Origin of the sequence: Micromonospora sp. WMMD1120 (assembly GCF_029626235.1) — a bacterium.
Classification (GTDB): domain Bacteria; phylum Actinomycetota; class Actinomycetes; order Mycobacteriales; family Micromonosporaceae; genus Micromonospora.
Genome location: NZ_JARUBO010000005.1, coordinates 6448013 through 6563355 on the forward strand (window position 1 = coordinate 6448013; position 115343 = coordinate 6563355).

A 115343-nucleotide genomic window follows, 5' to 3' on the forward strand; every position below is an offset into this window, starting at 1 on the left:
CGACGTCCCAGGACCGGACGTGCTCGAACCCGGCCCCGTGCAGGGCCTCCCGCCAGGCGTCCCGGTCCAGCAGCGGCGAGTGCGGCAGCCGCCGGTCCCGGTCGTCGTGCCGCCACCAGCCGTCCAGCAGGCCGAACGTCAGCGTGGCGTACAGCCGGTCGTGGGTCCCCTCGTTGACCACCAGGCAGCCGCCCGGCCGCAGCAACCGCTTGGCGTTGCCCAGCGTGACCGCCACGTCGGCGGTGGCGTGCAGGACGTTCGCGGCCAGCACCACGTCGAACCCGGCGACCGGGAAGCCCTGCGCGGCGGGGTCGTGTTCGATGTCCAACTGCCGGCAGCGCACCCGGGGGTCACCGGCGAACCGCTGCTCACCCTGCCGGACGAAGGCGGCGGACACGTCGGTGTGGTGGTACTCCACAGCGGCGTCGACGGCCGCCAGCACCCGGCGGGTGGTGGCGCCGGTGCCGGCGCCGATCTCCAGCACGGCGACCGGCCGGTCCGCGTCCCGGGGCACCGCCGCGACGAAGCGGGCGACGGCCCAGGCGGTGAGCGCGTTGGCGTGGTCGGCGACCTGGTCGCCCGCGTACACCGGGGCCAGCAGGTCGTCCCGGCCGTCGGGGAACAGCGCCTCCTGCGGTGTCACGCGCCCGGCCAGCAGATCCCGGTAGCGCGGCCACACCGCGTCCAACAGCCGCAGGTACGGCGTCAGGGCGGGATGCCGGGCCAGGATGTCCGCCGCCCGCCCCGGCAGGTCGTCCAACCGGCGCTCGGCGGCATCGGGTCCCGGCCGGAGCAGGTCGCCGTCGCGCCGTACCCGGCCCGCGTCGGCGAGCGCGGCGAGGAGGGCGTCGACGAGGCGTACCTGACCGGGGGTCGCCAGCGCCCGCACCTGGGCCACCGGCACCGCCGTGCCCGGCGTCGGCAGCAGGCCGGCGTCGCGCAGCAGACCGGCCACCAGGTCGGCGCAGTAGCGCTCCAACTCCTGCCACCCGCCGGCCAGGACCGCCAGCGCGGCGTGGTCGGGCTCCGGGACGTCGGTGTCCAACCCCGACGCGGGTACGCCGGCCGCGGGCACGCCCGGCACCAGGACGGGCTCCGCCACCGTGGGCAGCGTGTCGCGCAGCACCGCCGGCTCCGCCCGGACGGCCACCAACTGCGGGAGCGCGGCGCCCAGCGCGAGGCGCATCGTGGCCAGGCCCTCGGGTGGCTCGATGGAGTGCACGCCCTCGGCGGCGAGCCGCTGCCGGTACGCCGGATCGGCCACCACCCCGACGCTGCCCCAGTACCCCCAGTTGAGCACCGTCACCGGATGGCCGAGCGCGCGCAGGTGCCGTCCGTACGCGTCCTGGAAGGCGCACGCGGCGGCGTAGTTGCCCTGACCGCCGTTGCCCACGAAGGACTGCACCGACGAGAAGAACAGCACGAAGTCGAGCGGCTGGTCGGCGAACTCCGCGCAGAACGCGACGCTGCCGCGCGTCTTGGGCGCGAGCACGGCGCGGAACGCGTCCTCGTCCATCGCCCGCAACGTCTGGTCGCCCAGCACGATCGCCGAGTGCACGATGCCGTGCACCGCGCCGAACCGTTCGACGATCTCCCGCTTGGCGGCGCGCAGCGCGGCCGGGTCGTCGGCGTCGGCCCGCAGGTAGACGCCGGTCCCGCCGCGCCTGTCGATCTCGGCGATGGCCTGCCGCTGGCGGTCGCCGAGCTGACCGCGACCGAGCAGCACGACCGTCGACCCGGCGGCGGCGAGGTGCTGGGCGAGGACGCCGCCGACGCCACCCGCCCCGCCCAGGATCACGTAGACGCCACCCGGTCGTGGCACCGGCGGGTTGTCGGGGACGGCGACGCCCTGGACCGGTCGGAAGCCTCTCAGGTACCAGCGGTCGCGGTGCAGGACTGCCACGCCGGCCGGCCCGGACGTCGGGATGCGGGCCGGGTCCACGAGCCGGGACACCACGGCGGGCGGCGCGGCCACGTCGGCGGCGGCCAGGTCGGCGACGCGGACCCGCCAGGCGGGATACTCCCGGGCCACGGTGCCGGCCAGCGCGTGCAGGCCGGCGGCGAGCGGTGCCGGGACGGCGTCGTCGACCGGGCAGACCCCGACGGTGACCACACAGATCCACAGTGGCCGCCCGCCGAGACCGCGCCGGTCCAGCGTCCGGACCAGCCGGTGCAGGGCCAGCACGCCGTCGCGCTGGGCGCTGTCGACCCGCTCCGGGGTGACCGGCCCGCTCGGGGCGCAGAGCAGGTAGACGCCGGTCGGTTCGGTGGCGTCGTCGGGCGCCCGCTCGGCGTCGGCTCGGACCAGGCGGGCGTCACGACCGGCGGACAACGCCTCGGCGAGCCGGGCGGTGTCCGCGTCATGCATGATCCACACTGGCCCGGTGGGCGCGCTGTCGACGCCCTCGGGCTCCTCGGCCGGCGTCCACACCGGCGTGCAGAGCTGCGGCAGGACAGCCTCCGGCGTCGGCTCGACGGGCGTCGCCGGCGCGTCGGTGAACCAGTGCCGTTGCGGCTCGAACGGGTACGTGGGCAGCGAGACGCGCCGCCCGGCTCCCTGGTGCGCCGCCGCCCAGTCGACGTCGACACCACGGGTCCACAGGGTCGCGAGCTGCCGCCACTCGCCCTGCGCGACGAGCGCCGCCAGGTACGCCCGCCCGGCCGGACCGGACACCAGGGCCTCGGCGAGGTCGTCGGTGGCGTCGGCACGTCCCTGCCGCAGACCGGCCGGTCCGCCGCCGGACGCGTACGCCGCCAGGACCTCGACCAGGTGGTCCAGGTCGCTGGTGACCACGGCGATCCGCTGCGCCATCGGCTCGCGGCCGGTCTGCAGGGTGAAGGCCACGTCGGCCAGCGCGGGCCGGGCGTCCGGGGCCGGCGCGTCGACGGGGACCAGCTCGGACAGCGGACGGCCGGGGTCGATGTCACCGACCGCCACGCCGAGCCGCGCGGCCAGCGCCGTCCGGGCGAACGCGTCCAGCGCGAGGTCGGCCGGCGTGCTGCCGGTGTCGATGTCGTCGGCGGCGACGCCGAGCAGGTCGGCGACCGCCTGGCGGAGGGCGTCCAGGTCCGGCGGGGCGGCCGGCGCGGTGGCCCGCAGCGCCGCGGCGAGCCGCCCGGCGTACGCCCGCAGGCGCGGCTCGTCCCGGGCGGAGAGGACGATCACCTGCGGCCGGGACGGGGAGGGTACGCGAGGCGGTGCGGTCCGGGCCTCCTCCAGCACCACGTGGGCGTTCGTGCCGCCGAATCCGAAGGAGGAGACACCGGCGCGACGGGGAACGCCGTCCGCCGTCGGCCACGGCGTCGTCCGGTCGTGCAGCCGGAACGGGCCGGTGTCCAGGTCCAGCAGCGGGTTCGCCGACCGTTGGTGCAGCATGCCGGGGAGCACACCCCGTCGCAGCGCCAGCGCCACGGTGACCAGCCCGGCCAGGCCGGCGGCCGGTTCGAGGTGGCCGATGTGCGTCTTGACGGTGCCGAGCGCGCACCAGGGTGCGTCCGGCACCGGTCGGCCGGTCGTCCGCGACCACGTGTCGACGGCGCGACGCAGGCCGTCGTACTCGATGGGGTCGCCGAGCGATGTGCCGGTGCCGTGCGCCTCCAGGTAGGAGATGGTGGTGGGGTCGACGCCCGCGCGCGCCCAGGCGGTGGTGACCACCTCGGCCTGGGCCTCCAGGTTCGGCGCGGTGAGCGAGCTGGCCCGCCCGCCGTGGTTCACAGCGGAGCCGCGCAGCACGGCGTGCACCTGGTCACCGTCGCGGATCGCCGCGCTGAGCGGCTTGAGGACGACGGCGAGCACGCCCTCGCCACGGACGTAGCCGTCGGCCGCCGCGTCGAAGGAGTGGCACCGTCCGGTCGGGGAGAACGCGCCCGCCTCGTTGGCGAGCACGTAGTAGTACGGGTCGAGCATCAGGCTGACGCCACCGACGACCGCCGACTCGCAGTCGCCCCGGTGCAGCGCGGCCACCGCCCGGTCCACGGCGACCAGTGACGACGAGCACGCCGTGTCCACCGTCTCGCTCGGCCCGCGCAGGTCGAACGTGAAGGAGAGCCGGTTGGCCAGCATGTTCAGCACGTTCCCGGTGCCCACCTGCACCCGCCGCACACCCGCCTGCCGCAGCAGGTCGTGGTAGTCGGTGAACTGCGCGCCGACGTACACGCCGACCCGCCTGCCGGCCAGCGCCGACATCCGCCAGCCCGCGTCCTCGACGGCGGACCAGGCGACCTGGAGGAGCAGCCGTTGCTGCGGGTCCATCAGCTCGGCCTCGCGGGGCGAGACGCGGAAGAACGGCGCGTCGAACCGGTCCACGCCGTCGAGGAAGCCGCCCCACCGGGACCGGGTGCGGCCGACGGCGAGGGGATCGGTGGAGAAGACCGAGCGCCAGTCCCACCGCTCCGGCGGCACCTCGGTCACCTGGTCCCGGCCGGCGACCAGGTGCGCCCAGAACTCGTCCAGGTCGCCGGCCCCGGGCAGGACGCCGGCCATGCCCACCACGGCGATCGGCTCGGCGACACCTGCCGATCCGACGGGCGGGGCCGCCACCACGGACACGGGCGACGGCGCGGCAGGCGAGACGGGCACGGCGGGCGACGCGGACACGGCAGCCGGCGCTGGCTCGGCAGGCGACGCGGGCAGCGGAGCCGGCGACGCGGTCGGCGCTGACCCGAAAACCGCGTGTGACCCTGGGGCGTGCGCTCGGGCCGGGACCGGCGGCGGGCCCTGACCGGCGCGGTGGGCCGCCACCGCGTCCGGGTACGTGGTACGGAGGTGCTCGACGACGCCGGCCAGGGTGCCGGAGGTGAAGAAGACGGTCGCCGACAGCCGGACGCCCAGCAGCGCGCCGACCCGGTCGGCGAGATCCCGGATGCTGATCGAGTCGAAGCCGTGGTCGTTCAGGCTCTCGTGGGACTGGATGTGGGCGGGGTCGGTCTCCAGCACCTCGGCGGCGAGCAGGCGCAGGTCGTCGTACAGCCGGGTGGTGTCGTCCGGGTCGGCGGCGGCCGGGTCGGCGACGGTCAGCAGGTCGGCGACCCGGTCCACGGAGGCCCGGGGGCCGGCCAGGACCAGCGCCCGGCCGAGCCCGCGCCGCAGCACCTCCTCGAACGCGTCCAGGCCGGACCGCCGGTCGAGGTATTCCAGGCCGGCAGTGCGCAGGTACAGCTCCTCGGCCCCGTCCAGGCGCATCCCGCCGTCGCGCCACAGTCCCCAGTCGACGACGACCGTCCGGCCCGGGCGGCGCCGCCGCTCCCGCCACCGGGCGAACTCGTCGGCGAACCGGTTGGCGACCGCGTAGTCGCCCTGCCCGAGGTCACCGAGGAGCGCGGACGCGGAGGAGAAGACGACGAACAGGTCGAGTGGCTCGTCGGCCGTGACCGCGTCCAGTAGCGGCAGCCCGACGAGCTTGGGGGCGAGCACCGCCCGCAGGTCGGGCCAGTCCTTGTCGGGCAGGCCGCGACCGTCGAGCGTCCCCGCGCTGTGCACCACGGCGTGCACCGCGCCGAACCGGTCCCGGACCCGCCGGACCAGCTCCGTCAGCGCCGCGCGGTCGGTGAGGTCGGCGGGCCAGTAGACGGCGTCCGCCGCGCCGGCCTCCCGCAGGGCGGCGAGTCGCGCGTCGGTGTCGGGGGCGGCCGGCGACCGGCCGGTCAGGACGAGCCGTGCCCGGTGGGTAACGGCCAGCCGTTCGGCGACCGCCAGGCCGAGGCCGCCGAGGCCACCGGCGACGAGGACGACAGCACCGTCGCGGAGGGCGGTGCGCTCGCCGGTGTCCTGGGCCTCGCGCATACCCGGGCGGGTCCACCGACCGTCCACCCGTCGAACCTCGACCAGGTCGCGGAACGCGCACAGGCCGGCGCCGGCCCGGACCCGCGCGGTGGTGTCGGCGTCGGCGATGCCGGCGACGGTGAGGGCGAGGTGCGGCGCGGCGACCCGCAGCGACCGGCCGAGGCCGGCGAGGGCCGCGGCGTACGGGTCGTCCGGGTGACCGACCACCACCACGCGGGCCGGCGCCGGGCCGACCCGGCGGGCCAGCTCGCCGACCAGCCCGAGCAGCGGCCGGACGGCGGTCTCCAGCGGGGCGTGTTCCAGATTGTCGATCGTCGCGACGGCGGTGGGCAGCAGGCAGAGAACGGTGTCGACGCCCTGTTCGACGCACCGGTCCACCAGGTGCGGGACCTCCAGCCGGTGCAGGTCCGCCGCCAGCGTGGGGTCGAGCGCCGCGCGGGCGGCCGGCAGGTCCGCGGCGGCAGCCACCAGCAGCAGGCGGGCCGGCGGCGGGCCGGCCGGGACGGCGAGAGGTTCCTCGGTGACCTCCAGCAGATGCACCGGCGGTTGGGCCGTGCCGGCGGACGGAGCGGTCTGGACGGGCGTGTCGGGGCGGCTGCCGAAACCGTCGGGCAGTGGGTAGCGGTCCGGGCGGAACGGATAGCTGGGCAGCTCCGCCAGCGGCGGGTGCGGGGTGGGCCAGGCCGGCGCCCAGTCGACGTCGGCCCCGCCGGCCCAGGCCGGAGCCCACCGCCGGGGATCGTCTCCCGGCCGGACGCTCACCCGCTCCGGCTCGGCTCCGTCCGGAACGCTGCCCGTCCACCCGCCGTCCGGTTCCCGCCCGTCGGCGAGGACGTCGAGGGCGGCCACCGCCTCGTCGAGGGTCTCGGCCCAGATCGCGGCGCGGTGCGCGAACGCCTCCCGGCCCGTCTGCAACGTCCAGGCCACATCGGCCAGGTGCGGCCGGCTCGCGCGCAACGCCTCCGCCAGCCGCCCGCAGTGCGCCGTCAACCGCTCGGCGGTCCGCGCCGACACGACAAGCAACTGCCCACCCTCCGGCCGCCGCGGGACGGGCGTACGCGGCGGCTCCTCGATCACCACGTGCGTGTTGCTGCCGGAGACGCCGAACGAGCTGATCCCGGCGCGGCGGACGCTCCCCTCGACCGCCGGCCACGGCACCGCCTCGGTGTTGACGAGGAACGGCGAACCCTCCAGATCGAGGAACGGATTGAGCTGCCCCCCGCCCGGCATCGCCGGGATCATCTCGTTGCGCAGCGACAGGATGGCCCGCATCACCCCGGCGACACCGGCCGCCGCCTCCAGGTGCCCGAGATTCGCCTTCACCGACCCGAGCACGCAACCACCCGGCCGACCCTCGTCACCGAACGCGGCACGCAGCGCCCGCACCTCGATCGGGTCACCCAACAGCGTGCCGGTACCGTGCGCCTCCAGCAGACCCAGCTCGCCCGGCGACACCCCGGCATCGGCCCACGCCTCGGTCAACACCCGCGCCTGCAACTCCGGCCGCGGCGCGGTCGGGCTGTTCGACCGCCCCACATGATTGGTCGCCGACCCGCGCACCACGGCCCAGATCCGGTCGCCGTCGGCGAGCGCCCGCTCCAGGGGGCGCAGCACCAGTGTCGCCACGCCCTCACCCGGCACGTAACCGTCCGCGCCCGCGCCGAAGGGACGGCATCGACCGGTCGGGGACAGCGCGCCGAGACGCGCCGACGTGATCAGGTGCAGCGGGCTGAGCAGGAGGTTGACGCCCGCCACCACGGCGGTGTCGCACTCGCCCGCCCGCAGCGCGCGTACCGCCAGGTGCAACGCGGTCAGCGACGACGCGCACGCGTTGTCCACCGGCACGCTCGGACCCTGCAGGTCGAACGCGTACGACAGGCGACCGGCGATGGCCGAGACGACGCTGCTGGTGACCTGGTAGTCGCGCAGCGGCACCCGGTTGCGGACGATCTCGGCCCAGTAGTCCTGGAAGCAGGTGCCGACGTAGACGCCGGTGCGGGTGCCCCTGATCCGCCCCGCGCACCCCGCATCCTCGAACGCCTCGTACGCCACCTCCAACAACAACCGCACCTGCGGATCAAGCCACACCGCCTCCCGCGGCGACACACCAAAAAACTCCGCATCAAACCTGTCCACCCCCGACAGGAAACTCCCCCACCGCCCATACGACCGATCCGCCACCGACCGATCCACGTCAAACCACAACCGCCAATCCCACCGACCCCCCGGCACCTCCCCCACCACATCCACACCCGACACCAAATTCCCCCACAACCCACCCACATCCGACGCACCCGCGAACCGCCCCGCCATCCCCACCACCGCCACCGCACCCGACAGACCAGACGGACGCGATGCAGCCGAAGGCCCAGACACGGCCGCACGAACCGGAGCCGGCTGCGGCACGGCCGCACGGACCGAAGCCGGCTCCAGCGGGACCGACCCGGACGAAGCCGACCCGGACGAAGCCGGCTCCGGCGGGGCCGACACCGGCAACCGCTCCCCCACCACCGACGCGTGCTCCGCGACGAAGTACGCCGACAACTCCGCCAGACACTGCTGCTCGAAGAACAACGTCGGATACAACTCCACACCGAGGTCGTCCTCGATGCGCCGTACCAACGTGATGAGCTGGGTGGAGTCGATACCGCACGACATGAACGTCTCGGTGGCCGGCAGCTCCTCGATGCCGGTCTCGCGGGCGACCACCGCGCGCAGATACGCGGTGACCCGACCGGCGAGGTCGTCCCCAGTCGGAGCCGTCACCGGGAGACCGGCCGGTGCCGGACCCCCGGCGGTGGTCGACGGGGCTTCCGGACGAGCGCGGCCCGGTCCCGGCCCCACCGTCCCGCCAGCGACGGCGTCCTCGATGAGGCGGTAGGTGAGTCCAGCGACGACGACGAGCGCGCGCCCGTCCTCGTCGCGCAGCACCGCGTCGACGGCGGCGGACCGCGCGCCGGCCCGGACCAGCCGGACCTCCGTGTGGCAGGACGGACCGGGCACCGCGTACACGGTGAGGGCCTCGACCAGCATCGGGACCCACATGCCCGCCGTCGTTCCGCCCAGCAGCGCCATGCTGGCGACGAACACGCCGTCGAGGAGCGACGCGGGCAGCGTGCTGTCGCCGTCCTCGGGACCGCGGGCGAGCGCCCCGGTCACCAGCCCGTCCGCGATCCGGGCGGCGCGCAGGGCACGCAGCGCCGGGCCACGACGGGTGCTCACCGACCCGTACAGCTCGTCCTCACCGACCGGCTCGCCGGACGTCGCCGCGACGGCGACCCGCGGCGGCGCGGCCTGCGCCGGACGGTACGCCCCGTGCGCGACCTCGGTGTCGGACCCGTCGGCATGAAAGCGGACGGCGAACCGCTGCCCGGTGCGCTCGACGGTGATCGAGCCCCGCCCGCCCGGCCGCAGCAGCACCGGCGCGGTGACCGTCAGGTCCGCCACCGTGACCGGCAGGTCGCCACCGGCCGCGACGTACGCCTCGACGGCGAGTGCGGCGTGCGTGACACCGAGCAGGACCCGCGTGTCCTCCCGGCCGTCGAAGGGGTTGGTGCCGAGATGGTCACGCAGTTGCGGCTGGTCGTAGTCGACCGGGCTCCGGAAGGGCGCCGGGCCGGCGATCAGCGTCTGCGCCTGGGCCGGCGAGATCTCCCGCCGGGCGAGCGCGCGCAGGATGTCGGCGATGTCGTCGCTGTTCATCTCGAGGTCGCCCCGTTCGTGATCGGCGCGGACGCCAGGGAGGTGATCAGGTTCGCCGCCGCGTCGGCGTCGAGCCGGCCGTCGTGGACGGAGGCGAGCAGGCCGAGCAGGCTCTCACCTGGTTCGGTGGCGGCGGTCTCCCCGAGCCGGTAGCGGCGGCGGCGGAACTCGGGCGGCGGCAGCGGGGACCGGGACCCGGGCGCGCCCCGGTACTCCTGCACCACGACGTGCGCGTTGGTGCCGCCGAAGCCGAACGCCGAGACACCCGCCCGGCGCGGCCACCCGTCGGCTGCCGGCCACTGTCGGGTCGCCGTCACCGGGAAGAACGGCGAGTCGGCGAACCGGAAACGCGGGTGCGGGCGGGCGCAGTGCACTGTCGCCGGCAGCATCCCGGATCTGACCGCCAGCACGGCCTTGATGAATCCCACGGCGCCGGCGGCCCGCATCAGGTGCCCCAGATTGGACTTGACCGAACCGATCCCGCAGCGGGCCCGCCCGCCGTCGGACCCGAACACCCGCGAGGCCGCACGTACCTCGATCGGGTCCCCCAGCAGCGTCCCGGTCCCGTGCGCCTCCAGGTAGCCGACGGACTCGCCGGGGATGCCGGCGTCCGTCAGCGCCGCCCGCAGGACGGCCTCCTGACCGTCCACGCTGGGCACGGTCAGGCCCATGGTCCTGCCGTCGTTGTTCACCGCGCCACCCAGCACCACCGCGTTGACCCGGTCGCCGGAGGCGACGGCGTCCGACACCCGGCGCAGCAACACCAGGCCACCGCCCTCACCCAGCACCAGGCCGTGCGCGCCCTCGTCGAACACCGCGCACACCCCGTCCGGCGCCAACGCCCCGGCCTGGCTGAAGGCGATGTGCAGGTAGGGGTCGACAAGGAGTTCGACGCCGCCGGCGACGGCGTAGTCGCACTCTCCGGCGCGCAGCGCCCGGCAGGCCGCGTGGATCGCCACCAGCGCCGACGAGCACGCCGTGTCGATCGTCTGCGCCGGCCCCCGCAGGTCGAAGAAGTCCGCCACCCGCGCCGCCAACATGTTGGGGATGGTGCTGGTCAGCAGGTTGCGCACCGCGTCCGGCGGCACGGCGTCGACGTTGCGGGGCAGGTAGTTGCTGTCCCCGCCGCCGATGAAGACGCCGGTCCGGGAGCCGGCGACCTCGTCCGGCCGGTATCCGGCGTCGGCGAACAGCTCCGCCGCCAGCTCCAGCACCAGCCGCTGGTGCGGGTCCAGCGCCACCGCGTCGGCTTCGGGCACCCCGAAGTACCCGGCGTCGAAGTCGAACGCGCCGTCGACGAACCCCGCCCACTTCGAGTACGACGTGCCCGGCCGCCGCCGCGACGGATCGAACATCGCGTCGGCGTCCCACCGGTCGGCGGGCACCTCCGACACCAGCGGCCGAGCGGCCAGCAGGTTCTCCCACAGCGCGGCCACCGACGGCGAGCCGGGGAACCGTCCCGCCATCCCGATCACCGCCGCCGAGCTGTCCGGGGCGGGCACCGGCTCCGTCACCACGGCGGGGGCGGCCGGGGCCGGGGCCGGGGCCACGGTCGCCGCCAGGTGCGCGGCCAACGAGGCGATCGTCGGATACTCGCTCACGGCGCTGGGCTCGACGACGGTGTCGAACCGGGCCTCCAGCCGGTTCAGCAACGTCATCATCAGGATGGAGTCCAGGCCGTACGCCGACAGCTCCTCCTCCGGGTCGAGCTCGTCCACGTCCACCTTCAGCACCTCGGCGCAGACCTGGGACAGCTCCCGGGTCAGGTCACGGGGGGCGCTCCGCGGGCGTGGCGTCGCCGCCGGCGCCGGCTCGCTCGTGGCCGCCGGCAGGGGCACGCCCCGGCGACCCTCGCCGTACCACACCGCGACCCGTGGCTCCCGCGCCTGGTGCGCGGACGCCAGCGCGGCGAGCCCGACGTCCGCGGGCAGCGGCACCAGGCCGGTGCCACGGCGCAGCCGTTGCAAACTGTCCGGGTCGACCGTCATGCCGCCGTCGGCCCACAGCGGCCAGCCCAGCGACACCGTCACGCCGGGACGCCGTTGCGCCCGCCACGCCGCGAACTCGTCCAGGAACCGGTTCGCGTACGCGTAGTCCGCCTGGCCGACGGTGCCCAACACCGCGGACAGCGAGGAGAACAGCACGAACGAGTCGAGGTCCAGCTCCGCCGTGGCCTCGTCCAACCAGCGCGTACCCGCCACCTTGGGCGCGCACACCGCCGCCACGTCCGCCGCCGACTTGCCGACGACGAGCCCGTCGCGCAGCACACCGGCCGCGTGCACCACGACGTCCAATCCGCCGAACCGCTCCCGCGCCGCCGCCACCGCCGCGAACACGTCCGCGCGTACCGACACGTCGCCGCGGACGACGAGCACCGACGGATCGAGGTCGGCCGGGGCGGAGCGGCTCATCGCCACCACCCGGGCACCCGCGCCGACCAGGTGCGCGACGACCAACCGGCCGAGCCCGCCGGAGGCGCCGGTCACCAGGCACACCGCACCGGGGCGGACCCACGGCGGCGGGCTGTCGGTGGGCGGCGCGTCGAGCCCGTGCCACCGCAGCACGTCCCGTCCGTCGCCGAGACGGATCTCCGGCTCGCCGTGCGGGACGCGCAGTTCGCCGAGGGCCTCGGCCACTGACAGCGGACGGGTCGTCTGGGCGACCACGACGTCGAGATCGCGGTGCTCCTCGCGTACCACCCGGGCGGTGGCCGCCAGCGCGACGGCGGCCGGGACGTCGGCCGGGACGACGCTCACGATCCGGGCTCCGAGCCGGAGCCGGGCCAACGCGCGGCACAGGTTGATCAGCAGGAGCGGGCCGTACGCGGCCTCGGCGGGCTCCGACCACCGGTGCAGCACCGCGTCCGGGACGGCGTCCAGTTCGGTGAGCCGGCCCAGCAGGCGGTCCAGGTCGGCGGCGGAGGCCGGGTCGAGGACGTAGCGCCGGCCCGGCGTCAGCTCGGCGAAGCCGGCCCCGAACCCGGCCACCACCAGGTCCGGCCGGTCGTCACCGTCGCCGAGCACCAGCACCCGGCGGGGCGCCGGACCCGGCTCCACCGGGGGCGCGGGCTGCCACCGGGGTACGAGCAGACGGCGGCGCACGTCGTCGACGTCGACGGTCAGCGGCCGGGCGGCGAGGCCGCTGACGACCGTGGTCACCTGTCCCCGGTCGTCGGTCAACCGGATGTCGAACCGGCCCCCGGCGGCCCGGGTCGCGTACGCGTACCCGCTCGGCGCGGCCGGGGCGAGGACCCGCACCTCCCGTACGGCGAACGGCACCAGCGGCCCGCCGTCCCCGCCGGTGCCCTCCAGCAGGCCGGACACCGCCTGGAAGGCCCCGTCGAGGAGCACGGGGTGCAGCGCCATGCGCGTCGTGTCGACGCCCGCGACGGCGGGCAGCCGCAGCCGTGCGACGGCCTCGCCGTCGCCCCGCCAGAGGCGCTCGACCACCCGGAACGCGGGGCCGTAGTCCGCCGCGTCGGAGCGGAAGCGTCGATAGACCTCCGCGCCCTCGACGGTGCCGCTGGCCCGCCCGGTGATCGCGGTGACGTCGACGGGGTCCGCCGCCGCCGCGCCGCCGCCGAGGACGACGGTGGCCATGGCGTGCACGACGGGGTCGACGCCGGTGCGGAACTCGACCCGGACGGTGCCCGGGTGCCGGCCCGGCGTCAGTGCCACGTCCACTGTGACCGGTTCCGCGCCGACCACTATCGGACGGGCCCACAGCAGGTCACCCACGGCGGTGGCCGACCGACCGTCGGGGTCGGCGAGTTCGGCGGCGGCGCGGGCCACCTCGGCGTACGCGGCGCCGGGCAGCGTGGCCCGCCCGGCGATGACGTGGTCGGCGAGCCAGTGGGCGTCGCGGCGCAGCACGACCCGGAACCGCGTCTCCTGCGGTGTCGAGCAGTCCTCGTCGATGAGCGGATGCGGGCGCTCGGGTCCGGTGGCCGCCACGGCGGGCAACCAGTACCGGTCCTCGGCGAACGGGTAGCCGGGCAGCGGAATCCGGCGCGGGGCGGAGTGCAGCACCGTCCAGTCGGGCTCCCGGCCGTCCAGCCAGGCCCGCGCCGCCTCCGTCGCGGACGCCGGCGGCTCACCGGTACGGCGGTGCGCGCCGGCCGGCACCCGGGCACGCCACACCGCCGACGGGTCGGCCCCGCCGGCGAAGTCGCGGAGCAGGCCGGCCAGTTCGTCGACGTCGGCGGTGACGATGGCCAGGCGTTCCGGCAGGGAGTCGCGTCCGGTCTGCAGCGTGTACGCCAGGTCGGCCAGCTCGGGCAGCCCGTCCGGCGCCGTCGCCGTGGCGGACAGCTCGGTCACCGTGACCTCGGGCGCTGGCGGTGGACCGGCCACCGCCAGCCGCCGGCCGATCTCGGCCATGGTGACCGGGTCCGCGCCGAGTTCGGTCAGTGGCGCGTGCACGTCGACGTCCGCCACGTCGACCGAGAGCACCTCGGCGACGGTGGCGCGTACGCGGGTGACGCCGGCCCCGGGCTGGGCGCGCAGCACGTCGGCGAGCCGTCCGGCCGCGCACCGCAGCCGCTCCTCGGTACGGGCGGAGAGCACGACGGCCTGGGGTCGGGGGGTCGCCGCCGGACGGGGCGGCACGGGCGGGTGCTCCTCGACCACGACGTGGGCGTTGCTGCCGCCGAACCCGAAGGAGGACACGCCGGCGCGGCGGGGCACGCCCGGGGGTGAGGCCCACTCGCGGGTCGTGTCGACGAGGTGGAACGGCCCGTCGTCGAGCCGCAGCAGCGGGTTCGGGTCGGTGAGGTGGAGCAGTCCCGGCAGGGTCCGGTGCCGCATCGAGAGGATGACGTGCACCAGACCGGCCAGCCCGGAGGCGGCCTCCAGGTGACCGATGCGGGTCTTGACGGTGCCGAGTCCGCACCACGCGCCGGACGGCACCGGGTGGCCGGTGCGCTCCGACCAGAGCCGGATGGCCTGGCGCAGGCCGTCGACCTCCACCGGGTCACCGAGTTCGGTGCCGGTGCCGTGCGTCTCCAGGTAGGAGATGGACTCGGGGGTCACGCCGGCGCGTACCCAGGCGGTGGCCACCACGTCGGCCTGGGCGTCGGCGTTGGGCGACGTCGGTGAGCCGGCCCGGCCGCCGTGGTTGACGGCGGAGCCACGCAGCACCGCGTACACGTGGTCGCCGTCGCGCAGCGCGGCGGACAGCGGCTTGAGGACCAGGGCCAGGACGCCCTCGCCGCGCACGTACCCGTCGGCGGCGCTGTCGAAGGTGCGGCACCGGCCGGTCGGCGAGTTCACGCCCATCTGGCTGGTCACCACGTGGTATGTCGGCGTGAGGATCAGGTTGCAGCCACCGACCACGGCGGCGTCGCAGTCGCCGTGCCGGATCGCGGTGAGCGCCCGGTGCACCGCGACGAGCGACGACGAGCAGGCGGTGTTCACCACCTCGCTCGGGCCGCGCAGGCCGAGCAGGTAGGACACCCGGTTGGCCAGCATGGTCAGCTCGGTACCGGTGCCCACCTGGGGTTCGCTCACCCCCTGCGCGCGCAGCAACTCCTGGTAGTCGCTGAACTGCGCGCCCACGTAGACGCCGGTGCGGGTGCCGGACAGCGCGGAGGGTCGCCAGCCGGCGTCCTCCACGGCGGACCAGGCGGCCTGGAGCAGCAGCCGCTGCTGGGGGTCCATCAGCTCCGCCTCGCGGCCGGACACCCCGAAGAAGCGGGCGTCGAAGGTGTCGACGCCGGGCAGGAAGCCACCCCAGCGCGACCGGGTACGGCCCGCGCCGAAGCGGTCCGGCGAGTACACCGACCGCCAGTCCCAGCGCTCGGGTGGCACCTCGCCGACGAGGTCGTCGCCGTCGCGCACGTGCCGCCAGAAGGCGTGCAGATCGGCCGAGCCGGGCAGCCGTCCGGCCATGCCGACGACGGCGACCGGTTCCACAGCCCCGCTGGCGGGATGCTCGGCAGCGGGCGACGGCGCGGGCGGCTCGCCGCTGGTCAGCGGCGCGGGCACCGGCACTGACGGAACCTCATCGACAGGCGGGGCGGCCGCGAACCCGGCGCGGACCGCCGCGCCCTCCGACTCGACCAGGTACTCGGCCACCTTCCGCAGGGTGCTGCGACTGAAGAACACAGTCGGTGACAGCGTCACCCGGAAGCGTTCGCTCAGCCGGTCCGCGAAGTCCTTGAGGCTGAGCGAGTCGAAGCCGAACTCGCCCAGCCCCTCGTCCGGGGGCAACCCGCCGGCCTCGACGACCGCCGGGGTGTGCTCCAGCCGCAGCAGCGCGGCGGCGAGCGTACGGACCTCGGCGAGGACCCGGTCCAGCAGGTCGTCGGCGGAGGCGGCGGCGACGCCGGAGGGCGCGGCGGGGCCGGCGACGCCGGGCGGCGGCGCAGCCGGCGGGTCGAGCTGGGCGGTCAACCGGCGGACCCCGGCCGGGGTGCCGGCGACGATCAGGCGTCGTCCTCCGCCACCGGCCAACACCCTGTCGAACGCTGCCAGGCCCTGCGCGGTGTCGATGGCCGTGAGGTCGCCGTGGCCGGTGTAGAGCTGCCGGCTCGTGTCGACGAGGCGCATGCCGCCGTCGGCCCACGGCCCCCACTGCGCCACGACGGTGGCGCCGCGCCGCAGCCCCCGTTCGCGCATCCGCTCGCGCCAGTCACCGAAACCGTCCAGGAAGCGGTTGGCGACGGAGTAGTCGCACTCGCCGAAGTCACCGACCACCGAGGACGCCGACGAGAACAGCACGAAGGCGTCCAGCGGGTTCGTCGCGGTGGCCGCGTCCAGCACCGCCGTACCGATGGTCTTGGCGCGCAGCGTGGCCTCGACCGTCGCCCACTGGCGTTCGTGCAGGGCCCGCTGGTCCAGCGCTCCGGCCGCGTGCACCACCACCGAGACGGGCCCCGCCCCGGCCTGGAAGTCGGCGAGCGCCGTGGACACCTGGACGGGGTCGGCGACGTCCACCGGGGCGTACCGGGGCCGGACCGCGCCCAGGCGGGTCAGGTCGGCCAGGTCCCGCTCGATGCGGGCGTCCAGCGGGGAGCGGCCGAGCAGCAGCAACCGGGCGCCGTAGCGTCCGGCGAGGTGGCGGGCCACCAGGCGACCCAGGCCACCGCCGCCGCCGGTCACCACGCAGGGGGCTCCGGGCCGGATCACCACCGGCTGGCCGGTGGGCGGGGCCGGCGCTGGCCGCAGGATCGGCACCGTCCGCTCGGAGCCGTGCCGGCGGACCTCGGGCAGCGTGGCGTGCGGCCACTCCGCGACCGCCGCCCGGGCGACGGCGGCGGGGTCGTCGGTGTCGGCGACGTCCACCACTGTCAGCGACACGTGGGGCGCGGCCAGCCGCAACGACCGACCCAGCGGGCCGAGCGCCGCGACGCAGGGGTCCGGGCCGCTGCCGGGCCGCCGGCCGGCGGCCACGACGAACCGCACGGGGTACGGCGACGCGGCCGCCGCCCGGACCGCCCGCAGCACGGGCAGGGTGCTGGCGGTCAGGTCCCGTGCCACCCGGCGCGGATCGCCGCTGTCCTCGCCGATGGACGGCGGCACCAGGAACAGCACCCCGTCGAACCGGTCTCCGGCGCTCTCCAGGAGTGCGCTGTCACCCTCGACGGCCAGCGCACCGATCAGCGCCCGAGCGGCGGCACACTCCCGCGCGCCGCCGAGCAGCAGTGTCCGGCCCGGGGTCACCGGCGGGGCCGGCGCGGGCGCGGGCTGCCAGCCCGACTCCAGAAGGTGGACGGTCGCGGCGGCCGGGTCCGCCGCCGGCGCGGCGGCGGGCGGCGCGGCAGCGGGCGGCGCGGCAGCGGGCGGCGCGGCAGCGGCCCGAACGGTGGCGGCCGGCGCGGCGGCGGGCGACGCCGGGGCGGCCCAGTAGCGTTCGCCCGCGAATGGGTAGGTGGGCAGCGGAACCACTCGTCCGGCCCCGGCCGTCGTCGTCCAGTCGACCGTCGCGCCGGCGCACCAGGCGCGGGCGATCCCGTCGGCGTCGGACACGCCGGACGGGGTCGGTGGAGCGGCCGTCGGGTCGGCGGTGCCGCGCAGCACGCCGGGCACGTCGTTCTCGCCGGCGGCGAAGCGACGCAGACGGTCGGCGAGGACGGCCGTGTCCGGGGCGCCGACGACGAGCCGTTCCGCGAAGACGCTGCGCCGGGTCCGCAGGGTGAGCGCGACGTCGGCGAGCCGGGGCGCGGGCGGGCCGGCGGCGGGGTCGACGTGGTCGGCGAGTACGCGCGCGTACCGGCGCAGCGCCGCGTCGTCCCGGGCGGAGATCGGGACGAGCACCTCCTCCGTGCCGTCGCCCGCGGCGGTCTGCGCCGTCGGTGGGGCCTCCTGCACCAGCAGCATCGCGTTGGTTCCGCTGAAACCGAACGCGCTGACGGTGGCCCGCCGTGGCCGGTCCGCCGACGCGGGCCACGGGACCGGGCTGGTCGGCACGTAGAACGGACTGGAGGCGAAGTCGATGTACGCGTTGGCCTCCCGGTACGCCGCCTGCGGCGGGATGACACCGTGCCGCATCGCCATCAGCACCTTGATCAGGCCGGCGAGCCCGGAGGCGCCCACCGTGTGCCCGATGTTGGCCTTCACCGAGCCGATGGCGGCGAACTGGCGGCGCTGGGTGTGCCGGCGGAACGCGTCGGTCAGCGCGGTCACCTCGATCGGGTCACCCAGCTCGGTGCCGGTGCCGTGGGCCTCCACGAAGCCGACGGTGTCCGGGGCGACGCCGCTGCGGGCGTACAGCTCGGTGGCGAGGGCGGTCTGCGAGCGGGCGTTCGGTGCGGTGAACCCGTTGGTACGGCCGTCGTGGTTGATCGCCGTGCCCTTGATCACGCCGTAGATGTGGTCGCCGTCGCGGTGCGCCGCGGCGAGGGGTTTGAGCACCACGGCGGCCACCCCCTCGCCGGGCAGGAAGCCGTCGGCGTCCGCGTCGAAGGGGCGGCAGGAGTGCTCCGGCGACAGCACCCCGAGCTGGGACATGTGCACGAAGAAGCGCGGCGTGGTGGCGATGAAGACGCCACCGGCCAGGGCCAGCTCGCTCTCCCCGGCGAGCAGGCTCTGACAGGCGAGGTGGACCGCGACGAGGGAGGACGAGCAGGCCGTGTCGACGGCGAGGTTCGGCCCGGCCAGGTCGAGGAAGTACGAGATCCGGCCGGAGAGCGTCGAGGTCTGGTTGTTCAGCAACGTCGTCGGGCCGTGCGCGACGTCGTGGTCCTCCTGGAGCGCGTCGTAGTCGCCGCCGATGCTGCCGACGAACACACCGCAGCGGCGACCGGCGGCCGACGCGGCGTAACCGGAGTCCTCCAGCGCGTTCCACGCCTCCTGGAGGAACAGCCGGTGCTGCGGGTCGGAGACCTCGGCGTCCCGGCCGGACATGCTGAAGAACAGCGCGTCGAACCGCTCGATGTCGTCGAGGAAGCCGCCCTGCCGGCAGTAGGTGGTGTCGGTCCGGGAGCGGTCCGGGTCGTGGAACCGCTCGACGTCCCACCTGTTCACCGGCACGTCCCGGAAGAGGGTGCGCCCGTGCACGAGGTTGTCCCAGTACTCTTCCGCGTCGGCGCTGCCCGGGAACGTGCACGACAGGCCGATGACGGCCACGTCCCGGTCGGCCGGCTCGACGACGGCCCCGGACGGCGTCGGGGCGGGACGGTGGACGGGCGCCGGGTCGGGCGGCGTCTGCCCGACGGGTCGGGAAGCCGCCGTGGGATGGGTCCGCAGGACGTGCGCGGCGAGGTCGCCGACGGTGATGTGCGCGTAGAGGTCCGGCGTACGCAGGCCGGTGCCGAGCGCGTCGTTGATCCGGTTGACCAGTTCCGCGGCGATCAGCGAGTCCACACCGTACTCGGCGAACGGTGTGTCGTCGGCGAGGTGGGCGGCGTCGGTCTCCAGCGCCAGGGCGAGGCAGGCGCGGATCTGCTCGCGTACCCCGGTCCCGGGTTCGGTGGTCGCGACCGGCGCGGCGGTCGCGACCACCCGGACCGGCGGGGCCGTCGTTTCCGCGGGCGCGGCCGGCTCGGCGCCGGCCACGGCGGCGGGCTGCTGTGCGATGACGACGTTCTGACCGACGCCCCGGCCCGGCCGTGGCGGCGGGCCGAGGACCAGCACGTCGGTCAGGCCGGCGTCGCGCAGCACGTCCCGCCAGCCGTCCACGGGGACCACCGGGGAGTACGGCAGCCGGAGGTCGGCGTCCTCGTAGCGCCACCAGCCGTCGAGCTGTCCGACGATCATGGCGATGACGTCGACGGTGGTGGACAGCTCGTTGAGCACCAACCAGCCACCGGGCCGCAGCAGCCGGCACAGGTTCGCGACGGTACGCCGCACGTCCGAGGTGGCGTGCAGCACGTTGGTGGCGACCACCACGTCGATCCCGCCGGCCGGATACCCCTGGGTGGTGACGTCGCGGTCGACGTCCAGGGTGCCGAACTCGGCGTACGGGGTGGCCGCCCCGAACTCGTGCGCCCCGAACTTCGCCATGGCCAGCGACACGTCGGTGTAGTGGTACCGCAGCCGCGCGGCGTGCCGACCGACCGCCGCGAAGACCCGACGGCTGGTGCCTCCGGTGCCGGCGCCCACCTCGACGATCTCGACCCGTTCGCCCGGGGCGAGCCGGGTCGCGCGATGCTCCAGGTAACTGTCGACGGCCCAGGCGACGGTGTCGTTGCACAGGTCGGCCATGGTGTGCCCCTGGTACAACGGCTGGATGAGCGCGAAGGAGGAGCCCGGGAAGAGCACGTCGGTCGCCGGGATCTCGTCGCGGAGCACCCTGGCGTACGCGTCGAAACAGACGCCGAGCAGCCGGGTGAAGGGTTCCGCCTCGCGGTAGGCCGCGTCCAGCCGGGCGCGTTCGGCGGCGAGTTCGGCGGCGGTCGGCACCGGCCGGACCAGCGCGACGGTGTCACCGGTCAGCTCGACGGTCCCGGACCGGTTCAGCATGTCGAGCAGCGCGTCCCATTGCCGGCGGTGCCGGGCGGCGACACCGAGCCGGGCCACCGCCGCCTCGACCGGGACGCCCGGTCCACCGGCGTCCAGCGCCCCGTTGTCGACGAGCATCCGCGCGATGCTGTCGTGCGCCCACCGGCGCAGCTCGTCGTGCGCGCGCTCGTGCAGGTCGCGCTCGGCCGCTCCGAGCCGGGGCGCCTTCTCCGGTGGGAGCAGCCGGGACGGCGCGTCCGGGGCGGTCGCCCGGCCCGCGTCGGTACGGGCCGGCGGCGTCGACCCGGTGGCGGGCGCGCCGATCCAGTGGCTCTCCTCGGCGAACGGGTAGGTGGGCAGCGGCACCCGGTGCCGCCGCTGGCCCTCCCACAGCCGGTCCCAGGGGACCTCGCCGCCGCTGACGTACTCGGCGGCGAGTGCCCGCAGCCCGTCGGTGCCGGGCCCGGCGTCGGTCGCGACGACCCGGCCCGCCGGGTCGCCATCGCGCACGGCCGCGCGCAACGCCGCCCGCAGGTCGTCGGGGTCCCGGGCGAGGACCGCGAGCCGGTGCGCGAAGTGCGCGCGACCGGTCTGCAGGGTGTACGCGACGTCCGCCAACGGGTGCCGGTCACCGTCGCGCTCCGCCCAGCCGAGCAGGTCCGCCACCCGTCGGGCGAGGTCGGCCGGACGCCGCCCGGAGATCGGCACCAACACCCCGGCCGGGTCGTCGGCGCTCCGCGCGACCGGTGACCGCCGGGGCGGCTCCTCGATCACGACGTGGGCGTTGGTGCCGCCGAATCCGAACGAGTTCACGCCGGCCCGCAGCGGCGTCCCGGGCGGGGCCGGCCACGGCAGGGGGCGCGCGGTGAGCCGGAACGGTGTGCCCGGGAGGTCGGTGTCACCGTCCGGGTCACCGGTGATCGTGGGTGGGATCTCCCGGTGCCGCATGGCCAGCAGCACCTTCGCCACCGCCGCCACGCCGGCCGCCGCGATGGCGTGACCGATGTTGCCCTTGTGGGTGCCGATCACCAGGTCGCCGGCCGCGCCGAACGCGTTCGCGAGCGCCCGCAGCTCCACCGAGTCCCCGAGCCGGATGCCGGCGCCCTGCACCTCGAGGTACTGGACGGTGTCCATCGGTACGCCGCAGTCGCGGTAGAGACCGCGCACCAGCTCGGTGGCGGCCGGGGTCGCCGGGGTCGTGATGCTGTGGGTGCGGCCGTTGTGCCCGACGGCGGTGCCCCGGATGACGCCGTACACGTGGTCGCCGTCGCGCAGTGCCGCGTCGAGTGGCTTGAGCAACAGCGCGCCCGCGCCCTCGCCGATCACCATGCCGTCCGCGGCGGCGTGGAAGCTGCGTACCCGGCCCGAGGGGGAGAGCATCTCCGCCTTCGAGGCGAGGACGAGGAACCGCGGCGACGGTGCCACGAAGACGCCGCCGGCCAGCGCCATCTCCGATTCGCCGCGCTGGATGCTGGCGCAGGCCAGGTGCAGCGCCACCAGCGACGAGGAGCACGCGGTGTCGACGGCGAGGTTGGGGCCGACCAGGCCGAGCAGGTGGGAGACCCGGCCGGCGAGGATCGACACGTCGGTGCCGAGGAAGACCTGCGAGCCGACGTCCTCCGCCGCCGCCACCTGCTCCTGGTAGTCGGAGGCGCGCACGCCCACGAACACGCCGACCCGACGCCCGGTCAGCTGCTGCGGCGCGTAGCCGGCGTCCTCGAACGCGTGGTACGCCTCTTGGAGGAAGATGCGCTGCTGCGGATCCATCCGCCGGGCCTCGCGGGGCGAGAGGCGGAAGAAGCCGGCGTCGAAGGCGTCGATCCGGTCGAGGTGCCCGGCCCACCTGCTGACCGCCCGGCCGCTCGCCGCCGGGTCGGGGTCGTAGTAGTCCGCCGGCCAGCCGGGCCGGTCCAGCTCCCGGATCCGGCTCGTGCCGGCGCGCAGCGCCTGCCACAACCGCTCCGGCGTCGGCAGGTCGGCGAACCGCGCGGAGAGCCCCACCACGGCGATGTCGCCGCCCGCCGTCGACAGCCCGGCCACCGGCGCGGGCGCGCCGACCTGCGCGGGAGCGGTCGGCGGCGCGGGCTCGCTGACCTGCGCGGGAGCGGTCGGCGGCGGTGGCGCGTCCGGCGGCGTGGGCGGGTTCGGTGTGGTGGCGGCCGCGCCAACGGGCTCCGCCGGCCCGGTGGCTTCGGTCACCAGGGCGGCCAACTCGGCCGGGGTGTCCACGTCGAACACCACCTCGACACCCAACCGCACGTCCAACCGCTCGTTGAGCGCCTCGACCAACTCGATCGCCGCCGACGAGTCCAACCCCTGCTCGACCAGACCACCCTCCGGGTCCAACCGGTCCACCGGCCGACCCAACAGGCGCCCCATCTCGGCCAGGACCGCGGCGAGCGGCCTGCCCGCGTCCGGCACGGCCGGCTCCGCCGGCCCGACGGCCTCGGCCACCAGGGCGGCCAACTCGGCCGGGGTGTCCACGTCGAACACCACCTCGACACCCAACCGCACGTCCAACCGCTCGTTGAGCGCCTCGACCAACTCGATCGCCGCCGACGAGTCCAACCCCTGCTCGACCAGACCACCCTCCGGGTCCAACCGGTCCACCGGCCGATCCAACAGGCGCCCCATCTCGGTGAGCACGGCGTCCATCGGCGTGTGCCCGTGCGGCATACCCTCGCTCCTCAACGTGTGGCGTCGGCGGGGCGTGCCTTGCGCCCCGCCGCGGCGTAGAGCTGGCGGATGATCGCGTGGTCGTCGCGGCGGAGCATGGCGCGCCAACCCACCGTCAGGCGGGCGAGCGTGCGGCTGTCCAGGTAGCCGTCACGGACGAGTTGCACGGGGATGCCGGAGCCCTCCGAACGCAGGAAGGCGGCGGTGCCCTCGACCTGGCTGTGCGCGCTGATCACGTCGAAGCGGACGTCGGTGAACCCGGCGGCACGCAGCAGCGCGGGCAGCTCCCGACCGATGGTGGGGTTGCCCCCCTCGTCGCTGCGGGACCGGCAGTAGGCCCGGTACAGGTCGTCCAGCTCGGGGATGTGCGGGTGCGTCATCACGTGCATCGCGAAGTCGTTGTCGACGATGACGGCGATCCCGTCCGGCCGCAGGATCCGGAGCACCTCACGAAGGGCGGCCCCGGGGTCGGCGAGGTGTTCGAGCACCAGCCGCGAGACGACGAAGTCGACCGACTCGTCGGCGAGACCGGTCTTCTCGATCGAGCCCTCCAGCAGCTCGACGGCCGGGCCACCGTCGTCCAGCAGGTCGCGGGCCCGCTCCAACAGCAGCGGTTCGATGTCCACCCCGGTCAGCGCGAGATCCGGTTCCGCCGCGCGCAGCGCCTTGAGCAGGAAGCCGGGACCGCAGCCGAGGTCGGCGACGGCCATCCCGGCGCGCAGCCCGAAACGCCGGTACACGCCCATCTCGGCGGCGGCGAACAGGTCGACCTGGGCGCCGAGTCGGCTGATCTCGGTGGTGACGCTCCGGGCGATCCGCCGCACGTCGTACGAGCTGTCGTTGCGCATTCGCCGTCCCCCTCTGGTGGCGTCCGGTGCGGCGGATCAGAGCCCGCCGAGGAACTCGTCGATCCGCTCGGCGGCGCGTCGCCAGCCGGTGTCGAGCATGACCATGTGGCCGCTGTCGGGAATCAGGACCGCGTCGGTGCGGTACGCCTGCGCCGTCTGGTGGGCCAGGTGCGGTGGGAACAGCCAGTCGTGTTCGCCACCCAGCACGAGCACCGGGGCGCGCAGCTCGGCCGGCACCCGGGCGAACCGGCGGGACAGCTCCTTGCCGGCCCGGGACGACTCCTTCTGCACCCGCCGGACGTAGTCGCGGCGCTGCTGGTCGGTGCGGTCGCCGTGGAAGAAGGCGGAGAACGGGAACGAGTCGACAGCCGAGTCGTCGGCGCGCAGCCGCCCCTGGTGCAGCCGCCACAGCTGCCACATCACCGACCAGCCACCGGCGCGCAGCCAGCCCATGCCGACGCCGGCGCCGATGCCGGTCGGCGGTGGCGCGGACATGAGCACCGCGCCGCGTACCGCGCCGGCCCGCTCGGTGAGGACACGCTGGGTGATGGCGGCGCCCATCGAGTGCCCGACCAGCACCGGCGGCTCCGGCAGGTCGGACAGCACCGACAGCACGTCGTCGGTGAAGTCACGCAGGCCGAAGGAGTTCAGTTTCTCGAACCCGGCGCTGCCCGCGTGCCCGCGCAGGCTCGGTGCGACGCAGTGGTATCCCCGCGCGGAGAAGTACGGGAGGAAGTACTCCTCCCAGCACCACGCGCCGTGGTAGCCGCCGTGCACGAAGAGCAGGGTGCCGCGCCGCGGGGCCTGCGGTTCGGCGGTGATGACCTCCAACTCGGCCCGTACCCCGGTCATGATCGGCTCCCCTCGGCGGCGGCCAGCACCAGGTCCCCGGCCACCGTGGCCCGGCCGGCGCCCGGCCCGTAGGCGGTCAGTCGGTCGGTGAGCAGCGCGCTGGTCGCGGCGAGCAGGCGCAGCCCGATCTCGTCGGCGTGCCGGTGTCGCCAGTCCGCCACCTCGGTGCCCTGCACCCAGGAGTTGAACGCGCCGAGCGCCGGGCCGCAGTGCACCTGGTAGTCCACCCGGCCGGCGGGGTCGCCGCGCAGCGCCAGCTCGGAGGTGTACGCGAAGTACCACTTGAACACGGCGAGCATCCGCTGCTTCGGGGTCAGCCGCTCGCCGGCCGGCCAGTCCCCGCCCTTGTACTGCCGGACCAGGTCGAACACGTCGTCGAAGCTGCGTTTGAAGTACCGTTGCTCGATCTGCTGGCGGGTCTTCGCGTCGATCGACTCCAGGCTGTCGTGCTGCTGGTAGAGCTGGTAGAGCTTGTTCGCGCGGGCCGGGAAGAAGACGCCGCGCCGCAGCACCTGGACCCGCGCCCCGATCTCGAACATGTCCCCCGCCGGGGCGTAGGCGGTGTCCTGCACACCCATCTGTTGCAGCAGGTCCTTCACCGGCTCGCTGGTGCCGGCCTCGACGGTGCACTGGTTGATCGAGCCGGTCACCAGGTAGTCCGCGCCGAGGATCAGGGCGGCGGCAGCCGCCTCCGGGGTGCCGATGCCACCGGCGGCGCCGATACGTACCCGCTGCTGGTAGCCGTGTTCGGCGGCCAGGTCGTCGCGCAGCCGGCGCAGCGCGGGCATCAGGGTGTACGCGACCCCGCCGTCGGTGTGGCCGGCCGAGTCCGCCTCCACGGTGAGGTCGTCGGCCATCGGCACCTCGGCGGCCAGCCGCGCCTGATCGTCGGTGATCCGGCCGTCGGCGACCAGGCGTCGCAGGAGCTGTTCCGGCGGCGGGGCGAGGAACGCGCGGGCCACCTCGGGTCGCGAGACCTTCGCCATCAGGCGGTGCTCCGCCACCACCCGGCCCTGCGCGTCGCGCCGCAGCCCGAGGCAGCGGTAGCGCACCAGGGCCATCGAGACGTCCATGAAGGCGGACGCCTCCAGGAGCCGGACACCGTGCCGCAGGTAGCGGTCGACCTGCTCGTCCTCCCCGGCCGGATCGCCCGGGTCGTGCAGGAGGTTGACCCCGAACACCTGCCCGGGACCGAGCGCTCGGCGCACCTCGGCGATGGCGTCGTCGATCTGCCGCGGCCGGAGCCCGCCGGTGCCCAGGAAACCGAGCATCCCCGCGCGCGCCATCCGGATCACCAGGGCGGGCGAGGCGATCCCCCGGTACATCGAGCCGCTGACGTACGCGTACCGCAGGCCGTAGTGGCGGCGGAACTCGGCGTCGCCGAGCCAGGCCGCCGCCTCCAGGTCGGCCGGGCGGCCGTCCGCCACGGGCAGACGGGTGGCGACCGGCGTGGGCGGGGCGGCGACCGGCGTGGGCGCCGGCCGGTCGCCGGCCGACGGGGCGACGTCGCGGCGGATGGCGCGCACCAGGCCGGTCAGCACCTTGCCGGGGCCGACCTGCTCGATGTCGGTCACGCCGAGGTCGAGCAGGTGACGCACCGTCTCGGTCCAGCGCACCGGCGCGGTGATCTGGCGCGCCAGCAGGTCGGCGATCTGCCCGGCCGGGTAGGGCCGGGCGGTGACGTTCGCGATCACCGGAATGCGCGGCGGCGACATCGGCACCGTCGACAGCGTCTCGGCGAAGGACTCGGCGGCGTCGCGCATGTAGCGGGAGTGGAACGCCCCGCTGACGTTGAGCACCGTGTAGCCGCGCGCCCCGGCCGCCTTGAGGACCGGCGCGGCGCGCTCGATGTCGGCGCGCAGCCCGGAGAGCACGACCTGGGTGGGGGTGTTGAGGTTGGCCAGGTCGACGCCGTCCAGCCCGGCGGCGGCCAACGCCGCGGCGACCTCGTCGGCCGGCAGGCCGAGGACCGCTGCCATCCCGCCACCCCGGGCCATCCCCATCAGCTCGCCGCGCCGGGCGACGAGCCGCAGCCCGGCTCCGAAGTCGAAGACGCCGGCGGCGAAGAGGGCGTTGTACTCCCCCACGCTGTGCCCGGCCACGTAGTCCGGAGCGCGTCCGGTGCTGGTCAACTTGTGCAGGTGGCAGAGCGCGTTGACGACGTACAGGGCGGGTTGGGTGAACCGGGTCTGGCCCAGCCGGCCGTGCGGGTCGGCGGCGCACAGCTCGGCGACCGAGTAGCCGAGGATGCGGTCCGCCTCGGCGGTCAGCTCCGCGAACTCCTCGAAGAGGCCGGCACCCATCCCGACGGACTGTGATCCCTGGCCGGGAAAGACGTAGGCGATCACTGCCAGCTCCTCTCGGTCGTACTGTGGGCGGCCGGTACGCGGACAGCGGCACGCGGTGGCAGGGTCCGGGAGATGTCGTCGAGCAGCGCGGCGGCCAGCGAGTCGGGCACGTCGGGGGTGGAAACCGTGCTGCGTGCGGGCAGGCACAGCGCGAGCACCCAGTCGTCGACCACGAGGAGCAGCGCCTTCAGGGAGACGACGTGGCGGTAGTCCAGCCGCCACCACTCCCCCTCGGTACGCCAGGTCGCCACCTCGAGCAGGCTCAGGTCCACGCTCAGGCCGACCCGTAGGAACTTCGCCAATGCTTCCTTGGCGGTCCAGACCGCTGTGGCGGCGGTCAGCGCGGCCAACCCCAGGCCCGCGGTGATCGTCCGCTCGCCCGCCGTCAGCGTCGACTGGAGGATTCCGGCCCGCGCCGGGTCGACCCGCTCCAGGTCGACGCCGACCGGGTGGGCGACGTCGAACGCCACCGCCGCGCCGAGGTGGTGACTGTGCGCGAGGCTCACCGCGAGGCCACCGGTGCCGGGTCCACCGAGGACAGGTTGGTGCAGGGCGCCCGGCTCGACCCAGATCGCCGTCGGGTCCGCCGCGTCGCGGAGGTGGGTGACGGCCGCCTTGACGGCCCGCCGGCCGGCGAGGTAGTCGGCCCGTCGGCGCTCGTGGCGCATCCGCAGCAGCCGCTGCCGTTCCCGGGGGTGCAGCACCGCCGATCCGGTGCTCAACGTCGGGCATCCGCTCACGCTCAACGCGGCACGATAGACATTCTCCGCGTCGATCAAGGACATGGAATGCGCAGTGGACAACTCAAGCATTGAACATCCTCGCCGCATTGGAAGGCCGCCCCACCCGTCGCACGGTGCCGATGCCGACGCGATCTGCCGGCAACTCTAGAAGCATTGATTGACGAACGACAACCCCTCAAACGACATTCGCCCACACGATTACCGAATCGCAAGGTTCTTCGTCCCGGAGAAACCGTGTGGAAACAAGCCATACATCAAGTTCTGATAGCCGATCGCGCAACAATTCAAAGAATTCGAAGCATCGTTGACGTCAATTCTTGAATGGCGGGAGAATGCGCTGCCGGAAACTGCGGCGGCGAGGCCGGTGCGCCCGCGCCGCGCCGGTCCCTGTCACCGACCCGCGGGTGGGAGCACGATGAGACGTTGGACTGCGCCAGCTGTCGTCGCGGTGGTGACGAGCCTGGCCACACTGATCAGCACGGCCCCGGTGGCCGCGAAACCGGTGGCCGCGACGCCCTCCGGCTCCGTCGTCCGCCACGGCGTGACGCAGCCGGTCTTCTCGTACGCCGACGCGATACGGGAGACGGTCTACATCGAGTCCGGCGTCGACGGGGACCGCGACGGCCGTCCGGACCGGATCGCCGCCGACGTCATCCGGCCCCGCGCCACCGGGCTCGGCCTCAAGGTTCCGGTGATATTCGAATCCAGCCCCTACTACGCCTGCTGCGGTCGGGGTAACGAGAATGAGAAGAAGCAGGCTGCCGCCGACGGTGACCCGTCCTTCTTCCCGCTGTACTACGACAACTACTTCGTGCCACGCGGATACGCGGTGGTTCTCGCCGACCTGTCCGGAACGCGCGCCTCGGAGGGCTGCGTCGATCTGGGCGGCCCGAACGAGATCCAGGGCGCCAAGGCCGTCGTGGACTGGCTGAACGGACGCGCGCGGGCGTACCGCGGCGATGGCCGGCCGGCCGCCGCCACCTGGAGCACCGGCCGGGTCGGCATGATCGGCAAGTCCTGGGACGCCGCCACCGTGAACGGCGTGGCCACCACCGGCGTGGCGGGGCTCCGCACGATCGTCCCGATCGGCGGCCCGGTGAGCTGGTACGACTACCACCGCGACGGCGGCCTGCCGATCCAGCCGCCCTGGCCACGCCCGGCGCAGATGTTCGATCAGGTCAACGGGCGTCCAGCCGAGGTGTGCGCGGAATCCCGGGCCATGTTGGACACCGCACCGGACGACGCCACCGGCAACTACAACAGCTTCTGGGCGGCACGCGACTACGTCCGCGACGCCGACCGGGTACGGGCGAGCGTCCTGCTGGTGCACGGGCTGAACGACTGGAACGTCGACCCCGAGCACGTCGGCGCGTGGTGGGACGCGCTCGGCCGCAACGGCGTCCCGCGCAAGCTCTGGCTGTCCCAGGTCGGCCACGCGGAGCCGTTCGACTTCCGCCGGGACCAGTGGATGAGCACCCTGCACCGCTGGTTCGACTTCTGGCTCCACGGCATCCCGAACCGGATCATGAGCGAGCCCATCGTCGACATCGAGCACGCCCCGGGCCGGTGGACCCGGCACCGTAGTTGGCCGGACCGGCGGGCCACACCGGTCCCGGTTCGGCTCGGCGCGGGCGCGCCGGACGCTCCCGGTGTCCTGACCAGCGGCCCGGTCGACGCCGCCACCCGTACCTTCACCGACGATCCCGCGCAACGCGAGGCGGCGATGGTGGAGAACGAGCAGACCGTGACGCCCGGCCGGCTGGTCTTCCTCTCTCCCGTGCTCTCCCGGCCCGTTCGGATCTCCGGCACGTCGTACGCACGGCTCACCGCTCGGGTGAACGACACCGACACCAACCTCGCCGTCAAGCTCGTCGACTACGGAACCGCCACCCGGGTGGTCACCGGCCTGGTCTTCGACAACGGAGTGCCGGCCTGGTCGGAGGGGTTGGTCACGCTGGACACCGAGAGTTGCTGGGGGGCGAGCACCCCGGCCGACGACCCGTGCTACCGGGAGACCGCCGAACGCACCGCGGAGACGCCCTACGACATCGTGACCAGGGGCTGGCTCGACGCCAAGAACCGGGACTCCCTGCTCGCCGAGACCCCGCTGACGCCCGGGGAGACCGACACCTTCACAGTGCCGCTCCAGGTCGACGACCACATCTTCCCGGCGGGCCACCGGATCGGCGTGGTGGTGGCCGGCAGCGACCCGTTCTGGACCCGCCCCGACACCAACCGCGCCCAGGTCGAGCTGGACCTTGCGGCCAGCGAGATCCACCTACCCGTGGTGGGTGGCGTCGCCAGCCTCGGCTTCTAGACGCCCCGCCGGGCCGGTGCCGCTCGTCACCGGCCCGGCGGACGCGTAACGGTGGTGGTAGCCGGCGAGGGCGACCGCCAACGAGATCGACCAGAGCGGGAAGAGGACCCAGCCCAGACCACCGGCCCCCCAGTACGCGGGGTCGTAGACCGGCTCCCCCCACAACTGGAACGTGTCGAGCTGGCCCGGCAGCCGCACGCCCAGCTGCCCGAGCAGCAGCCCGCGGCCGAACGCGAAGATGGCGACGACCGCCGACCCGCCGAGCAGCAACGGAAACCACAGCGGTACGACCCGGCCCCGCAACACCGGCATCCACCGGGGGAACACCCTGCCCCACCGGCACAGCAGCCCACAGGTCAGCACGACACCGCCGATCGCGAAGGCCGCGAGCGTCGGCTCGATGTAGACATTCTCCGGCTGGTTACGCAGCAGGGACGCGACGAACGGCTGCGGCGCCCCGAGCGCCCACCCCCGGGACCAGGCCAGCCGGATCACCGCGTAGGGCAGTGGGCAGACCATCGCGACGTAGGTGGCGATCCGGCCGACGCGAACCCAGGCCGCCCGGCGACCCGGCGCGGGCCGTCCCTTTCCGCCGGTGCGGCCGGCGTAGGCCGTGCTGGCCAAGAGGAACAGGGCCGCGCCCACGGCGGCGACGACCTGGAACACTGTCGGCCAGTCCGCCCGCAGCCAGCCGATCGGCAGGAAGCCCAGCGGTGGCAGCAGCACGATCATCCGGGCGTCCAGCACGACGCCCACGATCAGCGCCGCGATGCCGACGCCGGCGGCCAGCACGAGTCGGCGGGCCCACTGTCGGCGCGCCGGCCCGTCGAGCTGCCCCGCCACGACGAGCGCGACCAGCCCGAACCCGGTGATGAGCGGGCCACCCACGGGGCTCTCCAGGCCGGCCAGCAACGACGAGTAGTCCGGTCCGGTGCGGTCGTTGCGCCCGAAGGGGTAGCCGGCGCCCCCGACGGACCAGAAGACCCCCATCGCGACGAGGAACCAGGCCCACCCGCCCGCCGCGGCGGGCGCCCACCGCCGCCAGGAGCGCCACCCGCCGTACCGTGTCACCGCTGCTGTCATGACGGCAGTGTCGTCCGGCGGTGACCGGCCCGACATCTGCCGGCAGGGATGGACCGGTCCCGACGAGCCGGCCCGCCTCCGCCTGCCGGCAGACGCGCCGACACGTGGCGCGTGGGCAGGATCGATCCCATGTTCCGGAGACAACTGACAGCGGCGCTGGTGGCGTTCCTCCTCGCCGGGGTCGCCATGGTGCTGCTCCCCCGGTACGGCGACACCGCCGGCTGGCGGGACACGTTCAGCCCTGCCCTCCCGCCACCCACCGGACCGCACGACGTGGGCGTACGGCGGATGCGACTGGTGGACCCCGACCGCCGCGACCCGTGGCGGACGGACAGCGACCGGACCCTGATGCTCGACGTGCGCTACCCGGCCGACGCCGGACCCCGGCCGTTGGCGCACTACGCGGTGTCCGCCGCCATGACCGAGTTCGGCTGCCTCGCCTGGGCGCCCGGCGCCCAGCGGCGCCTCGGACTGCTGCCGGACGAGGTCAACTGGATGTTCCGGACCCACTCGCACGAGTGGGCGCCGCCGGCGCGGGGTCCGTTCCCGGTCCTGGTCGGCTCGCCTCCGCCGGGGGTGCTGCGCACGGCGTACACCGGCGTCGCGGAGGAGTTGGCGAGCCGCGGGTACGTGGTCGTCACCGTCGACCACCCCTTCGACGCCCCGGTGGTCGACCTCTACCCCACCCGCCGGGTGATCGAGCCGAGCGACGCCGTCGCCACCGTCGCGCGGGTGGACGCCGACCTGACCCGGATCGCCGACATCGCGTACGTCACGCGCACGCTCACCGGCCTGGACCCGGCGCTGAGCGGTGCGCTGGACGCGCGCCGGGTCGGTCTGTTCGGCTGGACCGGCGCGGACACGGCCCAGCGGACGCGCCTCGCCGGCCTGCCCGGGATCGCCGGCATCGCGGACATCACCGGCGTCCCGGGGATCACCGGCGCGGACACGGTGCCACTGCTGGTCGTCGGCGGCACGCCCGGCGCCGTCCAGGATGGCGCCGGGCGGCGCGCCCGGCGGACGACGGTGACCATCCCCGGCGCGTCGGCACCGTCGCTCACCGACGACGGGGTGGTCCTCGCCCAGATCGCGCGTCGTTATCCGCGCACCGATCCGGTCGTGCGACGGGAGATCGGCGACGCGCAGCCGTTGGCCTACCGCACCGTGCGCCGCGCGCTGGCCGGCTTCTTCGACCAGCAGCTCGGCGGCGCGCCGGTCGGCACCCTGGTCGTCGAGGCGGGCGTGACAGTCGACCTGGTCGGACGGTGAGATGCTGACCCGCGTGAGACGGCTGGCCTGGGTGGGCGTCGGAGTCGTCACCGTTCTGGCGCCCTGGTACGGCCAGCCGGCCGCGCTGCGGGCGACCGCCTGGATCGTGGTCCTCGCCGCGACACTGGCGATCTCGTCGCCCCGGCTGCCCCGCGTGCCGCTCGCCGCCGCGGCGGCCGTCGTCTCGCTCGGCGGAAGCCTCTGGGCCTGGCGGTTCCTCGGCTACGGGTTCGTCGACCCCGGCAACGACTCCAGCAGGGTGCTGCTGTGGACCACTGTCGAGGTCGGCGCGTTGGCCGCCCTCGCCGTCGTGGTGGCCCGCACCGCGGGTCGGCTGGCCGGCGTGCTCCTGCTGCCCGGCGTCGCGATCGGCTTTCGGCTGCTGCCCGACGCGGCCCTCGGAGTCCAGCTCTTCCTGGGCGCCCTGGGTGCGGTGGCGGTGCTGGCGGGGGCGCTGCTCGGCCACTACCTACGCGGGCTCGACGAGCTGCGGGTGGCAGCCGTGCGGCAGGCCCGGTCCGCGCAGCGGCGCACGGTGGCCGCCGACCTGCACGACTACGTCGCGCACGACATCGCCGGCATCGCGGTGCTGGCGCAGTCCGCGCGACTGGTGGCGGAGAGCGACCCCGGTGCGACGCTGGAACAGGTCGAGCAGGCCGCGACCCGGGCCCTGCGGCGGCTCGACCACAGCATCCGGTTGCTGCGGGACGACGAGGAGCGCGCGGCGCGCCAGTACGGCCTCGCCGAGGTGGTCGACCTGGTCGACGTCCACCCGCTGCCGGTGGAGCTGACGGTGGCTCTCACGGGACGCGACGACGTCCCCGCCGCGATCCAGGCCACCGCGTACCGGGTGGTGTCCGAGGCGCTCACCAACGTGGCCCGGCACGCACGCCCCGACGCCCCGGTGCGGGTGGCGGTGACCCGACGGGACCGGCAGCTCGACATCGTCGTCGCCAACGACCTGCCACCCCACGCGACGCCGCCGCCCGCCAGCGGCTCCGGGGGCGGCCTGGCCTCGTTGCGCGCCCGGGTGGAGGCGCTCGACGGCGCCATGCGCGCGGGTGTCCAGAACGGATCGTGGCAGGTGCGCGTCACGCTGCCGATAGGCTGAGCCGATGCCGACACGCAGGCGGCAACGACGGGTTGCGGCCCGATGACGACGGTCGTGATCGCCGACGACCACGACATGGTCCGGCACGGTTTCCGGATGGTGTTGTCGGCGCAGCCCGACCTCACCGTCGTGGGCGAGGCCGGCAACGGCACCGCCGCCTGGGACCTGGTCCGCCGGCTGCGCCCCGGGGTGCTGCTGGCCGACGTCCGGATGCCCGGCGTCGACGGCCTCGAACTCGTCCGCCGCGTCGGCGCGACGCCCGAGCTGGCCACCAGGGTGATCGTGGTGACCACCTTCAACGACGACGAGTACGTCACCCGGGCGTTGCGGGACGGGGCGAGCGGCTTCCTGCTGAAGGCCTCCGCACCCGGGCTGCTCGTCGCGGCCGTCCGGGCGGCGCTGGCCGGCGACGCCCTGATCAGCCCCGAGGTCACCGTCCGCCTGCTGGAGCGGCTCGGCCCCCGCGACGAGCCGGTCCGGGCGGACCCGCCGTTGACGCCCCGCGAGCGGGAGGTCGCCGCGCTCGTGGCGCGCGGCCTGAGCAACGAGGAGATCTCAGCGACGCTGCACGTGTCGCCGGGCACCGTCAAGACCCACGTCGCGCACATCTCGCTGAAGCTCGGCAGCGTCACCCGGGTCCGCATCGCGGCCTGGGCCTGGGAATCCGGCCTGGTGTCCCGCCTCTGAGCAACCCGGCGGCCAACCGGTCACTCCTCCTCGGCGAACACCACCTCGCGACGCCGCTTGATGGCCGGGAGGACGGCGACGACGAGCGCGGCCACCGCCAGGGCGAGGAACACCGCGGAGATGGGACGGGTCAGGAAGACCGACGTGTCTCCCCGGGAGATGATGAGCGCCCGCCGCAGGTGCTCCTCCAGCAGCGGGCCGAGGACGAAGCCGAGCAGCAGCGGCGCCGGCTCGCAGCCACACTTGATCAGGACGTAGCCCAGGATGCCGAAGAACGCGATCGCGTAGACGTCGTACGCGTTGAGGCTCAGCGAGTAGGTGCCGATCGCCGCGAACAGGATGATCATCGGGAACAGCACCTGGTACGGAATCCGCAGCATGCGCACCCACATGCCGATCAGCGGCAGATTCAGCAGCAGGAGCAGCACGTTGCCGATCCACATCGACGCGATGAGACCCCAGAACAGCGCCGGCTCGTCGGTGATCACGTTCGGGCCGGGCGTGATGCCCTGCACGATGAACGCGCCGACCATCAGCGCCATCACCGGGTGCGCGGGCAGACCCAACGTGAGCAGCGGGATGAACGACGTCTGCGCGGCGGCGTTGTTCGCCGACTCGGGGCCCGCGACGCCCTCGATCGCTCCGTGCCCGAACTCCTGCGGCCGCTTGGAGACCCGCTTCTCCACCGCGTACGAGGTGAACGACGCCAGCACGTGACCACCGCCGGGCAGGACGCCGAGCGCCGAGCCGATGCCGGTTCCCCGCAGGATCGGAGCGACGGACCGACGCCGTTCCTCGCGGGTCGGCCAGAGGTTCGTCACCTTGCTGACGATCGCCGAACGGGTGTGCTCGTTCTCCAGGTTCCGCAGGATCTCGGCCACCCCGAACATGCCGACGGCCACCGACACGAAGTCGATCCCGCCGTACAGCTCGCGCTGGTCGAACACGAAGCGGGGCGTGCCGGTGTAGATGTCCTGGCCGACGGTGCCGAGCAGGACGCCGAGCGCGATCATCGCCAGGGCCTTGAGCGCCGACCCCCGGGCCAACGCGATCGAGACCACCAGGCCGAACAGCACGAGCGAGAAATAGTCGGCCGGGCCGAACCTCAACGCGACGTCGGCCAGCGGTGGGGCCGCGACGGCCAGCACGACGGTCGCCACGGTGCCCGCGATGAAGGACCCGATCGCGGCGACGGCCAGCGCCGCGCCCGCCCGGCCCTTGCGGGCCATCTCGTGGCCGTCCAGCGCGGTGACCGCCGCCGAGGACTCACCGGGCAGGTTGATCAGGATGGCGGTCGTCGACCCGCCGTACTGCGCGCCGTAGTAGATGCCGGCCAGCATGATCAGCGCCGTCACCGGCTCGAAGCTGAACGTGATCGGCAACAGCATCGCCACCGTCGCCGTCGGCCCGATGCCGGGCAGCACGCCGACCGCCGTCCCGAGCAGCACACCCACGAAGCAGTAGAGGACGTTCTGGACCAGGAACGCGGTCGAGAAGCCGAGCGCGAGATTGTCGAGGAGTTCCATGTCTCAATCCGGCCGCGTCAGAGCCCGAGCCAGGGGCCCCAGAGCGGGATCCGCAGCTGAAGTCCGACGATGAAGATGAGCGTGCTGGCCACCGTCAGCCCGGCGGCCACGGCCAGTGCGGTGCGCAGCCGTACGCGCGCGCTGGCCAGGGTGGTGAGCAGGGCGGTCACCGCCGCCGTCGGCACGAAGCCGAGACCCTCGACGGTGAGCCCGAAGAACAGCAGCGCGAGCGTGATGACGGCGACCGCCCGCCACGGGATCGGCCCGAAGGTGATGACCTCACCGGCGACGAGCCCCTTGCCGATGATCGCCAGGCCCAGCGCGGCCACCGCCGCGCCGACCAGCAGCGGGAAGGCGCCGGGGCCCATCCGCAGTGGGGTGCCCAGCTCGTAACTGAGCGCCCCCACCACGAACGCGCCACCGATGAGAACGAAGACTCCCCCGGCCAGGACGTCCGGGAAGGACCGGCGGCGCTCCACCTCAGGAGGCCTTGACTCCGGCGTCGGCGATGACCTTCGCCCAGGTGCCGAGCTGCTCTTCGAGCTTGGCGCGGTGCGCCTGCGGGGTGGCGGCGTCGGCGGCGACCGGCGCGGTGCCGAGCTTGGCCATCTGTTCGATGACCCGGGGCTCGGCCAGGGCCACCTTCAGCGCCTCGGAGAGCTTCCGGACGACCTCCGGCGGCGTACCGGCCGGGACGTAGAGGCCGTGCCACACGCTGACCTGGAGCTGGGGCAGGCCGGCCTCGGTCGTGGTGGGCAGGTCGGGCAGGTTCTTCACCCGCTGCGGCGTGGTGACCGCGTACGCCTTGACCTTGCCCGCGGCGATCTGGCCGCTGGTGTTCGTGGTCTGGTCGCACATGAAGTCGACCTGGCCGCCGACGAGGTCGGTCAGCGCGGGTCCGGTGCCCTGGTACGGGACCTCCTGGAGCTTGACGCCCGTGGCGGTCTGGAACAGCAGGCCGCACAGGTGCGACGCGGCGCCGATGCCGGCGTTGGCCAACGTGACCTTGCCCGCGTTGGACTTCACGTAGGCCACCAGGTCGGTGAGCGTCGCCGGCGCGAAGTCCTTGCGGCCGACGATCGTCATCGGCACCTCGGTGACGAGCCCGACCGTCTCGAAGTCCTTCAGCGGCTCGTAGCCGAGCTTCTCGTACAGGGCGGGCGCCGTCGACATGCCGATGTGGTGCATGAGCACGGTGAGGCCGTCCGCTTTGGCCTGCGCGACCTCGCCCGCGCCGACGGTGCCGCCCGCGCCCTCGACGTTGCGTACGACGATCTTGCCGCCGAGCTGCGCGGCCATCGGATCGGCGATCATGCGGGTGACCGTGTCCGTCGGACCGCCCGCGCTGAACGGCACGATGAATGTGATGTTCCGGCCCGGGTAGCCGTCGCTCCCGCCGCCGGTGGCGCCGCCGTTGCCCGAACAGGCGGCGACGAGCGCGACGAGGCCGATGGCCGCCGTCAACCGCGTCGCGCGCCGGTATCTGCTGGTCGTTCCCACGTCGAGGCCTCCTCGTCGACAGATGCGCATTCACCGGCGAGTGCGCCGCCCCAGTTTCGGTCGGCGCGGGCCTGAGTGGTGTCAGGAAAATCGCAAGATCTAGAGGGATAGCAGCACGTCAATGCTGGGCGTACAATCCGCCGCTATGCGGATCACCGTCATCGAGGACGACGACCGGGTGGCGCGGGGCCTGATGACCGTCCTCACCCAAGCGGGTTTCGAGGTCCGCCGGATCGCCACCGCGGCGGAGGCGATGCGGGCGGTTCCGTCCGACGTGGTCCTCGTCGACCTGGGTCTGCCCGACGGGGACGGGCTCGACGTGGTCCGCAAGTTGCGGGACTGCCCGGAGACGGCGGTCATCGCCGTCACCGCCCGGTCGGAGGAGCACGAGCGCGTCCGTGGCCTGCGGGCCGGCGCGGACGACTACATCGTCAAACCGTTCGGCATACCGGAGCTGCTGGCCCGCATCGACGCCGTCCTGCGGCGGACCCGGGCGGCTCGTGCGCTGAGCCAGCCGGACGGGCCGCTGGTCCTGGGCCCGATGCGGATCGTCGTCGGCACCCGCGAGGTCACCATCGACGACACGCCCGTGACGCTGACCCGCAAGGAGTTCGAACTGCTCCTGCTGCTGGCCCGCCGGGCGCCGAACGTGGTGAGCCGCGACGCCATCCTGGACCAGATCTGGGGCGCGACCTGGGAGTCCGCGAGCCGCACCCTGGACACGCACATCTCCGCGCTGCGGCACAAGGTGGGGCCGGCCGTGCTCATCCGCACGATGCACGGGGTCGGCTACCGGCTGCTGACCGACGGCCCGGAGCCGATCGGCTGACGCGTCGTGAATCGTCGCCTGCTCGCCGTGCTCGTACCCCTCGCGGTGCTGCTCGTCACGGCGCTCGGGGTCCCGCTCAGCGTCACCGTGGCCGAGCGGGAGATGCAGGAGACCTACGTCGACCGGCTCGGTGACGTCGGCCGGTTCGCCTCGCTGGCCGACACCGCGCTGTCGACCGGGCGGACCGAGGCGCTGCACCAGGAACTGGCGCGCTACCACAAGCTGTACGACATCCCGGTCGTGGTCATCGACACGTCCGGCACCGTGCTGCTCGGGCCGGCGGAGGCCTACGAGGAGGCGGCTCGCGCCGAGCCGGCGTTGCCGCGGATCGTGACGGCGGCGCTGGCCGGGGCGCGGTCCGAGCCGTCCGGCGAGTGGGCGCCCTGGAACGACTCGGCCCTCGTCGTGGCCGAGCCGGTCGGCCGGGACAGCGAGGTCGTCGGCGCGGTCGTGACGATCTCCGACCTGTCGGACACCCGACACCACATCCTCGTCCGCTGGGCCCGCCTGGCCGGGCTCGGGCTACTGCCGTTGGTCGCGCTGGTGGCCGTCGCCTGGCCGGTCTCGGCTTGGGTGCTGCGACCGGTGCGGAAGCTGGACGCGGCGACCTCACGGATCTCCCAGGGTGACCTGACGATCCGCGTGGACGCCGAGGCCGGGCCGGCCGAGCTGCGGCGGCTGGCCGGGTCGTTCAACATGATGATGGACGCCGTCGAGAACGCCGTGCACCGGCAGCGGGCCTTCGTCTCCGACGCGTCGCACCAGTTGCGCAACCCGCTGACGAGCCTCCGGCTGGCGGTGGAGAGCCTCGACGCGCACCTGCGACCGGAGAGCGGCGGGCGGCAGGTGTACGACGTCGCCGTCGACGAGGTGAAGGCGATGCAGCGGATGCTGAACTCGCTTCAGGCCAGCGCGCGGTTGGAGAGCATGCGCACGGCCTCACCGGTGGATCTGGACGAGGTGCTGACGACGCGGGTGGACCGGTGGCGGGCGTTGACGGCTTCGGCGGGGCAGACGCTCACCGTCGACGTACCACCGGGGCTGCGGCTGCTGGAACCGCCGGGCGGGCTGGGCAGCATCATGGACGAGTTGATCAGCAACGCGCTGCGACTGTCGGACGCGCAGACCGTGGAGGTGCGCGCCCGGGTCGCGCCCGGTGGCGCGGAGGCTGGCGACGCCGGGGAGGGCGCCGCGACGGCCGGCACCGTCGTGCTCACGGTTCGCGACGACGGGCAGGGGGTCGACGCCGCGGAGCGGGCCCAGGCGCTCCAACGGTTCTGGCGCTCCCCCCGGCACCAGAACGTCTCCGGGACCGGCCTGGGGCTGGCGATCTGCGCCGACCTGGTGGCGCGGGCCGGGGGCCAGCTCCGGCTGGAGGAGGGGCTGCCCCGCCCGGACGGGTCCGGGCACGGGTTCGCCGCGGTGATCACGTTGCCGGTCGTCCCCGACGCGACGTCCCCACGTGGCGCCCCGGCGCGAGCGCCGGTCTGAGGGTCCGGCACGGCCACCACCGCCGGGTCAGCGTTTGCGGTCGCGGAACCAGGCGGCGGCACCCGGGTGCAGCGGGATCGTCGCCGTCGAGATCGCGGTGCGCACGTTGATCTGCCACGCCTCGGGGACGGCCTCCCCGTCCTCGCGGCTGCCCGAGGCGATCGTGCCGGTGTGCCGGAAGATGGTGTCGGTGATGGCGTAGACCAGATCGTCTCGCAGGTCGTTGCGGACCAGGAGCACGTTCGGCACCGCCACGGTGCGGGTGGCCGGCACGTTGGCGTAGGCGGTCGCCGGGATCGTGGCCGGCGCGTACGGGCCGGGATAGAAACGACCGAGCGCATCCGCCTGTTTCTCCAGCGGGATCATCCGCACCAGGTGCCGCAGCGCCAGCTCCGTGATGGCCGGCGTCGGGACGCCGGTCAGGGAGAACATCGCGTCGATGGCGCCGTCGCGCAGCGACGTCGCCGAGTCGGCCTGGCTGAGGAACCGACGGTCGGCCTTCATCCGGGCGAGCTGGAGGACCCGTGCCGACGTGAACTCGGTGCCCGAGTCGTGCGCCCCGAGAGACACGCGCCTGCCCGCCAGGTCCGCGAACTCGACGATCCCGCTGTCGGCCATGACCACGAGGTGCAGATGACTGTCGTAGAGCCGACAGATCGCCGACAACCCCTCGGGCGCGCTGCCGTCGGTCGTGATCAGGACGTCGAGGCTGGTCAGCCCGAGCTGCGCCTCACCGGCGCGCAGCATCCGGATGTTGTCGGTGGACGCCCGGCTCGGCACCGTGGTCACCGTGGCGCCCGGCACGTGCTCGGAGATGTGCTCGGCGATCGCCCCGCCGATGCGCCGGTACACCGCCCCCGCCGGGCCGGTGGCGAGTCGCAGGTGGACCTCGTCGACCTGGGGTTTCCGGGTGCAGCCGACGAGCAGCCCGCCGGCGGCGAGGAGCACCGCCCGCCGGCTGGCCCGTAACTGCGGGATCGGCGTCATCGGACGATGATACGGAGAGCGACCGCCAGCGCACGCTAACGGTCTCCCCGGTGTGCCCGGGTCCCCGGTCAGCGCTGCCCCTGCCGGGTCAGCAGACCCAGGCGGCCGGCGACGTGCGCCGCCACCTCCCCCGCCCGCTCGGCGAGATAGAAGTGCCCGCCGGAGAAGACGCGGATCGCGCAGGCGGCGGTGGTGTGCAGCGCCCAGGCCTTGGCATCCTCCACCGCGACGCGTGGGTCCACGTCCCCGATCAGCACCTCGATCGGCGCGCCGACAGCCGCGTTCGGGGGATCGCACCGGTACGTCTCGATCGCTGTGTAGTCGGCCCGCAACGCCGGCATGATCATGTCGAGCAGCTCGGGGTCGGCCAGCAGGCTCGCGTCGGTGCCGCCGAGCCGGCGCATCTCCGCGATCACCTCCGCGTCGCCGCGGCGGTGCACGTTCTCCTCCCGAACCACCGACGGCGCGCGCCGGCCGGACGCGAACAGCACCTCGGGGACCGGCGCGCCGCGTTCCTCCAACCTGCGGGTCACCTCGAAGGCGAGGATCGCCCCCATGCTGTGGCCGAAGAACGCGAACGGACCCTCGACAGCGCCGGCCAGCACGTCGGCCACCTTGTCGGCGAGGCTGCCGAGCTCGGTGATCCCGGGCTCGCGGTGGCGGTCGTGGCGGCCCGGGTACTGCACGGCGAGCACCTCGATCCGGTCGCCGAAGAGCCCGGCCAGCGGGAAGTAGTAGCTGGCGGAGCCACCCGCGTGCGGAAAGCACACCAACCGGACCGGGGCGTCCGGAAGCTGGCGCACGACCCTGATCCACGTCTGATCCATGAGCTCCAGCGTTCGCCAGGGCCGGGAAACCCGGCAACGTCAGTTCGAAGTCTCAAGTCTCCTACCGGGCGGCGCGAAACCGAACCGCGTGGGCGGAAAGCCGACCGTGCCGTCACCGAGGGATTGACCGTCGCCGACGTCCCCTGTTAACTGCACAGCAACGATCTGGATCGATGGTCGTCCGGCAGCCGCACACCGGTCCGGCGACGCCGTTTCCGGTCGTCTCGACATCGCTCTCGTCTTCGGCGGACGTGGGCAGACCGGGGCATCCCCACCCTCTGACTCGTCCCATCGAGCCCGGCGTCGGCGGCCCGGCTTCCACCACCCCTGGCGAACGCGCGCCCACCGGTACGCGTCCGCCCGACCGTCCCGCCCAGCCGACCCCGGGAGTACGCCATGCGCACACCACGACCGCGCCTCACCGCGGCCGTCGTCCTGGCCATCCTCGCCAGCCTCCTGCCGATCCTGGTGGGGGTGACCGCCGCGCCATCGCCGGCAGCGGCGGCGCCGCCCGCGACCAGCCAGTTCGAGAAGGTCAAGCTCGACGGCGGGCTCTCCATGGGAGAGCCGATCGAGTTGTCCGTCCTGCCCGACGGCAGGGTGCTCTACATCAACCGGGGCACCAGTTCCGGCGGCGGCCAGGTCCGCCTCTACAACCCGGCCACCCGCAGCACGACTGTCGCGCTGACGCTGCAACTGGACGCCCGTTTCGAGGACGGCCTGATCGGCATCACCGCCCACCCACGGTTCGCGACCAACCGCTGGGTGTACCTGTTCTACTCGCCGGCCGGCACGCCACTGGTCAACCGCATCTCCCGCTTCACGTTCGATCCGAGCACCCTGGCGCTCGACCCTGCCAGCGAGACCCGGCTCATCGAGTGGCCCACCGAACGCCGGCTCTGCTGCCACTCGGCCGGCTCGATGACCTGGGACAGCGACGAGAACCTCTACTTCGCCGTCGGTGACAACACCAACTCCGGCGGCGACTCGGCCGGCATGGCGCCGATCGACGAGCGGACGAGCCGCGACGCGCAGTACGACGCGCAGCGGACCTCGGGCAACACCAACGACCTGCGCGGGAAGATCAACCGCGTCCACCCGGAGGACAACGGCACGTACACCATCCCGGCCGGCAACCTCTTCGCGCCGGGCACCAGCGGCACCCGGCCGGAGGTCTACGTGATGGGGGTGCGCAACCCGTACCGGATCTGGGTGGACCGCAAGAGCAGCAACACCCTCTACTGGGGCGAGGTCGGACCGGACGCGGGCGCGACGATCGCCAACCGGGGGCCGGCGGCGTACGACGAGTGGAACCGGGCCACCACACCGGGCAACCACGGCTGGCCGTACTGCGGTGGCCCCAACGTCGCCTACAACGACTGGGACTTCGCCACCAACTCGCCACGCGGCTGGTTTCCGTGCGGCGGCAGCACCGGCCCGGTGAACAACTCGCCCCGCAACACCGGACTCCAGCAACTGCCGCCGACCCGCGGCGCGCTGGTGTGGGAGCAGCACGGCGGCAGCCGGGAGTGGCCCGCCCTGGACAGCCCGGGCGGCTGCGGCTCGCCCAACCACGCCGAGGTCTACCACTACGACCCCAACCTGGTCTCGGAGGTGAAGTGGCCGTCGTACTACAACAACAAGCTGCTCATCACCGAGTACTGCCGTAACTGGATCAAGGAGGTCCAGTTCGACAACGGCAACCCGCGCACCGGAAACCCGAGCCCCATCGAACCGGTGCTCGCCGGCATGTCGTTCGTCCACCCGATCGACATGGAGTTCGGCCCGGACGGCTCGCTCTACCTGCTGGAGTACGGCAACGGATACTTCTCCGGCGACTCCGCCGCCGGGCTCTACAAAATCAACTACGTGGCGGGTGGCCGGTCCCCGACCGCCGTCGCGTCGGCCACCCCCGACAACGGCCTGAGCCCGCTGACCGTCAGCTTCTCCAGCGCCGGCAGCGCCGACCCGGACGGCGACCCGCTGTCGTACGCGTGGGACTTCGACAGCAACGGCACCGCCGACTCCACCGCCGCGAACCCCACCCACACGTATTCCAGCAACGGCGACAAGCGCGCCCGACTCACGGTGTCCGACGGAACGGGCCGGTCCGGCACGACGCAGATCGCCGTCGTGGTGGGCAACAACCGGCCCACCGTCTCGCTCAACGGCATCCCCAACGGTGGCCTGTTCTCCTGGGACGAGAACCTGACGGCCACCGCGACCGCGACCGACGCCCAGGACGGCGCCATCCCCTGCGCGAACGTGACGATCCGGGCAGCCCTCGGCCACCAGGAGCACGCGCACGAGGAGGGCCAGGGCACCGGCTGCGGCTTCACCGTCAACACCGGACCGGTGCACGCGGGACCGGACTCGGTGCTCTTCTTCCTGCTCCGCGCCGGCTACACCGACCGGGGCGCCAGCGGCAGCGTGCCGCTCACCGCCGAGAAGGACGTCACCCTCTGGCCCAAGCAGTGGCAGGCCGAACACTACGTCTCGCTGCACGGCCCCCAGGTCATCAACGCCGGCGGCGCCGAGGGCGGCCGGCGGCTCGGCGACATCCAGAACGGGGAGTACGTCCGGCACCATGCGGTGAGCCTGAAGGGCATCACCGGAGTCCGCGCCCGGGTCTCCTCGGACAAGGCCGGCAACGTCGCCTCCTTCCGGTACGACTCCCCCACCGGTCCGGAGATCGCCCGGGTCACCGTGCCCAACACCGGCGGCTGGGACAACTACACCGAGATCAGCGCATCGGTCACCAGGCCCGACGACAACACCCACGACCTCTACGTCGTCTTCACCGGCGGCACCGGAGGCGCGCTGCTCGACCTGGACAGCTACACGTTCACCGGCGCGGGGGTGAGCACCCCGACGGGCGGCGTCCGCACCGGTCCGATCCGGGGCATGAACAAGTGCGTCGACGTCAACGGCGGCGGGACCGCCGACGGCACGAGCGTTCAGATGTGGGACTGCATCACCGGCGCGACGAACCAACAGTGGACGCTGCCCGGCGACGGCACCGTCCGCAGCCTCGGCAGGTGCCTGGACGTGAAGTCGAGCGGCACCACCAACGGCACGCCGATCCACCTCTGGACCTGCAACGGCACCGGGGCACAGCAGTGGGTGTCCGGGGCCAACGGCAGCCTGCGCAACCCGCAGGCCAACAGGTGCCTGGACATTCCCTCGTCGACGCCGACGAACGGACGGCAGTTGCAGATCTACGACTGCAACGGCACCGGCGCGCAGAACTGGACGCTGCCGTGACGGCCAGGTGTTGCCCGCGCAGACCAGCGCCCCGTCCGCGCTGGTTGAGGCACGGACGGGGCGATCGCGAACGGGAGGACGCCGGCGCCTGCTACTGCCGCCAGTCCTCCGCCGGGGTGAGCGGAACGGGCGGGGGGCGCTCCGCCGTCGTCGTCACCTCGATCCGTCGACCCTCCCCGGCCGAGCGGAGCAGCGTGCTCATCACGTCGAGCACGTGCAGCGCGACGTCACCGCCGGCCCGCGGCGGACGACCGTCGGCGCGGACGGCGTCGATCAGGCCGATGCCCCGGGACGCCCCGGCGTAACCCGCCAGCGGGTCGAGGACCTGCCAGTCCCCGCCACCGAGTGGAAACAGGCGGACCGCGCCGTCGAAGTAGTTCGGGTCGGGTACGGCGAGGGTGCCGGCCTCCCCGTGGACCTCGATCGGCGCGGCCGTCGTCGCGACACCGTCGAAGCTGGTCGTGAGGGTGGAGAGCGCGCCGTCGGCGTGCTCCAGCACACCTGTCACGTGGGTGTCGACCCGCACCGCGACAGGCTCGCCGGTGCGCGGACCCGAGCCGATGACGCGTTCGGCGCGCAGGCGACTGGCGGCCCCGTGCACCGCGCGGACGGGCCCCAGCAGGTGGATGAGCGCGGAGATGTAGTACGGCCCCATGTCCAGCAGCGGACCGCCGCCGGGGGCGTAGTAGAAGTCGGGGTCCGGGTGCCAGCGCTCGTGCCCGGGGGTGACCATCACGGCCGACGCGGACAGCGGACGCCCGATCAGCCCCCTGTCGACCGCCGCACGGGCGGTCTGCGTACCCGTGCCCAGCACGGTGTCCGGCGCGCACCCGACGCGGACGCCCGCCGACGCGGCCCGGTCCACCATGGATCTACCGTCGGCGAACGTGGCGGCGAGCGGCTTCTCGACGTACACGTTCTTGCCGGCGTCGATCGCGGCCAGCGAGACCTCGGCGTGCGCCGCGGGAATCGTGAGGTTGAGGACCGTGTCGACGTCCGGCCGGTCGAGCAGGCCCTCGACGCTCACCGCCGCGACGCCGGGTGTCGTGTCGGCGACGGCGGCCGACCGGGCGGGATCGAGGTCGGCCACCGCGACGATGCGCACCGCCGGATGGTCGGTGAGCGTGTCCAGGTACGCGCGGGAGATGACCCCGAGACCTACGATGCCGACGCCGTGCGGGTCGCCCACACCATGCCCCTCTCGATGACGGTACGGATGCCCGGGTGCTCCAGCACGTCGAGGCTGTGGCCCGGGGTCGTGACGACGACGCGCCCGGCGCCCCACAGCCGGGTCCAGATCGCCGGCGAGGTGATGGGCCGGTGCCACGGATGCCACGCCTGGGTGGGGTGGGTGGTGACGGCCAGCACGTCGATCAGGTCGTCGTGCAGCACCCAGTACTGCTCGGTCACCAGGTCGATGTCCTCGATGCCCGCGGTGATCGGGTGCTCCCGGCCGAGGTCGGTGAAGCGCACCCGGTGCGGCAGGAAATTGTCCTCCTCGCCACCGCTGCGCTCGCACGGCTCGCGGCCCGGGTGCGTGGCGAACTGTCCGCCCACCAGTTGCAGGTAGTCCGAGGACGCGCGGAACGCGTCGACGATGCCGCCGTGCCAGCCGGTGAAGCCCGTTCCCGCGACGACCGCCGCCCGAAGACCCGCCACCTGCTCCGCGGTGATCTGCGCCATCGTCATGCACTGCACCACGAGATCGGTGCGGGCCATCTCGGCGGCGTCGGCGTAGATTTCCGTCGACTCCTCCACCCGGACCGTGTAGTCGTTGCGCTCGAGGAAGGGGATGAACAGCTCCGTCGCCTTGACCGGCTGGTGCCCCTCCCATCCGCCCCGGACCACAAGTGCTCTGCGCTGCGTCACGCCCGCTCCCCTCCCCGGTGCGTCGCCACCGGGCTGGCCGTCCTCAGTTGCCGCACGCGCTTGCGCGCACCGAAACCGTACCCGTGGTCGCCGATGCCGGCACTGATGGCGATCACTCGCCCTCCGACCCCGCTTCGGCGAGTAGCTGCACGAACCGTCCACACCAGGTCCGCACCGTCGAGTGGTCGAACAGGTCGGTCGAGTACTCGACGACCCCGTGCAGCTCGTTCCCGACCGGCGTGACGACCAGCGCGAGGTCCCGGCGTGCGCAGCCGAGCTCCTGGTCGATGACCTCCACGTCGGCGCCGGGCAGGGTGACCTCGGGCAGCGCCGGATTGAAGCCGAACAGCATCGTCGCCACCGGGGGCGCCGCGCCGACCCGCCACTCGGGGTCGACAGCGGCGTAGATGGCGGGCAGGGGCGCCGGCTGGTGCCGGACGGCGTCGAGGAACGCCTGCTCGGTGCCGGCCACCAGGTCGGCGAGATTCGTCGCGGTCGCCAGCGGCGGGCGCACCAGCAGGGTGCTGGTGAACAGACCGACCACCGACTCGAAGGCCCGGTCGTCGCGGTGCGCGTACGGGCAGGCCAGCACGACGTCGTGGTGGCCGACGAGTTCGCTGGCCAACCGCGCGTAACTCGCCAGCAGCACGGGGAAGACGGTGGTCCCGCGCCTGGCGGCGACGTCGTGCAGGCGGGCGGTCAGGTCGGCGGGAACGGTGAAGGTGACCTCCTCGCCGCGACCCGACAGGCGGGCCGGCCGGGGACGGTCGGTCGGCAGCGACAACACCCGGGGCGCGCCGGCGAGCTGCCGCCGCCAGTACGTCAGCACGTCCGGCGCCACAGTCGTGGCGCGCTGGCGGCGGGCGTACGTCAGGTAGCTGGACGCCGGGCGCGTCGGGGCGGGACCCGCTGCGCGCTCGGCGGCGTACCCGCGCCCCAGCTCGTCCAGGAGCTGGAGCATCGACCACCCGTCGCCGTGCAGGTGGTGTACGACGAACAGCAGCACCCACGTCTCGTCGTCGAGTCGGGCCACCTCGGCACGGACCCGGGGCACCCGGTCGTCGGGGAACGGTTCCCGTCCGGACCGCAGGCACCACTGGTCGACCTCGTGCTCACGCAGGTCCCGCACGGACAACCCGACCGGGCTCGGGGGCAGCACCTCCTGGGTGAGCACGCCGTCGCGCTCCACCAGGCGGGCACGCAGCGCCTCGTGCCTGTCGACGAGCCCGTCCAGAGCACGTTCGAGGGCCGGCAGGTCGAGCCGGCCGGTGATGTTCATCCGCACCGCCATGTGCACGGCCGGCGGGTTCGGCGCCTGCCGCTGCCGCTGCCACATCAGTTCCTGCTGGTACGTCGCCGGCGCCCGCGCCACGACCGGGTCGTCGGCGACCGGCGCACGACCGGCCGGGTCGTCGGTCGCCCGCGACCCGCCGGTCAGTTCGTCGCCGTCCGACGACCCGGTCGTCTCGTCGCCGTCCGGCGACCGGCTGGCCAGCTCCCGGATGCCCCGGCTGCGCAGCACCTCGTGCACACCCACCCGCTGCGGACCGAGCGCCGTCAACCGGTTGGCCAGCCGGACGGCCGCGAGCGAGTGGCCGCCGGCGGCGGTGAACGGCACGTCCACCGACAGCTCCGGCACCCCCAGCTCCGCGCACCAGGCATCGTGGACGATCCGCTCCCGGCTCGTGCGGGGCCGCTCGACGACGGGTGTGGCGGGCGGCGCGGGCAGGCGGGCGGCGTCCACCTTGCCGGTACCGGTGGTCGGCAGGGTGTCGAGCAGCACCCAGGCCACCGGGACGAGGTGCGCGGGGAGACGCTCGGCCAGCGCCGCGGCCAGGACCCGCGGGTCCGACGGTCGGTGCTCCTCGTCGACGACCACGTAGGCCGCCAGGTAGGGGTCGTCACCCCGATCGTGGCGGGCGATCACGGCCGCCTGCCGTACGCCGGGCAGGTGGGCGAGCGCCGCGCCGACCTCGCCCGGCTCGATCCGGTATCCGGCGATCTTGACCTGCTCGTCGACCCGGCCCACGAACTCCAGGACGCCGGTCCCGCGCACCCGGGCGAGATCCCCGGTGCGGTACATCCGGTCACCGGGTCGGAACGGGTCCGGCACGAACGCCGCGGCGGTGTCCGCCGGTCGTCCCCGGTAGCCCCGGGCCACCCCGGCGCCGCCGACGTACAGCTCTCCCACCGCCCCGGGTGGCACCGGACGGCCGGCGGCGTCCAGGAGGCGCAGTCGGCGGTTGTCCACCGGAGCGCCGATGTCGATCGCCCCGGGGCCGTCCGGGGACACCGGCCCGGCAGTGGTCACGATGCTGCACTCGGTCGGGCCGTAGGCGTTGACGACCTCGGCGGGGAAGTCGACCGGCGGGCGACGGCGCAGCTGGCTACCCCCGACGACGAGGGTCCGCAGGGTCGCCGCATCGGTGGCCGGCAGCGCGAAGACGAGTTCGGCCAGCGGCGCCACCAGGAAGGCGACGGTGACGCCGTGCCGGGACCACTCGTCGACGAGAGCTGCCGGGTCCGAGCGGACCCCGTCCGGGACGAGGTGGACGGTGGCACCGGCGGCGAGCGCCGGGTACGTCTCGGCGAGGTTCGCGTCGAAGCCCAGGCCCAGACCGTGCGCCACGGTGTCGGCGGGGGTCAGTCCGAGTGCCCGGACGTGCCAGGACACCGTGTCCACGGCGGCCCGGTGCGGCACCAGGACCCCCTTGGGTCGACCGGTGGAGCCCGAGGTGTAGACGCACCAGGCCAGGTGCTCGGGCGTGGGCGTGCGCTCGACCGGTGGCAGGTCCGGGTCCACCGGCTCCTCCACCAGGACCCGCGCGACCTCCGTCGGGTGGTCGATCTCGGCGGTGGTGAGCAGCAGCCGCGCGCCGCTGTCGGCCAGCAGGTCCCGCACGCGGGCGACGGGCAGCGTCGGATCGAGGGGCAGGAACCCGCCGCCGGCCAGGAGGACGGCGAGCTGCGCGGCGAGGAGTTCGGGTCGACGGGGCAGGAGCACGGCCACGATGTCGTCCGGCCCCACGCCGGTGGCGGCGATCCGGCGGGCCAGCAGCTCGGCACGCCGGTGCAGCTCCCGGTAGGTCCAGCGGGTGCGGCCGCAGACCACCGCGACGGCGTCCGGCGTACGGGCGACCTGCCGGACGAACGGGTCGTGCAGCCGTTCGGCCGGCGGCCGCACGCGCGGCCCGTCGAGCTGGTCGGCGGGTTCGGACAGGCGCGTCGCGAGGTGGGACAGCCGGTCCCCCGGCTGCCGGGTGACCCGGTCCAGGATGCGCCGCACGTCGTCCAGGAACCGGCGCACCGTGGCGCCGTCGAACACGTCGGTCCGGTACTCGACGTGGCAGCGCACGGTGTCGGCGTGGGACAGGTAGATGACGAGGTCCACCGGCGCCTTGTCCAGCCCCAGCCGCAGGGGCGTCGCGGTGACACCGGGCAGGTCGAACGCGAAGAGCTCGTCGCCGCCGCTGTACTCCACCACGACGTCGAAGAGCGGATGGCGACCGGGCTGCCGATCCGGGGCGAGCGCGTGGACGAGGACGTCGAACGGGACGCTGTGGTCGTACCCGTCGGCGGCGGTGGACTGGACCCGGGTCACGAGTTCCCGGAACGTGGGGTCGCCGCTGAGGTCCAGCCGCAGCGGCAGGGTGTCGACGAAGAACCCGATCAGGTCCGCGCAGGTCTCGTCGCGGCCGCTGGTGCCGGTACCCACCACCAGGTCCGGCTGGCCGCTGAACCGGAACAGCATCACCCCGATCGCGCTGAGCAGCGTGCTGAAGACGGTCACTCCCTCGGCCCGGCTGAACCGCCTGATCCGGTCGGTGAGGTCGGTGGGGAGGTCGACGAAGAGTGTCGCGCCGGCGGCCGACGGGACGGCCGGCCGCTGCCGGTCGGAGGGGAGCACCAGGGTCGGTGGCAGCGGGTCGAGCTGGTCGAGCCAGTAGTCGAGGTGCTTCTCGGTCACGTCGGTGGCGGCCCGCGCGAGATCCGCATAACTCGTCGGCAGCGGAGGCAGGTGCGGCGCGTGGCCGCCGATGCGGGCCCGGTAGCACGCCGACACCTCCCGGGTCAGCACGGCGTACGAGCCGCCGTCGGTCGCCAGGTGGTGGAACGACAGCACCAGCACGTGGTGCGTCGGGGAGAACCGCAGCAACTCGAACGCGCACAGCGGGCCCGCGCCGAGATCGAACATCCGGGTGCTCATCGTGGCCAGCACGCCCCGTACGACGCTCTCCTCCTCGTCGCCCGGGTGCTCGCGCACCGGAAGGTCGACCTCCCACCGCTGGTGGACGACCTGGCGCGGCTCGCCATCGATCTCCCGGTAGGTGGTCCGCAGCGGGCCGTGCCGGTCCACGACGTCCTGTAGGGCCTCGCGGAGCACGACCGCGTCGAGCGTGCCGAGCAGCCGCACCGCGGCGCCCTCCAGGTACGCCGGGGTGCCCGGATCGATCTGCTCGGCCAACCACAGCCGACGCTGCCCCGGCGACAGAGGCGCCGTGTCGACAGGCGCGGCGGCGGTCGCGCCGTCCGGGACGGGCCGCCGCTCGGACCGCCGGGGGCGGCGCTCCCGGCGGCGGGTGGCGCGGCGCAGCGTGTCGATGACCGGCAGGCCGTCCCGGACGGCCCGCGCCGGCAGGCCGAAGTCGACGAAGCAGGCGATCTCGTCCGCGCCCGCCGCGAGGACCGCCTCGACCGTCGCACGGCAGCTCTCCGGCGAGCCGATCAGCGCCCGCTGGTCGCAGTACCGCTGGTACGCCTGCCCCAGCACGAACCGGACGTCGTCCTCGGGGGTGTCGGCCAGGTCGATGCCCAGGCCGAGACTGTTGACCACCTGCCCGAACAGGCTGAGTGAAGAGCGCAGGTACGCGCAGAAGGGCTCGAACGCGGTGGTCCGGGCACGCTCGGCGTCCTCGTCCAGGTAGGTGTGCATCAGCACCACCACCCGTCCGGACTCGGGGTCGAGCCCGTGCTCGGCGCGGGTGCGGCGGTACAGCGCGACGTTCTCGGCCAGCCGTGCCACGTCCTGCGTCATCAGGTTGGTGACCACACCCAGCCCTCGACGGGCGGCCTCCCGGTAGCTGTCGGGGTTACCGACGATGGCCGTGAACAGCGGCGGCTCGGCCTGCACCGGACGCGGGAACAGGCGCACCTCGATGTCCTCGCCGGTGCCGGACCGGGCCCCGATGGTCTCGCCCCGCCAGAGCCGCCGGACGGTGTCCAGGTTGTCGTACATCACCTGCTTGTGGCGGGGGAAGTTCTCCGGGTAGAAGACGAAGTCGTTGGCGTGCCAGCCGGGCGCGCAGCCGAGACCGACCCGGCCGCCGGAGAGGCGGTCCACCATCGACCACTCCTCGGCGACCCGGATGGGATGGTGCAGTGGCAGCACCACCGACCCGGCGTTGATCCGTAGCCGACGGGTCCGCACCGCGAGGGCCGCGGCCAGCACCGAGGGGTTGGGAAAGATGCCACCGAACGAGTGGAAGTGCCGCTCCGGCAACCAGACGCCGTGGAAACCGTGCGCGTCGGCGAACTCGGCGGCGTCCAGGATGACCTCGTACGGGTCGTCCCGCCCCTGGTCCGGGTAGTCGCCGAAGAAGTAGAGGCTGAGGTCGACGGTGTCGGTCGCGCCGGTGTCCGGCGTGTGCGGCAGCGGGGCGGGCGGCACCGGTCGTGGCGTCGGCGCCGGGGTGGCCGGTGGCGCGCCGCCGAGCAGCGCGAGCTGCTCGCGCATCAGGTCGAGCTGCCGGTGTACGACGCTGGCGAGTTCGACCGGAACATCCCCGGCGCTGCCGGCCGGCGACATCCCCGTGGAGACGGCCGGCGACGCCCCCGCCGACACCCCCGGGGAGACGGCCGGCGACGCCACAGTGGCACCGGCCGGTGTCGGGGCGGCGTCGGCGGTCACCGCCTCGGCGAGCCGGCGCGGGGTCCCGGTGGGCCCGAACAGGTCGCGGACCGGTATCCGGACGCCGAAGACGTTGTTGATCTCCCGGGACATCGTCATCAGCAGCAGCGAGTCCGCCCCGGCCCGCAGGAACGTCTGGTCCGGGTCGACCTGGTCCACGGGCAGGCCGAGGCGCTCGGCGGTCAGCGCGAGAACCCGGGTCAGCGCCGGACCCCCGGCCGGGTCCCCGGCCGCCGCCGGCGCGGTGACCGCCGGCGCGGACCCGGCCGGGGTGGCGTGCGCCGTGGCGGGAGAAGGAGTCAGCGCCGACGCCTCGGCCCAGAACCGCTGCTGCTGGAAGGGGTACGCCGGCAGCGAGGTCCGCCGCCCGCCGCAGTCGGCGGTGAGGGCGGCCCAGTCCACCTCGACGCCCGTGACGTACAGCTCGGCCACCGCACGCCAGAGCCCGTCCACCGGCCCCAGGTCCCCGCGCTGCGCGGACACCCAGCGCGCCGCGGACCCGGTGGCCCGGGCGATACCGGTGAGCACACCATCCGACCCCGCCTCCAGCACCGTCGTGACGCCCTGCTCGGCGAGGGTCCGCACCGCCTCGTCGTACGCCACCGGCTCGCGGGCCTGGCGGCACAGGTGCTCGGCGTCGGGCACCCAGCCCGGACGCCGGAGCCGCCCGTCCACTGTGCTGACCAACGGCACCTCGACGGGGCGCACCGGCACGTCCTCGACCACCCGCCGGAAACGGTCGAGCACCGGCTCGACGGCCGCCGAGTGGAACGCCCGGTCCACCGGCAACCGGCGGGTCACCGCGCCGAGTCGCAGGGCCAGCTCCCCCACCGCCGCCACGGCGTCGGGCGACCCGGACAGAACGTACTGGTCGGGGCCGTTGCGGGCGGCCACCTCCACCTCGCCGCCGGCGGTCAACTCCGCGACGGTCCGTGCGTCCGCCAGCACCGCCAGCATCGCCCCGGCAGGCATGCCCTCCCGCATGAGCCGGCCACGGTGGGCGGTGAGCGTGACGGCGTCGGTGAGCGCCAGCGCGCCGGCGGCGACCAGCGCGGCGTACTCCCCCACGCTGTGCCCGAGCAGGTAGCCGGGGGCCAGTCCCCAGGACCGCCACAGTTCGGTCAGCGCCACACCGGTGACGACGAGGGCGGGCTGGGCCACGTCGGTCGGGTACCCGCCGTTCCGTTCCCGCAGTCGGGCGACCAGGTCCCCGCCGACCGCCCGCCGGTACGCCTCGGCTCCCTCGTCGAGCACCCGCCGGACCACCGGGAACCGCTCGGCGAGGTCGAGGACGACGGCGCGCAGCTCCCCCTGGCCGGGCAGCGCCAGGGCGAGCGAGGCGGGAGCGCCCTCGCCGGCCCGCCCGACGAGCACGTCGTCGGCGACGCCCCCGCGTACCCAGTCGTCCAGGGCGTCCGCCAGGGTCGTCACCGTCGCGCCGCAGGCGACGAGGCGGTGCCGCCGGTGCCGGCGGCCCGTCCCGGCGGTCGAGACGACGTCGGCGAGCGACGGCCGGTCGTCGGCGCGCAGCCGGTCGCGGTACCGCACGGCCAGCTCCCGCAGCGCCTCGGGGTCGGCAGCCGACAGGGGCAGCAGTCCCGGCGCCGGGCGCAGCCCGGTGGCCGGCGCCGGGGCCGGGGTCGCCTCCGGCGGCTGCTCCACGATCACGTGGGCGTTCGTGCCGCCCACCCCGAGCGCGCTCACCGCCGCCCGACGCGGGTACGGGGACGCCGGCCAGTCCGTGCGGCGCGTGATGATCGTGAACGGCCCGTCGGCGAGGTCGATGGCGGGGTTCGGTGTCGTGAAGTTGAGCTGCGGGGGGATCTGCGCGTCCCGGACGCTCAGTATCGTCCGGATCAGCCCGGCCATGCCCGCGCAGCTGTCCAGGTGACCGACGTTGGCCTTGACCGAGCCGAGGAAGGGCCGACCCCCCGCGTACGCCTCGGCGAGAGCGTGGTGTTCCACCGGGTCGCCCAGGGCGGTGCCCGTGCCGTGCGCCTCGACGTAACCGACGGACCCGGCCGGCACCGCCGCGTTGGCCAGCGCCCGCCGGACCACGTCCACCTGGCCGGACACCCCGGGCGCGGTGTACCCGACCTTGGCGGCGCCGTCGTTGTTGACCGCCGAGCCGAGGATCACCGCGTGGACGCGGTCGCCGTCGGCGAGGGCCCGGCGCAGCGGCTTGAGGACCACGGCGGCGACCCCGTTGCCCCCGACCGTGCCGTCGGCGGCGGCGTCGAAGGGACGGCAGCGTCCACCGGCGGACAGGATCGAGTCCGGAGAGTGCCGGTAGCCGGTCACCTGCGGCACGTGCAACGCCACCGCCCCGGCGACCGCCAGGTCCGCCTCGCCGTCGCGCAGCGCCCGCGCCGCCAGGTGCACCGCGACGAGGGAGGTCGAGCAGGCGGTCTGCACGTTGATCGCCGGGCCGGTCAACCCGAGGCGGTAGGAGACCCTGGTGGCCAGGAAGTCCGGCTGGTTGCCGAGGGCGGCGCCGATCGAGGCGACCGGGTCGGCGGAACCGGGCAGCGTGGCGAGCTGATGCCGCAGATAGGTGTGGTGCGGATAGAGGTTCATCCCGCTGCCCGCGTAGACAGCGGTGCGACGACCGGGGCCGTCGCCCGGGTGTCCCGCGTCCTCGAGCGCGTGGTGGCAGGTCTGGAGGAAGAGTCGGTGCTGCGGGTCGAGCATCCGGGCCTCCCGGGGGGTGATGCCGAAGAAGTCCGCGTCGAAGCCCGTGATGTCGTCGAGGACTCCGCTCGCGCCGACGAAGTCGGGCGCGGTGGCGACCTCCGGCGGTACCCCCGCGGCCACCAGCTCGTCCGGGGTGAAGTGACGGATGCTCTCCACGCCGGCGAGCAGGTTCGCCCAGTACTCCTGGACGGTGTCCGCGCCGGGAAACCGGGCCGCCATGCCGATGACCGCGACGTGGTGGTCCCCCGGTGCCGCGGCGACCTGCTCGGTCACGGCCGGCGCCGGGACGTCGGCCAGGTGGGCGCTGAGCGCGTTGACAGTGGGATGGGCGAAGAGCGTGGGTCGGGGCACGCGCCGGCCGAGCGCGCGCTCCAGACGCGCTCCGAGTTGGACGATCGTGACCGAGCCGATGCCGAGTTCGTAGAACGGGACGGTGGGGTCGACCGGGGCGCCGGCCAGCTCGGCGACGATGTCGGCCACCAGCGCCCGCACGTCGGCAGGGCCGCGCCCGCGGGGCCGGACGCCGGCCGCCGCGGGCGGGTCGCCGGCGACGCCGCCGTCCGCGCCGCCACCCGGGCCCGCTGCCCCGGCGTGCCCGGCCAGGTGACGGCGGCGCAGGTCCGCGCGCCTGATCTTGCCACCCGAGGTACGCGGGAACTCCTCGGCGGGAACCGCGAGCACCTGGGCCGGCGTGACCTGCCAGCGCCGGGCCACCACCGAGGCGACGCCCCGGGCCACCACACCGGCCGGAACGACGGCATCGTCGTCGGCGACGTAGAACACGACGAGCGACTCCGTGCCGATCTCCGGGTCCGGGACGCCGACGGCGGCGACCAGGCCGTCCCGTACGCCGGGCACGGTGCCCGCCACGGTTTCGATCTCGTGGCAGGGGACGTTCTGTCCGTTGACGATCACCAGGTCCTTCGCCCGCCCGGTGATGGCGATCTCGCCGTCGCGCATGAACGCGAGATCGCCGGTGTCCAGCCACTCGTCACCGTGCGGAAAGGCGAGCCGGGACGCCTCCGGATCGTCGAGGTAGCCGGGGGTGACCCGGGCCGAGGCGATTTCCAGCCGGCCGACGCGCCCCTCGGGGAGCACCGTCCCGTCCGGGGCCACGATCCGCACCGTGGCCCCGGGGGCCGGGCGTCCGACGGAGAGGTACTCCGAGACCAGCTCGGCGGGGTCGTCGTCGGCGGCCCACTCCAGGTCACCGTCGAGGGTGGCGGTGCGCACCCGGTGCCGGTTGCCGGGGGTCCCGTAGGTGCCGAAGGTGATCCCGGTGGTGGTCTCCGACATGCCCCAACCCGGCCGGATCGCTGTCGCCGGCACTCCGGTGGCGGCCACGAACGCGTCGATCGTCTCCCGTAGGCACTGCTCACCGCCGTTGACCAGGCAGCGCACCCCGCGCAGGTCCCACCGCCGGTCGACGTCGTCCGCGACCGCCTCGACCACCAGTCGCAGGCCGAAGTTCGGCGACCAGGTGTGCGTCACCCGGTGCCGGCGCATCAGCTCCAGCCAGCACGTCGGGTCGGCGAGCACCAGGTCGGTGGCGACGTGCACGGAGGTGGCACCGAGGAAGATGCCGGCCACGTGATAGAGCAGCAGGCCCGCGGAGTGGTCCACCGGCAGCCAGTTGAGCAGGACGTCGGACGGACCGACGTCGAGCATCTCCCGCGTGCCGAGGGCGTTCTCGACCAACGCCCGGTGGGTGAGCGGGATGACCTTGGGCGTGCCGGTGCTGCCGGAGGAGAGTTGCAGGAGGGCGGTGCCCCCCGGCTCCGCGGCCGTGACGTCCGACGCCCCGGCGGCGCGGACGTGCCCGGTGTCCGACCCGGCGATCGTCAGCTCGGGCGCCGCCACCAGCCTGTCCCGCAGCGGCAGACCAGCGAGCGGGTCGAGGTCGTCCGAGCCGGCCACGACCGTCGGCCCGCCGAGCTTGTGCCAGGTGTGCAGCAGGGCTGTCACACCCGCGGCGTCCCGGTCGTAACCGTTGAGAGCGCCGGTGGTGAGCGGCACGATGCCGCCCAGGAGGCAGCCGGCGAAGACGGGCCAGTATTCGACGCCGGACGTGATCCGCAGGATGACGGGCGAGCCGGGCCGCACGCCGTGGGCCCGCAGGCCGGCCAGCGCCACAGTCGCCCTGGACAGCAGGTTCCGGTGGTCGAGGAACTCCTCCCGCCCGTCCGAGTCCACCACCAGGATGCCGGACTCGGGGAAGTCCCGGGCGGCGCGCACCAGCGCGGCGCCCAGGCTCTCGGGGAAGGCGGCGTCCGCGGGGAGGTCTCCCCCGTAGCTGATCGCGGGACGTCGTTCGGGCGCTGCGGACCTCACGGGGGAACCTCGACTTTCTGCACAGCCGGTCGGCGTGCGCGGCGTTGCGGGAAGCGGAGCTGGCTGACCAGGAACACGACGGCGGCCACGAGGGCGAGCCCGTGCGCGGCGGCGATCACCGGGAAGGGGGCGAACTGGTCGAGGGCGACGGCGCTGACGACCATGCCCAGGCCGAACCCGGCGTTCTGGACCGCCCCGGCGAGGCCGAACAGGTGCGCCCGGCGCGACGGCTCGACGGCCTGCAGCCGGGTGGTGTAGCTGATCTCGGCGTACCCGTCCGCCATTCCCGCCGCGACCACCACGACGACCAGCAACCACAGTGGTGGACCGGTGAAGGCGCTGACGAACAGCACCGACATCGCGCAGGTCGCGAGCCCGAAGGCGAGCGGGGAGACCGGGCCGGCCCGCAGTCGGCGGGCGAGCAGGCGGCTGACCACGAGGCTGCCCACCGCCCAGGACGCGGTGAACAGGGCGGCGAACGACGCGGGCGCGTCGGGACGGGTCGCGGTGGCGTACACCGGCAGACCGACGTTGTGTGACGCGGACCCGAACGCGTCGGCGGCCCGGACCGCGACCATCGCCAGCACCACAGGTGCGACACCGGAGAGCGCGTGGCGGACCCGGAGACCGTACGGACGACCGGTCGATGGGCGGTGCGCGGCCGTCGGACGCCAACCGCCGACCCGGGTCAGCAGCAGCGCGGAGAGCACGTAGGTGGCGGCGTCCAGCAGGAACGCGGCGTGGTAGCCGAGCACTGTGACGACGACGCCCGAGGTGCCGAAGCCGAGCAGCATGGCCGTCGACCGGGCGGCGACGAGGTGCGCGTTGGCGCGGGCGAGCCGATCGGGTGCGACAAGGTCCGGTATCCCGCTGCGGAGCGCGACCCCCCACAGGGTCTGTCCGGCGCCGAGGACGACGGCGAGCGCGTAGAGCACCACCGGTTGCCCGACCGACGGCGCCACCACCAGCGACACCAGCGTGCCGGCCGAGAGCAGGTCCGCGCCGACCATCAGGCGCTCACGCGGGTGACGCGCCACGAGTACCCCGGCCAGCGGACCCGCCAGGAACCCCGCCGCCAGCCGGACGGCCATGAACAGCCCGGTCTGCACCGTGGAGTCGGTGAGGTCCAGGGCGAACAGCCCCAGCGCCACCATGTTGAGGAAGCTGCCGTAGGTGGAGAGGGCGTGTGCGGCGACGACGAAACGGAGGGGGTGGTTCATCCGTACCCCGGTGAGCCCGATCAGGTTCCCCGCCGGGTCGCGCGGCGTGCACGCCACGAGGTCGTCGGGCCTTCGATCGCCGTACGTCCGTCTGTGGTCATCGCGTTGCCCACTCCCTGTCCCATCGGTGTTGGTGAGCCGCCGCGTTCGCCGTCCACAGCGCGGGCGCAACCCCGGGGAGCACCCGGTCCAGCCCTTCCTCGTTCGATACCATCAGCTCCGTGCCGAGGACCACCGTGTCCCAGTCGGACCAGTCGGCGTCCATCCGGCTGAGATCGGCTGCCAGCTCACGCCAGTCCACACGGTCCCGGCCGGCGTCCCGGCTCAGCGCCCGCTGCAGCGCGCGGCGCCGATCGGGAGCGGTCCGGTCGGCCACGGCGAGCCAGCGCTGCCGGCGGGCCGCGAACCCGAGGTCCGCCTCCGTGGGCACCTCCCGGTACAGCCGCTCGACGATGTCGTCGAGCCGTGCGTCCCGCACGTCGAGCAGGTGCGTGTAGACCCGCTGCCGCTGGTCGGCGTCGAGGAAGATCGACAGCTCGCGAACCACGTCGGCGGGCTCGTCGGTGGAGTGCACCCCGTTGACGACGTGGTTGCTGGTCGCCAACGCCGACCGCAGGTGCTCGGGAGAGCGTTCGGTGGTCACGGCCGGGCCCTTGAGCGCGGAGAGTCGCACAGTGGCGGGGACGCTGTCCGGGGGCAGCTGGACGACCAGCAGCAGCGAGGGGCTGCGGGACATGTACAGCTCGGTCAACGCCCGGCGTTCGGGCGTGGCGAAGTTCCACTGGTGCTGCCAGAGCGCGCGGGTGACGTGCCGGGACACCAGACAGGTCTCCGCGGCGACCAGTCTGATGCCGCGCGCCGTCATCCACTCGCAGGCCGGGCCGATCATCCGGCGGACCACCGCGTCCGGCTTGAACAGGATGAGGGCCGTCCGGTCGAGCAACCGCAGCACGCCGTCCTCGCTGCCGAGCGCGGTCACCAACTCCGCCCACGCCTCCTGGAAGTAGAGATCGAGGCCGTAGAGGCGGCGCTTGGCGGGCAGCACCGACAGGGTGGGCAGGATCTCCCGGCCGTAGCGCCCGAGGTCGTCGCTCACCCACGGCGTCTCGCCGCTCAAGGCTGACGGCCTTCCGCGGCCGGCCGGACGGCGAGCGTGAAGGTGGACACCAGTCGTTCGCCCTGCGTGATCTCCAGCTCGACGGAGAGCCGGGTCCGGCCCTCCGTGGTGACCGGCTCCGCCATCCGGGCCCGCACGACGGTCGGCAGGTCGAACTCGGCCACCGAGACGAACTCGGCGGAGACGCCGCACATCTCGAGGTCGGTCGCGGGCACGCCGAGGCGGCGCGCGCCCGCCAGCAGCGACAGTTGACGGCAGGCTTCCATCTGCACCATCGCGTAGAGGTGGTCGATGGGGTGGTCGAAGAGGACCGGGTGCCGGATGTCGGCGCGTACCGTGGCGACCACGTCCTTGCCGTCCTCGGTGACCTCCTCCAGCACCACGTTCGCCGGGTTCACCCGACCGACGTCGGCCGGGGCCAACCGGCTCGGCGGCGGAATCGAGATCACCGTTTGCTCGGGCAGGCCGCGCCCGGCGCGCAACGCGACCCGCATGGTCCGCCAGGTGGGCCGGTCGATCCAGGTCTGCCGCATCCGGGAGGTGGCGACCACGACGTCACCGACCCGCACGGTGAAGGCCCAGACCAGGCCGGACGGGACGTCACCCCGACGCCAGATCCGCTCGATCCGGCACCGCACGGTCAGTTCGGTGGGCGGCCCCTGCCGGAAGACCGTCGTGTCGACGAACTCACCGGACAGCTCCTTCAGCAGGAACTGGAAGTTGTTGCCGTCGACCGGCACGCCGAACTGGGTGTGCGCGACAACGAAGCAGGCCTGCCGGCAGACCTCGATCAGCAGGGCCAGGTCCGGTGTGCGGTCCTCGGTGGGAAACTCGCAGTAGAACCCGTGCGAGCGCGGCAGGCTCGCGCCGAGGACCGTCTCGTTCTCCCCCGTGGACGCGTAACTGGTCAGGAAGACCTGATCGAAGCCCCACTTGTGGACGAGCTTCCTCGGCAGGGTCTGCGCGTACCCGATGTCCTCGGTCGACATGGAAACCTCTTCCTCGATCATGCCGGCCGCCGCCCGGTGACCGCGGCCGTGAAGCGCCCCGCCATCGCTGTCACGTCCATCGACTCCGAGGCGCGATCGCCGGCCGGGCCGCCGACGGTTCCCCTGACCACCAGCATGATCGGGCCGGTCAGGGCGAGCGCCGCCCGGACAGCGGCGGTCAGGTCGGCGGTGTTCTCGACCAGGAGGGCGTGCCGGTATCCCGCGGCCTCGGCCACGACGGCGAAGTCGACGCTGGTGGCGGTCGGCTGCGCGCCGGTCGACTCGTACGCGCCGTTGTCGAAGACGATGTGCACCAGGTTCCGCGGCGCGTACCGACCGATGGTCGCCACCCCGCCCAGGTGCATGAGCATCGACCCGTCGCCGTCGAGGACCACGAACCGCCGGTCGGGGCGTTGCAGCGCGGCGCCGAACGCGAGCCCGGCGGCGTGCCCCATCGAGCCCTGCATGTAGAGGTTCGTCGGCCGGTCGCCCGCGCCGAACATGGCCCGCGACAGGTAACCCGTCGTCGACACGACCGCTTCGTCGCGCAGCTCGGCGGCGAGAGCCCGGACCAGGTCGTCGCGCAGCACCCGACCCTCGCCGGTCGGCTCGGCCAGCGGGCCCGGCGGTTCGATGGCGTTCTTGCCCACCAGCACGAAGCAGGTACGGCCGGACTCCAGCGTCTTGGACACCTCGGCCATCAGCTCGACGAACGGCATCCCCTCGCGCTCGAAGTGCCAGTACGGCAGGTCCATGCTGTCGAGCCAGGTGGTGGAGACCCTGCCCATCAACCGGTGCTGCGGCTCCCCCGGCCCGGCCGTCGGATATCCGCGCATGCTCATCAACACCAGCAGCGGGATGGAGTACGGCAGGACCAGCGAGGTGAGCGGGTTGATGAGGTTGCCGAGTCCGGAGTTCTGGATCAGGACGCCGGCGGGTACGCCCGCCAGTCGCGCGCCGGCGGCGATGGCCAACGCGCTGCCCTCGTTCACCGCCGGGACGTAGGAGACCCGCTCGTGATCGGCCAGCAGGCGCAGTGGCGCGGCGAAGTACGAGCACGGCACCCCGCTGAGGAACGTGACGCCCCGCGCCTCGAGCGCGGTGAGGAACTCTTCGCCGGTGGTCACGCCAGCTCCTGGAAGGCGGCCGGCATGTTCTGCAACGCGAACACCTCGGCCATCGACGCCAGGGAGTCCTCCAGGCCCGCGGCCGAGTCGCTTCGGGCCAGGTCGGCGAGGGTGGCGCGCATGCCCTTGATGGCCGCGCGCATGCCGTGGTTGGCGTAGATCACCAGGCGGTAGCCCACCTCGTAGAGGTCCTTCTCGCTCACGACGGGGTAGGTCGTGGGGACCGCCACCAGCGGCACGTCCCGGTCCCACCTGGCGCCGAACCCGAGCACCTGGTCGGGGTTCCTGCTCTTGCTGTGCACCAGGATGGCGTCCGCGCCGGCGTCGGCGTAGGCATGGGCCCGGCGCAGCGCCTCGTCCAGGTCGAACCCCGCGATCAGCGCCTCGGTACGGGCGATCAGCAGCAGGTCCCCGCTCTCCTGGGCCTGCTTGCCGGCCTGGATCTTCTGGACGAACTCCTCGGTGGACACCAGGTGCTGGGCGGTCGCCGCGAAGCTGTTCATCTTCGGGAACATCTTGTCCTCGATGCTCATCGCCGCGATGCCGCGCTTCTCATAGCGCTGCACGGCGTACGCGACGTTGAGCGGACCACCGAACCCGGTGTCGCAGTCGGCCACGATGGGCAGGTCGACCACCAGGTTCATCGCCTCGGCGACGTCCAGGAACTGGGTCATGGTGAGCAGGCTGGCGTCGGGGAGGCCGTGCGTGGCGGACGTCTCGAAGCTGGACGCCCACACCGCGTCGAAGCCCGCCTCCTGCACCAGCTTCGCGCTCAGTCCATCCCGAGCGCCCACCGTCCGCACCATGCGGTCACCGCTGAGCAGGGCACGTAGTTCAGTGGCTTTGGACATGCGTTCCTCCATGGTTGAGCCCGAGTGGGGACGTGCGGGCGGACGCCGGTGTCCGCCGCTTCTCCGGCAGGGCGGGCGGTCTCCACCCGTGCGGGGGCGCCGAGTCCCGATCAGAGATCCAGCGCGACCTGGTGCGTCGTGAGCCAGCGGTTGAGCCAGAGGGCCATCTCGAGACTGCCCCGGTCGTAGGGGCGACTGACCGCGCCGGTGGAGCGGCTCGACACGGCCCGTGCCCGGTCCAGGTCGAGCAGCGGACGGACCGGAGCGTCCTGGTCGGCGAGCACCTCGGCCAGCTCACGCTGGAGACCCTGCTCGTACCCGGGGTCCTGGGTGGCCGGGTAGGGCGTCTTGACCCGCGTCCGGATGGACTCCGGCAGGAGGTCCCCGGCCGCCGCGCGGAGCAGGCTCTTCTCCCGACCGTCGAAGGTCTTCAGCTGCCACGGCACGTTGAACACGTAGTCGACCAGTCGGTGGTCGCAGAACGGCACCCGGACCTCGAGACCGACAGCCATGCTCATCCGGTCCTTGCGATCGAGCAGGGTCTGCACGAACCGGGTGAGGTTGAGGTAGCTGATCTCCCGCATCCGGCGCTCGTCGGCCGGCTCGCCGGGCAGCACCGGAACCTCGGCCAGCGCCTCCCGGTACCTCGCCGCGCGGTAGCCGGGCAGGTCGAGCTTCTCCACCAGCCCGGGGTCGAGCAGCCGCAGCCCGCCGAAGTAACGGGCCGACCCGGAGGTGAGCCACGGGAAGGTGTCCGCCCGCACGGCGCCCGGATTGTGGAACCAGCGGTACCCGCCGAACAGCTCGTCGGCGGACTCTCCGGACAGCGCGACGGTGGAGTGCTGCCGGATCGCCCTGAACAACAGGTAGAGCGACGGCCACATGTCACCCCAGAAGGCAGGGGGAATGTCGGTGGCGCGCAGCACCGCCGCGCGTACGGCGGGGTCGAGCAGTTCCCGGCTGTCGAGCAGGACCTCGGTGTGCCGCGAGCCGACGAAGGCCGACAGCTCCCACGCGAACGGCGCGTCGGCGGCCGAGCGGACCGCGTCCGCCTGGAAGCTGTCTCCGGCGCCCCGGAAGTCGACGGAGAACGAGCGCACCTGATCCCGGCCGAGGGCCCGGGCCGCCAACGCGGTGACCGCCGAGGAGTCCAGCCCGCCGGAGAGCAGGGTGCAGAGCGGGACATCGGCGATCAGTTGGCGACGGACGGTGTCGTCGAGGAGCGCCCGGATGTGACCGACAGTGGTGTCCAGGTCGTCGGTGTGCTCCCGCGCCTCCAACCCCCAGTACCGCTCGATCCGCAGGCCCGTGCGGCCGACGCGGACCAGATGACCGGGGCGGACCTCGCGCATGTCGGCGAAGACGGCATGCTCGGGCGTCTTCACCATGTCGAGGACCTCGCGCAGGCCGTCGGCGTCGACCCGGCGCGAGCCACCCGGGTGCGCCAGGATCGACTTCGGCTCGGAACCGAACAGCACGCCGTCCGGCGTCTGGCTGTAGTAGAGCGGCTTGACACCCATCCGGTCGCGAACCAGGACCAGTTCCTCCCGCTCGACGTCCCAGACGCCGAAGGCGTACATGCCGTTGAGCCGGTCCGCGACGCCGGCGCCCCACTCCAGGTAGCCACGCAGCAGCACCTCGGTGTCGCCGGTGGTCCGGAAGTGGTGTCCCCGGGCGCTCAGTTCACCGCGCAACTCGCGGAAGTTGTAGATCTCACCGCAGAAGGTGAGCACCGCCAGTACCCGGTCGTCGTCCTCCGCGACCATCGGTTGGTGGCCGCCCGCCGGGTCGATCACGGCGAGCCGCCGGTGCCCCAGCGCGACGCTGGCGTCGAGCCAGAACCCCTCGCTGTCCGGCCCGCGGCACTCCAAGGGCCTCGTCATCGCACGGATGGTGTCGCTGTTCACGGACGGGTCGTGGTCATAGCCGACCCATCCCGCAATCCCACACACAGTGCAGCTCCCCGGTTGGTTGAGTGCCAGCCCCGGCCAGCCTCCGCTCAGCTGTGGTGGCTCAGCTGCGCGTTCGTCAGCCGGAGCAGTTCGTTGGGTGTCCCGGCGGCGAGCACCGAGTCCAGTGGAAGCGACACGCCGTAGTCCTGCTCGATGCGGGCGAACGTGTTGAACAGGGCGAGGGAGTCGAACCCGAGGCTCTCGAACGAGCAGTCGCCGACGTCGCCGCTGAGGTCCACGTCGACAGTGGCGTCGCGATCCCCGAATTCGACCATCAACTGCGTCAGCCGTCGCAGGTCAAGCTCCATCATGTTCTCCCAGGTGCGCGGCACGCCCACGTGTCGGCGTCGACCCAACAGATACGCAGGCAGGGCGACCGAGACGATTACGCACAATAGGCGGGGTCCCCCCGGAACGCCGCGTCGCGCGATGTCGTAGAAGCGCCAAACCCCCGTAACCACGGGTTCACCGCGGCGAAGACATATTCACAGACATCGTAGTTGGTGTCAACCGGACAACGTCGCCACGCGCGGGCGCCCAGGTTCCACCGGCAGAATGCCCGCGCCATACCGCACGCTGCAAATTTACGAATCTTCGATATCGCCTTGTCCATTGTCGTCGGGGCCGCCACAACCGCGTGAGCAGGCACCGAATGGTGGACACGCCTGCGGCGAATTCCGCACATCGGCGATCATCCAACTCACCAATCAGGAGAACCGGCCGATTACCTCAAACGAACGGATGAACGACGGCGCCCACCCTCTCGCGGTGGCGGGAAACGCCCAGCCGGTCGGCTGCAAATTATTTGCGGCGGCATTGACAGACCTGTCGGCACCGGGCCACCCGAGGGTATCGATAAATGAGGCGCTGTTGGTCGAGGGCGCCCTGCGGGCCGGGACCGATGCCTGCCTCGAACAACTCAGGTCGACGAGCCGGTCGCGCCGCCCGCTGGCGACCCGGCCCGTACCGGCCGGCGGATTCGGGCCGGCGGTGCGGGCAGCGCCCTGCGGTCGACCTTGCCGTTCGCGGTGGCCGGCATCTCGGGCAGCGGCACGTAGCGCGGCGGCACCATGTGGTCGGGAAGCCGCTCGGCCAGGAACGCCCGCAGCGCCGCCTCGGTCGGCACGTCGGCGTGCCGCTCGGTCACCACGTACGCCACCAGGGTCGGCGCCGCGCCCAGGTCGTCGCGGAGCAGCACCGCGCTGTTCGCGACGAGCGGATGCCCGTTGAGCACCGACTCGATCTCGCCGAGTTCGACCCGCTGCCCACGGATCTTCACCTGGGTGTCGATGCGCCCGCCGTAGTTCAGGTGACCCTGCGGTGACCACCACGCCAGGTCTCCGGTGCGGTACACCCGCTGCGGACGCCCGGCGACGTGCACCGTGACGAACCGCTCGGCGGTCAGGTCGGGCCGTCCGGCGTACCCCCGGGCCAGGCAGTCGCCGCCGACCACCAGCTCCCCGGGTACGCCCAGCGGGGCGAGCCCTCCGGTGTCGTCCAGGACGTACGCCGACACGTTGGTGATCGGCCGACCGATCGGGACGGTGGGGTCCGGCTCGGGGCGGCGGCACGGCCAGGCGGTGACGTCGATGGCGGCCTCGGTGGGGCCGTACAGGTTGTCCACCCGCACCGCCGGCAGGGTGGCGGTGAGCTTGTTGACGAGCTTCGGCGGCAGGGCCTCCCCACTACAGATCACCCGGCGCAGGGCGGCGCACCCGGCGACGCCGGGCTCCTCGACGAACAGGGCGAGCATGGACGGCACGAAGTGCACCGTGGTCACCGCCTCGCGGGCGATGACGGCGGCCATCTCCTGCGGGTCGCGGTGCGCCTGGGCCTCGGCCGTGACGAGCGTCGCGCCGGCCAGGAAGGCCCAGAACAGCTCCCACACCGACACGTCGAAGGTGTACGGCGTCTTCTGCAGCACCACGTCACCGGGGCCGATGCGGTACTCCTCCTGCATCCACGCCAGCCGGTTGGCCAGCGACAGGTGGGTCATCTGCACACCCTTCGGCGCCCCGGTCGACCCGGAGGTGAAGATGACGTACGACAGCCCGTCCACCACCTCCCGCGGCGCGCGGTAGGCACGCCAGTCGACGGGCGTGCCGGGCAGGTCGGCACCGGCCAGTGGGCGCAGTGGGACAGCCGGTACGCCACCGGCGCCCAGCGCGGCCCGGCCCGCCCGGTCCGCGAGCGCCAGCACCGCGTCGGCGGTGGTGAGCATCAGGTCCAGCCGTGCCCGGGGGTGTGCCGGGTCCAGCGGCAGGTACGCCGCTCCGGCCAGCAGGACACCGAGCACCGCGACGACCATCTCCGGGCTCCGCTCGGCGCACAGGGCGACGACGGTGCCCGGACCGACGCCCTCGGCGCGCAGTCGCCCGGCCACCGCCGCCGCCTCGTCGAGCAGCTCCCGGTAGCTGCGGTCGCGTCCCCCACCGCGCAGCGCGACGGCCTCCGGGGTGCGCTCGGCCTGGCGGCAGATCGCCTCGTGCACCGGTGTGCGCGGGGCCGGGACCGGCGCGGGGTTGAAGCCGAGCAGCGTGGCCCGCTCCCGCGGACCGACGAGCACCGCGTCGCGCACCGGGCGGTCCGGGTGGGCGGTCAGCCACCCACTCAGGGTGTCCAGTCGTTCCTGGAGGTGGGTGGCGTCCCAGTGGTCGCCGGCGAACCAGACCGGCACCTTCCCCACGGTGGCCGCCGCACCGCCCGGCGGAGCGGGTCTCCCCAGCACCACGTCCACCCGGGACGGCTCGACCGACGGCAGCCGCGTCTGCGCGCGTACCTCGGTCGCCGTGTGGTCCGGGCGCACGCGCACCGTGTGGTCGCCGCGCGGGCCGCGCACCGCCACCGACGTCGCGCCGGAGAGGCGGTGCGCGAGCACCGCCACCACCGCCGCCGTGTGGGCCAGGTCGGCGTGGTCGGTCATGCCGTCACCAGCTCGGCCAGGGCGCGCGGCGTGGGCCGCGCGGACAGCTTCTCCATCGGGATGCGGACGGCGAAGCGGCGCTGCACCTGGTTGACCATGCGGATGAACAGCAGCGACTCGCCTCCGACGGTGAAGAAGTCGGTGTCCGGTCCGATGTCGGGCGCGCCGAGCAGCCGGCCCCACAGCTCCACGATCTCGTCCACCACTGTGCTCTCCCCGGCGGCGGCGGGAGACGGCTCCGCGGTCGGCGGGGCCGGTGGTGGGGTCGCCTCCAGCCAGTGCCGGGTACGGGCGAACGGATAGGTGGGCAGCGCGACCCGCCGCGCCGGGACGTCGCCGCGCACCGCCGGCCAGTCCACCGGCACCCCGGCCGTCCACAGTCCACCGAGACCGGTGAGCACGTCGGCGGCGTCCGCCCGCGGCGTCGGTCGCGGCTGCACGGCGAACCCGGGCACGGTCCGTCCCTGCGGCGTCTGCCGGGCCATGCCGGTCAGCGTCGTGCCGGGACCGACCTCTACCAGCACGGGATCGGGCAGCTCCAGCGCGGTCAACAGGGCGTCGTGGTAGCGCACCGGGCTGCGCAGTTGCGCCGCCCAGTAGCCATCGGCCCGCGCCCGACCGGTGTCGAGCAGCGTGCCGTCGAGGCTGCTGACGACCGGGACGGTACGGGGTCGACGGGGCACTCGGTCGGCCTCGACGCCGAGCAGCCGGGCCGCGTCGGCCATCATCCGGGTGTGGAAGGCGCGCCGCGCGGGCAGCGCCCGACAGGGCACCCCGGCCGCGTCCAGGCGTCCGCGGAACGCCGCGAGCGGGGCCGGCGGTCCGGCCACGACGGTGATCTCCGGCGCGTTGTGGGCGGCGATGTCCAGGGCGTCCAGTCCCGCGAGGTGCTCCCGCACGGTGCGTGGCCCGGCCAGCACGACCAGCAGGTGACCCTCCGGGGCGTCCTGCATGAGCCGACCCCGGGTGGCGACCAGGCGCAGCATGTCGTCGTCGGCCAGCTCGCCGGCGAGCGCGGCGGCCGGGAACTCACCGACCGAGTGGCCGACCAGCGCCGCCGGGCGGACACCCCACGACAGCAGCAGCCGGCCGAGCGCCACCTCGTACAGGGCCAGGGCCGGCTGGGTGACGTCGGTGCGGTGCACGACCCCGTGCGGGTCGTCGTCGACGAGGACGTCGCGCACGTCCAGACCGAGGATCGGGGCCAGCAGCTCCGCCCCGTGGTCGAGGTCGGCCCGCACCGACGGGTAGTGGTCGTAGACGCCGCGCGCCATGGCGGGAAACTCGGCACCCTGCCCGGGAAAGAGGAACACCACCCGGGGTCGGCGGGCCGCCGCGCGCGCCCGCGCCCGGCGCAGCCCGGCCAGCGTCGCCGGGACGTCCCGCGCGGCCACCGCCAACCGGTGCGGGAAGTGCCGGCGGTACGTCTGCGTCGTCACCGCGACGTCCCGCACGGACAGGTCGGGGTGTTGCCGCACGTACTCGTGCACCTGCTCGGCGGCCGCGCGGACCGCTTCCGGGGTCCGCGCGGACAGCACGATCAGCTCGGCGGGGCCGTCGCCTCCCGACGGGTCCGGCGGGACCGGCCCGTCGGCCTCCTCCAGCACCACGTGGGCGTTGGTGCCGCCCAGCCCGAAGGCGCTGACCGCCGCCCGGCGCGGACCTCCGGCGGTCTCCCACGGACGGGCGACGGTGTCCACGGTGAACGACGTCGCGGTGTCCAGCAGCTCGGGTCGGGCCTGTTTCAGGCCGGCGAGCGGCGGGATCTGCCGGAAGTGCAGGGCCAGCGCGGCCTTGATGAGACCGGCGACACCGGCCGCGGCGTCGAGGTGCCCGACATTGGCCTTGACCGAACCGATCGAACACTGCCGCTCGCCGCGTCCGAACACCTCGGCCAGCGCGGCCAGCTCGATAGCGTCGCCGACAGCGGTGGCGGTGCCGTGCGCCTCCAGGTAGCCCACCGTCGCCGGGTCGATCCCGGCGGCGGCGTACGCGCGGGTCAGGACGTCGACCTGCCCGGCGATGCCCGGCGCGGTGTAGCCGACCTTCATCCCGCCGTCGTTGTTCACCGCCGAGCCCTTGATCACCGCGTACACCGTGTCCCCGTCCCGGCGGGCGTCCTCGACGCGTTTGAGCACCACCAGGGCGACCCCGTTGCCGGGCACGGTGCCGTCGGCCGAGGCGTCGAAGGGCCGGCACGTGCCGTCCGGCGACATGATGCCCTTCGTCTCGTAGAGGTAACCGGCCTGTTGGGGAACGGCCACGCAGGCGCCGCCGGCGAGCGCCACGTCCGAGTCGCCGGCGAGCAGGCTCTGGACGGCCAGGTGCACCGCCACCAGCGACGTCGAGCAGGCGGTCTGCACGGTGATGGCGGGCCCGCCCAGGTCCAGCCGGTACGCGATCTTCGCGGCCAGGTGGTCCTTCTCGTTGCCCAGCACCACCGACAGCAGGCCCTGCGACTCGACCACGTCCGGCTGGGCGAACACGTGCCGCAGCGCGTAGTAGTTGAACCCGGCCCCGGCGAAGACGCCGACCCGGCCGAACGGGCGATCGGTGGCGAGCCCCGCCGACTCCAGCGCGGCCCACGCCGTCTGCATCAGCAGCCGGTGCTGCGGGTCCATCGTCTCCGCCTCCCTCGGCGTGATGCCGAAGAAGGCCGCGTCGAACAGCTCCGGGTCGGCCAGGACGCCGCGCGCCGGCACGTACGCCGGGTCGTCGAGCCGGTCGGCGGGCACCCCGGCGGCCAGCAGCTCGCCCCGGGTCAACGCGCTGACAGTGGTCTTGCCGGCCACGATGTTCGACCAGTACTCCCAGACGTCGGCCGCGCCGGGGAACCGCCCGGCCAGGCCGACGATCGCGATGTCGCCGTTCATGAGGGTGCGCCTGCTCTCTCGGTCTGTGCGTACAGATGCCGGGCCAACGTCTGGACGGTCGGGAAGCGGTACAGGTCGGTGAGCGGGATGGTCCGGCCGGCCAGCCGCTGCTGGAGCAGCCGGCGCACGATCGCCAGGCGTAACGACTCGCCGCCGACGTCGAAGAACGCCTCGTCGACGTCGAAGTCGTCGGTGCCCAGCGCCTCCACCCAGGCGTCCGTCACCAGCTCCTCGAACTCGGCCAGCGACGCCGAGCGCTGGGCCGGCACCCGGGCCGGCGCGGCGGTGGTCTCCGGCGGCGCGGCAGTGGTCTCCGGCGGCGGTGTCGGTCGGGCCAGCGCGGCCAGCGCCCGCAGGTCGACCTTGCCGTTGCGGTCCAGTGGGAACTCGGCCACCGTCACCCACTGCTGCGGCCGGGCGTAGGGGGCCAGCTCCGGCTCCACCGCGCGGCGCACGGCGGCCACGTCGACGCCGTCCGGGTCGGGCTTGAGCGCCGCGCAGAGGCGTACGCCGGTCGCCGGGTCACCGGTGGGGAACACCACCGCGTCGCGGACACCCGGCTGCGCCCGCAACCGGCGCTCGACGTCGACGGGTTCCACCCGGTGTCCGGCGATCTTCACCTGACGGTCGTTGCGGCCCAGGAAGCGCAGCTGGCCGTCGGCGCTCCAGCGCACCAGGTCCCCGGTGCGGTAACGACGTTCGCCGTCGTGGCGGACGAAGGAGGCGTCCGTCCTCGCCGGGTCGCCCAGGTAGCCGTCGGCCAGGCCGACGCCGCCGGCCAGCAGCTCGCCGACCGCGCCCGGTGGGACGAGGCGACCGGACGCGTCGACGACGGACAGGTCGGTGCCGTGCACCGGGCCGCCGATCGGCAGCGGGTCGGGTGTCGCGTCGGCGTGCTCGACGGAGTACGTCGTGGTGAAGGTGGTGTTCTCGGTGGGGCCGTACCCGTTGGTCAGGCGCAGACCCCGGCAGGCCCGCAGCACCTGGCGGACGTGCGGCGGTGACACCACTCCCCCGCCGGTGAAGAGCTGCCGCAGCCCGGCGAACGCGTCCGGACGGTGGTCGGCGACCAGGTGGAACACGCCCGAGGTCAGCCAGGCGTGGGTGACCCCGGCGGCGCTCAGGACGTCGGCCAGCGCGCGTGGCGTCGGGTCCTGCGGCGGGAAGACCACCACCGTGTCGCCGGTGGCCAGCGGCACCAGCAGCTCCAGTGTGGACGCGTCGAACGCCAGCGGGGACAGCCGCAGCATCCGCATGCCGGGCCGGTCGACGAACAGGCCCGGGTCGTCGGAAAGTCGCAGCACCGCCCGGTGCGGCACGACCACGCCCTTGGGCACCCCCGTCGAGCCGGAGGTGAAGGAGACGTACGCGGTGCGCGCCGGGTCGCTCGACGCCGCCGGGACCGGGTCCGACCCGACCGGCGTCCGCGGGTCGACCAGCGGGCAGTCCACGACGCCCGGCCAGGGCTCGCCCACACCGAGGCGGGTCCGCGCTGCGACGGTCGCCGCCAGATGCGTACGCCACTCGGCGGTGGCGTGCTGGTCGACGGCCACGTAGTGCGCGCCGAGCCGCAGCACACCGAGCACCGCCACCGCCTCGGCGGCCGAGCGGGGCAGCTCCAGGAGCACCGCGTCACCGGCACGTACCCCGTGCGCGTGCAGCAGCCGGGACTGCTCGACCGCGGCGTCGTGCAGGTCACGGTAGGTGAGCGTCAGCCCGGTGTGCGCGTCGACGAGCGCGGTCCGCTCGCCCGAGGTCTCCGCGTACGCCGCGAACCGGTGCCACACGTCGTCGGCCGTGTCGTACGCCCCGCCCGCGCCCAGCTCGCGCAGCCGGGCGTGTTGACCCGCCGAGAGCGTGCTGACCTGCCGCAGCGGCGCGTCCGGGTCGGCGGCCAGCTCCCGCACCGCCGCCTGGAACGACTCGACCAACTCCCCGGCGTCGGCGGCGGTCAGCAGCGCCGTCGCGTACTCCAGCGCGAACCGGGGGCGACCCGACCAGGACTGGAGGTAGAGCAGCGCGTCGAACACCGCGCCGCCGCAGTGTCCCTCGTGCAGCCGCCAGGTTCGGTCACCCACCACCAGCTCGTCGGGCACCAGCTCGTGGTGGGCGGCGAAACCGAGCTGGGCCAGCGGGTTGCGGCCCGGGTCGGCGCCGGCGCCCAGGGCGGCGACGACCCGCTCGAACGGCACGTCGGCGTCGGCGACGGCCGCCGCCAGGGCGTCGGCGACCGAGCGGACGAACTCCCGGACGGTACGGTCGTCGGTCACCGCGCAGCGCACCGGGACGACACGGGTGCAGAGGCCCAGCAGGCGGTCCATGCCCGCCTCGAACCGGCCCGCCGCCGGCACCCCGAGCACCAGGTCGTCCAGACCGGCGCGACGGGACACCGTCAACGCCCACGCCGCCAGGGCCACCGACGTGACGGTCACCCCGCACTGTCGGGCCAACCCGGTGGTCGCCTCCGCCGCCGCCTCGTCGAGGTGGAAGCCCAGCCGGGCGCCGCGCCCGTCGGCCTCGGCGACCGGCGGCAGGTCGGTGGGGAGCGTCACCGTCCACGGCGCGCCGTCCAGCCGCGCGGTGACCCGGGTCAGCGCGGCCCCCAGCGCGCCGGACGACTCCTGCGCCGCGAGCCGGGTGCCGACCCAGTCCGGCGACGGGGCCGCCCCGGCCGGGCCGTCCCCGGCGTAGCACTCGGCGAACTCCCGCGCGAACAACCCGATGCTCCACCCGTCGCTGACCGTGTGGTGCACCAGCATGGTGAGCAGGTCGCGCCGGCCGGTACGGGTCAGCACGAACACCACGGGCGGCTCGGCGAACGGGCGCAGCAGCCGCGCGGCGGCCGGGCCGTACAGGTCGTGCACGGCGCGTACCGCGTCGTCGTCGGGCAGCCTCTGGTGCAGCAGGCGCGGCTGGTAGGGCGCGGGCAGCACGACCCGGGCCTGCCGGGGCTCGCTGACGAAGCGGGTCCGCAGCGCCTCGTGCCGGGTGGTCAGCTCGCGCAGCGCCTCCCGGACCCGGGCCGGGTCGAGCGGCCCGTCCGCCTGCACAGTGAACATCAGGTGGTACGGCGCGTCCTGCTCCAGCAGGTGCGCGGCCAGCATGGACCGCTGGCCCGGCAGCAACTCCCGCTCGGCGGGCCGGCGCGCGACGACGGGTGGCGCGGTGTCGACGAAGTCCACGGCGCCGGCGAGGGCCTGGGCCAGCGGCAGCGCCGACAGCAGGCGGGCGCTGTCCACGTCCGCCCGCAGCTCGCGCTGGCCCAGCGCGACGAGGGCGATGGCCTGCAGCGAGGTGCCGCCCAGGGCGACGAACGACTCGGTGGCGGCCAGCGCGCGGACCTGCTCGGGGGTGCTGCCGAGCACCCGTGCGGCGAGCGGCGCCCAGGCGGCGAGGTCGGGGGCGACCATCAGGCGGTCTCCGCCACGGGCCGCTCCAGCGGCACCTCGCTCGCGACCTTCCGCAGGTCGGCGAGGCGGGGGTTCTCCAGCACGTGGCCGAACATCACCGCGAGGTTGAGCTCCTGGCGGATCAGGGTGCTCAACCGCAGCGCGCTGAGCGAGTGACCGCCGAGGTCGAAGAAGTCGTCGTCGTCGTCGACGGTGTCGACGCCGAGCACCTCCATCCACAGCTCGTCGAACCCGGCCACCCAGGTCCGGTCGTGTACGTCGCGCATCAGTGTCGCCTCTCTGTGGTCGGGTCGGCTCCGGGTGCGTCCAGGTAGTGCCGGGTGGCCGCGAAGGGGTAGGTGGGGGCGGGCAGCCGGCGGCGGCCGGCGTCGTGCACGGGGTCCCAGGCGTCGGTGAGACCCAACTGCCACAGCGCGCCGACGGTCGCCAGCAGGCGGGCGTGCCGGTTGGCGGGGAGCGGCGGCAGGTCGTCCAGGTGCGGTGTGACGCTGGTGCCGACCTCGATCCAGAGCACCTGCCCCTGCACGTCGGGGGGCGGCGTCGGCGTCGGGGGGCGGCGGGCGGCGGCCCGCCAGAAGGCGCTGTCGTCGGGCCGCCCGTCGACGTGCAGGGGCAGCGCGGCGGGGTGCAGCCGGACCCGGGGGCCGTCGGCGTCGCGCAGCAGCGCCAACGCGTCCGCGAGCGACATCACCCCGGCCACGACGGCGGCGGCCACCGCGCCGACACCGTCGCCGGCCAGGGCGCGCGGGGTGACGCCCCGGCTGCACAGCGACCGGGTCAGGCCGACGCAGGCCAGCAGGCGGTCGCCGCGTTCCCGGACGCCCTCGGCGAGGTCGTGGCCCCGCAGCAGCGCGACGCCCTCGTCGACGGTCCGCCGGTACACCGGGTCCGCGTCGTAGTTGGGCCGGTTGCCGGTCACCGCACCGGCTCCGGTGAGGTGCAGCGCCACCCCGCGCGCCCGGGCCGTCGCGTCGACAGTGCGGATTCGGGCCTCCCCGTCGGGCACCCCGGTCAGGACGGCGGCCCGCCACGGCAACCCGGCGCGGCCGGTCCGCAGCGTGTACGCGAGGTCGGCCAGGTCACCGGGCGCGGTTCCGGCGGCGAACGCGGTGATCCGGTCCAGGCTGTCCTGCGCCGCCGCGGCGGTCTTCGCGGAGACCAGGACGAGCTGCGGCACGTGCCGGCGGGGCCGGGGTGGGGCCGACGGGGCCTCCTCCAGCACCACGTGGGCGTTGGTGCCGCCGATGCCGAAGGCGCTCACCCCGGCCCGGCGTACGCCGTCGACAGGCGTCCAGGGTCGGGCGGTCGTCGGCAGCTCGAACACCGAGCCGTCCAGCCGGATCGCCGGGTTGGGCGTCCGCAGGTGGGCGATCGGCGGGATGGTCCGGTGCGTCAGGGCCAGCACCGTCTTGATCAGACCGACCACACCGGCGGCGGTGTCCAGGTGACCGACGACCGACTTGACCGCCCCGAGCGCGCAGGGCGCCCGGTCGGCGCGGGTGGAGTCGAACACCTGCCGCAGCGCCGCCACCTCGATCGGGTCGCCGAGCGCGGTGCCGGTGCCGTGTGTCTCGACCAGGCCGACGGTGTCCGGATCGACGCCGGCCACCTCCAACGCCGCGGCGATGACGGCGGCCTGACCGGTGGGGCCGGGCGCGGTGAAGCCGGCCTTGCGGGCGCCGTCGTTGTTGACGGCGGAGCCACGGATCACCGCGTGCACGGTGTCGCCGTCGCGCAGCGCGTCGGTGAGGCGTTTGAGCACCACCACTCCCGCGCCGTCGCCCGGCACCGTCCCGTCGGCGGCGGCGTCGAAGGCGCGGCAGCGACCGTCGGCGGAGAAGATGCCGCCGGGCTCGTGCAGGTGCCCGCGCCGCGTCGGCGGGGCGACGGTGGCCGCGCCGGCCAGCGCCACGTCGGCGTCGTAGGTGAGCAGCGCCTGCGCCGCCTGGTGCACCGCGACGAGCGAGGTCGAGCAGGCGGTCTGGAGCGTCAACGCCGGACCCTGGAGGTTCAGCTTGTACGCGATCCGGGTGGCGGCGAAGTCCTTGTCGCTCCCGATGATCACACCGAGGCCGCCGGCCGCCCCGACCGCGCGCTCGTTGGGCCACACGTTGTCCAGCAGGTAGACGTTGAACCCGGTGCCGACGTACACGCCGACCCGGTTGCCGTCGGCGGCGACCGGCGGGTGGCCGGCGTGTTCCAGGGCCGCCCAGGCGCACTCCAGCAGGACCCGCTGCTGGGGGTCCATCAGGGCGCTGTCCGACGGCGAGTAGCCGAACAGCCGGTGGTCGAAGCGGTCCGCGTCGGGAAGGACCGCCCGGGCCGGCACGAACCCCGGCCGGTCCAGCAGGTCCTTGGGTACGCCCCAACCGACGAGCTGTTCCGGCGTGAAGAAGGTGACCGCGTCCACGCCGTCGCGGACGTGTCGCCAGAACAGGTCCAGGTCGCGGTCGGCGCCGGGGACCCGGACGGCCATGCCGACCACCGCGACGGCGGCGCTGTCGTCCAGCTCAGCCACGGCCGGCTCCGACGCTGCGCCGCCGGTCGGCCAGCAGGGCGCGGCCCTGGCGACGTCGCGTCGCGTTGGCGTCCGCGACGACGGGTGCGGCCTGCTGGAGGGCCGCCGCGCAGGCGGCGATCGTGCCGGCGCGGAAGAGGTCGGTCACCGAGACGTCCAGCCCCTCCTCGGACATCCGCTGGTGGAGCGCGATCAGCGCGAAGCTGTGGCCGCCCAGGTCGAAGAAGTTGTCGTGCAATCCGACGTCGGGTCGCCGCAGCACCTCGACCCAGCACGCCCGGATGCGTTCCTCCAGACCGGTGCCGACGACACCGGAGGGCGTCGGCGGCGGCGCGGTGGCCGTCCGGGCCGCTCGGCTGTCGGCCAGCAGGCGGGGAAGGTCCACCTTGCCGTGCGCGGTGAGCGGGATCGTCGCGACGGTCACGATCCGCGACGGCACCATGTACGCCGGCAGTATCTCGCGCAGGTGCGCCCGCAGCTCCTGCTCGGCGTCCGGGCCGAGCCCGTCGACCACGAACGCGACCAGCTCGTCGTCCTCGGCGGCGACCGCGCACGACCGCACCGCCGGGTGGGTGAGCAGGGCGCCCTCCACCTCGGCCAACTCGACCCGGTAGCCGCGCAGTTGCACCTGCGTGTCGTTGCGCCCGAGGTACACCATGCGTCCGTCGAGGCCCCACTTCACCACGTCACCGGTGCGGTACATGACCCCGCCGCCGTACGGGTCGGGCCGGAACCGCGCCTCGGTCAGCTCCGGGTTGTCCAGGTAGCCCTGCGCGACGAGCGCTCCGCCGCAGTACAGCTCGCCGGGCACGTTGAGCCCGGTCGGTCGCAGGTCCTCGTCGAGGACGTAGCAGCGCGCCGAGGGCAACGGCACGCCGATGGCGCTCTCGCGGACCCGGGGCACGTCGGCGGCCGACGCCTGGAAGATCGTGACGTGGATGGTGCCCTCGGTGATGCCGTACATGTTGACGAACACCGTCCGCAGGCCCGGCGCGTCCGCGATCAGCGACGCCAGCCGCGACCAGCTCAGGGCCTCCCCGCCGAGGACGACGTAGCGCAGGCGGGAGGTCTCGTCGGCGTCCAGCGCCCGCAGGTAGGGCGGTAGCAGGCGGTACAGCGCGCCCGGGGTCTGGAACAGCACGGTGACGGCTTCGCGACGCACGAGCCGGGCCAGCCGCTCCCGGTCCACCAGGTCCATCCGTTCGGCGATGACCAGCCGGGCGCCGGTGGTCAGCGCGCCCCACATCTCCCAGACCGAGGCGTCGAACGAGAACGAGCTGGCCGCCAGCCACACGTCGGCCGCCGTGACGTCGAGGCCCGCCGGGGTCGGGCTGTTCAGCGCGTCCAGGCCGCCGTGCCCGACCAGCACCCCCTTGGGTACGCCGGTCGAGCCGGAGGTGTAGATGACGTACGCCGGGTCGTCCGGCCCGGGAAAGGTGTCGTCGCCCCCGCGGACCCCGTCGAGGGTGTGCGCGTCGGCCAGCGCGGTCCCGCTGTCGCGGGTGAGCGCGGCGCCCGTCTCGGCGGTCTCCGGTTCCACCACGAGCACCGCCATCCCGGCGTTGGCGGCGATCAGTTCGAGGCGCTGGCGCGGGTAGTCCGGGTCCAGCGGTACGTAGACGCCGCCGAGCTTCCACACGCCGAGGATCGCCGCGACGACCGCCGGCGAGCGGCCGAGCAGCAGTCCCACCCGGACGCCGGGGCGGACCCCGTGCTCGGCCAACCCCGCCGCGATCCGACCGGCCCACCGGTCCAGCTCGGCGTAACTGATCTCGACGTCCCGGTGGCGTACGGCCACCGCGTCCGGGGTCGCCGCCACGTGGCCGGCGAAGCGACGCAGCACCGACGGGTGGGTGACCGACGCCGACGTGAGCGGCGGGTTCACCCCCTCGGTGAGCAGCGACCGCTCGGCCTCGTTCACCATCGACGGTTCCCGTCCCGACCCGTCGACTATCGACAGCAGGAACGTCACATAGTGCGTGAGCAGCGTCTCCACGGTCTCCGCCGTGAACAGCTCGGTGCTGTACTCGGCGCGCAGGAACGGCACGTCGGTGGAGACGTCCAGGGTCAGGCCCAGGTCGAACTTGGTGACGTCGATCTCGACGTCGACCTCGGTCAGCCGTACCCTGGTGAACTCGGGGAACGCGAACGGGAAGTTCTGCACCGTCAGCGAGGTCTGGAACAGCGGCGCGTGGCTGAGCTGCCGCTCCCCGACCGTGGCCCGCACGATCTGCTCGAACGGCACGTCCTGGTTGGCGAAGGCCGCCATGCTGGTCCGTCGGGCCCGGTCCACCAGCTCGGCGAAACCCGGCCGACCGGACACGTCGAGCCGGATCGGCAGCGTGTTGACCAGGCAGCCGACCAGGCGCTCCTCGGCGTCGTCCAGCCGGTTCGCCACCGGGACACCCACCACCACCTCGTCCTGGCGGGCGTACCGCGACAGCACCGAGGCGTACGCGGCGAGCGTCACCGCGAACAGCGTCGCGCCCCGCTCCCGCCCCCACTCCCCCAGCCGCCGCAGCAGCTCCGGCTCGACCGGGCGGCGCAGCACCGCGCCGGCGGTGCCGAGCACGCTCGGGCGGGGGAAGTCGGTGGGCAACGCCAGTTGTGGCGCGTCGGCCAGCGCGGTACGCCAGAAGTCGAGACCCGAGCTGTCCCGCCGCCACGCCTCGTGCTGCCGCTCGGCGTACGCCAGGTAGGACTCGGCCGGCTCGTCGTACCCGGCGACCGAGCCGGCCACCTCGGCGTTGTACTCGACGGCCAGGTCACGCAGCAGCAGACCCACCGACCACCCGTCACAGGCGATGTGGTGCACGAGCACCGCGAGGCCGTGCTCGTCCGGGCCCCAGGAGCGCAGGAAGGCCCGTACCACCGGCCCGGCGGCCAGGTCGAAGGGCCGGCGGGCCTGCTCGGCGACGAGCGTCCGCAGGTGGGTCTCCCGCGTGGCCTGGTCGGCCCACCCGTCGGCGCGGACCTCGACGTCCACGCCGGGCGTCGGAGACACCCGCTGGGTGAGGACGCCGTCGACCACCGCGAACGTGGTGCGCAGCGCGTCGTGCCGGGCGACCACCCGGGTCAGCGCCGCGCCGAGCGCCTCGGGTCGCAGCGCACCGCGCAGGCGCACCGCGAACGCCACCACGTACGCCGGGTTTCCGGGCTGGAGCTGATCGAGGAAGTAGAGGCGTTCCTGGGCGAAGGAAGCACGACCGGTACGAACCATGCACCGATCGTGCGGTCCGGCACGTCCCGCGCGGCAGAGCACGTTCTCCCGCCCCAGCAGGGAAAAGCTCCCGGTCGCGTTGGAGACACGTCGACGCCGGTCCCCGGGCACGGCGCGGCCCCGGCCCGGGGCGGATCGCCGGCGGACCGGGGCGGTGGTCGGTCGGTCAGTACTCGCCGCGCCCGAAGGCCGCCAACTCGGCGGAGTGCACGGGGTTGCTGACGTACGTGGCGCCGATCGGGGCGGTCACCCGGCACCAGGTGTCGAGCCGGCCCACGTCGATGCCGGCGGCGGCGGCCAGCTCGTCACGGCGGCGCACCATCTCCGCGCGGTCCAGACCCTCCAGCACGTAGTCCACCGCGTCGAAGCAGGGGTCGCCGGCGCACGCCATCGGGTCGATCGCGACGAGGCCCTTCTCTCCGCCGCTGAGCACGTTGCCGAGGTGCAGGTCCCCGTGCAGCAGCACGGTGTCGGTGGGCACCGCGAACAGGTCGTCGCGCAGCCGCTTGGACTCGGTCAGGTCGGCGCCCCGGCGCGTCGCCGAGTTGAACAGCACGTCGACCCAGTCCGTCAGTTGGCGGGGGGCGGCGGCCGGGTCACCGGCGCCGTGCAGGTCGGTGAGGAAGGCGGCGTACTCCCGCGGCGCGGGCGGCTGCGGCATCTTCTCCACGAGGGTGCCGGGGTGGATCGCTTCGAGCAGCACCGCGCCCTTGGTCGATCCCAGAACCGCCGGCACCCGCCGGCTGGGGGCGAACTGGCGCAGCATGTCCACCTCCTCCCGCACGGCGTAGCTGTCCGGGGACAACTTGAGCACGGCGTCGCCGCACGGGCCCACGCAGCGGAACACCACCGAGGAGTTGCCGGACTTGACCGGCTCACCGAGGGTCAGCTCCCACTGCTCGGCGAGGTCGTCGAGACGCTGGCGCAGCGTGCCCACCCAGCGGCGCGCGGCCCGGCCGAACCGTGGCTCCAGTCGGCCGGCGATGGCGTCCAGGTCGAGATCCATCCCGCTCACCCCCGCACCGACCGCGCGCCCGCGTAGACGGCGGCGCCCGGGGCGACGACACCGCGCCTGCCGGCCAGCAGGACGCTGCCGCCGGGCACCACCGGCGCGTGGGCGCCGGCCGGCCCCTCGCGTCCCAACCGGGCCCGGCGGGCCACCTCGATCGCCTCGTACCGGTCCGACACGTTCAATTTGCTGAAGATGGTGGAAATATGATTGCTGACCGTTTTCGGGGACAGATTTAGCTTCGCGGCGATCGCCACGTTGCGCATGCCCGAGGCAATCAGTTCCAGCACCTCCCGCTCCCGGGCCGTCAACTCCGGGAAGAGCTGCTGGTTGCGGGGCTCCCGACTGAGTTGCCGGATGAGCTTGTCGGCCACCCGGGGGCCGAGGATCACCTCGCCCGTGGCGAGGCCCCGGATCGTCCGGACGATGCCGTCGCCCGGACAGCTCTTGAGCACGTAGCCCCGCGCGCCCGCCCACATGGCCGCGAGGATCGCCTGTTCGTCCTCCACCGCGGTGAAGACCAGCACCGCTGTCGAGGGCGACACCCGGGCGATCTCCTGGATCGTCACCCCCACCTGGAACCCGGGCAGCTCGATGTCGAGAACGAGCACGTCGGGACGGGTGGCGGTGGCGAGTGCCAGCGCCTCCCGCGCGGACGCCGCCTCTCCGGTCACGGCGACCTCAGCCGAGGGCGACAACAGGGCGTGCAGCCCCCTGCGCACCACCGGCTGAGCGTCGGCCAGGACCACCGTCACCACGTCGGGTTGTGTCGCCGCCGTGACGTCATCCGGACACCGCCTCATGTTCCGAGTCAGTTCCGAGGCCGAGCCAACGCTGACCATTAATCCACCTCACCCCGTCCGAACGGCCCGCGGTGTCTTAGTCGCGCGGGGAAACGCCGCGGTAGCGCCGACCCCGCGTCGTGATGAACATCTACTCACGGCCAACAGAACAACACAAGAAGTGATCCCGGGAACGGGCTCGGTCAGCCTTTTGACGCATCGGAAAACCGAACCAAAGTTTCCGTTTTGGCAGTGACGAAGCCGTCCACAGCGGACCTTTCACGGGCCGCGCGGGTGCCACCGACCCGGGAGTCCATGGGGGAATTTCCCGGCCGCCCCGGGACGTCGTCCCGTCCGCGCTACACCTGACGCCCTGTCCACCGGACACCGCCGTCGCCAGGATTGACCCATGCCCTTGTCACGAGTGACGGACGTTGTCGCCGGCCTGGTGCCGACCGACCCGCTCCGCAGGAAGCTGATCGCGATCCGACTTGCCGAGTCCATCGGCAAGGGAGTGTTCCTCAGCGGCAGCGTGGTCTACTTCACGCTGCGGGTCGGGCTCGACGCCCGGCAGGTGGGCCTGGGCCTGTCCGCCGCCGGCCTGTCCGCCTTCCTCTCGTCGGTCCTGTTCGGCGTGATCGCCGACCGGGTGGGCGCCCGCCGGCTGCTCGTCATCCTGTTCGCCGCGCTGGCGGTCGGGTTCGGGCTCTACAGCCTGGTCGACAGCGCGGCCGCCTTCTTCGCGCTGGTGGTCACCGTCGGCTTCGTCGAGTACGGCACCGGCCCGACCAACGGGGCTCTCATCGGCAATCTCGTGCCCGCCGAGGAGCGGGTGAAGCTCAAGGCGATGATGCGGTCGGTGTTCAACATCGGGTTCAGCATCGGCATCGGCGTGGCCGCCGTCGCCGCCCTCAGCCAACGGCTGCTCGTGCTGATCCCCCTCACCACCGCCGCGTTGATGGCCGGCGCCGCGCTGCTCGTCACCCGCCTGCCGGACGTGCCGCCGCGGCCCGCGCCGGTGGGCTTCAAACGCTTCGCCGCTGTCCGCGACCCGCGCTTCCTCGCGGTGATCGGCGTCTCGACGATCCTCGCCTCGCACGTCAGCATCATCCTGGTGACGATGCCGCTCTGGGCGCTCAACCGCACCGACCTGCCGCACTTCCTGGTCCCACTGCTGCTGATCGTCAACACCGCGTTCGTCATCCTGTTCCAGGTACGCGCCAGCCGGGGCGCGGACACCGTGCAGGGCGCCGGTCGGCTCGCCCGGCGCTCCGGTTACTGGCTGGCCGGCGGCTGCGCAATCCTGGCGGTGACCGCGCTCGACGGCAACGTCGTCCTGGCGTCCGTGGCGATCGTCGTCGCCGTGCTGGTCCTGTCCGTGGCCGAGGTGATGCAGGCCGCGTCCGGCTGGGGGCTCGCGTTCGGCCTCGCCCCCGAGCACGCCCAGGGCGAGTACCTCGGGGCGTTCGACCTGCACGTGATCACGCAGAACATCATCGGCCCGGCGGCACTCTCCGGCCTGGTCATCGCCTTCGGCTTCTGGGGGTGGCTGGGCATCGCCGGCGCCGCGCTGGTCGCGTCGGCGCTGATCATCCCGGCCGCCAACCGCAGTGCCGTCACGGTGGTCCGCGAGACCGCCCCGGTCGCCACCAGGTGAGGCGTGCTGCGTGGTGTCGGGCGGCCGCGTGGTGTTCGGGTATGGCACAGCGGCACCAACCACCGCTGGCTCGACAGCACCAGCGATGGCACGTCTGGTCAATCAGCTGCGGACAGGCACGTAAGCGCCTTCGAAAGTGACCGAAAGACACCGTCGTACGCGGCCGACCGCTGATCCTGACGCCATCGCGCGCCGATTGGGCTCAAGAGTAGGACCGCTGGTCAGACGCCGGAATCCGACCACAGGATGGCATGGGCCCACCACCGCTCAGACCGGTCGGATCGCGACCGCCCCGCGCATCGGCGAGGGCAGTGGCTTGGCGGCGTAGGGGTCCGGCTCGCCGCCCTCGGGCCGCCACTGGTCGAGTGACACGAGTCCCGGCTCGATGAGGGCAAAGTCGCCGAAGAGCGCGGCGATGTCGGCATCCGATCGCAAAACGATGTCGGCGGCGGCCCTGGTCCGGTAGACCTCGGTGACCGAGGAGACCGTCGATTCGTCGTACCCGTCGGTCACGGCCGTGCCGGGGTGGGAGATGACCAGGGCGCTACCGGGCACGAGCCGGTCGCGGATCGGTGCGACGACAGCGTGGATCAGCTCGTTGGGAACCAGTTGGAGGACCGAGCAGTACAGCAGCGCTGTGGGCCGGTTCAGGTCGATCACGCTCGAAGGGTCGCCGTCGGTCAGCGCGTCGAGGATCAGGTGAGGTCGCGTCAGGTCAGCTTCGATCGCGTGACAGGTGGGATTGCCACTGAGCATCTGGTTGGAGGCGACGACTGCCGTCGGATCGATGTCGACGTAGAGCACCCGGATCGCCGGGTCGATCGCCTGGGCGACCTCGTGGACGTTGCCCTGGGTGGGGATGCCGGACCCCAGGTCGAGGAACTGTCGAATACCGGCCTCAGCCAGGGTGCGCACGGCACGCGCCAGGAACAGGCGATTGGACCGCGCGGTGTCCACGGCATCTGGGAAGGCCCGCAGGAGCTGTCGAGCGGCCTCGCGGTCGACCTCGGAGTTGTGCACACCGCCGAGGAGATAGTCGTACATGCGGGAGAAGGTCGCCCGGCCACCTGCGGAACTCGCCACGCCTGTCTGCTGATCGCTCATCGCTGCCGTCTCCGATGCGGTCGTCCGTAACGCCGCAGCCTAGTACGAGAACCGTCGATGCCATCGCGGGTGGCGCGAGGCCACGGACCGGCCCGGGACACCCGGACCGGCCCGCGAGCCACGTCCAGCGGGTAGGGATCAGCGGTAACGGCCCGGCACGTAGACCAGCGCGTCACCGACCGCCCGCTCGGCGCCGCTGGGGTGGTTGACCAGCCCGCCCTCGGCGGCCATCGTGGTGGAGCCGCCGCCGTCGAGGTTGATGGCGTCGTCCATGCCGAGCGCCTGGGCGACGGCCGCCGTCTCGGCGAGGGTGGTGCCGACGCTCGTGGTCTGCCGGCCGTCGATGGTGGCGAGCATGATGGTGCCGTCCCGGCTGGTGCCGGCGATGGTGCGGGGGTTACGGGCGAAGAAGCTGTCGCCGCCCCCGTCGGGCACGACGATCTGACCGTTGGCGGTCAACGGGTACCTGCCGTTCACGCCGAACAGCCCGGGTCGCAGCGGGAGCTTGCGTCCCTGCTGATCGGTGACGGTCGAGGACATCTCCAGGCAGCCATGCCCGGTCAGCTCCAGCAGCGCGGCGGTGTCGTGTCCGGTGGCCTGCACCGAGGTCTGGCCCTCGGTGAGGGTCGTGCCGCGGGTCGTCGCGGTCCGCACCACGCAACCGGCCCGGTCGAGGACGACCTCCACACCGGCGCCGGCCGGGGTCGCCGCGTCGAACTCGGGCGTGAACCGGACCACGTCACCGGGCTCGGCGCACGTGGTCTGGTCGGTCAGCGCGGCGCAGCCGGCCGGGACGACGGGTGGGTGGTTGATGAACTCCAACGGCAGGACGGCGTGGCCGCGCCGGTCGCGGACACTGCCGGACCAGGTCAGCTTGCCGGTCAACGCCCGGTTGGTGTGGGCGTCGACGACGAAGTTGACCTCGCCCGGCTCGGCGGTCGGCTCGCCGAGGAGCTTGCCACCGTAGAGCCCCAACCCCACCGGGTCGCCGGGGTACCGCGGGTTCGCGGTGAAGGTGAAGAAGGAGGCGTTCACGCCGGCCAGCGCACCGGCGTCGCGTACCAGGTCGGTGGTCTTCTCGACCTGGCCGAGGTTGTCGCCGTACGTCGCCTTCAGGTGCCCCCGGGCCCGGCGCGGGTCGATGGTGAGCACGTTCACCACCCAGGGGCCGCGGGTGGTGGTGTTGATCTGGTCGGCGGGCGCCGGCTCGGTGCCCCGCACGATCCGGGTCAGTGTCACGCCGTCGGCCAGGGCGCGGCTGGTGGTCACCTGCGTCAGGTCGGCGTCGCCGATCGGCAGCGCGCCGGCAGCGGCGTCGGCGCGGGCGCTCGGAACGACACCGAGCGCCACCGCGGCGAGCGTGGCCGCGACGAGCGCGCCCGCGCGGCGGAGCCCGGACGGGCCAGGAGTGCAAACAGTCATGTGCTGACCCTGCGGTGCGGAGAGAAGCACGCATCGGACAGAAACCGACAGTCAGTCGAACTTAAGCGAAAGAATCCTTCGCCACCCCGGGCCCGCCCGTGCGCCCCGCGCCGCCCCACCGCGAGCCGTCAGACGTCAGGGGTACGGAGACTGTGCGCCACTGCCGGGATCACGATCGCCGCGGGCACCAGGTGCAGCCCGAGAAGGGCGCAGACGGTGGCGGTGTCCGCCCCGGACACCAGGGGCGGGAGCATCGAGATCGCGGTCAGCGACACCGTCGTCCACCGGAATCGCTCGGCGGGCCGGACACTCCACCGCAGCAGCGCGGCGGCGATGACGACGCCGACGACGGAGAAGAAGCCGGTCACGACGGCGAAGCCGGGCAACGGGATCGCCTGGCCCCCGTCGGGGATCTCGAAGTCGACGCCGCCGGCACGGGCGAGCGCGGCGACGAGGGTGGTGGCCGCCATCGCCGCGAGCGTGGCGAGGAGGCCGGTGCCGGCGAGCCGCCGGAATCGGTGCGCGCGGCCGGTCGGCCCCGCGACGAGCGGGATGTCGGTGCTGCGGTTCATCTCATGCCTCCGTCGGTGACCAGTCCGTACGGTCCGCCGGCAGACGCTCCGGCAGCCCGAGCCGCGCGAACCGGTCGCTGTGGAAGGTGGTGATCTCGGTGATCGCACCGCCGCTGACCCGCAGCACGTCGATCGTCAGCGGGAGGTAGGCGTTCTCCCGTTCCCGCCAGTGGTAGAAGGCGACGGCGGGCTGCCGGTTCACAGCGGTCGGTACGCCGCGCAGGCCGGTCATGCGGTCGAAGCCGTCCGCGATCCAGTCGTCGACCACCTCGTCCCGGCCGACGTGCAGGCCCGGCGTGGGCGGCATGGAGCACCGCACGTCGTTCCGCAGCATCGCGGCGAGCCGGTCGATGTCGGTCGCCACACTGGCGTCGGTGAAGCGACGGACCAGCTCGCGTGTCCCGGCGTCCTCCTCGCCGCCGGTCCAGTCCTGCCGCTCGGCGGGCAGGTGCGCACGCATGCCGGCGCGGGCCCGTTGCAGCGCGCTGTTCACCGAGTTGACCGAGTCGCCGAGCAGCTCCGCGACGTCCTTCGCCGGCCAGCCGAGCACGTCGCGCAGGATCAGCACGGCCCGGGGACGCGGCGCGAGGTGCTGGACGGCGACGAGGTACGCCAGCTCGATCGTCTCCCGCGCGACGGCCACCGCCTCCGGCTCGTCCGCGCCACCGGCAGGCAGCTCGTCGAGCAGCCGGTCCGGGTACGGCTGCAACCACCGCACCTCACCACCGGTCGCCGGCTCCGGGCGGCACCTGGCGAGCAGGTCCAGGCAGGCGTTGGTGGCGATCCGGTACAGCCAGGCCCGGAACGTCGAACGCCCGGCGAAGGTCTCCCGCCGCCGCCAGGCGCGCAGGAACGTCTCCTGCACGGTGTCCTCGGCGTCCTCGAACGAGCCGAGCATGCGGTAGCAGTGCACGTGCAGCTCACGCCGGTGCCGCTGCGCCAGTCCTCCGAACGTCGGCTCGTCGACCTGGGCGAGGTCTGTCACATCCGTGCTCATCACGTCATCCTTCCGCCTCGTCGTGTCCTGTCCTAGGTGTGACGCGTGCGGGTCCGAGAACTCATCACCGAAACGGAGGGTGCAGAACGTGGTCACGGTGTGGTGAGGTGGACCCGGAACGGCGGCGACGTCGACACCCGTGGAGGGAGCCGATGACCCAGGCACGCCGGTGGGCGGTGGCCAGCGTCAGCAGTCTGCTCACCGTGGCCCTGGTCTGGCTCGCCTGCCAGCTGGGCTTCGATCTCGACGTGGAGACGTCGGCGACCGTCGCCGCGCTGGCCGCCGCGCTCGTCGCCGCCCCGCTGACCCAGTGGGCCAAGCAGGGGCCGGTCCGGGGCGTCGTCCGGCCGCCGGCCGTCGGCCCCGTCCGGCGACCGCCGCCGGACGCCCCCCGGTCCGGCGGCGGCACGGCACGGGCCTGGAACATCCCCAGCCGCAACGCCGGTTTCACCGGCCGCGACGAGCTGTTGACCGCGCTGCACGACCGCCTCCGTACGGGCGAGCCGGTGGCGGTGCTCGCCCTGCACGGCCTCGGCGGCGTCGGCAAGACGTCGCTCGCCGTCGAGTACGCCCACCGGTTCGCCGACGAGTACGCCCTGGCGTGGTGGGTCAACGCCGAACAGAGCGGCCTGATCGGGGACCAGCTCACCGCCCTCGGTCTCGCCACCGGTTGGCTCACCGCCGCGTCGGACACCGACACCACCGCCCGGCAGGTGCTGCGTGAACTCCGCGAGGCCGGGCACTGGCTGCTCATCTTCGACAACGTCGAGGCGCCCGAGGATGTCGTGGCGTGGCTGCCGCAGGGCCCCGGTCACGTGATCGTCACGTCCCGCAACCCGGGGTGGCGGCAGGTGGCAACACTGCTCGATGTGGACGTGTTCGACCGCGCCGAGTCGGTGGCGCTGCTGCGCACACTCGCGCCCGAGCTGACCGTGGCGCAGGCCGAGCGCGTGGCCGACGCCGTCGGCGACCTCCCCCTGGCGGTGGCGCAGGCGGCCGGGGTGATCGGCGAGACGGCGATGACCGCCGACGACTACCTGCGCGAGCTGACCCAGCACGGCGCCCAGGTGATGGCGGAGGGCAAGCCGCCGTCCTACCCGACGACGCTCGCCGCGACAGTGCAGATCTCGCTGGACCGACTGAACGCCAAGGACCCGGCCGCCGTGCAGCTGTTACGCCTCTGCGCCCTGCTCGCGCCGGAGCCCGTACCCATGGAGATCTTCACCGCCGCGCCCGCCGGCCTCCTTCCCGAGCCGCTGGCGTCCGTCGCCGCGTCCACGATGGCGATCCGCCGGTCGGTCGGGCTCCTCGCCCGGTACGGACTGGCCAAGGCCGGGCCGGTCGGGCCGCAACTGCACCGCCTCACCCTGGCGATCGTCCGGGATCTCGCCGACCCGACGGCCCGGGCGACCACCCGGGACCAGGTCGAAGCCCTCCTCGCCGCCGCGGCGCCCGGCCCGCACCACGAACCAACCTCCTGGCCCTACTGGGGGCGGTTCCTTCCCCACCTGCTGGCCGTCGATCCGGGCGCGAGCAGGAACCCGGATCTCCGCCGGGTCGCGATCCAGGCCGGTTGGTACCTGCGCGGGCACGGAGACCTGAAGACCGGCCACGACATCACCGAACAGCTCTACCAGCAGTGGCGTGGCCGGCTCGGCCCGGACGATCCGGCGACGCTCCAGGCCGCGCACAGTCTGGCGGACGCGCGGTCGCAGCTCGGCCAGCTCCAGGCCGCCCACGACATCGCGGCGGAGACGCTGCGTCGCCACCGGCGGGTGCTGGGCGACGACCACCTGGCCACGCTCAGCTCCGCCTGCACCCTCGGGCTGTGCCTGTACCGGCTCGGGCGGTCCACGGCGGAGGACCCTCCACCGTTCGAACGGGCGCGCGAGTTGCTGGCGGACACGCTGTCGCGGTTGCGGTCACGGTACGGCGAGGACCTGGGGTTGACGCTCGGCACCGCACACAACCTCGCGCTGACCCTGGGCGCGCTGGATCGCCACGAGGAGGCGCTCGCCCTGCACGAGGACACCGTCAACCGACGCCGTCGGGTGCTCGGCGAGGACCACCCGCACACCCTGCTCTCGGCGGGCGATCTCGCCGACGAGCTCGCCGCCGCGGGCCGACCGGCGGACGCGCTGGAGCTGCACCGGGACACCCTCGCCCGGCAGCGGCGGGTGCTCGGCGACGAGCACCCGTACACCATGCTGTCGGCCGCCCGGACGGCGGCGGTGCTCCACCACCTCGGTCGTTCGGCGGAGGCGCTCGCCCTCGGCCAGGAGACGCTGGAGCGTCAGGCGCGGGTCCTCGGTCCGGACCACGTCGAGACCAGGGGCTCCGCGCGCGCGGTCAGCGCCTACCTGCGGGCGCTGGGGCGGCACCGGCAGGCACGCGCGAACGACGCCCGGTTCGGAGGGCTCCCGGTGGTGTCGAGCACCTCACCGGGAGCGCCGGGGACCTCGCCGACGGTGGTCCCCGGCCGTCCGGTCACACCTTGACGTGACACTCGTCGAGGAAATCGACGATGTGGCCGAACACGTCCAGGGCGGCGCTCCGACCGATGATCGGGTCGACGTGCCCGTACCCGGGGATCTCGGCATAACGCACGTCCAGCTCCGGATAGCGGGCGGAGAGCACCTGGTGGCACAGCTTGTTGGAGTCCAGCCAGAAACCGTTGCGGCTGCCACTGAGCAGGAGCAACGGCGCGTCGATGCGGCCGGCCTCGTCGAGCGCGTTCTCCGGCAGCCGGTCGTACCGGCCGTCGTCCAGGTCGTACCTGACCACCGTGTGCGCCAGCTCGATGCGGCGCAGGTGCGGCAGGATCCACAGGGGCACCGTGCCGAACAGGCCGGCGAGCCGGTCATGGGTGACCTCGTCGATCTGGTGGTGCTCGAACAGCGACGCGCCCAGCCCCCACGCGTTGTTCTGCAGGACGTGGCAGGTCGGGTCGCTGCACTCGGCGCCTCGGGCCGCCGCCGCGTAGACCAGCGCGTAACGGGACAACAGTCCGACCTTCTTGAAGTCGGTCGGGAAGTTCACGAAGCGCGAGCGCAGGAACTCGGCGCCGAAGTGCATCCGGGTACGCGTCCGCCAGGAGATCCGTGGCGTCAGGAAGACGCCCTGGGCGACCACCGCGGTCAGCCCGGGCACCAGCCCCGCTGCCAGGCTCAGGGACAGTGACATGGCCCCGATGCAGTGCGCCACCACGGACAGCGGTCGGTCGCCGATCCGCTCACGGATCAGCGCCACCGCCTCCGGAATGTCGTAGAGCGCGACGTCGTCCAGCGTGTAGCGCTCCCGGCCCTCGTTGTACGGCAGGCGGCAACTCCCCCGCCAGTCCAGCAGCCACGGCTCGTATCCGGCCTCCAGCAGCACCTCCGCCAGGTTGCGGACCTCGGGAAGCACGAACATGTCGGCCGACGCGGTGAGCCCGTGCAGCAGGAGCACCACCGGTCGGTCGCTGTCGTCACGCGGCGAGAGGCGGTACAGGCCCAGGCGGGTGCCGTCGGACGCGGTGAACGGGACATCCTCGACCGTGGCGCCGGTGAGCCGGGCGTTGAGCGGCTTGAGCCTCATGACAACTGCCTCCTGTTCTTGCTCAGCTTGCTGACCAACCGCTGCGGGTTGTCCCGGTCCCGGTCGATGGCGTCGCGGCGCAGGTCGAGCAGGTCGGCGCCCGCCCGCAGCGCCGGCTCCACCAGCCCCTTTGCCATCTCCCGGTAGAACCAGCCCAGCCAGGTGATCTTCGCCAGCCGCTGCGCCTGGGCCGAGAGCCGCGGGTTGGCGCTCAGCCCGTCGACCTGGTCCTTCAGGTACGCCGCGCTCGGTACCTGCACCTCTCCGGTGACCACTGCCGGCGCACCGGCACGACCGATGCTGATCTCGATCGCCCGGGTCTGCCGCCACAGGTCACGCCGCAGCCGGGCGGTCTTCCAGCCGTCCAGCCACCACTCACCGCCATCGGCGTCGACGAGGGTGAGCCGGTAGTGCAGCAGCGGATGGTCGGTGCCGTGCCGGTGCGGCACCCCCTCGTCCGGGCGCACCTCGATCTCGCCGTCGGTCACCGTCAACGGTTGCGCGTGCAACCGCGCGCAGGCCACAGTGCCGGTCACGTCGATCCGCCGCTGGCGGACCACCTGGTACATGCTGGCGACCGACAGGGTGAGCGCCATCGTGCAGCCGGTGGTGGCCACCTCGTCCCCGGGGGCGCCGACCAGGCCCGCCGCCCGCTCACTGAACCAGAGGTACGGCTGGTCGTGGCGGCTCGGCAGCGTGATCCGCCCGTCGTCGGCCATCCGCTCGAACGTCCTGAGCTGGGCGGCGGCGTCGTACCGGGCGGGCATCGGCAGATGGTGCCGGGCGATGAACGCCTCGGTGCGGTCGGCACGGGAGGCGGGGCCGAGCATGATCCCCTCGCACAGCTTCAGGGCCGCCGGGTTACGCAGCAGCCGGGCCATGAACTCCAGCTCCGGAACCGGGTCGGCCTCCTGCCGGGCGAGGACCTCCTCCCGCCACTGCTCCCAGCCCAGGACCCGGACGTTCATCCCGGCCATCTTCATGTCCTTGACCATCTCGGGCAGTGTGTCGGCGCGCCCGGTGAGGTGGTAGTTCCGCCCCCAGGCGTCGGGGTCGCAGACGATGGCGGCCGCGATCCGGCTGACCCAGTCGACCGGTGAGGTGTTCATCGCCTTGAACGCCGGGAGCAGCCGGTACCGGGAGGACGCGACGAGGAAACCGGTGCTCAGGTCGTGGGCGTTGTAGGCGCCGGACTCGGTGTGCCCGTTGATCGCGCCGGGCCGCAGGAACGTCACGACGAGACCGTGTTCGCGGGCCCTGCGCAGCGCGGCCTCCGCCGCCCACTTCGACTTGTCGTATCCGGCGACCAGCCGGGTGATGTGCGCGACCGGGTCGTCCTCCCCCATCGAGGTGACTCCCACCTCGTTGAAGACCGCCACCGAGGAGACGTGGTGCAGCGGCTTCGGACGGCCGGTCATGGCCAGCTCGGCGAGGCGCAGCGGGCCGATCACGTTGCTGCGACGCAGCGACGGGTAACCACGCAGGAAGTCCACAGCGGCGGCGACGTTGACGATCGCGTCCACGTCGTCGGCCAGCTCGGTCCAGCGCTGCTCGCTCCACCCCAGATGGGGCTCGCGGATGTCACCGGCGACCACTGTGACGCGCCTGCGCACCTCCGCCGACCAGGGCAACGAGAACTTCCGCAGACCCTCGCCGAGCCGTTGCCGGGCGGCCTCGTCGTCCGCCGCGCGAACCAGGCACACCACGTGGGCGTCGCTGCGCCGCAGCAGGTCCAGCAGCAGGTGGGTACCGAGGAAACCGTTGGCGCCGGTGAGCAGGATCCGGCGCGGCGGCTCGGGCGGCGGCGCCTCGCACCAGGGCAGCCGGTCGGCCAGCGCCAGGTCTTCGAGGATCATCTCGATGTCCTCGTCCGGGGTGCGGACCGGGACCGTCAGGGCGGTGCTGGTGGGACGGGTCTCCCGCGGGGCGCCGGCCCGGTCCTCCTCCGCCGCCGGCAGGCCGGCCGCGTGGGCCCAGCGGCGGGCCAGCTTCGCCGGGCGCGCGTCGGCGAACACGTCGTCGAGACTGAGGCGTACGCCGACCCGGCGGGCCAGGTCGGCGACCAGCTCGACGGCGTCGGTGGAGGACAGGCCGGCCTCGAACAGGTCGGTGTCCACGTCGGCCCGGACGCCGCGCAGGAACCGGCCCGCCGCGGCGACGATCGCGGTGGCCACCTGTTCGGCGCTGCTCGGAGCGGCGGCCATCACCGGCACGGCCCCGGCGTCCGGGCCGCGCAGCCGGGCGAGCAGTTCGGCCGCCTGCGCGCGGTTGCGCCCACTCCCCTCGATGAGCGCGCTGTCGGCCCGGCGGTCGACCACGCCGTTGCGGCCGGGTTCGGTGTCGGGTTCAGGCATTGCCCGCCTCCAATGGCGACGTCGGTTCGGAATCCCAGGAGCGGAAGTCCCGGAGGTGATCGAGACCCACGGTGACGACCAGCCGGTCGGCGTCGACGTCACCGCCGCCCAGACGGGCGACCATCCGGCGGGCCGGAATGTTGCGCGGGGTGTTCTCCGCGGTGAGCCGGACAGCGGTGCAGCCCAGCGCCGCCGCCCGGTCCGCCAGCCAACCGAGCAGTCGGTCCTCCACGCCACGACCCAGCACACGGCAGCTGAGCATCCAGGCCAGCACGTCAAGGACGTCGTCGTCCGGGCGTACCGCGAGCACACCGATCTGGCCGTAGTCGCCGAACCGGTCGCGGGCGGCGGCGGTCCACACCTCGGCGTGCCGCCGCAGGCGGTCCAGGCTCTCGGCGTCGAGCTGGAGCGGCCGGAGGTTGAACTGGTTGGTGCGGCGGCTCAGCTGGATGGTGCGCTCGGCCGTCCGGTCGGTGACCGGGTCCACGTCGAGCCGCAGGTCCAGGCGCTCGATGAACTCGGCGAAACCCGCCTGGCCCCGCGCCTCGGTGCGCGCCTGCTCCTGCCGGTAGAACTCGGCCCGGCCGGCATCCTCGACGGTGGCCGGACGAGGCACGACCGGCCAGATCCGGCGGACGAACGCGGCCAGCTCGACGGCCGGCGGGCAGGTCAGGCAGAGCACCTCGGGAAGGGCGGCACGGATGCCGGCGATCTCCACCGGGTTGTCGTCGAGGAACAGGAAGCTGTCCAGGCCCAGCGACAGCCGGTCGGCGATCGCCGCGATCCGCACGTGCTTCGGCTCCCAGCCGGCGGAGATGACGGTGAAGTCGGCGGGGCTCAGCAGGCAGTCCGGGCGGTCCAGGACGGCGCGCACCGTCGCCTCGTCGTTGTTGGACACCAGAGCCAGCAGCACGCCGGCCGACCGCCACCGCAGGAGCCGCCGGGCGAGCAGGTCCCGGGGGCCGGCAAGGTCGACGGCCGCGGGGCCGACCTCACCGGCGACGCCGCCCCACAGCGTCTCGTCGCCGTCCACCACGATTACCTTGGGTGGCCGGCGGCGAGCCTGCGCGATCGCCTCGGCGGCGGCGAGCGCCACCCCGGCCTGGAACTCCTCCCGGAACGGCAGGTGCGCCATGGCGTCGGTGTGCTCGTCGAAGATCTCGTCCGGGGTGAACCCCTCGGCCCAGAATTCCGGAGGTAGGACGCCGACGCCCGGCGTGTCCTCCAGCCGGGCGACCACCTCCCGCGACCAGGCCGCGTCCGTCGGCTCCGGCAGCAGGCCCACGATCAGCGGCACCCCGGCCCGCTCGGCGAGGCCGGTGAGCGCGGCTGGGTACTCCTCGGCGAGTTGGGCCGGCAGGTCGTCGGTCGTCGGATGGAAGCGGGTCAGGTCCACGGCGCGCAGCAGCACCAGGCCGGCCACCGTTCCCGGGGCGGTGAACACCCCGGCCGGGTCGTGCAGGCTCGCCAGCACCTGGTGGTAGGGCGCGTCGACGATCTCGTACCGGTCGTCGTCCAGGGCCAGCCCGAGCATCGCGGGCAGGTTGCCCAGGGCGAAGGTCGCCGCGACGGCGACCTTCGGGACCGGCGACGTGACCGGCGTACGCGCGTCGTCGGCGATCTCGGCGACCACCTCGAGGTAGCCGGCGACGAGACGGGCGCAGGACTCCTCGTCGAGGATGTCGGTGTTGTACTCCAGCCCCAGCTGGTCGAGCCCGGGCAGCACCGTCACCATGAGGTCCAGGTCGAAGTGGCCGGTGCCGACCGGCAGGATCTCCAGCCGGGTGCCGGCCAGCGCCTGCGGCGGGAGGTAGTTGAAGTAGACCTCGACGAGCGGGGCCTCCGGGCGGTGCAGGCCCTCCTCGATCAGGGCCGGCATCGCGTCGAGGAAGGTGACGCCCTGGTCCCGTACCCGGCTGAGCCGGTGTTCGGTCTGCCGCAGCAGATCTCCGGCCGGCGTGCCGGGCGCGACCTCGGCCGGGTACGGAATGGGCACCCCGAAGAACCCGATCGCCGTCGTGGCGTCCACGTGCAGCCGGGTGTCGATCGGCACGGCCAGCACGAAGCGTTCCCGGCCGCGCAGCCGGGCCAGGTGCACGGTGAGCGCGCCGAGCCAGAACGCCGCCGGTGTGACGTCCAGGCGGGTGGCCTGCTCCGCCACCCGTTCGGCCAGCCCCGGCGGCAGAGCCGCGTAGTGCGTGCCGGAGCGGTACGAGCGGCGCTCCGGTCGGGGCCGGGCCAGTTCCAGGTCGAGCCGCTGAACTCCGGCGAACTGTGCCCGCCGCGGCGCGGTGGGCTCCCCGGGCAACGCGGCCTGGGATCGCAGCAGCAACTCGATGTCGTCGTTCGTCGGCGCGGGCGCCGGCGCTCCGTTCAGCAGCGCGCCCGCCGCCACGCCGATCAACATGAGGGACGCCAGGTCGGCTACGGCGTGGTGGGCGCCGATCAGGAACACCTGGTCGCCGTCGGGATAGTGCAGCATCTCGAAGCGCCAGAGCGGAGGTGTCGCCAGGTCGAACGGCGGTGCGAGCAGTTCCTCGAGCCGTCGTCCGGGGTCTGTCCCGGCCGGCACCCGGGACCACCGGAGCAGCCCCGCACCGGCCTCCGCCGCCACCCGGAGCAGGAAGCCGCCGTCGTCGTCCGCGACGATCGCGGTGCGTAGGGCGGCGTGGGCGCCCGCCAGGCCCGCGCAGACCTCGGCGAGCCGATGTTCGTCGGCGTCCGCGCCCAGGCGTACGGCGAGTCCGATGTGGTGGGCGACAGCGGGCACGCCGCGCTGCTCGGTGCGGATCAGCCGGACCACGTCGCGGGTCGCCGGCCACTCGATCGTGCCCTCCACCGGCGTTGTCGCGCCCGGTGTCACGGCGGTGTCCACACCCGCGGCACCGCTCAGGTGCTCGGCGATGCTCTCCACGGTGGCGCCGTTGAACATCATGGCGACCGGCAGGGCGCGGGCGAAGTCGGCCTGGATCAGGCTGCGGGCCTGCATGGCCATGGCCGAGTCGAGGCCCTGACCGACAAGTGGCGCCCCGGTGTCGAGCCGATCGGCGACGAGGCCCAGCACCCCGGCGAAGCGGTCCCGGACCCGGGCCACCACGGCGTCGCGGTCGGTCAGATCGACCTCGCCGGCCGGGGTGGCAGCGTCGGACCGGCGCGGCAGCAGGGTGGTCAGCAGGTGCGGCAGCAGTCCCGGATCGGTGCGCCGCAGGATGGCCAGGTCCAACTCCAGCGGCAGCAGCACCGCGCCGGACGGCGACGGGTCGGTCCGGGCGTGCGACAGCGCCGCGTCGAACAGCGCGAGCCCGGTCTCCGTGGGCAGCGCGGCGATCCCTCCGCTACCGATACGCCGCAGGTCGTCGTCGGTCAGGTGAGCGGTCATGCCGGTGGCCTCGGCCCACAGGCCCCAGGCCAGCGAGACACCGGGCAGCCCGGCGGCGCGGCGCTGCTGCACCAGCGCGTCGAGGAAGCCGTTCGCCGCGGCGTACGCGCCCTGGCCCGGCCCACCGAGCACACCGGCGACCGACGAGAAGACCACGAACGCGTCCAGCTTCGCTTCGGCGGTGAGCTCGTGCAGGTGCCAGCCGGCGTCGACCTTCGGTCGCAGCACCGTCTCCAGTTGGTCGGCGTCGATCGCTGTCACCATCGCGTCGCTGAGCACGCCGGCCGCGTGCACGACACCGGTCAACGGGTACTCGGGGGGCACCGTGCGCAGGACGGCGGCCAACTGGTCGCGGTCGGCGGCGTCGCAGGCGGCGATGCTGACCTCCGCGCCCAGCGCCTCCAGGTCGGCGCGGAGCCGGTCCGCGCCGTCGGCGCTCGGTCCGCGCCGCGACAGCAGCAGCAGGTGCTTGACACCCGCCTCGGCGAGATGCCGCGCGAGCAGCGCGCCGAGTCCGCCGGTTCCGCCGGTGACGAGCACGGTCCCGGCGCCGAGTTCGGCGGCCGCGCTGCCACCCGCCGGCACCGGATGCCGCCGCAGCGCGGGGGTCAGCAACCGGCCGTCCCGGATCGCCGCCTCGGGCAGGCCGGCCCGCACCGCGTCGGCGACCAGCCTGTCGGTGGCGTCCGGCGCCGCGCCGGTCGATTCGACGTCGATCACGGTGAGGCGATCCGGGTTCTCGGCGGCGGCGGCCCGGACCAGGCCCCACACGGCCGCCTGGGCGGGGTCCAGCCGCTCCGGCCCGACACCGGTCAGCACCGCGTCGCGGGTCAGGACGACCAGCCGCCCGGAGCCCGGACCGGCGAGCCACCGCCGTAGCTGCGGCAACAGCCGGTCGATCAGCAGCCGGACGCCGGTCACCGGGTCGTCTCCGGTCTCCGCGTCCCGCAGCGACACCACTGCCGGTTCGACGGCCGAACGCGTGCCCGTGACCGGGTGCGCCGACCACCGCACCGACAGCAGGGCCGCGTTGCCGGCGGCCGCGGGCCGGGCCAGCAACGAGGTGACCCGGCCGACCGGGTCGCCGGCCGCGTCGCTGAGCTGGATGTCGCGCAGGTCGCCGTCGGCGGTGATCCGTACCCGCAGGTCGGTCACTCCGGAGCGCCACAGCGAGACAGCGCCGATCGAGAACGGCAACACGGCGCGTCGCTCGCCGGCCCCGGCGGCGGCGGCCTGGAACGCGGCGTCCAGCAACGCCGGATGCAGACCGTAACGGGCCGCCTGGTCGGTGCCGAGCGTGACGCGGGCGACCCATCCGTCGCCGTCCCGCCACAGGTCGGTGAGCCCCTGGAAGGCCGGCCCGTACTCGATCCCGGCGTCGGCCATGCCGGGGTAGTGCGGGGTCACATCGACGCGCTGGGCGCCGTCGGGTGGCCAGGGCACGTCGTCGGACCGCCGGGGCGGCTCGTCGCCCGCACCCACCAGCCCGGTGGCGTGGTGCCGCCACGGATCGTCCCCGGACTGGGAGTAGATGTCGATCCGGCGGCCCTCGTCGGCGGGCGGCCCGATCGTCACCTGGAGCCGGACGTCACCCTCCGCGGGCAGGGCGAGCGGTTCCTGCAGGATCAGCTCACGCACCGCCGGACAGCCGGCCTGCTCACCGGCGCGCAGCGCCAGCTCCACGAACCCGGCACCGGGCAGCAGCTCCCGGCCCAGCACGACGTGGTCGCCGAGCCAGGGATGGGTGGCGCGGGAGATCCGACCGGTGCAGACCAGCCCGTCCGTCTCCGCCAACCTGATCGCGGCTCCGAGCATGGGGTGCCGCACCGCGCCCAGTCCGGCGGCGCGGACGTCACCGACGGCTGGCGCGGCCGGCAGCCAGTACCGCTCCCGCTCGAACGGGTACGTCGGCAGGTCGACCAGCCGTCCTCCGCCGGTCCAGGCGGAGACGTCCACCGCCGCCCCGGCCGCGAACGCCACGCCGAGGCTGCGCAGCAGTGTGGTCTGCTCGTCCTCGCCGCGCCGCAGGGTCCCGGTGACGGTCACCGGGTGGTCGTACTCCTCGGCGAGTTGCGTCACCGCGCCGGTCAGCACCGGGTGTGGGCTGACCTCCACGAACATCCGGTAGCCCGCGTCCAGCAGGCTCCGCACCGCGTCGGCGAACCGGACGGTCCGACGCAGGTTCCGCAACCAGTAGGTGGCGTCCATTGTCGTGGTGTCCAGTTCGACCCCGGTCACCGTGGAGATCAGCGGCACCCGGGCCGGGCGCGGCGCGATGTCGGCCAGCGCGGCCGACACCTCGGCGCCGAGGTCGTCCACCTGCGACGAGTGCGACGCGTAGTTGACCGCGATCAGCCGCGCCTGGATGCCGTCGCGGGTGGCCGCGTCGACGAATCCGGCCACGTCGGCGGCCGGTCCGGAGATCACCACCTGGTCCGGGGCGTTCACCGCGGCCAACTCCACCCCGCCGGTCAGCCGCGCGGTCACCTGGTCCGCGCCGGCCAACACGGACGCCATCGCGCCGCGCCCCGCCAGCCGGCCCACGGCGCGGCTGCGCCGCACCACCACCCGCGCCGCGTCGGCGAGCGACAGGGCCCCGGCCACACAGGCCGCGGCGATCTCGCCCTGCGAGTGACCGACCACCGCGACCGGAGGTACGCCGGCGCGGCGCCACACCTCGGCGAGGGAGACGAGCACCGCGAACAACACCGGCTGCACCACGTCGACCCGCTGGAGCCACCCCTCGTCCGCGCCGTTGATCACCTCCTCCAGCGACCAGTCGGTCAGTGGGGCGAACGCCTCGGCGCACTCGCGCATGCGGTTGGCGAACACCGGCGACGACACCAGTAGGGAACGTCCCATCCCGAGCCACTGCGAGCCCTGCCCGGGGAAGACGAACACCGCGCCGTCGACCGGCACGGCCCGTTGCGGCGTGACCTCGGCCAGCCGCTCCACCAGCTCGCCGGTGCTCCGACCGACCACCAGCGCGCGGTGCGGCCAGCGGGAGCGACGGGCCAGCGTGTACGCCACGTCCTGCGGATCGAGGGCCGGCTCGACGGCCAGCCGTTCCCGCAACCGCTCCGCCTGGCGGCGAACGCCCTCGGCCGTCCGCGCCGAGAGCAGCCACGGGACGGCCGTAGCGGGTTGGTCGTCCACCGGCCGGACCGGGTCCGGCTCGGGCGCCTCCTCCACGATGACGTGCGCGTTCGTGCCGCTGTAGCCGAACGAGGAGATGCCGGCCCGGCGCGGACGCTCCGACCGCGGCCACGGTCGGCTCTCGGTGAGCAGCCGGACCTGGCCGGCCGACCAGTCCACGTGCCGCGACGGCTCGTCGACGTGCAGGGTGCGGGGCAGCTCCTCGTGGCGCAGCGCCTGCACCATCTTGATCACGCCGAGCACCCCGGCGGCGGCCTGGGTGTGGCCGATGTTCGACTTCAACGACCCCAGCCACAGCGGCCGCCCCTCGGGACGATCCTGCCCGTACGTCGCCACCAACGCCTGCGCCTCGATCGGATCACCCAACGTCGTCCCCGTACCGTGACCCTCCACCGCGTCCACATCCGCGGCCGTCAACCCCGCGGCCGCCAACGCCTGCCGAATCACCCGCTGCTGCGACGGACCATTCGGCGCCGTCAACCCGTTCGACGCGCCGTCCTGATTCACCGCGCTGCTGCGTAGCAGGCCCAACACCGGGTAGCCGTGTTCACGCGCGGTGGACAGTCGGGTCAGGACCACCATGCCCACACCCTCGCTCCAGCCGGTGCCGTCGGCCGCCGTCGCGTACGCCTTGCACCGCCCGTCCGGCGCCAGTCCGCGTTGCCGGGAGAACTCCAGGAACGTGCCCGGGGTGGCCATCACTGTCACGCCACCGACGAGCGCCAGCACGGACTCCTCGGCGCGCAGCGACCGTATCGCCAGGTGCATGGCGACGAGCGAGGACGAGCAGGCGGTGTCCAGCGAGATGGCCGGGCCCTCCAGTCCGAGCGCGTACGCCACCCTCCCGGAGATGAGGCTGGCCACGTTCTCGCCGGCGCCGTAGTCGTGGTAGAGCGATCCGGTGAACACGCCGGTCCGGCTTCCCCTGAGGGTGTGCGGGTCGATGCCGCCGCTCTCCAGCGCCTCCCAGGCGGCCTCCAGCGTGAGTCGCTGCTGCGGGTCGACGGTGAGCGCCTCGCGGGGGGAGATGCCGAAGAAGGACGGGTCGAAGTCACCGGCGTCGGTCAGGAAACCACCGGACCGGGTGTACGTGCGTCCGGGCCGGCCGGGCTCCGGGTCGTACAGGCCGTCGACGTCCCAGCCCCGGTCGCGGGGGAACTCGCCGATCAGGTCCTCGGCGCGGGCCACCACCTCCCACAGTCGGTCCGGTGTGTCGACGCCCGGCGCCCGGCAGCTCATCCCGACGATGGCGATCGGCTCGTCACGCTGCTGTTCCAGCGCCTCCAACCGGGCACGCGTGACCTGCAGCTCACCGGCGACCTGCTTGAGGTAGTCGACGAGTTCGGCTTCGGTGGGCATGCTTTCTCCACTCGGTCGCGTGGTGGCCGGATCAGGTGGCGGGGGCGTCGTCGCGGCGCAGCGCGATGCCGAGGCCGTCGGTGATGAAGTCGAGGACCTCGGCGGTGCTGGCGGTGGCGAGGTCGGCGTGGGTCGGGGCGGCGGCGCCGTCCGAGCCCCGGGGGTCGGTCATGGCGCGCAGCGTCGCGGTCACCCCGGCCCGCTCCTCGGCGGACAGCTCCATCCCGGCGAGCACGTCGCGCAGCCGGTGCAGCTCCCCCAGCACCTGCTGGTAGTCCGGGACGGCGGGAGGTGGCGCGAGCCGCTGGTGCAGGTGGACGGCCAGCGACCGCGGGTCCGGGTAGTCGAAGATCGCGGTGGCCGGGAGCCGGATGCCGGTACGCTCGGCGAGCCGGTTACGCATCTCCACGGCGGTCAGCGAGTCGAACCCGAGGTCGCGGAAGGGCAGTCCGAGAGCGATCTCACCGGGGTCGGTGTGCCCGAGCACCTGCCCGGCGACGGCACGGACGAGGTCGAGCAGGAGCGCGTGCTGCTCCTGCTCGGACCGGCCGGCCAGCCGCTCGGCCAGCGACTCGGCCGGGGCCGGACCGGGGGCCGCCGGTCGTGCCGGCCCGCCGGCCAGGTCGGCGAGCAGCGGAGGGGTGCCGGCCAGCGCCCGGAGCGCGGCCCGGTCGAGCCGCAGCGGAACGACCACCGGGTCGACGGCCCAGAGCGCGCTGTCGAACGCCGCCAGTCCCTCCTCGACGGTGGTCGGCCGCAGGCCGAACCGGGTGATCCGGCGGCGGTCGGCGTCGCCCATCCCGGCCGTCATCGCGCTGGTCTCGGCCCACAAGCCCCAGGCGATGGAGACCCCGGGCCGCCCGGCCGCGCGCCGCCGGGCGGCCAGCGCGTCCAGATACGCGTTGGCCGCCGCGTAGTTCGCCTGTCCGGCCGTGCCGAACAGGCCCGCCGCCGAGGAGAACAGCACGAAGGCGACCAGGTCGGCGTCCGAGGTCAGTTCGTCCAGATGGCGGGCGGCGTCCGCCTTGGGCTTGAGTACGGCTGCCAGCCGCTGCGGGGTGAGTGCCTCGACCACGCCGTCGTCCAGCACGCCGGCGGTGTGCACCACAGCGGTGAGCGGGTGCGCGGCGGGAACCTGGGCCAGCGCCTCGACCAACTGCTCGCGGTCGGCCACGTCGCAGGCCAGCGACCGGACCCGCACCTGCGGCGGCAGTCCGTCGACGACGGCCGGACGGCGGCTGAGCAACAGCAGGTGCCGGACGCCGTGCTCGGCGACCAGGCGTCGGACCACCAGCGCGGCCAGGGTGCCGCTGGCGCCGGTGACCAGGACGGTGCCGTTCGGGTCGAGCCGTCGACCCGGCGCGTCGGCGGTGGGGGTGGCGACGGCGCGGGTGAGCCGGGGCGCGTACGCCGTACCGGCGCGGACGGCGACCTGCGGCTCCTCGGCGGCGACGGCTACCGCGAGCGCCGCGTCGGTCGACTCGTCGAGGTCGGCCAGCAGCAACCGGCCGGGGTGCTCGCTCTGGGCGGAGCGGACCAGGCCCCAGACCGCGGCGGTGACCGGGTCGGGCACCTCCATGAGCGTGCCCCTGGTGACCACGGCCAGCCGGCGGCCGGCGGGCTCGGTGTCGGCCAGGAAACTCTGCACCCGCGCGAGCAGCCCGCTGAGCGTGGGGAGCAGCTCGCCGCCGGGTTCGACGTGGACCACGTCCGGCAGCTGGGCCGCGACGTCGGCGGGGGCCGGCCGCCGGACGTCGGCGGGGACCGGCCGCCAGCGCAGCCGCAGACCGTCGGCCGCGCCGGCCGGGGCGCCGACGGACAGGGGCCGGACGCTCAGCGACTCGGCGCGCAGCACGGGTCGCCCGGCGGGGTCCACGGCGGTGATCGAGTACGTGTGCTCGCCCACCGGGCTGAGTCGCACGCGCAACGCGGTGGCCCGGGTGGCGCTCAGGGTCACCCCGGTCCAGGAGAACGGCACACCGACGTCGGCGCCCTGCGCGTCGGCCCGCAGGTGCAGGGCGTGCAGCGCCGCGTCCAGCAGGGCGGGGTGGATGCCGAAGGTCTCCGCCTCGACGGGAAGCACGACCTCGGCGTAGAGGTCGTCGCCGTCGCGCCAGGCCGCGTTGAGCCCCCGGAACGCCGGCCCGTAGCCGTAACCGCGGCCGGTGAGGTCGTCGTACAGGCCGGTCACCGGCAGGGCTTCCGCGCCGGGCGGGGGCCACTCGTCGAGCCGCACCCCGGTGTTGCCGGCCGCCGGGCTGAGGGTGCCGGTGGCATGCCGGACCGCGTCTCCGCCACCCGGCGTGGCCGACGCGTAGACGTCCACGCTGCGGGCGCCGGCCTCGTCCGCCTGCCCCACGACGACCTGCACGTACACCGGTTCCCCGTCGGTGAGCGCGAGCGGCGCGGCCAGGGTCAGCTCGGCCACCGTCGGGCAGCCCACCTCGACGCCGGCGCGCAGCGCCAGATCGAGCAGCGCGGTTCCGGGCAGCAGCGCCGAGTCGCCCACCGCGTGATCGGCGAGCCAGGACCGGGTGCCGGGCACGATCCGTCCGGTGAGGACCGCGCCGCCACGCTCGCCGCCCACCGCGACGGCGGCGCCGAGCACCGGGTGCCCGGCGTCGTTCAGCCCGGCGGACCGCAGGTCGGTCCTGCTCCCGGTGGCGTCGAGCCAGTACCACTGCCGCTGGAACGGGTAGCCGGGCAGTTCGACGCGACGGGCGCCGGGCAGACCTCGCTCCCACGGCACCGGGACGCCGTGCGCGTGCAGTCGCGCCAGGGCGACCGGCACGGCCAGCGCCTCGGGTCGCCCACGGGTCAGGGTGGCGGTGGCGAGGACGGCGTCGTCGTCCAGGGTCTCGTGCACCATCGGGGTGAGCACGGCATCGGGGCCGAGCTCCAGGAACGTGGTGACACCGAGGTCGTGCAGGGCCCGCACACCGTCGGCGAAGCGTACGGGCCGGCGCACGTGCTCGGTCCAGTACGCGGCGGTGCGGATGTGGTCCGGGTCGGCCGGGGCGCCCGTCACGTTGGAGATCACCGGGATCGACGGCGGGCGCAACGACAACCCCGCCACCTCGGCGGCGAACTCGGCGAGCATCGGCTCGACGTGCGGCGAGTGGAAGGCGTGCGAGACGGTGAGCCGCCGGGTGCGGTGCCCGGCCACGCGCAACCGCTCGCCCAGCGCGAGCACCCCGGGCTCGTCCCCGGAGACCACCACCGACCGCGGGCCGTTGACGGCGGCGATCTCGACGCCCGGCAGGCCGGTGGACGCCAACTCGGCGCGGACCTCGTCCTCGCTGGCGGAGATCGCCACCATCGCGCCGCCGGTCGGTAGTGCCTGCATCAGCCGACCGCGCGCGGCGACCAGGGCACAGGCGTCCGCGAGCGTGAAGACTCCGGCGGCGTACGCGGCGGTGATCTCCCCGAGGGAGTGTCCGATCAGGTGGTCGGGGCGCACCCCGGCCGCGCCGACCATCTCCAGCAGCCCCACCTCGACCGCGAACAGCGCGGCCTGGGCGTACCTGCTCTCGGCCAGCAGGGCCGCGGCGGGGCTGCCCTCGGCGGCGAGGACGACCTCCCGCAGCGGGCACCCGGCGTCCCCGGCCAGCCGCGCGTCCACGGCCGCGCACACCTCGTCGAAGGCGGCGGCGAAGACGGGGCTGCGGTCGTAGAGGTCCCGTCCCATGCCGGGCCGCTGCGCCCCCTGCCCGGGGAAGACGAACGCCAGCGCGCCGCCGCCGGGCCGGTCGGCGCCGGTGATGACGGTGTCCGACTCCCGGCCCTCGACCAGCGCCGCGAGCCCGGCGCGGAGTTCGTCGCGGTCGACGCCGAGGATCACCGCCCGGTGGGCGAGGGCCGGACGGCCCGCCGCGAGGGTGAGGGCGACGTCGTGCGGTTCCGGCGCGTCATCCGCGCCGACCCGGGCGAGCAGCCGCGCCGCCTGGTCGCGCAGACCCGCTGGCGTACGGGCGGACAGCACCCAGGGCAGCACGGTCTCGCCGGATGTCGGGGTGGGGGTGTCCGCGGCGGGCGCCTCTTCGATGATGACGTGCGCGTTGGTGCCGCTGATGCCGAAGGAGGACACCCCGGCACGGCGCGGTCGGCCGGTCTCCGGCCAGGGCTGCGCCGCGTCGAGCAGGGCGACAGCGCCGGCCGCCCAGTCGACGTGCGGCGACGGGGTGTCGGCGTGCAGGGTGCGGGGCAGGTGCCCGTGCCGCAGCGCGAGGATCATCTTGATCACGCCGGCGACCCCGGCGGCGGCCTGGGTGTGGCCGATGTTCGACTTCAACGACCCCAGCCACAGCGGCCACCCCTCGGGACGATCCTGCCCGTACGTCGCCACCAACGCCTGCGCCTCGATCGGATCACCCAACGTCGTCCCCGTACCGTGACCCTCCACCACGTCCACATCCGCGGCCGTCAACCCCGCGGCCGCCAACGCCTGCCGAATCACCCGCTGCTGCGACGGACCATTCGGCGCCGTCAACCCGTTCGACGCGCCGTCCTGATTCACCGCGCTGCCGCGGACCACGGCGAGCACGGGGTGCCCGTTGCGACGCGCCTCGGACAGTCGCTCGACCACCAGCATGCCGACGCCCTCGGACCAGCCGGCCCCGTCGGCGTCCGCGGAGAACGCCTTGCACCGGCCGTCCGGGGACATGGCCCGCTGTCGGGAGAACTCGACGAACGTGGTCGGGGTGCCCATCACCGTGGCGCCACCGGCGAGCGCCAGGGTGCACTCGCCGTTGCGGATCGCCTGTGCGGCCAGGTGCAGTGCGACAAGCGAGGACGAGCAGGCGGTGTCGACGGTCAGAGCGGGGCCCTCCAGCCCCAGCACGTACGCGACACGTCCGGACGCGACGCTCCCCGCGCTGCCGGTGATCCGGAATCCCTCCAGGTCGGCCATCGGCTCGTGCATCGGCGGGCCGTAGTCGAGCGCCATGGCGCCGACGAACACTCCGACCCGCTCGCCGCGCAGCCGGGCCGGGTCGATGCCGGCGCTCTCGACGGCGTGCCAGGACGCCTCCAGGACGAGGCGTTGCTGCGGGTGCATCGCGGTGGCCTCGCGCGGGCTGATGCCGAAGAATCCGGCGTCGAAGTCGCCGGCCCCGCTCAGGAAGCCGCCCCGGCGGGCGTAGCTGGTGCCGATGTGGTCCGGGTCCGGGTCGTACAGCGAGGCGAGATCCCAGCCACGGTCGGCGGGGAACTCGCTCGTGGCGTCGACGCCGTCGCTCAGCATCCGCCACAGGTCGCCCGGTGACTCGACCCCGCCGGGCAGCCGGCACGCCATCCCGACCACGACGATCGGGTCGTCGTCGGCGGCGGCCGGGGCGGGTGCCGCGCCGGCGACGGCCGGCGTGCCCAGCACCAGCGTCCGGAGGTGATCGACCACCGTGTCCGGGGCCGGATAGTCGAAGATCAGCGTACCGGGCAGCCGCAGGCCGGTGGCCTGTTGCAGGCGTTGCCGCAGCTCCAGTCCCGTCAGCGAGTCGAAGCCCAGCTCCTTGAACGGCCGTCGGGCGTCCACCGTCCCGGCGCCGGCGTGGCCGAGCACCAGCGCGACCTGCTCGGTGACCACGTCACGCAGCGCGGCGTCGCGGCGGGACTCGTCGAGGGCGGCGATCCGCCGCAACCACGCCGTACCCGCGTCGGCGGCGACGGAGGAGGTACGGTTCGCCGGGCTTCGCACCAGCCCGGCGAAGATCGGTGGCAGGTCGCTCAGGGCGGCGCGGGCCCGCAGGGCGGGCAGGTCGAGCCGGGCCGGGACCGCCACCGGCGGGTCCACGGCCAGCGCCTTGTCCAGCAGCGCGAGGCCCTGTTCCGGGGACATGACGGCCATGCCCAGGCGGGACAGCCGGGCCAGGTCGGCGCGGCTCAGGTGTGCGGTCATCGCGCTGGCCGTGGCCCACAGACCCCAGGCCAGTGAGATGCCCGGCAGGCCCTGTGCCCGGCGGGTCTGGGCCAGTCCGTCGAGGTATCCGTTCGCCGCCGCGTACGCCGCCTGCCCCGGGGAGCCCAGCAGCCCGGCCGCGGACGAGAACACCACGAAGGCGTCCAGGTCGCGGTCGCGGGTCAGCTCGTCCAGCCAGCGGGCGCCGTCCACCTTCGGACGTAGCACAGCGTCCAGCCGCTCGGGGGTGAGCGCGGTGACCACGCCGTCGTCCAGCACCCCGGCGGCGTGGAAGACTGCCGTCACCGGGTGCTCGGCGAGAACCGACGCCAGCGCGTCCCGGTCGCCGACGTCGCACGCCACCCGGATCACCTCCGCGTCCAGGTCGCCCACCTCGGCCTCGCCGCTGCGGCTGAGCAACACCAGCTTGCCCACCCCGTACGCGGAGACCAGGTGCCGGGCGAGCAGACCGCCGAGCGCGCCCGACGCGCCGGTGATCAGCACGCTCCCGGCGGTGCTCCAGCGGTCCCCGCCGGCGTCGGTGGGCACGAGCCGCGGCGTCAGCAGCTCACCGCCGGCCACCGCGCTCTGCGGCAGCCCGGAGTCCACCGCCCGGACCACCTCGTCGTCGCCGTCCGCGTCCACCAGCACGAAGCGGTCGGGGTGCTCGGCCTGGGCGGAGCGCACCAGGCCCCACACCGCGCAGGCGAGCCCGTCGCCGTCCCGGACACCGGTGGTGACGACCGTCAACGGCCGGTCCTCGGCGATGGCGCGCTGCACGGCGGCCAGCACCTCGCCCACTGCGGCGCGCACGTCCACGCCGGGCGGCACGCGCAGCACCTCCGCGTCGGTGGGGACCGTGACCGACGTGGGCCGGGTCGGCGACCACCGCACCTCGTACAGGGGGTCGCCGCCGGCAGCGGCGTGCAGCGCCGCCTCCAGGCGGGAACGGTCGACCGGGCGGGAGGTCAACGCCGCGACCGACACCACCGGCTCGCCGTGGCTGTCGACGGCGTCCACGCGCAGGGCCGAACCGGCGGTCGGGCTCATTCGGACCCGTACCGGCGAGCCGCCGCCCCCGCCGAGACCGACACCGGCGAAGGTGAACGGGAGGTCGACCGGGGCGCCCTCGTCCCGGCCGAGCAGGCCGCCGTGCAGCAGGGCGTCGAACAGTGCCGGGTGGATGGCGTACCCGCCCTGGTCGTCCTCGACGGTGACCTCGGTCCACAGATGGTCGGCGTCCCGCCAGGCGGCGGTGACACCCTGGAAAAGGGGGCCGTAGTCGTAGCCCAGGTCGGCCAGCCGGCGGTAGAGATCGGCGATCGGCACCGGCTGGGCGCCGGGCGGTGGCCACGCGGCCGGGAACGGATCGGCGGGCTCCGCGCCGGTGGCCATCCGACCCCGGGCGTGGCAGGTCACGCCGTCGTCCCCGCCCGTAACGGAGTAGACGGCGACGTCACGGCGGCCGTCCTCGCCGGCGGGGCCGACGGTGAGCTGGATCCGTCTGGTGGCGGCATCGGCCAGCACGAGCGGCGCCTCCAGGACGAGTTCGTCCACCACCGGGCACCCGACCCGCTCCCCGGCGCTGAGCGCCAGCTCGACGAGCGCCGCGCCGGGCACCGTGACGACGCCGAAGACCGCGTGGTCGGACGTCCACGGTTGGGCGTCCGCCGCGACGCGGCCGGTGAACAGCCACTCGTCCCGGTCACCGAGCCGCACGACGCCGGTCAGCACCGGGTGGGTGATCCGGGTCAGCCCGGCCGCGGCCAGGTCGCCGGCCGCCGCGCCGGGCAGCAGCCAGTAGCGTTCGCGTTGGAACGCGTACGTCGGCAGCGGCGCGCGCCGTGCGGGGGTGCCCGCGTAGTAGGCGGCCCAGTCGAGCGACGCCCCGGCGACGTGCGCCTCGGCGAGCGACCGGGCGAAGCGTTCCGGTCCGCCCTCGTCGCGGCGTAGCGAGCCGACGACGGACACCCGGTCCTCCGCGCCGGCTGCCGCCGCGGTCTCCTGCACCGCCACGGCCAGCACCGGGTGCGGGGACACCTCCACGAAGCACGTGGCGCCGTTGTCGACGAGAGCCCGGATGGCGGGCCCGAAGCCGACCTGGCCACGTAGGTTGCGGTACCAGTAGCCGGCGTCGAGGTGGGCGGTGTCGGTGAACCCGCCGGTCGTCGTGGAGTAGAACGGGATCTCCCCGGCGCGCGGCGCGAGCTGAGCCAGGTCGCGCAGCAGGTCCGCCTCGATGGCCTCCACGGCCGCCGAGTGCGAGGCGTAGTCGACCGGGATCCGCCGAACCCGGACGCCGTCGCGTTCGCAGTCGGCCACCAACTCGTCCAGGGCGTCCGCGGCGCCGGCCAGCACCGTCGTCGTGGGGCTGTTCACCGCCGCCACGGACACCCGCCCGGCGTACGTTCCGAGGCGCGCCTCGGCCTGCTGCGCGCCGAGGGCCACGGAGACCATGCCGCCGTGGCCGGCCAGCCTGTCCCGGATCGCGCGGCTGCGCAGCGCCACCACCCGGACCGCGTCGTCGAGGGTGAGGCCACCGGAGACGTACGCGGCGGCGATCTCACCCTGGGAGTGGCCGACCACGGCGACCGGACGGACTCCGTACGACTGCCACAACCGGGCCAGCGACACCAGCACCGCGAACAGCGCCGGCTGTACCACGTCGACGCGGTCCAGCGACGGCGCGCCGGGCCGCCCCCGCAACACGTCCTCCAGGTTCCAGTCGACGTATCGGGACAGGGCAGCGCCGCACGCCTCGATCTCGGCGGCGAAGACCGGGGCGGAGTCGAGCAGGCCGACGGCCATCCGTTCCCACTGGGCCCCCTGACCGGGAAAGACCAGCACGACGCGGTCGCCGCCGGCGGCGCCCTCGACCACGGAGCCGGCGGAGTGTCCGGCGGCGAGGTCGGCGAGAGCGTCCAGCAGCTCCGCGCGGCTGCCGGCGAGGATCGCTGCCCGGCGGGTCAGGTGGGCACGGCCGGTCGCCAACGCGTACCCGGTGTTCAGCAGGCTCAGGTCGGGGCGCGCGACGAGGTGCGCGCGCAGCCGGGCCGCCTGCTCGCGCAGCGCCGCGTCACCACGACCCGAGACCAGGATCGGTACGACGGCCGGCGCGCGACCGTCGGCGCGGGCCGGCTCGACCGCCGGGGGTTCCTCGACGATGACGTGGGCGTTGGTGCCGCTGACGCCGAACGACGACACCCCCGCGCGTCGGGGCTGGTCGCCGGGCGGCCAGGGCTCGGCCTCGGTGAGCACCCGGACGGCGTCGCCGTTCCAGCCGACGTGTGACGAGGGGGTGTCGACGTGCAGGGTGCGGGGCATCAGGTCGTGCCGCATCGCCTGGACCATCTTGATGAGGCCGGCAACCCCGGCGGCCGCCTGGGAATGGCCGATGTTGGACTTGATCGAGCCGAGCCGCAGCGGGCCGCGCTCGCGCTCGCGCCCGTACGTGGCCAGCAACGCCCGTGCCTCGATCGGGTCGCCGAGTCGGGTGCCGGTGCCGTGGCCCTCCACCAGGTCCACGTCGGACGGGCCGAGGCCCCCGTCGGTGAGGGCCTGCCTGATGACGCGCTCCTGCGACGGACCGTTGGGCGCGGTGAGACCGTTGCTGGCGCCGTCCTGGTTGACGGCGCTGCCTCGGATGAGCCCGAGCACCTGGTGGCCGTTGCGGCGGGCGTCGGAGAGCCGTTCGAGGACCAGCAGGCCGGCTCCCTCGGACCAGCCGGTGCCGTCGGCGGCCTCCGCGTACGACTTGCACAGCCCGTCCGCGGAGAGTCCGCGCTGGCGGCTGAACTCCACGAAGATGTTCGGCCGGGCGAGAACCGTGACGCCTCCGGCCAGGGCCAGCGAGCACTCCTGCGCGCGCAGCGCCCGGGTGGCGAGGTGGATCGCGACGAGGGAGGACGAGCAGGCGGTGTCGACGCTGACCGCCGGGCCCTCGAAGCCGAAGGTGTAGCTGACCCGCCCGGAGGCGACGCTGCCGGCCGAGCCGATGCCGAGGTAGCCCTCGATCTCGGGGCGACGGTCGCTCTGCCCGGCCACGTAGCCGTAGTCGGAGTAGATCACTCCGCAGAACACGCCGGTGCGCGAACCGCGCAGGGCGGTGAGGTCGAGCCCGGCGTCCTCGAACGCCTCCCAACCCAGTTCGAGCAGCAGGCGTTGTTGCGGATCGATCGCCTGGGCCTCGCGGGGGCTGATGCCGAAGAACTCGGCGTCGAACTCCCCCGCCCGGTCAAGGAAGCCACCGTTGCGGGTGTACGTGGTGCCCGTGTGGTCCGGGTCCGGGTGGTACAGGTTCTCCAGGTCCCAGCCACGGTCGGTGGGAAACGGTGAGATGCCGGAGCGCTCCTCGGCGACGATGCGCCAGAGGTCGTCGGGTGAGCTGACACCGCCGGGGTAGCGGCAGCTCATGCCCACGATGGCGATGGGCTCGCCGGCCTGGTCCTCGAGTTCGCGCAGCCGCGCGCGGGTCTCGGCGAGGTCGGCGGCGACCTTCTTCAGGTAGCGGACCAGCTTCTCCTGCTGCGGGTCCGTGACGTCGGCGCTCATGGAACCGTCTCCCCCCGGGTGGTCACAGATCGCCGGAGTCGGCGTCGATCAGGTCGAGCAGTTCGTCGACGGTGGTGGCCGCGACGATGCGGTCGCTGGTCCGCTCCTGGTCCGCGCTGATGGTGGCGAGCAGGGTGCGCAGCAGCTTCGTCGCGCGCTGCCGCTCCGCAGCGTCGGCATCGGTGAGTCGCTTCTCCCACCGCTTGACGTCGTCGTCGAGCGAGGGCTCCCGCGTGGCCGGTACACCGAGTTCGGTGAGCAGCAGCTCGGCCACCGAGGCCAGCGTGGGGTGGTCGAACACCAGCGTGGACGGCATCCGGATGCCGGTGGCGCGGGTGAGCCGGTTGCGCAGCTCGATCGCGCCGAGAGAGTCGAACCCGAGGTCCTTGAAGGTGCGGGCCGGGTCGATGGCGCCGGCGTCCGTATCACCGAGGACGGCGGCGACCTCGGTCTGGACGACCTGGAGCAGCAGCTGCTCACGCTCGGCCGGGCTGGCGGTCGCGACGCGCTGGGCGAGGTCGCCGCTCGACTCTGGACGGCGGGCGGCCGGCCGGGTGGCCAGACCACGCAGCAGACCCTCCGCCTTGACGGTCCTCCTGTTGAGGCGTACGGGGGCGAGCAGCGCGGCACCGGTGCGGATGGCGCGGTCGAACAGGGCCACACCCAGGTCGGGAGAGAGCGGCTCCACACCGGTACGCCGGATGCGGGCCAGGTCGCTGGCGCTGAGGTGACCGCCCATTCCGCCGGTGTCGGTCCACAGCCCCCAGGCCAGTGCGGTGGCCGGCAGGCCGGCGGCTCTGCGGTGGGCGGCGAGGGCGTCGAGATACGTGTTGGCGGCGGCGTAGTTGGCCTGCCCGGGGCCGCCGAGCAGCCCGGCGACGGACGAGAAGAGCACGAACATGGCGAGGTCGTGCTGCCGGGTGAGGTCGTGCAGGTGTAGGGCGGCGTCGACCTTGGGGCGGATGACCCGCCGCAGCTGCTCGGCGGTGAGCTTCTCCACCGGCGCGTCGTCGAGTACGCCGGCGGCGTGGATGACGCCGGTCAACCGCCGCCCGTCCAACACCCCGGCCAGCTGATCACGGTCCGCCACGTCACACGCCGCGACCTCGACCGCGCACCCCTGCGCGGCCAACTCGTCAACCAACCCGGCAGGCGCTCGACCCGTGCGGCTGACCAGCAACAACCGCCGCACACCATGCGCTTTGGCCAGGTGCCGGGCGAACACCGCACCCAACCCACCCGTGCCACCAGTGATCAGCACCGTGCCATCCGGGTCGAGGGGAGCAGGGACGGTCAACACCACCTTGCCCGTGTTACGACCCTCCCGCAGGAACCGGAACGCCTCCCGACCCTCACGCACATCCCACGCCCGGACTGGGGCATGCGACAACACACCCCGCTCGAACAGACCCACAACCTCCCGCAACATCTCCTGCAAACGATCCGGACCCGCATCGAAAAGGTCGAAAGCCTGATACCGCACACCCGCACGCACACCCGCATCACGAATGTCGGCCTTACCCATCTCCACGAACCGCCCGCCCGGTGGGAGCAGGTCCAACGACGCGTCCACGAACTCACCCGCCAACGCGTTCAACACCACATCAACCCGACCGAACACCTCCCGGAACCCCAGATCCCGCGACGACGCCACCTCACCCACACCCAACGCGCGAACCGCAGCCCACTTCGCCGGACTCGCCGTCGCACACACCCGCGCCCCGAGATGCCGGGCGATCTGCACCGCCGCCATCCCCACACCACCCGCGGCGGCATGGATCAACACCCGCTCCCCCGCCGACAGACCCGCGAGATCCACCAGACCCCGATAGGCCGTCAGATACACCACCGGGATCGCCGCCGCCTGCGCGAAACTGAACCCCGCCGGCATCGGCACCACCAACCGCCGATCCACCACCGCCACCGGACCAAACGACTCCGGCACCAAACCCATCACCCGATCACCCGGCAACAGATCCACAACCGAGGAACCGACCTCCACCACCACACCCGCCGCCTCGCTACCCAACGGCGCCACACCCGGATACTCACCCAACGCGATCAACACATCCCGGAAATTCAACCCCGCCGCACGCACCCCGACACGCACCTCATGCGCCGCCAACGGCCGATCCGCACCCGAGGCAAGAACCCGCAGATCCTCCAACGAACCCGCACGCTCAATACCGAGCCGCCACGCATCACCGCTGGGCGGTGCCGGCGCACGTACCAGCCGTGGCACGAGAAGCTTCCCGTCGCGGACGGCGAACTGCGGCTCGTCCAGGGTGGTCAGACTCGCCCAGTCCGGCTCGTCGCCGTCGATGTCCACCAGCACGAACCGGCCGGGGTGCTCCGACTGGGCGCTGCGGACGAGCCCCCACACCGGCGCGTACGCCAGATCGGGCGCCTCGTCGCCGACGCTGACCGCTCGTCGGGTCACCACGACGAGCCGGGCGGCGGCAAGCTCGTCGGCCTCCAACCAGCGCTGGATCATCAGCAGGGTCTGCTCGGTGACGGCGTGCGGTCCGGGCGCCGCGAGGATGACGACATCGGGGGCCGGGCTGCCCTCGACGACCGCGTTGCGGATCGTGTCGATGTTCCGGTGGTCCACGCGGGGCGGCGGGCCGCCGTTGGTTGCCGGAAGCGGTACCGCCTGCCAGGCGACGGTGAACAGGGCGTCGGCGCCGGAGGCCGGGTGGGCACGGAGTTGTGTGGTGTCGATCGCGCGGAGGATGAGGGTGTCGACGCTGGCGACGGGTTGTCCGTGTTCGTCGCTGATCTCGACGCGCAGCGCGGACGGGCCGGCCGGGCTGATCCGGACCCGTAGGCTCGTCGCTCCGGTGCGGTGCACGCGTACCCCGGTCCAGGTGAACGGGACGCCCTGGGCGTCGGACTGGCCGAACGCGGCGTGCAGGGCGGCGTCGAACAGCGCCGGGTGCATTGTGAAGCCACTACCGGTGGCCTGAGCCGGCTGCACGACCTCGGCGTAGATGTCGGCACCCGAGCGCCAGGCCGCCCGCACCCCCTGAAACGCCGGCCCGTACGCATACCCCGCCTCGGCGAGCTGGTCGTAGCGCACCTCGACCGGCTCGGCATCCACCGGCCGCCACGCCAGCGCACCCGGAACATCCCCACCCGCGGACAGGACCCCCCGAGCGTGACACCGCAACTCGTCGCCACCCGACCAGACCCCGATCGGACGACGACCATCACCATCCGGCTCACCAACGGTGACCTGCACCCGCACCGACCCGGACTCCGGCAGCACCAACGGCGCCTCCAGCGTCAACTCGGCCAGGTCCGGGGTGCCGGCGTGCCGACCAGCCGTGACCGCCAGGTCGACCAGAGCCGTACCGGGCAGCAGGACGGTGCCGGCGATGGCGTGGTCGTCGAGCCAGGGCGCGGTTTCCCGGGAGATGCGGCCGGTGAGGATCCACTCGTCCCGGTCACCGACGCGGGTGGCGCCAGCGAGCAGCGGATGCTCGATCGGTGTGAGCCCGGTGGCCTCCGGGTCGCCGGCACTGCTGGGGGTGAGCCAGTACCGCTGGTGCTGGAACGCGTACGTCGGCAGCTCGACCCGCCGCGCCCCCGGCAGCAGGGCGGCCCAGTCCAGGTCGATACCCGCGATGTGCGCCCGGCCGAGGAACGCCGCGAACGTGTGCGGCTCGTCGTGTTGCGCCCGCAGGGCCGGAATGAACACCGAGCCCTCGTCATCGACGGTCTGCTGGGCCATCGCGGTCAACACCGTGTCCGGGCCCAACTCCAGGAACCGGCTGACGCCCTGCTCGCGCAGACGGCGTACCCCGTC

Annotated in this window: 48 protein-coding genes (2 of these 48 running past the window's edge); 9 read left to right on the forward strand and 39 right to left on the reverse strand. The window is 73.8% G+C overall.

The genetic code is table 11. The features are described 5' to 3' along the window. The 6 genes in view from O7634_RS29145 to O7634_RS29170 are tightly spaced (at most 36 nt apart) and all read right to left on the reverse strand, a layout consistent with a single transcriptional unit that may run on beyond the window. Nucleotides 1–9484: the 5' portion of an SDR family NAD(P)-dependent oxidoreductase gene (locus O7634_RS29145; RefSeq protein ID WP_278153336.1), read on the reverse strand. It extends 3263 nt beyond the left edge of the window; 9484 of the gene's 12747 nt are visible here — the first part of the coding sequence; its start codon is at nucleotides 9482–9484; the stop codon falls past the left edge of the window. Beyond that, nucleotides 9481–23040 (reverse strand): SDR family NAD(P)-dependent oxidoreductase, encoded by a 13560-nt coding sequence (locus O7634_RS29150; RefSeq protein ID WP_278153337.1) that lies wholly within the window; start codon nucleotides 23038–23040, stop codon nucleotides 9481–9483. Before O7634_RS29150 ends, O7634_RS29145 begins: the two co-directional genes overlap by 4 nt. Before the next feature lie 11 nt (nucleotides 23041–23051). Next, entirely contained in the window at nucleotides 23052–23888 is an 837-nt protein-coding gene (locus O7634_RS29155) for a methyltransferase domain-containing protein (RefSeq protein ID WP_278153338.1), read from the reverse strand. Nucleotides 23889–23924: 36 nt separating this feature from the next. Next, a complete protein-coding gene (locus tag O7634_RS29160) occupies nucleotides 23925–24740 on the reverse strand; it encodes an alpha/beta hydrolase (protein ID WP_278153339.1) in 816 nt (271 codons plus the stop codon). Next, nucleotides 24737–27088 carry an ACP S-malonyltransferase gene (fabD, locus tag O7634_RS29165; protein ID WP_278153340.1) on the reverse strand — a complete coding sequence of 784 codons (2352 nt, stop codon included), beginning with the start codon at nucleotides 27086–27088 and terminating at the stop codon, nucleotides 24737–24739. The genes O7634_RS29160 and fabD overlap by 4 nt, the downstream gene beginning before the upstream one ends. Further along, entirely contained in the window at nucleotides 27085–27828 is a 744-nt protein-coding gene (locus O7634_RS29170; RefSeq protein ID WP_278154110.1) for a 4'-phosphopantetheinyl transferase family protein, read from the reverse strand. The genes fabD and O7634_RS29170 overlap by 4 nt, the downstream gene beginning before the upstream one ends. A gap of 418 nt (nucleotides 27829–28246) precedes the next feature. Between O7634_RS29170 and O7634_RS29175 the strand changes: the two genes are divergently transcribed. Next, entirely contained in the window at nucleotides 28247–30148 is a 1902-nt protein-coding gene (locus O7634_RS29175; protein WP_278153341.1) for a Xaa-Pro dipeptidyl-peptidase, read from the forward strand. Here the strand turns inward: O7634_RS29175 and O7634_RS29180 are convergent. After that, nucleotides 30110–31231, reverse strand: coding sequence for a hypothetical protein (locus tag O7634_RS29180; RefSeq protein ID WP_278153342.1), 1122 nt, complete (start codon nucleotides 31229–31231; stop codon nucleotides 30110–30112). The two genes, O7634_RS29175 and O7634_RS29180, sit on opposite strands and share 39 nt — an antisense overlap. Nucleotides 31232–31360: 129 nt before the next feature. On the opposite strand from O7634_RS29180, the gene O7634_RS29185 reads away from it, so the two are divergent. From O7634_RS29185 to O7634_RS29195, 3 genes are read left to right on the forward strand one after another with little or no spacing between them, the layout of a single operon-like run. Further along, on the forward strand, nucleotides 31361–32500 hold the full coding sequence (locus tag O7634_RS29185) for a hypothetical protein (protein WP_278153343.1): 1140 nt from the start codon (nucleotides 31361–31363) through the stop codon (nucleotides 32498–32500). A 13-nt stretch (nucleotides 32501–32513) separates the two neighbouring features. After that, nucleotides 32514–33611: a histidine kinase gene (locus tag O7634_RS29190; RefSeq protein ID WP_278153344.1), complete on the forward strand. Its 1098-nt coding sequence runs from the start codon at nucleotides 32514–32516 to the stop codon at nucleotides 33609–33611. A 42-nt stretch (nucleotides 33612–33653) separates the two neighbouring features. Continuing rightward, nucleotides 33654–34298 (forward strand): response regulator transcription factor, encoded by a 645-nt coding sequence (locus O7634_RS29195; protein ID WP_278153345.1) that lies wholly within the window; start codon nucleotides 33654–33656, stop codon nucleotides 34296–34298. Between the two features lie 20 nt (nucleotides 34299–34318). Here the strand turns inward: O7634_RS29195 and O7634_RS29200 are convergent, their stop codons facing one another. The 3 genes from O7634_RS29200 to O7634_RS29210 are packed head-to-tail and all read right to left on the reverse strand — an operon-like array spanning nucleotide 34319 to nucleotide 37324. Further along, a complete protein-coding gene (locus O7634_RS29200) occupies nucleotides 34319–35824 on the reverse strand; it encodes a tripartite tricarboxylate transporter permease (RefSeq protein WP_278153346.1) in 1506 nt (501 codons plus the stop codon). A 17-nt stretch (nucleotides 35825–35841) separates the two neighbouring features. Further along, nucleotides 35842–36303: a tripartite tricarboxylate transporter TctB family protein gene (locus O7634_RS29205; RefSeq protein WP_278153347.1), complete on the reverse strand. Its 462-nt coding sequence runs from the start codon at nucleotides 36301–36303 to the stop codon at nucleotides 35842–35844. A 1-nt stretch (nucleotide 36304) separates the two neighbouring features. Next, nucleotides 36305–37324, reverse strand: a complete 1020-nt coding sequence (locus O7634_RS29210; protein WP_278153348.1) for a tripartite tricarboxylate transporter substrate-binding protein — start codon at nucleotides 37322–37324, stop codon at nucleotides 36305–36307. Between the two features lie 145 nt (nucleotides 37325–37469). Here O7634_RS29210 and O7634_RS29215 point away from each other — a divergent pair, with 145 nt between their 5' ends. Together O7634_RS29215 and O7634_RS29220 are read left to right on the forward strand one after the other, a co-directional pair. Continuing rightward, complete coding sequence (locus O7634_RS29215; RefSeq protein ID WP_278153349.1) at nucleotides 37470–38153, forward strand: response regulator transcription factor; 684 nt, start codon at nucleotides 37470–37472, stop codon at nucleotides 38151–38153. Nucleotides 38154–38159: 6 nt separating this feature from the next. Further along, a complete protein-coding gene (locus tag O7634_RS29220; RefSeq protein ID WP_278153350.1) occupies nucleotides 38160–39644 on the forward strand; it encodes a HAMP domain-containing sensor histidine kinase in 1485 nt (494 codons plus the stop codon). A gap of 27 nt (nucleotides 39645–39671) precedes the next feature. On the opposite strand, the gene O7634_RS29225 is transcribed toward O7634_RS29220, so the two are convergent. Both O7634_RS29225 and O7634_RS29230 read right to left on the reverse strand, forming a co-directional pair. After that, nucleotides 39672–40631 carry a TAXI family TRAP transporter solute-binding subunit gene (locus O7634_RS29225; RefSeq protein ID WP_278153351.1) on the reverse strand — a complete coding sequence of 320 codons (960 nt, stop codon included), beginning with the start codon at nucleotides 40629–40631 and terminating at the stop codon, nucleotides 39672–39674. 68 nt (nucleotides 40632–40699) lie between these two features. Then, nucleotides 40700–41458, reverse strand: a complete 759-nt coding sequence (locus tag O7634_RS29230; protein WP_278153352.1) for an alpha/beta fold hydrolase — start codon at nucleotides 41456–41458, stop codon at nucleotides 40700–40702. Between the two features lie 396 nt (nucleotides 41459–41854). Between O7634_RS29230 and O7634_RS29235 the strand changes: the two genes are divergently transcribed. Then, nucleotides 41855–44722 (forward strand): ricin-type beta-trefoil lectin domain protein, encoded by a 2868-nt coding sequence (locus O7634_RS29235; RefSeq protein WP_278153353.1) that lies wholly within the window; start codon nucleotides 41855–41857, stop codon nucleotides 44720–44722. 91 nt (nucleotides 44723–44813) lie between these two features. Here O7634_RS29235 and O7634_RS29240 read toward each other — a convergent pair whose 3' ends face one another. From O7634_RS29240 to O7634_RS29325, 18 genes are all read right to left on the reverse strand, one after another. Next, nucleotides 44814–45911 carry a Gfo/Idh/MocA family oxidoreductase gene (locus O7634_RS29240; RefSeq protein ID WP_278153354.1) on the reverse strand — a complete coding sequence of 366 codons (1098 nt, stop codon included), beginning with the start codon at nucleotides 45909–45911 and terminating at the stop codon, nucleotides 44814–44816. Then, entirely contained in the window at nucleotides 45881–46591 is a 711-nt protein-coding gene (locus O7634_RS29245) for a ThuA domain-containing protein (protein WP_278153355.1), read from the reverse strand. Before O7634_RS29245 ends, O7634_RS29240 begins: the two co-directional genes overlap by 31 nt. A 112-nt stretch (nucleotides 46592–46703) precedes the next feature. Continuing rightward, the gene (locus tag O7634_RS29250) at nucleotides 46704–57524 is read right to left on the reverse strand and encodes a non-ribosomal peptide synthetase/type I polyketide synthase (RefSeq protein WP_278153356.1); all 10821 of its coding nucleotides are present in this window, start codon (nucleotides 57522–57524) and stop codon (nucleotides 46704–46706) included. After that, nucleotides 57521–58744 carry an MFS transporter gene (locus tag O7634_RS29255; RefSeq protein WP_278153357.1) on the reverse strand — a complete coding sequence of 408 codons (1224 nt, stop codon included), beginning with the start codon at nucleotides 58742–58744 and terminating at the stop codon, nucleotides 57521–57523. Before O7634_RS29255 ends, O7634_RS29250 begins: the two co-directional genes overlap by 4 nt. A gap of 97 nt (nucleotides 58745–58841) precedes the next feature. Next, nucleotides 58842–59840 (reverse strand): nucleoside-diphosphate kinase, encoded by a 999-nt coding sequence (locus O7634_RS29260; RefSeq protein ID WP_278153358.1) that lies wholly within the window; start codon nucleotides 59838–59840, stop codon nucleotides 58842–58844. Nucleotides 59841–59857: 17 nt separating this feature from the next. After that, nucleotides 59858–60850: an AfsA-related hotdog domain-containing protein gene (locus O7634_RS29265; protein WP_278153359.1), complete on the reverse strand. Its 993-nt coding sequence runs from the start codon at nucleotides 60848–60850 to the stop codon at nucleotides 59858–59860. A 17-nt stretch (nucleotides 60851–60867) separates the two neighbouring features. Continuing rightward, nucleotides 60868–61977: a phosphonopyruvate decarboxylase gene (gene aepY, locus O7634_RS29270; RefSeq protein ID WP_278153360.1), complete on the reverse strand. Its 1110-nt coding sequence runs from the start codon at nucleotides 61975–61977 to the stop codon at nucleotides 60868–60870. Further along, nucleotides 61974–62828, reverse strand: a complete 855-nt coding sequence (locus O7634_RS29275; protein ID WP_278153361.1) for an isocitrate lyase/phosphoenolpyruvate mutase family protein — start codon at nucleotides 62826–62828, stop codon at nucleotides 61974–61976. The genes aepY and O7634_RS29275 overlap by 4 nt, the downstream gene beginning before the upstream one ends. A gap of 110 nt (nucleotides 62829–62938) precedes the next feature. Further along, nucleotides 62939–64780, reverse strand: coding sequence for an asparagine synthase (glutamine-hydrolyzing) (gene asnB / locus O7634_RS29280; protein ID WP_278153362.1), 1842 nt, complete (start codon nucleotides 64778–64780; stop codon nucleotides 62939–62941). Nucleotides 64781–64827: 47 nt separating this feature from the next. Continuing rightward, complete coding sequence (locus O7634_RS29285; RefSeq protein WP_278153363.1) at nucleotides 64828–65088, reverse strand: acyl carrier protein; 261 nt, start codon at nucleotides 65086–65088, stop codon at nucleotides 64828–64830. 611 nt (nucleotides 65089–65699) lie between these two features. Continuing rightward, complete coding sequence (locus O7634_RS29290) at nucleotides 65700–67703, reverse strand: amino acid adenylation domain-containing protein (protein WP_278153364.1); 2004 nt, start codon at nucleotides 67701–67703, stop codon at nucleotides 65700–65702. Next, complete coding sequence (locus O7634_RS29295; protein ID WP_278153365.1) at nucleotides 67700–70576, reverse strand: beta-ketoacyl synthase N-terminal-like domain-containing protein; 2877 nt, start codon at nucleotides 70574–70576, stop codon at nucleotides 67700–67702. Before O7634_RS29295 ends, O7634_RS29290 begins: the two co-directional genes overlap by 4 nt. Continuing rightward, nucleotides 70573–73986 carry an amino acid adenylation domain-containing protein gene (locus O7634_RS29300; protein ID WP_278153366.1) on the reverse strand — a complete coding sequence of 1138 codons (3414 nt, stop codon included), beginning with the start codon at nucleotides 73984–73986 and terminating at the stop codon, nucleotides 70573–70575. The genes O7634_RS29295 and O7634_RS29300 overlap by 4 nt, the downstream gene beginning before the upstream one ends. After that, the gene (locus O7634_RS29305; protein WP_278153367.1) at nucleotides 73986–74252 is read right to left on the reverse strand and encodes a phosphopantetheine-binding protein; all 267 of its coding nucleotides are present in this window, start codon (nucleotides 74250–74252) and stop codon (nucleotides 73986–73988) included. The genes O7634_RS29300 and O7634_RS29305 overlap by 1 nt, the downstream gene beginning before the upstream one ends. Further along, nucleotides 74252–76504 (reverse strand): polyketide synthase, encoded by a 2253-nt coding sequence (locus tag O7634_RS29310; protein WP_278153368.1) that lies wholly within the window; start codon nucleotides 76502–76504, stop codon nucleotides 74252–74254. Before O7634_RS29310 ends, O7634_RS29305 begins: the two co-directional genes overlap by 1 nt. Further along, entirely contained in the window at nucleotides 76497–79724 is a 3228-nt protein-coding gene (locus O7634_RS29315; protein ID WP_278153369.1) for an amino acid adenylation domain-containing protein, read from the reverse strand. The genes O7634_RS29310 and O7634_RS29315 overlap by 8 nt, the downstream gene beginning before the upstream one ends. Before the next feature lie 166 nt (nucleotides 79725–79890). Beyond that, on the reverse strand, nucleotides 79891–80730 hold the full coding sequence (locus tag O7634_RS29320; RefSeq protein ID WP_278153370.1) for an aminoglycoside phosphotransferase family protein: 840 nt from the start codon (nucleotides 80728–80730) through the stop codon (nucleotides 79891–79893). Nucleotides 80731–80735: 5 nt separating this feature from the next. Further along, entirely contained in the window at nucleotides 80736–81536 is an 801-nt protein-coding gene (locus O7634_RS29325) for a response regulator transcription factor (RefSeq protein WP_278153371.1), read from the reverse strand. 388 nt (nucleotides 81537–81924) lie between these two features. Between O7634_RS29325 and O7634_RS29330 the strand changes: the two genes are divergently transcribed. Further along, a complete protein-coding gene (locus O7634_RS29330; RefSeq protein WP_278153372.1) occupies nucleotides 81925–83172 on the forward strand; it encodes an MFS transporter in 1248 nt (415 codons plus the stop codon). Between the two features lie 267 nt (nucleotides 83173–83439). Here O7634_RS29330 and O7634_RS29335 read toward each other — a convergent pair whose 3' ends face one another. The 4 genes from O7634_RS29335 to O7634_RS29350 all read right to left on the reverse strand — a co-directional run bounded on the left by O7634_RS29335 (nucleotide 83440) and on the right by O7634_RS29350 (nucleotide 87267). Then, on the reverse strand, nucleotides 83440–84255 hold the full coding sequence (locus tag O7634_RS29335) for an SAM-dependent methyltransferase (protein WP_278153373.1): 816 nt from the start codon (nucleotides 84253–84255) through the stop codon (nucleotides 83440–83442). Between the two features lie 159 nt (nucleotides 84256–84414). After that, entirely contained in the window at nucleotides 84415–85698 is a 1284-nt protein-coding gene (locus O7634_RS29340) for a phosphodiester glycosidase family protein (protein ID WP_278153374.1), read from the reverse strand. Nucleotides 85699–85826: 128 nt separating this feature from the next. Then, nucleotides 85827–86270 (reverse strand): DUF6069 family protein, encoded by a 444-nt coding sequence (locus tag O7634_RS29345; RefSeq protein WP_278153375.1) that lies wholly within the window; start codon nucleotides 86268–86270, stop codon nucleotides 85827–85829. A 1-nt stretch (nucleotide 86271) separates the two neighbouring features. Then, nucleotides 86272–87267, reverse strand: a complete 996-nt coding sequence (locus tag O7634_RS29350) for an RNA polymerase subunit sigma-70 (RefSeq protein WP_278153376.1) — start codon at nucleotides 87265–87267, stop codon at nucleotides 86272–86274. A 152-nt stretch (nucleotides 87268–87419) separates the two neighbouring features. On the opposite strand from O7634_RS29350, the gene fxsT reads away from it, so the two are divergent. Further along, on the forward strand, nucleotides 87420–89765 hold the full coding sequence (gene fxsT, locus O7634_RS29355; RefSeq protein WP_278153377.1) for an FxSxx-COOH system tetratricopeptide repeat protein: 2346 nt from the start codon (nucleotides 87420–87422) through the stop codon (nucleotides 89763–89765). Here the strand turns inward: fxsT and O7634_RS29360 are convergent. The 5 genes in view from O7634_RS29360 to O7634_RS29380 are tightly spaced (at most 31 nt apart) and all read right to left on the reverse strand, a layout consistent with a single transcriptional unit that may run on beyond the window. Continuing rightward, nucleotides 89755–90843: an alpha/beta fold hydrolase gene (locus O7634_RS29360; RefSeq protein ID WP_278153378.1), complete on the reverse strand. Its 1089-nt coding sequence runs from the start codon at nucleotides 90841–90843 to the stop codon at nucleotides 89755–89757. The genes fxsT and O7634_RS29360 overlap by 11 nt on opposite strands. Further along, a complete protein-coding gene (locus O7634_RS29365) occupies nucleotides 90840–93197 on the reverse strand; it encodes a thioester reductase domain-containing protein (protein WP_278153379.1) in 2358 nt (785 codons plus the stop codon). The genes O7634_RS29360 and O7634_RS29365 overlap by 4 nt, the downstream gene beginning before the upstream one ends. After that, on the reverse strand, nucleotides 93190–101091 hold the full coding sequence (locus O7634_RS29370; RefSeq protein WP_278153380.1) for a type I polyketide synthase: 7902 nt from the start codon (nucleotides 101089–101091) through the stop codon (nucleotides 93190–93192). The genes O7634_RS29365 and O7634_RS29370 overlap by 8 nt, the downstream gene beginning before the upstream one ends. 31 nt (nucleotides 101092–101122) lie before the next feature. Next, nucleotides 101123–111535 (reverse strand): type I polyketide synthase, encoded by a 10413-nt coding sequence (locus O7634_RS29375; protein ID WP_278153381.1) that lies wholly within the window; start codon nucleotides 111533–111535, stop codon nucleotides 101123–101125. Between the two features lie 22 nt (nucleotides 111536–111557). Further along, a protein-coding gene (locus O7634_RS29380) for a type I polyketide synthase (protein WP_278153382.1) crosses the window boundary here: on the reverse strand, nucleotides 111558–115343 show its 3' portion. It continues 12936 nt past the right edge of the window; the window shows 3786 of its 16722 coding nt (coding positions 12937–16722); the start codon falls outside the window, past its right edge — the gene reads right to left on this strand; it ends in the stop codon at nucleotides 111558–111560.

Excerpts from the sequence above, each read along its gene's own strand:
- O7634_RS29185 (WP_278153343.1), top strand. The coding sequence starts at position 31,361 with ATGTTCCGGAGACAACTGACAGCGGCGCTGGTGGCGTTCCTCCTCGCC.
- O7634_RS29325 (WP_278153371.1), bottom strand. The coding sequence starts at position 81,536 with ATGAGGCGGTGTCCGGATGACGTCACGGCGGCGACACAACCCGACGTG.
- O7634_RS29255 (WP_278153357.1), bottom strand. The coding sequence starts at position 58,744 with ATGAACCACCCCCTCCGTTTCGTCGTCGCCGCACACGCCCTCTCCACC.
- O7634_RS29275 (WP_278153361.1), bottom strand. The coding sequence starts at position 62,828 with ATGTCCAAAGCCACTGAACTACGTGCCCTGCTCAGCGGTGACCGCATG.
- O7634_RS29150 (WP_278153337.1), bottom strand. The coding sequence starts at position 23,040 with ATGCCGCACGGGCACACGCCGATGGACGCCGTGCTCACCGAGATGGGG.
- O7634_RS29215 (WP_278153349.1), top strand. The coding sequence starts at position 37,470 with ATGCGGATCACCGTCATCGAGGACGACGACCGGGTGGCGCGGGGCCTG.
- O7634_RS29305 (WP_278153367.1), bottom strand. The coding sequence starts at position 74,252 with ATGCGCGACGTACACGACCGGACCTGGGTGGCCGGGTTCGACGAGCTG.
- O7634_RS29290 (WP_278153364.1), bottom strand. The coding sequence starts at position 67,703 with ATGACCGACCACGCCGACCTGGCCCACACGGCGGCGGTGGTGGCGGTG.
- O7634_RS29365 (WP_278153379.1), bottom strand. The coding sequence starts at position 93,197 with ATGCCTGAACCCGACACCGAACCCGGCCGCAACGGCGTGGTCGACCGC.
- O7634_RS29370 (WP_278153380.1), bottom strand. The coding sequence starts at position 101,091 with ATGCCCACCGAAGCCGAACTCGTCGACTACCTCAAGCAGGTCGCCGGT.
- O7634_RS29345 (WP_278153375.1), bottom strand. The coding sequence starts at position 86,270 with ATGAACCGCAGCACCGACATCCCGCTCGTCGCGGGGCCGACCGGCCGC.
- O7634_RS29350 (WP_278153376.1), bottom strand. The coding sequence starts at position 87,267 with ATGAGCACGGATGTGACAGACCTCGCCCAGGTCGACGAGCCGACGTTC.
- O7634_RS29200 (WP_278153346.1), bottom strand. The coding sequence starts at position 35,824 with ATGGAACTCCTCGACAATCTCGCGCTCGGCTTCTCGACCGCGTTCCTG.
- O7634_RS29285 (WP_278153363.1), bottom strand. The coding sequence starts at position 65,088 with ATGGAGCTTGACCTGCGACGGCTGACGCAGTTGATGGTCGAATTCGGG.
- O7634_RS29320 (WP_278153370.1), bottom strand. The coding sequence starts at position 80,730 with ATGGATCTCGACCTGGACGCCATCGCCGGCCGACTGGAGCCACGGTTC.
- O7634_RS29230 (WP_278153352.1), bottom strand. The coding sequence starts at position 41,458 with ATGGATCAGACGTGGATCAGGGTCGTGCGCCAGCTTCCGGACGCCCCG.
- O7634_RS29375 (WP_278153381.1), bottom strand. The coding sequence starts at position 111,535 with ATGAGCGCCGACGTCACGGACCCGCAGCAGGAGAAGCTGGTCCGCTAC.
- O7634_RS29265 (WP_278153359.1), bottom strand. The coding sequence starts at position 60,850 with ATGTCGACCGAGGACATCGGGTACGCGCAGACCCTGCCGAGGAAGCTC.
- O7634_RS29225 (WP_278153351.1), bottom strand. The coding sequence starts at position 40,631 with ATGACGCCGATCCCGCAGTTACGGGCCAGCCGGCGGGCGGTGCTCCTC.
- O7634_RS29175 (WP_278153341.1), top strand. The coding sequence starts at position 28,247 with ATGAGACGTTGGACTGCGCCAGCTGTCGTCGCGGTGGTGACGAGCCTG.
- O7634_RS29300 (WP_278153366.1), bottom strand. The coding sequence starts at position 73,986 with ATGGTCGCCCCCGACCTCGCCGCCTGGGCGCCGCTCGCCGCACGGGTG.
- O7634_RS29360 (WP_278153378.1), bottom strand. The coding sequence starts at position 90,843 with ATGAGGCTCAAGCCGCTCAACGCCCGGCTCACCGGCGCCACGGTCGAG.
- O7634_RS29195 (WP_278153345.1), top strand. The coding sequence starts at position 33,654 with ATGACGACGGTCGTGATCGCCGACGACCACGACATGGTCCGGCACGGT.
- O7634_RS29235 (WP_278153353.1), top strand. The coding sequence starts at position 41,855 with ATGCGCACACCACGACCGCGCCTCACCGCGGCCGTCGTCCTGGCCATC.
- O7634_RS29180 (WP_278153342.1), bottom strand. The coding sequence starts at position 31,231 with ATGACAGCAGCGGTGACACGGTACGGCGGGTGGCGCTCCTGGCGGCGG.
- O7634_RS29340 (WP_278153374.1), bottom strand. The coding sequence starts at position 85,698 with ATGACTGTTTGCACTCCTGGCCCGTCCGGGCTCCGCCGCGCGGGCGCG.
- O7634_RS29160 (WP_278153339.1), bottom strand. The coding sequence starts at position 24,740 with ATGACCGGGGTACGGGCCGAGTTGGAGGTCATCACCGCCGAACCGCAG.
- O7634_RS29315 (WP_278153369.1), bottom strand. The coding sequence starts at position 79,724 with ATGGTTCGTACCGGTCGTGCTTCCTTCGCCCAGGAACGCCTCTACTTC.
- fxsT (WP_278153377.1), top strand. The coding sequence starts at position 87,420 with ATGACCCAGGCACGCCGGTGGGCGGTGGCCAGCGTCAGCAGTCTGCTC.
- O7634_RS29155 (WP_278153338.1), bottom strand. The coding sequence starts at position 23,888 with ATGCGCAACGACAGCTCGTACGACGTGCGGCGGATCGCCCGGAGCGTC.
- O7634_RS29295 (WP_278153365.1), bottom strand. The coding sequence starts at position 70,576 with ATGAACGGCGACATCGCGATCGTCGGCCTGGCCGGGCGGTTCCCCGGC.
- O7634_RS29330 (WP_278153372.1), top strand. The coding sequence starts at position 81,925 with ATGCCCTTGTCACGAGTGACGGACGTTGTCGCCGGCCTGGTGCCGACC.